Raw genomic sequence first — 110,655 nt, forward strand, 5'->3', positions numbered from 1 at the left:
AGCCCGACCAGCACCGGCTTGCGCGGCAAATGCGCAGTGGCCATGGCGACGATCGGGGCGCCGAAGACGACGCCCAGCGCATATCCTGTGACCAGCAGGCCCGCAGATGGGATCGACACGCCGAGGTCGGCGGCGACCTCGGGCAGCAAGCCCATGATGACGAATTCGGTGGTGCCGATGCAGAAGGACGCAATGGCAAGCGCAAGGATCGGCAAGGGCATGGGGCGTCCAGACTGAATCGGTTCAAATTGAGACTGCGCGAGGAGCTATCCCGCGCGCAACACACATTGCTGCAACGCAGCAATGCAGAAACCGTAGATCAATGGAAAACGGGGCACTCAAGCGCCCGTTCTGCTGATCATCCGTCGAGGAAGAACAAATCTTCCAGGATCATGGCGCCCTCGGCAAGGCATAAGCGACGATGTAGTCGCCGCGATCGGGTGACTGGCGCGCCCCTCCGGCCGAAACGACGACGAACTGACGGCCGCTTTCGGGCGAGGTGTAGGTGATCGGTGTCGCCTGCGCGCCGACCGGCAGGCGGCCCTTCCACAGCTCCTCGCCGGTGGCGACGTCGATGGCGCGCAGATAATAGTCCTGCGTGCCGGCATAGAAGACGAGACCGCCCGCCGTCGTTACCGGACCGCCGAGCGACGGCATGCCGACCGGGATCTGCAGGCCGGTCTTCATGCCAAATGGGCCTGTATCCTGCAGCGTGCCAGCCGGAACCTGCCAGACGAGCTGGCGCGACTTCAGGTCGATGGCGCTGATCGTGCCATAGGGCGGCTGATGGCAGGGCACGCCCAAAGGTGACATGAAGCCGTTCTTGAGCGCGCCATAGGGCGTGCCGAGCTGGGTGCCGAGACCATCATGCGCGGCCGAGGGGCCGTAATTGTCGGCCTCGGCGCGCGGCAGCAGGACTACGAATTGCGGCATGCGGATATCGTTGACGACCAGGTAGCCATTGGCCTCGTCGATCGAGGCGCTGCCCCAGTTCATGCCGCCATAATAGCCGGGAAATTGCAGCGAGCGCGTCAGGCCGGGAGGCGTGAATTCGCCCTCGTAGCGCAGCTTCTTGAAGCCGATACGGCAATAGAGCTGGTCGAGCGGGGTGGCGCCCCACATGCTTGCCTCGGTGAACGGCTTGTCGCCGATCGAAGGCATGCCGACCGAATAGGGCTGCGTCGGCGACAGGAAGTCCTCCTTGGCGCCGCCGTCCTGCGGCACCGGCTTTTCCTGCACCTCGGCGATCGGCTTGCCGTCGCGGCGGTCGAGCATGAAGATCTGGCCGCGCTTGGTCACCTGGATTAGCGCCGGCACCTTGCCGCCCTTGCCGTCCGGCACATCATAGAGCGCCGGCTGCGAGGGAAGGTCGTAGTCCCAGAGGTCGTGATGCACGGTCTGGAACTTCCAGCGCTCGCGGCCCGTGGCGATGTCGAGCGCCACGACCGAAGCGGTGTAGTCTTCCGCCGCCTTGCTGCGTTCGGCGCCGAAGAAGTCGGGCGTGGCGTTGCCGGTCGGCAGATAGACGAGACCGAGCGCGTCGTCATAGCTCGGCGTCGACCAGACGTTGGGCGTGCCGCGCGTATAGCTCTGGCCTTCGGGCGGCAGCTTGGTGATATCAGGATTGCCGAGATCCCATGCCCACATCAACTCGCCTGTCTTGGCGCTGAACGCACGAACGGCGCCGGAAGGCTCGCCAGTCTCGACATTGTCCCAGACCCAGCCGCCGATCATGATGAGATCGCGCATGACGGTCGGAGCCGAGGTCTGGAAATAGAAGCCGGGCTTGACCTCGCCCATGCCTTGCTTGAGGTCGACGGTGCCGCCCTGACCGAAATCCGGGCAGGGCTGGCCGGTCTTGGCGTCGCTCTCGATCAGCCGCGCGTCGATGGTGGTCATGACGATGCGTCCGGCGCAGGCAGCCGCGTTGACACCAGCCGCTGGCGCGGTGGCGTCGGCCGTGGGCTCGTAGTAGCTGACGCCACGGCAGCGCTGCCACAGCGGCGCCGAGGCTTTCGGGTCGAACTTCCAGCGCGGCTCGCCGGTCTCGGCGTTGAGCGCGTTGATGACATTTGTCGACGAGCAGGTGTAGACCGTGTCGCCGACCTGCAGCGGCGTGTTCTGGTCCTCGGCGCCCTTGACCGGGACATCACCGGTGCGGAAGGTCCAGGCGACCTTCAAATCCTTGACATTGTCCCTGGTGATCTGGTCGATCGGCGCATAGCGCGTGCCGGCCGGCGTGCGGCCATAGTGGCGCCAGTCGGTGCTGGAGGCTGCCGCGGCCGGCGTCGGCGCTTCGGTTGCGGCGACCGTGTTGCGGATCACGCCATGCGGCTGGAAGGCATAGGCGGCGGTGGCGATCAGGCCGATCACGAGAACACCGGCAAGGGCGAAGGGGCCCCGCTTGCCACTGCGCGATGACGGGAACAGCGGCGCCAGCAGAAGAGCGATCACGGCGAGCACTGCCGGGGCCACCAGTCTCGGCACCAGCGGCCAGAAATTGAGGCCGGCCTCCCAGAGCGCCCATGGAACCGTGGCGACGAAAATGAGAATGTACAGCCAGAAACCCGCGCGCCGACGCAAGGCAAAGAGGAAGCCGGAAACGATGATGCCGGCACCGGCGAGCGCGTAATACCAGGAGCCGCCGAGGCCGATAAGCTGAACACCGCCATAGAGCAGCGGCAGGCCGATGATCATCAGCACCATGCCGAAAAGCACGAGCAGCCAGACGCCGCCGGATGTGTTGGTATCTTGGTCTGACATGTCGATCCTCAGGCTTGCCCGGATGGCGGGTCTCGCGGTCGCGGCGGCCAAGAAAAGGCCGAGGGCGATCAATGGAGGCCGGCTTCCGTTTCGGCGACGGGGGCTTCGCCAGGGAAAATAATTTATCGCAACCTAATAGATAGCATGTTATCTTTTCCGCTATGCCCAAGCAAGACCCGGATCGAGCCAGGTTTGGCCAACTCGTTATATCAGTCGCCAGGCTGTGGCGGCGCGCGGCCGACAAGGCGCTCGACGATTGCGGCCTGTCGCATGCCACCGCCATGCCGTTGGTGATGCTGTCGCGGCTCGGCGACAATCTCCGCCAGGGCGTGCTTGCCGATCATCTCGGCTTCGAGGGGCCGTCGCTGGTCCGCATCGTCGATCTGCTGGTCGAGGAAGGGCTGGTGACGCGCGCCGAGGACACCATCGACAGGCGGGCGAAGATCCTGTCGCTGACCAATGACGGCAGAAAGCGGGTGACCGAGATCGAGCGCCTGCTGTCGGTGCTGCGGACCGGTCTGCTCAAGGACGTTGGCGAGAGCGAATTGAAAGGGGCCGTGCTTTTGCTGAGCCGGCTGGAGACGAAATTGACCGGGCTCGGTTGATCGGGCCGGAAGGCGGGTCTCAAGCCAGCGGCTTCAGTTCCTGAGCAATGGTGGGCAACAGTTCCGAGACATTCGGGTGGATATGCACGGCACGCGCGAGCGTGTCGACGGGCGCCTTGGCGTACATCAGGTCGAGCAGGCAATGGATAACCTCGTCGCCGCCGGGTCCGAGCACCGAGCAGCCGAGGATCTCCCTCGTGTCTGCGTCGACCAGGATCTTCATGAAACCCTGCGTCTCGCCCTTTTCGATAGCGCGGCCGACGCGGGTCATCGGCCGCTGGCCGACCAGCGCGCGACGGCCGGATTTCTTCACCGCGGCCTCGGTCATGCCGCAGCGGCCGAGCGGTGGGTCGATGTAGAGCGCATAGGCTTCGATGCGATCACTGACCTTGCGCGGATCATTGTCCAGCAGGTTGGCGGCGACGATCTCGTAGTCGTTGTAGGAGGTGTGGGTGAAGGCGCCCCTGCCGTTGCAGTCGCCCATCGCCCAGATGCCGGGCACGCTGCTGCGCAACTGGTCGTCTACAGAGACGAAGCCGCGCTTGTCGACCTCCACGCCAGCCCTCTCCAGGCCGAGGTCATCGGTGTTGGGCGTCCGCCCCAGAGCCAGCAGCACGTGAGAGCCGACCACCGGCGGTTTGCCGGCGGAGAAGGTCACGGCAATGTCCTGGCCTTGTCTGGCGAAAGCGATGTCGTCGGCGCCGAGATGGACCGCGATGCCTTCGTTTTCGAGGATCGACAGGATGGCGGCAGAGACGTCCTCGTCCTCGCGGCCGGTCAGGCGTGGGCTCTTTTCGATGACTGTGACCTCCGAGCCGAAGCGGCGGAACATCTGTGCGAATTCGAGCGAGATGTAACTGCCACCGACGACGATGAGATGGCGCGGCAGCACGTCGAGATTCATCATCGAGGAATTGGTCAGATAGTCGATGTCGTGGATGCCGGGCAGGTCTGGGACCGAGGCGCGGCCGCCGGTGTTGAGGAAGATATTTTCGGCGGTCAGCAGATCGTCGCCGACGCGCACCGTGTTGGCGGATTCGAAACGCGCATGGCCGCGATAGAGGGTGCATTTGTCCATGCCGGCAATCCAGGTCTCGAGATTGGTGCGAGCTTCGATCGTCACCTTGTCCTTGCGCGCCTTGATCCTGGCATAGTCGACGCCGACGGGGCCACTGAGCGTCACGCCGTAGTCGGCGGCGCGGCGCGCCAGATGCGCGGCATAGGCGCTGGCGACCATGGTCTTGGTCGGCATGCAGCCGGTGTTGACGCAAGTGCCGCCGACCAGCTTGCGCTCGATCAGCGCCACGCTCCTGCCGGCGGCCGTCAGCCGGCCGGCCAGCGGAGGGCCAGCCTGTCCGGCACCGATGATGATGGCGTCGAAGGTTTTCGTCGTCATGCCACCGCAGCCACGATCAGCAGACCGCCGATGATCGCCACCGCGTCCTCGATGAAGGCGGCGGGCGGATCCTTGCCGAAGGCGGCTGCGAGCCGGCCGCGAGCTTCAGCGCCGCCCAGCGTGCCGATGACAGCGCCGATGGCGCCGGCAATCAAGCCGCCGATGGTGGCGCCGCCTGTCGCGCCGATCACCGCGCCGGTGAAGGCGCCCATGACGATGCGGGCGCCGAATTGCTGCGGCACTTTACGGCTCGGCGTCGACGGCAACTGGTCGGTGACCAGTTCGACGATGGCCAGGATGGTGAAGATGCCGATAGCCGCCCAGTGATTCATGAAGCTCGCCCAGGTGCCGGCAACCGGCAGCCAGCCGAGATAAGCGCCCCAGGCAACGGCAGCCGGCGCCGTCATGGCGCGAAGACCGGCAATGACGCCGATCAGAAGTGCGAGAATGTAGAGCATGGTCGATCCCCCTCGATCACCGGGCCAAGACGGCCTTGAGACACAGGCTACCATAGGTCCAATATTTGACCAGTACTTGCATCGGCGCTTTTCTGTTGGCTGCACTTGTGCTTTGCAAGGACGTGAATTGGAGACCGCGTCATGGCTAAGAGCGAGCGCGTGAAGATGGCGGCCGGCGAATGGTACACCTGCCTCGATAACGAGCTGGAGTCCTTGCGTGTGGTAGCGCGTGACGCGGTGTTCGAGCATAACTCGCTGCCGCCGCGGCAGCGCGGCAATCTCGGGCCGGGCTTGAGAGCTTTGCTCGGCAACGCCGGCGAGGGCGCCCGCATCGAGGCACCGTTTCACTGCGCCTATGGTTTCAACATCTTTCTCGGCGACGGCGTCTTCCTTAATGCCGGCTGCACCATCCTCGACACAGCGAGTGTGCGCATCGGCAAGGGAACGCTGCTCGGCCCCAATGTTCAGATCTACTGCGCCGAGCACCATAGGGAGCCCGCTGGGCGGCAAGCTGGACTGGAGATCGCCAAGCCGGTCGAGATCGGCGCCAATGCGTGGATCGGCGGCTCAGCCGTCATCCTTGGCGGCGTCAGCATCGGTGAAGGTGCCATCGTCGGCGCCGGCGCGGTGGTGACACGCGACGTGGCTGCGAACACCACGGTGGTCGGCAATCCGGCACATCAGGTCAAGCGAGACTGAACAGATCAGGACGACAGGACGTACGCCATGCGCTCGTCCTGACCGGCTCGCCTGGAGAATTCGCGCCGATATTGCGCCGGCGATGTCCTGAGCCTTGCGGCGAAATGCTGGCGCAGCGAGGTGGCGCTGCCGAAGCCGGCTTCGAAGGCCACTATGTCCATGGATTTCTCCGTCGCTTCCAGCAAACGCTGCGCCAGTTCGATCCGCTGGCTGGTCAGCCAATCGCCAAAGCTGGCGCCGATCGATTTCTGAAAGCGACGGGTAAAGGTGCGGCGGGTCAGGCCAGCGGCCTCGGCGACGCTGTCGAGGCTATGCGTCTCGCCAAGCGTCGCACGAACTGAGTCCAGGGCCTGGGTGAAGCGGTCGGCGTCGGCGCTTCTTGCCACCGGATGCTCGATGAATTGCGCCTGCCCGCCCTGCCGATGCGGAGAAAGAACGATCTGGCGGGCGAGCCGCAATGCCGCTTCCGCGCCGTAGCGGGCGCGCACGATGTGGAGACAGCAGTCGAGACCGGCGGCGACGCCGGCCGAGGTCACGATGTCGCCATTGTCGACATAGAGCACCGAAGCGTCGACGGCGACGTCGGGATGGAGTTTCTGCAACTGTTCGGAATAGGCCCAGTGCGTCGCGGCACGACGGCCCGAAAGCAGCCCGGCCGCGGCAATGGCGAAGGTTCCAAGGCACAGGCCGACGATCAAGGCGCCGCGTTGGTGCGCCCGGCGCAGCGCCTCCATCAGCGGCGGCGATGCCGGCTCGCCGAGATGATGCCAGCTTGGAATGATGACGATATCGGCGCCGTCGAGCCCTTCGAGTCCATGCGGCGCGGCAATTGTCAGTCCGGCCTCGGTGTGGATCGGGCCGGGCTTGACCGCGCAGATGCGGAAGTCGAAGCGCGGCAGGCCAAGCGCCGTCCTGTCCTCTGCGAAGACCAGGCACGGTACGGAAAGGTGGAACGGGCTGATGCCGTCGAAGGCGAGTACGGCAATGATCGGGTCGGTCATGGGTGCTTCCGGCAGTTGAATGCGGATTGTCCCAATTCTTTCTAATGATGTCAATCGGGCCACTTTCGACTGTCGGGGAGTCCGCCTATTTTCGGTCCATCGCATTCAAGCCGGAAAGGAAAACACCATGTCTGACCCAGCCCACGCCACGCCACGCCGGGCGCTGATCGTCGTCGATGTGCAGAACGACTATGATGGCGGCAGTCTTGCCATCCAGCATCCGCCGTTCCGCGACAGCGTCGTCCATGTGGCGCGGGCGATGGATGCAGCGACTGCTGCCGGCATCAAGGTGGTGGTCGTCAAGCAGATGGCGCCCGAGACATCGCCGATCTTCGCAAAGGGTAGCCATGGCGGCGAACTGCATCCCGAGATCGCCAGGCGTGAGCGCGACCATTATGTCGAAAAGAACCTGCCCTCAGCCTTCACCGGCACCGACCTCGAGGACTGGCTGCGCGCTAACGCCATCGATACGATCACGGTGGTCGGCTACATGACGCACAATTGCGACCTGTCGACCATCATCCACGCCGTGCATATGGGCTTTGCCGTCGAGTTCCTGTCGGATGCGACCGGCTCGGTGCCTTACGCCAACAGCGCCGGCTACGCCACGGCCGAGGAGATCCACCGCGTGGTCACGATCATCCTGCAGTCGCGCTTTGCCGCCGTGCTCAAGACCGCCGAATGGGTCGAGTGCCTGAAGACCAGCGCGCTGCCGGAACGCGACACCATCTTCGGCTCCAACCAGAGGGCGCTGTCACGCAGCGCCGCGTAGGGACTATCTGAAAACAGAAAGGGCGCCGCATCGCTGCGGCGCCCTTCTGTTCGAATAGAAGGATTTTAGAACAGGCCTTCGATCTGGCCCATCTCGTTGAGGAAGATCTTTTCCGAGGACGGCGCCCTCGGTAGGCCGGGCATGGTCATGACCTCGCCGCAGATGATGACGACGAAGCCCGCACCGGCCGAAAGCCTGACCTCGCGCACCGGCACCGTGTGGCCGGTCGGCGCGCCGCGCAGGTTCGGGTCGGTCGAGAACGAGTACTGCGTCTTGGCCATGCACACCGGCAGGTGGCCGTATCCGGCGTCTTCCCAGGCCTTGAGCTGGTCGCGCACCGACTTGTCGGCGATCGCTTCCGAGCCGCGATAGATGCGCTGGACGATGGTGTTGATCTTCTCGAATAGCGGCATGGCATCGGGATAGAGCGGCGCGAACTGCGAAGCACCGGATTCGGCCAGTGCCACCACCTTGTTGGCGAGATCCTCGATGCCGGCCGAGCCGTGCGCCCAGTGCTTGCACAGGATCGCCTCTTCGCCCATCGAGGCGACATAGTCCTTCATCGCCTGGATCTCGGCGTCGGTGTCGGAGTAGAAGTGGTTGATGGCAACCACCGCCGGCACGCCGAACTGGCGGATGTTCTCGATGTGGCGGCCGAGATTGGCGCAGCCCTTCTTCACCGCTTCGACGTTTTCCTTGCCGAGGTCTTCCTTCTTGACGCCGCCATTCATTTTCATGGCGCGCACGGTGGCGACAATGACGGCCGCCGCCGGCTTGAGGCCCGCCTTGCGGCACTTGATGTCGAAGAACTTTTCAGCACCGAGGTCAGCGCCGAAGCCGGCTTCGGTGACGACGTAGTCGGCGAGCTTGAGCGCCGTTGTGGTGGCGACGACCGAGTTGCAGCCATGCGCGATGTTGGCGAACGGGCCGCCATGCACGAAGGCCGGGTTGTTCTCCAGCGTCTGCACCAGGTTCGGCTGCATGGCGTCCTTCAACAGCACGGCCATGGCGCCGTCGGCCTTGAGGTCGCGGGCATAGACCGCCGACTTGTCGCGGCGATAGGCGACGATGATGTCGCCGAGGCGCTTTTCGAGGTCCTTCAGGTCGGTCGACAGGCACAGGATGGCCATGACTTCCGAGGCGACGGTGATATCGAAACCGCCCTCGCGCGGGAATCCGTTGGCGACGCCGCCGAGCGAGCAGATGATTTCGCGCAGCGCGCGGTCGTTCATGTCCATGACGCGGCGCCAGACGACGCGGCGGGTGTCGATGCCGAGCTCATTGCCCCAGTAGATGTGGTTGTCGATCAGCGCCGAAAGCAGGTTGTGCGCCGTGGTGATGGCATGGAAGTCGCCGGTGAAGTGGAGGTTCATGTCCTCCATCGGCACGACTTGCGCATAGCCGCCGCCGGCGGCACCGCCCTTGACGCCGAAGTTCGGGCCCAGCGAGGCCTCGCGGATGCAGATGATCGCCTTCTTGCCGATGCGGTTCAGGCCGTCGCCGAGACCGACCGTGGTCGTGGTCTTGCCTTCGCCGGCCGGCGTCGGGTTGATGGCGGTGACGAGGATCAGCTTACCGTCCTTGTTGCCCTTCACCGATTTGATGAATTCAGCTGAGATCTTGGCCTTGTCGTGGCCATAGGGCAGCAAATGTTCGGTCGGGATACCGACCTTCTGGCCGATCTCCTGGATCTGCTTTTTCCTGGCGCCGCGCGCGATCTCGATGTCGGACTTCACTTCGGCCATGACGGCTTTCCTCTGGATTGGACGATGGAGGGGACGGGTTGATCTTACTCGCAGGCAGGTTGGACCCGGGCGCGGGCATGTTCTAACCCTGTCGCTGCCGCGGCGTCAACTTTCATGCAACTATGTTTCCTATAGAGAAAATTCCTCTGCGGACCGGCCGACCTGTCATCGGTTCTTCCTGGCTCCGTTGCCGCGCCGTATAGAAGCCAGAGGACACGCCGCGCCGCCGTCTCAAAACAGCCGCACAATGCACGGAATGCGACAGAGGCGACGGCGCAAATTCGCCATCGCCTGGTCCCTAATGGAACAGCGCTACTGCGTCAGAACGTTGCTGATTTCGACCATGTTGGAGCGCACCCTGAGCACATAGAAGCCCATCGTCGTCAGATGCGTCGGCAACAGCCAGCCATCCTCGCGGCCATTGGCGATGATGAAAGGCTGGATCTTCAGCGCCGAAACGAACTGCGAGTCCATTGTGTCCCACAGGTTCTGCAGATGCTTTTCCTTGATGACGTCCTCGAAGTCGGCCTGGGCGCCCTTCATCAGGCCGTAATAGCCATAGAGCTGGCCATAGGCGAACCAGTAGCGGTCGTCGGCGCGGAAGTCGAACCAGCCATTGTTGTGGTTCTCGGCGCGTTCCTTGAGGATCGCCGAGGTCGAGCCGATGTCGGACGAGATGCGGTCGATATACTGTTTCAGATTGTCGGCGCGGGCGTCGAATGTCGCCTGGCAGGTAGCAAGGCGAGCGTTGAAGGAACGCAGCATGCGCACAGCGTCGCGATAGTAGCTCGGTGTCGGCGTCTTGGGGCCGAACGGGTTCAGGCCGAAATACCAGGTCTCCTCGTCGAACTGCAGGTTGCCGCGGGCATTCTGCAGATCGCTGTCGATCTGCGAGGTGGTGCGGACGCGGCCGAGATTGTCAGCGAGTTCGGTCGCGGTGCGCCGCACCGCCTGGTTGATGCCGCGCTGGAAGGAGGCCTTGTTGTCCATCCACGGCGTGTTGTCCCAGTCGATGCCGAACAGGCCAAGCTTGTAGAGGATCATCGACGAGATCCAGGCATTCTGGTTGACGTTGAAGTCGGTCAGGTCGGCGGCGATCTGGGCAATGCCGGAGTTGCCGCAGGTCTTGGCGGTGTCGGTGCCGGCGCCGGCGGAGACCTGTTCGCCGGCGGAGACATTGCGCTTCTCGAACGTGTAGGTGTCGGGATAGTTCGGGTTGAAATTGTTCCACCATTGGGTGGCGTAGAAGAAATTGGCGTAGAGGCCGATCAGCACCAGCAGGGCAAGGCCGACCGCCGCCTTGAGGATCCAGCCGCGCTGCGTGTACCAGCGTCCGGCCCACAGGAAGGGCCACAGGATGACGCCGATCAAAAGGCCGATGCCGCGGCCAATCCACTGGAAAATGCGGGTGAAGAAATTCACGATCGGATCGAGCATGGCTGTGTCACCCCCTCAAAGCATGACGCCAAAAAGTTGCAGGCTTTTTGGATAACATCATGCGCCAAAACAAGAAGTTAGAACGACATAACGATTCATTTCGTTCTAGTCAGTCAGGCCGTAGAGGCGTGTGCGAAACGCCACCTTGTCTTTCAAATATGTGGTTTTGAGAACGTCCACAACATGCGATCGCCACGCGTCGCTGAAGCCGCCATAGTCCTCATAAAAGCCGTCCTTGTTGAAGATGTAGCGCGAGACGAAGTCCGACGGTACGAAATCCGAGATCAGCCGGTTGGTCAGCCAGGCGTCGGGGTGGTCAGGCTTGGCGCGGATGACAAGGAAACGTTGCTGCGGGAAGACATCCTCGATCTTGAGGTGGCCGAGCTGGGCGATCTCGCGCTTGGCGGCGTTGAGGAACGGAAAATTGCCGTCTCTGGTGATCAGGTCGGCATGGCTCTGGATCCAGGTCTGCAGCCAGACCTTGTCGACATCGGTCAAATTGCGGTTCGGCTCGGCATCGCGGATCAGCGCGCGCACCACCATCTCGGCGCGGTGCTCGAGATAGCCCGAGGTCTCCACCCAGGAGGCACGCGGCAGCTCGATGCGGCCGGTGGTGGCGAGGAACTTGAACACCTTGTCGGCGTCGTTGATGGAGAGATAGCTGACCTGCCACGGCCGCGAGCGGCGGAAACCGGGGGCGGCCGGATCGCTGATCACCGTCGTTATATCCGGATCGACGAACACGTAGAGGCCGCCGAAGTGGCTGGTCCAGTAGGCATTGTGGCGGAAGATCACCTGGTCGGGCACCAGCGCGTTCTCGCGGACGTCGCCGCAGATCTTGGCGAGCTCCACCATGCGGTTCAGCATGTCGCTGTCGCGCCAGGCATCGGGCTCCTGCTTCAGCCGGTCCACGAGCTTGCCGAGTTCGGCGGCCTTGCCCAGCACATCCTCGGCCGACAGCACCTTGAATTCGACCTGGCTGATCGACAGCAAATCCTCGATGTCGTTGACCTTGGGAATGGAATCCTCGATCTCGCCGTAGATGACGTCCTTGATCGTCAGCGCATCGATGGCGCGCCGGTTCCTGGACATGAACTCGAACATGAGTTGCGAGGTGTTGGAGAAGGCGGTGTGCACCACCGGCAGGTCGATCTGCGACGGCGTCAGGATGATGAAACGGCGGTTGACCTCGTTGGGATCGAGATAGTCATAATCGTCACATTCCTCGGCCACTTCCGGCGAGAAGCCGGTGCGGTCGATCTGGAAGCTCTTCAGTTTCGTCGGCTTCAAGCCGAACGCGGCGAGCGCTTTGTTGTAGCGCTGGATCAGATGCGGCTCGTCGACCGTCAGCAACCGGCCGTAGATCAGCTCATTGTCGCGCAGAAGATCGGGCTTCTTGGTGGGTTTGGCGGTCAAGGTGCATCGCTCCCTAGGAGCGTGCCAGCACCCCCCTCTGGCCTGCCGGCCATCTCCCCCTCAAGGGGGGAGATTGGCAGCGTCGTCCATGCTGCTTTTCCAGATAGGTCGAAGATTGGCGAAAGCGATGATGGAAGTCGATCTCCCCCTTTGAGGGGGAGATGGCCGGCAGGCCAGAGGGGGGTAGGCGCGCACTCACGCATTCCACAGCCCCTTCTTCTTCATCTCCTCCATCTCGCGCGCGGCCCGTTCGCGCAGGCGGGCGTCGCGCAGCAGCTTTTGTACGGCGGAGTCGTCGGACTTGTCGGAATAGCGGAACTCCGAGTCGGCGTAGCGGTTGATCTCCTGCATGACCATGTCCATCGAAAACGGTCCGCGCAGTTCCTCGATCATCGCTTTCTTCTCGCCATAACCCTTGTGCATGAAGACTTCCGGCTTCTCGAACCAGTCGTCGGGAAGCTCGATGTCCATGGCGCGCATCTTGATGGCGTCGGTGACGTTCTTGATGGCGCGGCCGGTGAAGCGGGGCTCGGCATCCTTGATCAGGTGCAGATAGGTGCCGATGTCGGCCATCGTTTTCGGCGCGCCGTTCTCCTTCATGTAGCGCTCGTAGACCTTCATCAGCCCGTCTTCTTGCGGCCTCTCGTGCTCCTCATAGGCTTCGGTCACGGCGCGCTGGATTTCCTGCGCGGCGTAGAGATCGTGGTCGCCGAGCGGGATCTTGTGGTTTTTTCCCGCCAGCAGGACAAAAATGTCGATGTAGTCGTCGCGGCTCTGCGGCCCGTCGACCAGCCAGCGGGCGCCGGCGCGCTGACGCAGCGCGTCGTCGACATTTTCGGGGTAGTTGGAGAACATGCCGAACGAGCAGTTGCCGCGCACCACGGTGGCGGCACCGGCGAAGGCATCCATCAACACGCCGGTGATTTCCTGCTGGCCGGCCGAGGCGCGGTCGTCTGAGCGGCGCGCCGCCACCTGGTCGATGTCGTCGATGGTGCCGAATCCGATGACGCGCGGGTTCAAGACATTGTTGATGAACTGGCGGCAGTTCTGGCCTGATTTGCCCTGATAGGACGAGATCTGGTCGACGCCGAAATTCTCGTAGGCGAAGGGATAGCCGGCGACCTGGCAATAGCCGTTGACGAGGCCGGCGATCATCTGGATCAGGGTCGTCTTGCCGGTGCCGGGGGCGCCGTCGCCGATGAAGGTGAACAGGAAGCCGCCGAGTTCGACGAACGGATTGAGTTCGCGCTCGAAGTCGTAGGCCATCAGCATCTTGGCGAGCTTGACCGACTGGTATTTGGCGATGTGATTGCCGACGACCTCTTCCGGCTTCTTGAATGTCATCACCAGCGGTTTTGAACGCTTGCCCGGCGCGACGTCGAAACCATCGAGGGTGAAATCGTCGGCATCGATACGGATATGCGCGTTCTCGAACGGGCCGATGCCGTCGAAGCGGCCCTTGCGGGCCAGAAGCCCGTCGATGGCGACGCGGGCGAAGGCACGCGCCCTTGTCATCAGGTCGGCGTCGTCGGACGATCCCGAGATCGCCTTGTCGAGGCCGGCCAGGATCGACTTCACCGCATCCTGCGGCGTGTCGAACAGGAAGTCCGGTTCGGGACTATCGTTGGGCGCCTCGCCGTCGCTGTCGATCAGCTGGAACAGGTAGGAGGCGAGGCTGAAGGCCGAAATGTAAGCCGAGGCCGACAGAAGCTTCTTGAAGGTAGACGCCTCGTCGCCTTCGAGCGGCGCGCGGGTGTTCTTGGCCTGCAGGCTTTCAAGGTCCGAGCCCTCGGCAAAGACGTCCGATATTGCCAGCGCGATCGCCGTGCCGCGCCGGGCGCGAAACAGGAGCGTGTGCTGCGGGATGGTCAGCAGCTGATCATCGGGATGAACGGCGCCGACGGTCTTCGACAGCTCGACCTCGCGCGTGCGGCGCACCGAACCGACCGAGACGGTCGAGACGAAGCGGCGGTTGGTGCCGGCAAGCGCTGTGCCGGAGGAGCTAGACGGGTCCTCCAGCACGACGACGCGGGTGATGAAGCTCTGCGCGGTAGCGCGGTGCTTCTCGATGGCGGCTTCCGGGATGGTGGTCAGGCCGGTATCCATGAAGGGTGCTCCGTGGTGTGACGGTCAGACGTCCGAGATGACCTGTCCGTTGGACAGGATGTGAACCTTGTAGCCGGCAAAGACCTTTTGCGCCTCGCCGGCGGCGTAGAGCGCCTGATAGGCCTCGTGCGGGATCAGCGCGTGGTTTTCATAGCTCGACACGCCCTGGCGCGCGGCTTCCAGATCGTCGGTGTTGATGAAGAATTCCTGCGTCGTCTTTTCGCTGGAAAACAGGCCCTTGCGGCCGGGCTTTTCGGCCTTGGAATAGACCTCCTGGATGGTCCAGGTCAAAAGCCAGGCATTTTCGGGCTTGCGCACCTTGGCCAAAACCTCGGTCACCGTCGAATTGTTGTCGGTGATGCCAGCCGAATAGAACGGGCCGAGCACAACGCGGCGCAGCTGCTTGGGGTGCAGCGGCTCGAAATCCTTGTCGAGATTGACCGCGATGGTCGCCGGCGACAGCGTGTAGGCGGAGTTCTTCTCGGTGAAATCGTCGAAACGGTGGGCAAGCTCGGGATTGAGCAGGCCATCGACCGGCAGCGGAATGTCAATCGTCTCGTTCAGCTTGCCGTTTCTATCGACAAGCTGGCGAATCATCGTTTCGGACGAATCCTCCACCGTCACCATGTAGACTAGCGGCAGGTTGGCGCTGCCGTCGAACGTCGCCCAGTGGACGAGATAATAAGGCCGCCCCGTCTTCGGATTGACCGAGACCTTGGCCGTTTGCGCCAAGGTGAACGGGCCGAACGTGTTCTCGCTTTTCACGTCCTCGAGATAAAGCCGCTCGGCTATCGACTTCTGCAGCGCCGCGGGGAATTCCTTGTGGCGCAGGATGAAGTCGGCCATTTCCTCGCGCAACTCGCCGGCGAGCGGAATGTTGGCAAGCCGCGCGTCGGCCTGGCGTCGGTCGTTTTCCAGTTCGAGCAGGTTCTGGAACACCGGAAATCCGCTTTCGGCGCGCGAAATGCGGAATGTGTCCATGAAGCCGAGCCGGTTGCGCCAGCAGGAAAACGACTTGTCGAGCCTGGCGATGTGTTCGGCGACGATCTTGGCGACGATGCCATGCCGGTAGAGCGGCGAGCGATCGTCGCGCATGAACACTTCAAGGCCGCTGAGTGCGGCCGTGATGGCGGAAAAATACCGTGCCGCCGCTTCGTTTTCGGGGGTCATGCCTGTGCGCTCGCGGGCAGTCCTGTCACTCCTAAGACTGCACGTAGTTCGCCGAATTGTGCTTCTTCAGCACCTCGTCGAAGCGGCGGGCAAAGGCATCGTCGGCCAGCTTCTTGCGGCGCTGGATGTCAGCGGTAGCGACCATGTTCTTCTCGTGCATCTCAAGCAGGTCACCGATGTGCTTTTGCGAAGCAGCCCCGATGCCGGCCATGGTTTCCTCGGCGGTGTTGTCGACCTGGCTGCCCAGCGTGTTGATCTTGTGGGCGACGTCCTGCTGAGCTGCGGTCTTCAGCGAATCTTCCAGCGCCTTGTAGAGCACGATGCGCTGCTCGGTATCGATGGTCAGCTTGTTGATCAGCGTCGATTGCGCCGCGATCTGGTTGTTGAGCGAATCGACGAAGGTCTGGAACATCGAGGTGTAGCGCTCGAGCGTCTGGCTCTCGGCCAGCAGCTCCTGCTCCTTGGCCTGCTTTTCGTTGTATTCCGTCGCCAGCTTGGAGCGTTCGCCTTCGAGCTGCGTGCGATCCTTCTGGCTGGTCGAAGCGGCGATCTTGTTTTCGATGTCGAGCAGCATCGGGTTGAGCTCCTCGATGCGCTTCTGCACGGCTTCGAGGTTGGTCATGGTGGTCTTGCGGCGCTCGATCACCTGCGACAGGCTGGTTTCCGAGGTCTTGTAGCGTTGGTCGAGGACCTCTTTCTGCGCCTTCAATATGCCGACGATGGTGTCGGATTTGACCAGCAGTTCCTGCAGATTGCCGGCCAGCGACATGTTGCGGACGCGGTCGGTGCGCATGCGCTGCTTGCTCTGGCTGGAGAAGATGCCGATGAATTTTTCCCAGCCGGTGTAGTTCTTCATGCTCTCGAATTCGGCGCCGAAGACGTTGGTGGCGTCCTCCAGCCCGATGATCAGGTCGGCAATGTTGCCTTCCATCACCTTCTGCTGCTTCAGCACATCCTCGATGCGGGCGTTCTCGAGGTCGAAATTTGCGTCGCCGATCTTCTTGTCTGATGTGGCAAGCGTATCAAGCATGGTGCCGGATTGCTCGATCTTGGAGCGCATGTCCTGCACGACCTGCTTGGTCTTGGCAATTTCGGCGTCGAAATTCTGCAATGTCGCCATTGGGGCCTCCCGCTTCGGCATGACGTCGCTGGTCGCGAACAGCGGCGAATATATGTGGGGCATCAGGGGATTGAAAGACGTGAAGATAAGGGCGGCGTGAAAACAAAAAAATTCGTCAGGGTCTTGAAAGCCAGTGAAGGCGTGGGCTTGGCGTGATTAGCTTGCCGACCAGCCATAGTTCAGCTGTCATTGAACTTTCATGCTGCAAGGCGAAGGCGCACGGATGCCTTTGTATTGGGCAAACCACCGAAGCAATCGCGGCCGCGATATGCGAGGAGAAAGCCGGCTTTACAGAGCTGGCGAACAGCGGATCAGGGCTTGGGATCGGCCTTCAGGTAGGCAATGACATTGGCGATGTCGTCGTCCTTGGCCAGGCCGGCAAACGCCATCTTGTTGCCGGGCACTTTCAGCTTGGGTGCCTTGAGATACTCGGCGAGATTGCCTTCATCCCAGACCAGGCCGGCGGCGCCGGCACTCTTCATCGCCTCGGAATAGCGGCCAAGAAAACTCTCCGCACTTCCGGCGGTGCGACCAACGACGCCCAGCAGATGCGGACCGACCTTGTCGCGGTCGGTGGCTGCTTCATGGCAGGCCATGCACCGGTTGAAGGCCTTCTTGCCCAGGGCCGGGTCGCCGCCGGCATGGGCCACAAGCGAGCTGGCAAGGAGAAGGATGCTGGCGGACGAAGCGGCTCGAAACATGCTGCCCCCGGAGAGTTCTGGCTGGCGGCCTTATAGTACCGAGGCTTTAACAAACGCTGCATCGCGGAAACAAACGCTGCATCGCGGCGGGATTGCGGAAGACAGGCCCGCGAGTCAGGCCTGTTGTGCCAGATCGCGGCGCAGGAAATCATTCAGCCGCTCGACCGCCTGGGTCGTCGACAGCGGGTTGCGAAGGATGCCGATTTCGAGGTCCGGCAGCACCGGAAGCCCTTCATTGCCGCCGACGATGCGCAGCGACGGTGGTACGCTGCGCAGGGCGAGGCCAGCCACCGCGAGCCCGGCCTGGACGACGGCGATCAGGCCAAGCAGAGAGGCGCTTGAATAGGTACAGCGATAGGAGCGGTCGGCATCGCCAAGCGCCTGCAGGACATTCATCCTGGCGGCGCAGCCCGGTTCGAACAAGGCGACCGGAAGCGGATCGGTCTCCCAGGCGACATGGTTTGATGAGGCGACCCAGACGAAGCGTTCCAGCCGGATCACCTCAAGCGGCTGCTCCGGCAAGCGGGTGATGATCGCCAGATCCAGCCGCCCCTCCGCCAGCGTCTTCACCAGCGCGGTCGACTGTTCGCAGATCAACTCCACCGTCACCAGGGGATGCTCCGCCGCGAAGCGTGAGAGCACGGGCGGCAGGAGGAAGGCGGCATAATCGTCGGGCACCCCCAAGCGGACGCTGCCTGTTTCCTTGGGCCGGGTGACACTTGCCCAGGCTTCATCCGACAGTTTCAGCAACCGGCGCGCATAGATCAGGAAATCCTCGCCGATCGCATTGGGAGTGACGGTTCTGGGACCACGCACCAGAAGCTGGTTGCCGACCATCTCCTCCAGCCGCTGCATCTGCATGCTGACCGCCGACTGGCTGCGGCCGACCCTGGGTGCTGCATTGGAAAGGCTGCCGCTCTCGACGACGGCGACAAAGGTTTTCAGCAGATTGAGATCGAGTGGCGCGGCCATGGTGCTATCAGTATATCGAATAGGTCATCACAAATCTATTCGCTTGTTTGAAGGTGGCGCCAGTGACCAGATGGTTGCTGGGACGCTGGGAAACCACCACATGACGGACGCCTCGACAGCCCGCTTTCCGGCCGCGAGCCTTGCTCTGGCAATGGTGATCGCCGGTACGGTCGGCGCCTTCGCCACGGAATCGGGGCTGCATCCCGTCGCCGTCGTCTTCTGGCGATGTGTGTTCGGCGCGATATTCCTTTTCTTATGGTGCCTGTTGCGCGGCTATCTGCCGGATCGGACGCTGTCGCCCTCTCGGCTTGCCCTTGCAGCACTTGCCGGCGTGTGCATGGTGCTGAGCTGGACGGCCTTCTTCGCCGGCTTCGCCATGACATCGATCGCCACGACGACGATTATCTACCATATCCAGCCGTTCTTCGTGGTCCTGATCGGTGTCGTCTTCCTCAAGGAGCGCATCTCGCTCGACCAACTGCTGTGGATGCTCGGTGCGTTTCTCGGCGTCGTGCTGGCCAGCGGCCTCGTCTTCGCGCACGGCCACGACGATGCCAACTGGGCGCCGGGCATTGCGCTGACGCTGGGCGGCGCAATGCTCTACGCCGTTACAACGATCCTCGCCAAGGGCCTTGGTCAGCAGCGCGCCGAAATCACGGTACTCTGCCAAACACTGGTTGGGGTCGTCATGCTCGCCCCGTTCGCCGGCATCGGCCAACATATTGCGCCTGCGTCATGGGGCTGGCTGCTCGGCATCGGCGTGCTGCACACTGGCATCGCCTACGTGTTGATGAATTCGGCCTTTCCGCGCCTGACGACACCGGTGATCGGCGTCATCACCTTCATCTATCCCGTCGTCGCCATCATCGTCGACTGGGCGATCTATGGGCATCCGCTCGGACCGGCGCAGGCTGCCGGCATGGCGCTGATTGCAGTGGCGACGCTGGGTGTGCGGCTGGGTTGGCGGTTTCCGAAGTGGCGTGTCTCGACCGTATGAGCCCGGTGCAATTCCAAGAAAAGCACATAGCGCTCCCCCTGGGAATTGCTCCAAAAACCAAGAGACAGAGTCAGCCCTTGATAAAGCCGATGAAGTCGTCGGGCGCGGCGCGGCCCATTTCTTCTTCCCAATGACGGCGGCAGAGCGAGACATAGACGTCCTTGCCGATCGCCACCTGCTCGCCCAGGCGCGCCACTTTGCCATCAGGGCCGAGGCGCACGACCATCGTCGCCTTGCGGCCGCAGCGGCAGATTGTACGCACTTCGCGCAAATCGTCGGCGATGGCCAGCAGCGCGCGCGAGCCGGAAAACAGCTTGCCCTGGAAATCGGTGCGCAGGCCGTAGCACATGACCGGGATATTCAGCCGGTCGGCGATGCGGGCGAGCTGCCAGACCTGCTCCTCCTCGAGGAACTGCGCCTCGTCGACGAAGACGCAATGCACTGACGTATGCGCGTGATGATCGGCGACGCGGGTGAACAGATCGTCGCCATCGCGGAACATCTCGGCTTCCGTCTCCAGGCCGATGCGCGACGAGATCAGGCCGGTGTCGCCCTTGCGGTAGTGGCCGGCGACGAACAGCATCGTGCCCATGCCGCGCTCGCGATAATTGTAAGAGGCCTGCAAGAGCATCGTCGTCTTGCCGGCGTTCATAGTCGCGTAGTGGAAGTAAAGCTTGGCCATGCCGCTCTTTTAAGCCGACTTGCCCTGATACGGGGAGGGGCGGTCGCCCGCATTCCCCTGAAAAAGCCCGCCCGTCTTCGAAAAAACCGTCCGGCATGGCAAAAGCGCCTGATGTGTCGCTGATTGGCCAGCCCGCGCCGTTGATCGTGATTGTCTTAATGCTTGAAACCACACCAGAATGGTGTTTGGCTGACGAAACAAGGCGGGCATAGAAACCGTAGCTACGCTTCGCCAAAGAATCACAATGGGAGACTGTCTATGTCGCGTATGAACTCTTTCGTCGCCGGCCTCGGCCTGGCGGCTTTTTTGTCCACCAGCGCTGCCTTTGCCGGCGATCCGGCGAGCTGCAAGGCGGTGCGTCTTTCCGATGTCGGCTGGACCGACATCCAGGCGACGACCGGCGTCGCATCGGTACTGCTCACCGCGCTCGGCTACGAACCGCAGACGATCCAGCTGTCGGTGCCGGTGACCATGGCGTCGCTGAAGAACAAGGATCTTGATGTCTTCCTCGGCAACTGGATGCCGTCGATGACCAACGACATCAAGGACTACACCGCCGACGGTTCGGTCGAGACCATCAGCGAAAACCTCAGTGGCGCCGGCTACGGTATCGTCGTGCCGACCTATGTCGCGGACGCCGGCGTCAAGACGCTGACCGACCTCGGCAAGTTCAAGGACAAGTTCGACGGCAAGATCTACGGCATCGAGGCCGGCAATGATGGTAACCGCATCATCCTCGACATGATCAAGAACCCGAAGGACAATCTCGAAGGCTTCGAGCTGGTCGAATCCTCGGAGGCTGGCATGCTCACGCAGGCCGAGCAGTCGATCAAGAGCAATGAGTGGATCGCGTTCCTCGGTTGGACGCCGCATCCGGTGATGGGTGCCATGAAGATCACCTATCTCGATGGCATGGGCGACAGCGGCTTTGGCGCAGCCACCGTGCATACCAATGTGCGCAAGGGTTACACCACCGAGTGCCCGAATGCCGGCAAATTCATCGCCAACCTGAAGTTCAATCTCGACATGGAAGGCGAGATAATGGACGCGATCCTCAAGGGCGCCGATGCCAATACGGCTGCGACCGACTGGCTCAAGAAGCATCCGGACGCGGTTGCTCCATGGATTGCCGGCGTGACCACTTTCGATGGCGGCGACGCGGCTGCAGCCGTGAAGACTGCGCTCGGAAGCTGAGCAGGTCTTGCGTTCGGCGTGACCGATCAAGAAGGGCAGTCACTTTAGAAGGGGCTGCCCTTTTTCATATCCTGTGACAAGATGACCGTCCGGCAAGGACGGCGACTGTCAAAGAGGGGCAAGATGGATCCGATTTCAAAATTCTTTGTCAGTTACAAGATCCCCATAGGCGAATGGGGCAAAGCGTTCTTCACCTTCCTTACCGACAATTTCAACACCTTCTTCCGCGGTCTCTCCGGCGGTTTGAATTTCCTGCTCGACGGAGTGGTCGACACGCTGCTGCTGGTACCGCCGGTCCTTCTCATCGCGCTGATTGCACTGCTTGCCTATTATCTGCAGCGATCGAGAGGCTTGGCCATGGCTGTCTTTCTCGGATTGCTGTTCATCCTCAACCAGAACCTCTGGAAGCAGACGGTAGAGACGCTGGTGCTGGTGGTTGCCGCCGCCGCCGTCTCGATGGCCATCGGTGTGCCACTCGGTATCTGGGCGGCGCACAAGCCGAAGGTCTATCGCGTCATGCTGCCGGTGCTCGATTTGATGCAGACGCTGCCGACCTTCGTATACCTCATCCCGGTGCTGACGCTGTTCGGCCTCGGCAATGCGCCCGGCCTCATCGTCACCATCATCTTCGTCATCCCGACCGCGGTTCGTCTCACGCATCTCGGCGTCGTCTCGGTGCCGAAGTCGATCGTCGAGGCCGGCGAGGCGTTCGGCGCCACCAAGAGCCAGTTGCTGTGGAAGGTGGAGCTGCCCTCGGCGCTGCCCACCATCATGGCCGGTCTGACGCAGTGCATCATGCTGTCGCTGTCGATGGTGGTGTTTGCCGCACTGATCGGCGCGGGCGGCCTCGGCACCGAAATCAACCGGGCGCTGGGTTCGCGCAAGATCGACCTCGGGCTCGAGGCGGGCCTCGCCATCGTCGTTTTGGCCATCGTGCTCGACCGGATGACCCGCATCGCCGTTGGAGGCAAGAAATGACCGTCGCCGTCGATTTCCGGAACGTCGATATCGTCTTCGGCGCCGACCAGGCCGGATCGCTGAAAATGATCGACGCCGGAGCCAGCCGCGCCGAGATCCTCGAAAAGACCGGCAATGTACTGGGTTGCGCCGGCGCCAGCCTGACCGTGAACGAGGGCGAAATCTCCGTGCTGATGGGTCTCTCCGGTTCGGGCAAGTCGACATTGCTGCGGGCGGTCAACCGGCTCAACGTGGTGTCGCGCGGCCAGGTGCTGGTCAAGGATGGCGATAAAACCGTCGACGTCGTCACCTGCGACGAGGCGACCCTGCGGCGCCTGCGCCAGAAACAGGTGGCGATGGTGTTCCAGCAGTTCGGCCTTTTGCCCTGGCGCACGGTGGAGGAGAATGTCGGTCTCGGCCTCGAACTCGCCGGCGTACCGGAAGCCGAGCGCAAGGAGCGCGTGCAACGCCAGCTCAAGCTGGTCAATCTCGACCAGTGGTCGAAGAAATACGCGCATGAGCTGTCGGGCGGCATGCAGCAGCGCGTCGGCCTGGCGCGGGCCTTCGCCACCGAGGCGCCGATCCTGCTGATGGACGAGCCGTTCTCGGCGCTCGACCCGCTGATCCGCACCAAGCTGCAGGACGAATTGTTGCAGCTGCAGGCCGAATTGAAGAAGACCATCATCTTCGTCAGCCACGACCTCGAGGAGGCGCTGAAGATCGGTTCCCACATCACCATCATGGAGGGTGGGCGCATTGTGCAAACCGGCGCGCCGGAGGACATCGTGCTGCGGCCCGCCAACGACTATGTCCGCGACTTCATCGCCAATGTGAACCCGCTGTCGGTGCTGACCGCCTGGAACGTGATGCGCGACCGTCGCGATCTGGAGCACGGCAAGGATGGCTGGGTGTGGCTCGACCGCCGCAAGACGACGCGCTTCAAGATCGATGATCACGGGCTGGTGGCGGCGGCCGAACGCGATGGCAAACCGGCGGTCTGGGTGTCGTGCGCCGAAGTCGAAGGCCAATCCGAAGAAGCCGCGCAAGTGTTCTGGGCCAATCCGGGCACCTCGCTGAAAACCGTGATGCTGGCCATGCACCGTTCGCAGACCGCTCCCGTGGCGCTGTTCGACGACCAGTCGCGCTTCGTCGGCGCCATCGGCATCCGCGACGTGCTGAGCGCGGTGCTGCGGCGGTAACCTTCGCCGTCAATTCAGCCCATAGGGCGGTTTATTGTTTTCGAGGGAACAGCCGGGTCGCATAATTGAGGTTGAGGAATGCGAAACGCGACGGTGGCTGCACTCATATACGAGTTTCTATTCGACGTTTACCGGCTAATCGACGCCGAGCGAGAGCACAACGAGTGGCTGCCAGACGAACATAGTGTGGTGCGCGAAGCCTTCTTTCACAGTTACATCAGCTGCTGGGAGTGGAGTACCTCGGTGCTGGAGGAGGTCGGCGCCACCAAGACCCTCCAGCTGCCGCACATTAGGCAAGACCCGAACAGGCGCAGTCCGTACAGCTACCCTTTAATGACCTTGGACGACTGTCGCGTTGCAGACTTTTCAGAGTTCGAGACATTCGACAATTATTGCTATGCAATGTTCACCTTTTACCAATTGATCGGTCAAACTTCGCGTGAGAACGAGGTCAATCTGGCCGTTCGGTCTCCCCGGTTCTTGGAGGCAGTCGCATCCAAGGACGATGTCTTCATGATCGAGGACATTCATTGCGTTAAATTTAGACGAGATCGCTTCGAGGAAAAGGTGATGACGCGTTGGCGCGAGATGCAACTTCGCATATTTCGACGCAAGGACGGCGTACTGAAATACGCAACCAGCCCATCCACCGCTCGTTGACCTATGCTGGTTGAAGTTGAGAGCAGACCGACGAAGAACCGGCTAACGAAACTGCCCTGTCATATTGTGGCAGCCTTATGCCGCCAGCGGCAGGCGCAGTTGGGTCAGCAGGCCGCCGCCCGGGTTGTTGGACAGGCGGATCTCGCCACCGGCGGCGCGCGCGATGTTGCGGGCAATGGTCAGGCCGAGGCCCAGACCGCCGGTCTGGCGGTTGCGCGATTGTTCGAGGCGCACGAACGAGCCGAACACGGCATCGATCTGTGCCTGCGGTATGCCCGGCCCTTCATCGCGGATGGTGAGCAGGATCATGTTCTCCGACCGGCGCAGCGAAAGATGCGCCTTCTTGCCGTAGGTGACCGCGTTCTGCACCAGATTGGTGACGCAGCGCTTGAGCGCCACCGGCCGCGCCATGCAGATCAGCCCGCGCGAACGGGTCTCGTCGTCGAACGACACGTCGTCATAGCCGTCGGCGATCGATTCCACGAGCGACCAGAAATCGATGCGTTCGTTCTTTTCCTCGGTCACTTCGAAGGTGGCGAAGTCGATCACCGAGCTGGCGATGCCCTCGACATCGGCGAGGTCGTGCGCCAATGCCTCGCGGACCGCCGATTTGCGCAACAGCTCCAGGCGCAGGCGCATCCTGGTCATCGGCGTGCGCAGATCATGCGCCAGTGCCGCCGCCAGATGTTCGCGGTCTTCGACATATTCGCGCAACCTTGCCTGCATGGCGTTGATCGCCTTGGCGGCGGCTCGCACTTCGCGGCTGCCGCTCTCAGCGATCGGTGGGCTCTTCAGATCCTTGCCGATCCGGTTCACGGCGGTTTCCATCATCCGGTAGGGCGCCGTCAGTCGGCGCAGCGACCAGATCGACATGATCACCACCAGCCCTGCGATCAGCGAATAGAGCGGCAGGCTGTCGAAGCTCAGGATCGGGCCGACCGGCGTGATCGGCTCGGTGAAGTTCAGCCATTGGCCGTCGGCGAAGCGCAGCGAGGCCGTCAGCTTGTCGCTCTGGGCGAAGTCGGCGGCCAATACCAGAAGGTCGCGCTCGACCTGGCCGATGTCGGGTCCCGGGGCCGTGCCGTCCGCGTCATCGGCCTCGCGCGTCGCCGGATCGCGGCGTACGCGTGCATCGGTGATGCCGAATTTCGACAGCCTGCCGACGAGGATGTCTTCGAGTTCGGCCAGTTCGTCGTCACCGGCGATCGACGAAGTGACCGCCGGCGTGTCCGAAACGGTGAGCGCATAGGTTGAATTGAACAGGCCGCTCGCCGTCGCCTTGCGCTCGTCCGGACTGGCGTCATGCATGAGCTGCACCAGCGAGAAGGCACGGTCGTTGAGCCGGTAGAGGTCGACGACGTCGTTGGCGGCGGCGCGGTCGCGCGATACGATGTAAAGGGTCGCGACCTGGCTGATCAGCAGGCCGGCAATGACGATCAGCAGCACCCAGACAGGCAAGGTCTGCGGCAGGAAACGTCTCATTCGGAGGTCGTCTCGGGCAGGAACTGGTAGCCGCCGCTGCGCACGGTCAGGATCAGCTTGGGCGTTTTGGGGTCGTCTTCCATCTTGCGCCGCAACCGGCTGACCAGGATGTCGATGCTGCGGTCGAAGGAATAGTCGCTGTCGCCGCCGGACAGTTCGATGAGCTGGTCGCGGGTCAGCACGCGCTGCGCGCTCTTGACGAAGGTCTGCAGCAGGTTGAATTCCGCCATGGTCAGCTCGACCCTGACATCGTCGGGTGCGATCAGCCGTCGCCGAGCACAATCCATCGTCCAGCCGGCGAAGCGGTAGATCTGCTTGGTGGTGGCGCGCTTAGGCTCGGCGGCGCCATTGCGCCTGAGCACGGCGCGGATACGCGCCAAAAGTTCGCGCGGGTCGAAAGGTTTGGGCACATAGTCGTCGGCGCCCATTTCCAGGCCGACGACGCGGTCGGTCGTCTCGGTGACGGCGGTCAGCATGATGATCGGCGTCGAGTACTGGGCGCGCAGGTCGCGGCACAGCTCCAGCCCGCTCTTGCCGGGCAGCATCACGTCAAGGACGATGAGGTCCACCTGGACGCGCCGCAGGATGGTCTCCATCTCAATGCCGTCGGCGGCAACCGAGGTGTGCAGGCCCCGCTTCTGGAAGAATTCCTGCAGCAGGTCGCGGATGCCCTTGTCGTCGTCGACGATCAGTATGTGTGCGTCGGATTTCACAGCAGCCCTGTCATTGTTGCCAAGCCCTTCTGTCTTTGATTGCCAAGCCCTTCTGTCACAACCCACACGATAGAATTCAGGCCATATGTTGGCCAGTGGCTATGATGGGTTCACACCGGCTTTCTCAGACACAATCCAGAAACAAAATTCTACAGTTCAGAAAAACTCCTGAAAAATTTCAAGGGCATAACTGGTCTCGTGGCGGTCAGGTCATCGGCTGCGACGCTAGTCTCCGGGTTTACGGATAAACCGATGCCAAGGTTGTCGATCAGTTTGTTGGGTGCGTTGCTGGGCTTCTGCCTGGTCACTGCCGCTGTCGGACAATCGGACGCAAAGGTGACGCTCACAACCCGGAGCGAACGGTGCGCCAATCTCAGCCACCAATTTGATGAAGCCCTCGAAACCCACGCCACGGCAACGCAGGTCACCGCGGCAAAGGCACTTCAGAGAAAGGGCAACCGGTACTGCGCCGCCAAGAAACAGGCGCAGGGCATCCGGATGCTCGCCAATGCTTTGAAGCTGCTTGGAGTGACGCCGAACGACCCGGTTCAGTAACACTCAGAAACTTGACCCGCATAAAAAGGAAACGAAGCCATGAAAAAGTCCATCCTCTCCGCCACCGGTCTCGCCGTCGCTCTGGCTTTCGCGATGCCGGCTCTCGGCAACGCCGCCGCCACCACGACCGCTGCTCCGGCTGCTTCGACGACCACAGCTCCGGCGACTGCCGCTCCGGCCAAGGCTGCTCCGAAGAAGGTCGTCAAGAAGACCGTCAAGAAGCACAAGAAGGCTGCCGAGAAGGCCGTCAAGAAGGACGCCCCGAAGACGTAATCAGGTCCGGCATAAAATGCCGGCTGTTGGCCAAGGACGCTCCAGCTGGTTTCGGCTGGAGCGGCCTTCTTCCTGTCCGAGCCACCGAAGCCCTGACGAAGTCTGGCACCGGCAGCTTCCGCCTCGACTGACACTTTACCCGTTTGCAACGCCGGCCGTGTAGGACAATCCGCATGAAGAAGCGGCTTTCGTCCATTTTGCGCTCGATGGTGATCGGCGGCCTGGTTGCCACCGGCGTCGCCAGGGTGCTGATCCTGTTCACCGCCAGCCCGGTGCCCGATCCGGCCACCGGACGCACCGAGCCTTCGCTGTTCGCGCCGGCGATTTCCACCAACTGGGACTACATCACGCCGGCACAGACCTGGCTGCTGATCGTGCTGACAGGCGCGACGCTGATCTGCGTCGCCGCATGGCCGATCACGGTCTGGCTGGAACGCCGGGCGGATGCGGGTGGAAACCGCTTTCACCCCGATATGCGGCCCGCCACGACCGCGCGGCAGATTCCCAGCCGCCGCATGTTCGGCCGTCAGGACCGTTGAACGGCAACCGACACTTTCCCACATGATTGTGAATGGCCGCGTCGGCGGACACTGGTTTTCGCGCGTCGACCAAAATGGACGACCGCTTTCGCTGGTGCCAGAATGGCGGCAGGGTTGCTACGCCAGAGCAATTCACCGTTTCGTGGAAACGGCGAACCGTTCTGATCCTTTGTCTTGACGCAATTCCGGGCGGAAAACCGTTTTACACTTTTCCTGGAATTGCTCTAACGGTCGGTTCCGATGCCTGAAATCACCACAAAACCGCGCGTCCAGGTCAAGCCGCAGGTCGAACGGCCAAAGCTCTACAAGGTCATCCTCATCAATGACGATTTCACGCCGCGCGAATTCGTCGTGACGGTGCTGAAGGGTGAGTTCAAACTCAGCGAAGACCAGGCGCATCGGGTGATGATCACCGCGCATCGTCGCGGCGTCTGCGTCGTCGCCGTGTTCACCAAGGAGGTCGCCGAGACCAAGGCGACGCGCGCCACCGATGCCGGCAAGGCCAAGGGCTATCCGCTGATGTTCACGACGGAGCCGGAGGAGTAGCCCTACCGTCCCTCGCGGTACCACATCGAACCCATTGCCAGAAGCAGCAGGCCGAGGCCGAGGAAGCCGCCGAACAGCGGCACGCGCGAGACGGCCTTGAGCACGCTGTCGTCCGTGGTGCGCAGTCCGATCCAGTCGTTGCCGGACGCAGCACCAGCCGAGCGCACAGGCACGATGGAAGGCAGCGTCACGTCGCTGCCAAGGGCTGTGGACGACGCCAGCCGGCGCACGCTGCCGCCGGTGGCTTCAGCCGGCGCTTTCAGCCGGTTTTCGGTGGAAATGACGTCGGCGAATTCCGGGGCGTTGACCGGCCCGACATGGGCGAGCGCGGTGAGGTCGCCATTGGCGACCTGATAGAGGCCGATCTCGCTGGTCTCGACGCTGCCTAGGAAAACGCCGGGCTCGGATTTCTCGAGCTTGACGGTCAAGGTCTTGCCGGACGGGGTGATGATCTGCGCGGGGCCGGGATCGTCGGCCATCGTCTGGCGGCGGATTTCCAGCACCATGCCGCGGCCGTCGGCGGTCAGCCGCTCTTCCTCGAGCTCAGGCTCCTTCATCAGCCAGTGGGCGATGCGCCGGTAGAGCTGGACATGCGGGCCGCCGCCCTCGAAGCCGCGCGCCCACAGCCAGCCCTGATCGGACAGCAGCATGCCGACGCGGCCTTCGCCCTTGCGGTCGAGCAACAGCAGCGGCCGGTTGTCGGCGCCCTTCATCACCACTGCGCCTTCGGGATTCTGCACGCCGATGGTGCGGAACCAGCGGCTCCAGTGCGGCGGCTCGGTGGCAGAGCCATCCAGCCCACGCGTCACCGGGTGGCGCTGGCCGAGTTCGGTGAGGCGCGGATAGAAGGCCTTGTCGACCACCTCGCCGGTCGGCATCGCCGGCAGGGCGGACATCAGCGGCGTGCGCGCGATCGAGCTTTCGCCGGCATATTCGGGGCCGGCCGCGATCAGCAGCGCGCCGCCCTTTTCGACATATTCGGAGATGTAGTCGTAATAGAGGATCGGCAGCACGTCGCGGTGCTGGTAGCGGTCGAAAATGATGAGGTCGAAATCCTTGATCTTCTCGACGAACAGTTCGCGGGTCGGGAAGGCGATCAGCGATAATTCGTTGATCGGCGTGCCGTCCTGCTTTTCCGGCGGCCGCAGGATGGTGAAATGGACGAGATCGACCGAGGCGTCGGATTTCAGCAGGTTGCGCCAGGTGCGTTCGCCGGCATGCGGCTCGCCGGAGACGAGCAGCACGCGCAAGTTCTCGCGAATGCCGTCGATGAGCGCGATGGCGCGGTTGTTGGTGTCGGTCAGTTCGCCCGGTTCGCGATCGATGGCGAGTTCGACGATGTTGCGGCCGGCGCCCGGAATGGTGACCTGCAACGGCATCGCCTGGCCGACAGTGGCGTGCTCGACCGCGACCTGTTCGCCATTGACCGAAACGCGCACATCGACCGGGCCGGTCTCGTTTTCGGTCGAGATGACGCGGTAGGTCATGTCGAGCGGCTTGCCGACAAGGCCGAAGCGCGGCGCGTTCTCGAAACGTATGCGGCGATCCTTCTCGTGGTCGTTGCCGGTTATCAGCGCATGCAGCGGGGCGTTGAAATCGGGCGCACCGGGGGGCGCGTCATGGACCTCGCCATCGGTGATCATGATGGCGCCGCCGATGCGTGACGGCGGCACGTCGCGGAAGGCGCCTTCAAGCGCGCCGAACAGCCGTGTCTCGGTGCGCTCCTCGGCGGCCTCGGATTTGCCGGCCTCGACGACGCGCACGTCGAACTGCTTGAAGCGGCCAAGCCGCTGCTGCAGCCCGGCCAACGCCTCGTCGGTCTGCTTGGTGCGGTCGCCGATATCCTGGCTCTGGCTGCGGTCGACGACGAGGGCGACAACGCTTTTCAGTGGCTCACGCTCCTCGTTGAGGAACACCGGGTTGAACAAAGCGGCGGCGAGCGCCAGAAGGGCGATGAAGCGGAAGACCGAACCGCGCTGGCGAAACCACAGGCCGACCAGCGCAAGCAGCGCCAGCGGCACCAGCGCCAAGGCCAGCAGTGGCCAGGAGATCAGCGGTTCGAAGGAGATCGACCAGTTCATTCCTTACCCTCCCCTTTTTGGGGAGGGTTTATCCGCGACCGGAGGGCACCAAACAAACTCATTCTACTGCCCCAGCCGTTCGAGCAGTATGGGCACGTGCACCTGGTCGGATTTGTAGTTGCCGGTTAGCATGTACATCATGATGTTGACGCCGGCGCGCAGCGCGTAGATGCGCTGCATCGGGTCTGCCGGCACGGTTGGCAGCAGCGCATCGCCGTTCTGGTCGACCGCCCAGGCGCCAGCGAAATCATTGGCGGTGATCATGATCGGCGAGACGCCATCGCCGGTACGCACCGGCCGGTTCTCGGCGTTGCTGGCGTCGAGCGAGGCCTCGACCCAGAGCGGGCTGCCGGCGAAGCGGCCGGGGAATTCGGGCAGGATGAAGAAGGATTTGGTCAGCACGTGGTCGGACGGTACCGGTTCTAGCGGCGGCACGTTGAGGTTGCCGAGGATGTCGCGCAGCCGCTCCGTCGCCGGGCTGGTCGAATCGGCGCCGATGCCGTTGGCGAATTGGTCGCGGGTGTCGAACAGCACCGTGCCGCCTTGCTGCATATAGGCGTCGACGCGGGCGATCGCTGCCTGGCTGGGCATCGGTGCGGCCGGATCGATCGGCCAGTAGATCAGCGGGTAGAACGACAACTCGTCCCTCGAAATGTCGACGCCGGCCGGCTCGCCCGGTTCCAGCGCCGTCTTCTCGACCAGGAATCGCGTCAGCCCCTCGAGCCCGGCGCGGCTGATCGAATCGTCGCCCGGCACGCCGGTCAGCACATAGGCGATGCGGGTCTTCGAAATCGCCTCGATGGCAATTTCGTCACCCGGCTTGGCGTCGTCGGCGCGGGCAAGGTCGGCATGACCGAACAAGGCACCGAGCGCAATCAGGACGGCGGCGGTGGTTGTCACGGCACCGGCGCGGCGCGGCCGGCGTGAAAACAGGCCGCCCATCCAGAACACCGCCAGCGTATCAAGCAGCATCAGCACCAGGGCGGCCGCGACCAGCGTGCCTTTCAAATTGCGCGATTCGTCAAAGGCATACTGGATCGAGGTGACCGGAACAGTGATTTGCGGGCGCGCCAGGGGCGCCAACTTGCTGTCGGCTTCCAGCAGATTATGGGCAAATACACCCGTCTCGGAACCATAGAGACCGGGCGGGTTTTCAAAAGTCACCGGCAGCGCGCCAGCGCCCGGTACAAGCGGCCGTGCATCCGGCGTCGGCGGCACCAGCGAGCCGTCGGCTGCAATCATGCGATAGGGCGCCAGCGACGCCGCGGCCGCTTCGGCATTGGCGATGGCCGCGCCCTGGTTGCGCGACAGCTGCACGATGCGGCGCAGCATCTCGACGAAGCTGCCAGAGATCGGCAGGTTCGACCAGGTTGCCTCGGGGGTGACGTGGAACAGCACCAGCGTGCCCTTGCCTTTCTTCAGTCCGGTGACCAGCGGCGTGCCGTCGGCAAGGGCCGCCCAGGTGCGCTCGACGATATCGGATGTCGGCTCGGCCAGCACCTGCCTGCTGACGGTGACCTCGGTCGGCGGCGCCAGATCGGCGAACGGGCCGGCCTTGGGGAATTCGGTGACCGGCTGCGGCGACGTCCATGACAGCGCGCCGCCGAGCGACCGCTCGCCGGTGCGAAGGCGGACGGGCAGCAAATCGTCGTCATCGCCCGCGGTGGCCAGCCGCGAACCGGCGAAACGCACCAGCGTGCCGCCATTGTCGACCCAATCGACAAGTCTCTGCCGGACCTGTCCGGGAATGGTGCCGATATCGGCCATAACGATCATCGCGGGCTTCTGGTCGAGGATTTGCGGGATGGCGTCGGCAAGATCGGCGCTGGAGGGTTCGACCAGATCGGCGAAGGGCTGCAGCGCCCGCCTGATGTAGTAGAGCGGCGACAAAAGCGGCTGTGCCTGGTCGGCTTCGGCCTGCGACAGCAGTCCGACGCGGCGGCGCTTGGAGCTTTCGTCGAGGACGCGGACCGCGCCGGCCTGCCGCTCGCCGTCGAGCGCGATCGAAGCGAAGTCGTTGCGCAGCTCGAACGGCACCGCCATGGTGCCGGTGGCGGTGGTTTCGCCAGGCGAAAAGGTCAGCGTCGCATCGGCGATGCGGCGGCCCTTGTCGTCGAAGGCGCCGGCGGTGACCTGCGCCGGGGCAGGGTCGCCCGGCGCGCGAATGGCGGTCAGTGCAAAGCCGTCGACCTGGTTGTCAGCGGCGGTCAGGCCGGTCAGCGACAGCCTGTCCGCGGTTGCCCAGACGACACGTGCGGCATTTTTCGACAAAAGCGTGTTGAAGGCGGCTTCATCGCCTTTTGCCGCCAGGCCGTCGGCAAGCACGGCGACGCTGGCCCCGGGCAAGGTCTCCAGCACGCCGGCGACGCGGGCATAGATGGCGGGCCGGTCGGTCGGGATCGGCCGCGGCTTGGCGGCGCGCAGCCGGTCAAGCGCGGTGGCGGCATCGAACGGGCCGACCTCGGCATTGGCCTTTTCGGCGGTGAAGGCGATGACGACCGGCACGCCGTTGGCGCCGGCATCGTTGATCAGCCGCTCGGCGGTGGCGACGCGTTTGCCCCAGTCGGCGGCACTTGCCCAGTCATTGTCGATGACCAGGGCAAGGGCGGCTCCCTCGGCCGGCAGCTTTTCGCGCGGGTTAAAGACCGGGTCGGCCAATGCCGCGACGATGAGGGCCGCCATCAAGAGCCTGAGCAGCGTCAGCCACCACGGGCTCTGCTGCGGCGTCTCCTCGCGCTTCAGCACGCGCGCCAGGATCTTCAGCGGCGGGAAGATTTCGGTCTGCGGCTTGGGCGGCGTCAGCCTGAGCAGCCACCAGATCACCGGCAGTGCCAGCAGGCCCCACAGCACCATGGGGGCGCCAAAGGAAAGCGGCAGCCAACTCATGCGACAGCCTTTCCTGGCCGATCGCCACCGGCGATCGTGCCGGCACGACCGCCGGCGGTCGGCCTGGCCGAGGGGCCATCAGCGGTCATCGCCATGTGCAGCCGCACCAGCGCGTCGGAGGCGAGCCGATCGGTGTGGTTGACGGTAAAGCTCCAGCCAAGCCGTTTGCACCAGCCCGTCAGTTCATGGCGGCGGGCGGCGTAGAGCAGGCGATATTCATCACCCAGCATTTCGGCGCGGCCGGCGGTCAGCTTGTCGCCGGTCTCGGGATCGGTGAACTCGGTGCGGCCGGCATAAGGGAAGGTCTCCTCGGCCGGGTCCGCGACCTCGATCAGGTGGGCACGTACGCCGTGGCGGGCCAGCACGTCGAGCCAGGCCATCGTCTCCTCGACGGGATCGAGGAAATCGCTGACGATGACGATGTCGCAGAAGCGCCTGATGTCGGACAGGTCGGGTTTTGCCGGCAAATCGCCGGCATGCATCAACTGGGCGGCGATGCGTTCGGCGCCGTTGCGGGCGGTGAACGGGTCGGTGAGGCCCGGCCAGGCGATGCGCTCACCGCTGCGCGACAACAGCTCGGCCATGGCCAGCGCCAGCACCAGCGCGCGCGATTGCTTGGAAACGCTGGCGCCGGTCGATTTGTAGAGCATCGACGGCGAGGGGTCGGCCCACAGCCAGACCGTATGGGCGGCTTCCCATTCGCGGTCGCGCACATAGGTGTGGTCGTCGCGGGCCGAGCGGCGCCAGTCGATGCGCGAGGAATCTCCCTCGACATAGGGCCGGAACTGCCAGAAATTCTCGCCGATGCCGCGCTTGCGGCGGCCATGCCAGCCGGCGATCACGGTGTTGACGATGCGGCGCGCCTCGACCAGCAGGTCTGGCACAAGCGAGGCTCGCAACCGGCCACGGGCGAGCGCGTCGCGCGTCGCTGCCGGAGCCTGGACCTCGCCGATGCGCGGCATCAAATTCCTTTCACGAGTTTCGCCACCACGTCACGCACGCCGGTGCCTTCGGCGCGGGCGGCGAAGGTCAGCGCCATGCGATGCTGCAGCACCGGCTCGGCCAGCGCACGCACGTCGTCGACCGAGGGCGCCAGCCGTCCGTCGTAAAGCGCGCGCGCCCTTGTGCACAGCATCAGCGCCTGGCTGGCGCGCGGGCCGGGACCCCAGGCGACGTTCTTGTCGGTCTCGGCATTGCCTTGGCCGGGACGCGCCGAGCGCACCAGCGTCAGGATCGCCTCAACGACGCTTTCAGGCACCGGCATGCGGCGGATCAGCGTCTGGATCTCCTTCAGCCGCACCGGCTGCAGCACGTTCTGCGCTTTCGCGTCCTCGATGCCGGTGGTTTCCAGAAGGATGCGGCGCTCTGCCTCGATCTCGGGATAGAGGATATCGACCTGCATCAGGAAGCGGTCAAGCTGGGCCTCGGGCAGCGGATAGGTGCCTTCCTGCTCCAGCGGGTTTTGGGTTGCCAGCACGTGGAAGGGCGCCGGCAGGTCATGGCGGGCGCCGGCAATGGTGACGTGGTATTCCTGCATGGCCTGCAGCAGCGCCGACTGGGTACGCGGCGACGCGCGGTTGATCTCGTCGGCCATCAGCAACTGGGCGAAGATCGGCCCGGAGATGAAGCGGAAGGAGCGTTTGCCGGTTTCGTCCTGCTCCATCACTTCGGAGCCGAGGATATCGGACGGCATCAGGTCCGGCGTGAACTGGATGCGACGCGAATCGAGGCCGAGCACGATGCCAAGTGTTTCGACCAGCTTGGTCTTGGCGAGGCCCGGCACGCCGACCAAAAGCGCATGGCCACCGGCCAGCAGAGCCACCAGAGTACGCTCGACGACGCTTTCCTGTCCGAAGATGACCCGGCCGACCCCGTCACGAATCCGGGAGATGTCGGCAAGCGCCTTTTCGGCCTCGGCGATCATGTCCTTTTCGCTGATCGGGCTTTCCTTGACCATCACGCTCATGCCGCATCGATCCTTGTGGTTGGAATACCATGGCTGGAACAACGGCTGCACCATACCATAAGTTGCCGCGATTCGGCCTCGCGTGGCGCCTATGTCGAAACTTAAATCACAGACTTAGGCTGACAAGCGCAACAACAGTGACTATTTCGTGACCATGACGGGACGCTTGGGACATCGTGAAGAAAGCCTGACGGATGCCACCGAGGCGCGTGGCCTCGAGGCGCTCATCTCGCGCGCCGCCCGTGCCGGCAAGGGCGCGGCACCCGTCGAACGCTGGAACCCCGACTTCTGCGGCGATCTGGACATGGAGATCAAGTCCGACGGCACCTGGTTCTATCTGGGCACGCCGATCGGGCGCATGCCGCTGGTGCAGCTTTTCTCCTCGGTGCTGCGCAAGGACGCCGATGGCAGGACCTATCTGGTGACACCGGTGGAAAAGGTCGGCATCCGCGTTGCCGATGCGCCGTTCATCGCCGTCGAAATGGACGTTTCGGGTAGCGGCGAAGCGCAGACCATCACCTTCCGCACCAATGTCGGCGATGTCGTCGAGGCCGGGCCGGAACGGCCGCTGCGCTTTGTCGACGAGAACGAGACCGGCGGATTGAAGCCCTATGTGCTGGTGCGGGGCCGTCTGGAGGCGCTGGTGGCGCGGCCGGTTATGTATGAGCTGGTCGGGCATGGCGAGGAGGTCGAGATCGGCGGCGAGACGATGTTCGCGGTGCGCTCCAAGGGCGCCGTGTTCCCAATCATGCCGGCGGACCAGTTGAAGCGGCTGAGTGCGTGATGGACCAGGTGACGCCGGCGCCGTTTTCATCCGCGGATTTTCGCGCGCGTTTTGCCGTGCAGCCCGATGCGCATGCCGGCGACGATTATGGCGATCATCGCTTCAACCCCGGCCATCCGCGCCTCAACCAGGGCAAGGCGCTGCGCAATGCCGCGGTGCTGATCCCGGTGGTCGATCATGAGGGCGATGCGACGGTTCTCCTGACCAAACGGGCCGAAAAGCTGCGCAGCCATTCGGGGCAGGTGGCATTTCCCGGCGGCACCATCGATCCGACCGATCCGAGCCCTGAGGCGGCGGCGCTGCGCGAGACTTTCGAGGAGATCGGGCTTGGCCGAGACCGCATCGAGATCATTGGCCGCATGCCCGACTATGTGGCCGGCAGCGGCTACCGCATCGCGCCGGTGCTGGGCATCGTGCGGCCCGGTTTCCAACTGACACTCAACGCCGATGAGGTCGACGCCGCTTTCGAAGTGCCGCTGCGCTTCTTGATGGACCCGGCCAACCACAAGCGCGACAGCCGCATGTGGAACGATCTCGAATGGTTCTTCTACGACATGCCTTACGGCGAACGGCGCATCTGGGGCGTCACCGCCGGCATCATCCGTACCCTCTATGAAAGGCTTTATGCGTGAGTGTCTCGATCGCGGACAGGGCCGATTGGCTCGGCGACAAGCATCTGCAGCGCTTGCTGTTCGCACTGGCCGAAGGCGGTGAAGAGGCGCGAGTCGCCGGCGGCGCGGTGCGCAACACGCTGATGGGCCAGCCCGTCGCCGACATCGACATCGCCACCACCTGCCTGCCGGAGGAAACCCTCCGCCGCGCCGAAGCGGAAGGCTTCAAGGCGGTGCCAACCGGCATCGAGCATGGGACAATCACCGTGGTTGCCGGCGGAAAACCCTATGAAATCACCACCTTGCGCGCTGATATCGAAACCGACGGGCGACGCGCGAAAGTGTCGTTCGGGCGCGACTGGAAGCTCGATGCCGAGCGGCGCGACTTCACCATCAACGCGCTCTATGCCGAGGCCGATGGCAGGGTTGTCGACCTGGTCGGCGGCATCGCCGACATCGAGGCACGCCGGCTGCGCTTCATCGGCGACCCGGAAGCGCGTATCCGCGAGGATTATCTGCGCATCCTGCGCTTCTTCCGCTTCTTCGCCTGGTATGGCGACGGACGGCCGGACGCCGAAGGGCTGAAAGCCTGCGCCCGGCTGAAGGAAGGGCTGGCCCAGCTTTCAGCCGAGCGAATCTGGTCGGAACTGAAGAAACTCTTGTCGGCGCCCGATCCGTCACGGGCGCTGCTCTGGATGCGGCAGGCAGGCGTCTTGACCGCAGCGCTGCCGGAAAGCGAGAAATGGGGCATCGATGCCATCCATGGGTTGGCCAAGGCCGGGAAGGATCTGGGCTGGGCACCCGACCCGCTGCTCAGACTGGAAGCGATCGTGCCGCCCGATGCCGCTCGCATGAAGACGCTCGCCGAGCGGCTCAAATTCTCGACAGCCGAAGCGGATCGCCTGCGCCACTGGGCGCTTGCCACCGCCGTCGAACCGAAGACGACCGAGGGCGAACTGGCGAAAAGGCTCTATCGCGGCGACCGGAACGGGTTTGTCGACCGGCTGCGGCTGTCGCTTGCGGCAGCCAGGGTGCGCGCCGTCGAGGACAATGAGGCGCTGCTCGAAGCCGGTGGCTTTTCGCGCCTGCTTGCCTTCGCCGTTAAATGGGAAAAGCCGTTGTTTCCGCTGAAAGGTGCCGATCTCACGGCGCTCGGCGCAACTCCAGGACCGAAACTCGGCGAAATCCTCAGGAATCTCGAGGCGGAATGGGTCGAAGCCGGGTTTGCCCCTGATCGCGACGCGCTCCTCAAGCGCGCCGCCGAAGCCTTGAAGGCCGGGTAGATCAGGCCGCGTCGCGGCTCTTTTCGATGCGCGAGCGGATCGCCTCGATCATCGTCTCGCGGATAACCGTTTCGCCATGCGTCTCGCGCATGTGCTCGACGGCACGGCGCATCACCTCGGCCTCCTCGTCGGCACGCGTGTGCCAGTCACAGCCGGGCACGAGCGACCCGCAGTGAAACTCCTTCATGGGATTTTCTCCTTTTCCTCCGTGAAGCCTGGTCGAGGCTCCGGTACTTTTTTGGCTCATGGTCCGGTTCCAGGGTTGAATCCACGGACCGCGAGCGGGTGAGAAGCATAACACAGATGGGGCGGCATTGGTTGCGGTCAACGGCAAAAAGGCGGAGCAGCGCTGCTCCGCCCTCTTAACACTACCCCGAAACAGGACCGGACATCGTCTCATCCTGCTCTGGCGGGCAAGCCATCATTTTGCGGCCTTGACGGCCTCGGCGACCTTGTTCTTGCCCTTCATATCCCATGAGACACGGACTTTTTCACCGACCTGCAGGCCAGGATCCTTGAAGGTCTTGGAGAGCGTAAAAGACGATCCATCGTCGAGGACCAGACTCATGGCCCTTGCGTCAAAGGTCTTGATCGTTCCGGTGGTGTGCTTGACGGCGGCGAATGCCACCGAACCGGAAGCGAGAAGGGCAGCGGCGGCCGCCGAAACAATGATCTTGCGCATTGCGAAGTACTCCTGGAAGTAGGGCATCCCTCTCTATGAGGTGCCCCGCGTCGTCTGGGCCGTCCGGTCGCGTCGGGTCGCGGCTCGCTTTGTCTTGACGCAATTCCGGTCGGAAAGCCGTTTCGCACTTTCCTGGAATTGCGCGCAGGCGAGCCGCCGGCGCTTCCCGACCCGGCGCCACAAATATACCAGTCTTTTCAACAGCCTATTAGACGAAAAAGAAATTTTTCGCCGCACCGTGTGCCACATTCCATGTCCATTTCGAGCGAATGGGACATCAATGCGGCTCACGCCGGGCTCACCATTTTGTTACGGCCAGCGGACCTCGGGCGGCAGGCTGGAGAGAATGGACGCGACATTGCCGCCGGTCTTCAGTCCGAAGATGGTGCCGCGATCGTGAAGCAGATTGAATTCGACATAGCGGCCGCGGCGGATGAGCTGTTCGTCACGGTCGCCATCGGTCCAGTTCTCGTTGAAGTTGGCGCGCACCAGGTGACCGTAGACGACGAGAAAGGAGCGGCCGACATCCTGGACGAAGTTGAAATCAGCATTCCAGCCGCCTTTGTCCTCGCCCGAATGCAGCCAGTCGAAGAAGATGCCGCCGGTGCCGCGCGGCTCGTTGCGGTGCGGCAGATAGAAGTACTCGTCGCACCAGGCCTTGTATTTCGGGTAATCGGCGACCGCGGCATTCTTCTCGCAAGCGAATTGCATGGCGCGGTGGAAGGCGACCGTGTCGGGGTCGTCCTGCGTGCGGCGGCTGTCGAGCACCGGCGTTAGATCGGCGCCGCCGCCGAACCATTGGCGAGATGTGACCACCATGCGCGTGTTCATGTGCACGGCCGGAACGTTTGGGTTCCAGGGATGCGCGATCAGCGAAATGCCAGATGCCCAAAAGCGCGGGTCTTCCTCGGCGCCCGGCATCTGCTTCCTGAATTCGGGTGAGAACTCGCCATGGACGGTCGAGGTGTGGACGCCGACCTTTTCGAAGACGCGGCCGTGCATCATCGACATGGTGCCGCCGCCGCCGCGCCCCTCGTCACGTTCCCATGGCGTCTTTTCGAAGCGGCCGGGCGACCACGAGGCCAGCGGCCCGCCAAGATCCTGCTCGATCTGCTCGAAAGTGGCGCAGATGCGTTCGCGCAGCGCCTCGAACCACAGCCTTGCCTTCATCTTCTTCTGTTCGATGTCGGCGGGCAGGCCTGCCGGTATTTCTGGTCGTTCCAAGTGCCGTCTCCGGTTGGGGCGGCGAGTCCCACAAATGACTCGTCTTTTGCCGGCGCGATCCCTAATCTCTTAAGGGCAAGGGTCAAGTCACTTTGGTTTTGCGCATGATCCTTTCCGAAACTCGATTCCGATTTCGGGGTCATGCGCCAGGTGCAAGGAGTTGTTTCGTGCGCACCCCGGCAAGACCGCCGCTGGATGGCCTGAAGAAAAGGCTCGACCAAAGCCGTGCCGAGCGTGTTCGTATGCCGCGCGACGGTTTCCTGCGCGAGACCTTCGTGCTGCCGCGCTCCGATGCGCGGCTCAAGGCCAAGGAATGGTTCGAGCGCTTTCCCAAGCAGGCCTACTGGACCGAGATCGAAAGCTGGTTCGAGCGGCCGGGCGACTTGATCGAGTTCACCATCAGGCGGTTGCCGGTAGCTGATTGAAGCGCGGCTTGCTCAGCCGGCCACCAGCCGCCTGGCGCCTGTGCCTTCCCTCGCCAGCCGGTCGCCCTTGTTGCGCAGCGGGCATTTGTCGATCGACATGCAGCCGCAGCCGATGCAGTCGGTCAGCCCGTCGCGCAGTTTCTTCAACTGGGCGATCTTGTGATCGAGCCCGTCGCGCCAGGCGGTCGACAAAAGGTTCCAGTCATCGCGCGTCGGCGTGCGGCCTTCTGGCAGCGATGCCAGGGCTTCACCGATCTCGGCCAGCGAAATGCCGACCTCCTGCGCCACCTTGATGATCGCCACGCGCCGCAGCACGTCACGGCCGTAGCGGCGCTGATTTCCCGCCGTGCGGTGGCTGCGGATCAGGCCGCGGGCCTCATAGAAATGCAATGCCGACACCGCCACACCGCTGCGCATGGCGACCTGGCCGACCGTCAATTCCGTTACCGGTGCCATCTCTGTTTTTCGTCCCGATTTTTCCGCTTGACCTCAAGTTAAGTTGAGCTTGTAGCGAAGAAACCTAGGATCTGCAAACGAAGGAGAAGGCGATGTGCGCCTGGGTCAAGATGACGGGAGACGGGCTTGCCGGCGAACCCCTATCCCAGTTGCCGGATGGCTTCGCCCGCCACCATGGCGACGGAAAGCGCGACATTGATGCTGCGCGCCGTGCCCTGCATGGGGATGGTCAGCCGCGCATCCGCCGCCTGATGGACAGGATCCGGCACGCCTGCGGATTCGCGACCGAACAGCAGAATGTCGCCTTCGGCGAAGGTGAAGTCGGTGTAGGCCGTCGTGGCTTTGGTCGACAGCAGCACCAGCCGGTGCGAACCAGCCTTGCGCCGTTCCTCGAAGGCGTGCCAGTCGACATGCCGGGTCAGGGCAGCCATTTCGAGGTAGTCCATGCCGGCTCGTTTGAGCGCTTTGTCGGAGAGCGGAAATCCGGCCGGTTCGATGATGTCGACGCCAAGTCCGAGGCAAGCGGCGAAGCGCAGGATTGTCCCGGTGTTGCCGGCGATATCCGGCTGGTAGAGCGCGATGCGGAGACGACAGTTCATTTCCGCGTCTTTCTAATAAGTGGCAAACCGGCCACAGCGGGCTCGCGGTTTTGGAAATTGCTGGACCTGCGGGTGGCCATTTTCTGCGAAGTCGGGTATGTCAGCTCCATTGTCAACCCGAACCGATGGAGGGGTAATTCATGATGACCATGCACATCCAGCGCCCCTCTCGTGGGCTTACCTGCCTGCCGGCGGTTTCGGTACGACGATTCTCCTGACTCTCTAAGACTTGATCGCACCGATTCCCGCCGAAACGATTTTTCGGCTCTCGAAGGAATCCTGCGATGTTTTTCAAAAAGTCAAAAGGGCTAAACGCCCCAACTGAAGCTGTCCGGACCGATGCTTATCGTGCCCCGACCGATGCTTATCGTGTCCGGACCGATGCTTATCGTGTCCAGACCGACGCAATGCGTGCCTCCGGCCGAATGCCGGCGGACGATATTGCTTCGCCTTTTTATCTCGATTTTCACACGGAGGACGGACCGATGTTCGATCCCTATAGAATACCTGGCTCGAGGAGCCTGCATATCCACCGACTGCCGACCTGGGCGCTGCTGATCGGCGACACCTATTCGTCTGTGGTTCACGCCGAGGTTCGCCGCCGGCCGCATCGCGGCATGCTGCCGGATGTCGATTTTTCGCGCGCGGTTCCCGATCCGAGCCGCCCGTCGCTGGTGCGCCGGATCATCCGGCTGGTCAGGCCGGGCGCGAAAAACCGGGCTGGCGGCACCGTGTCGTCAGGATCGGCTGGCGCAGCTGTCGGCGAAAAGCCCGCGAGCCCCTATATTGCACGAGGCATGGCCGACGGTCCGGGTGATTCCAGACCGTCGGCCCTTGATGCCATGGGTACCGGGGATTTCGTACGCTCACGTGCCGCGTAAGCGGCAAACACATTTCACAGGCATAACCTATGTTGTTGTTTAGCTGGTTTGAAAAAAGGCTCGATCCGTTCCCCGCAGCGGAACCGGTCGAGCCGCCCAAGACGCTGGTTGCCTTCTGCCTGCATTATACGCGCGGCGCATGGCCTTATATCCTTTTCGACGCGGTGCTGGTGACGGCCATCGCGATCGCCGAAGTATGGATGTTCGGCTTCCTCGGCCGCATCGTCGACTGGCTGTCGGGGCAGAATCGCGAAACCTTCCTGCAGACGGAAGCCTGGAAGCTCGCCGGCATGGCCTTCATCGTGCTGTTCGCGCTGCCGGGCACGGTATGGCTGCATTCGTTTCTCAACCAGCAGACGCTGATGGGCAATTATCCCATGCGCATCCGCTGGCAGGTGCACCGCTATCTGCTCAAGCAGTCGATGAGTTTCTACCAGGACGAGTTCGCCGGCCGCATCGCGACAAAGCTGATGCAGACGGCTCTCGCCGTGCGCGAATGCGTCATCAAGGTGATCGACGTCCTGAACTACGTTATCGTCTATTTCCTCGGCATGCTGCTCATCGTCGGCTCGGCCGACTGGCGGCTGGCCGCGCCGCTCGGCGTCTGGCTGGTCGGCTATATCCTTTTGCTGCGGTTTTTCATTCCCCGGCTGGGCAAGGTTGGCGAGGAACAGGCCAATGCGCGCTCGATCATGACGGGCCGTGTCGTCGACAGCTACTCCAACATCCAGACGGTCAAGCTGTTCAGCCATGCACGCCGCGAAGCGTCATTCGCCAAAGACGGCATGTCCGGCTTTCTCGAAACGGTCTACCGGTCGATGCGGCTGGTGACAGTGCTTTTTGGCTCGCTTTACATCCTAAATGCATTGCTCTTGTTCTCTGTCACCGCGATGGCGTTGTGGCTGTGGCTGGGGCAAGCAGTGACGATCGGCGCGGTCGCCGTGGTCATCGGCCTTGTGCTCAGGATGTGGGGGATGTCGCAATGGATCATGTGGGAAATGTCGGGCCTGTTCGAGAACATCGGCACGGTGCAGGACGGCATCGCCTCAATCTCGCTGCCGCGCCTTGTCGAGGACAGGCCGGACGCGAAGGAGATCAGCGTTTCCAGGGGTGAGATCCGCTTTGAGGACATTCGCTTCCACTACGGCAAGCAGAAGGGTGTGATTGAAGGCCTGTCGCTGGCGGTGAAACCGGGCGAGAAGGTCGGCATCGTCGGCCGTTCCGGCGCCGGCAAGTCGACGCTGGTCAACCTGTTGCTGCGCTTCTACGACCTCGAAGCCGGGCAGATATTGATCGACGGCCAGGAGATCGCCGGTGTGAAGCAGGATTCGCTGCGTGCGCAGATCGGCATGGTCACGCAGGACACCTCGCTGCTGCATCGTTCGGTGCGCGAGAACATCCTTTATGGCCGGCCCGATGCCACCGACGAGATGCTTGTCGAGGCGGCGCGCCGCGCCGAGGCGCTGGATTTCATCGGCGGGCTTTCGGATGCCAGCGGCCGCAAGGGCTTCGATGCCCATGTCGGTGACCGCGGCGTCAAATTGTCCGGCGGCCAGCGGCAACGCGTCGCCATTGCTCGCGTTATGTTGAAGGACGCACCTATACTTATCCTTGACGAAGCGACTTCGGCGCTTGATTCCGAAGCCGAGGCGGCGATCCAAGAGAATCTCTACAAGCTCATGCAAGGCAAAACCGTCATCGCCATAGCGCACCGGCTGTCGACCATCGCGGCGATGGACAGGCTGGTGGTGATGGACAAGGGTCGTGTCATCGAGGAAGGTTCGCACGAGGAACTCGTCGCCAAGGGCGGGCTCTACGCGCAGCTCTGGCAGCGCCAGTCGGGCGGGTTCCTGCTTGAGGACGGTCCCGCCGACGCCGCCAACGACGCACTTGCGAAGGGGCAAGCCGCAGAATGATGGCCGCCGCATGATGACAGCCGTCTATCGCTGGTTCGAGAACTGGGTCTATCCGTTCAGGGAGCCAGCGAATCTTCGGCCACCGACCAGCGTCGGCGGCTTTCTCTGGCACTATGTCGGCCAGGCGAAGTTCGCCTTCTTCGCCATGCTGGTCATCGGCGGCATCGCGCCGCTGGTCGAGGCCGGCCTGTTCTACTTCGTCGGGCGGCTGGTCGATATTCTCGACCAGCTTCCCGCCGAGCGCAGTTGGCACGCACTGTGGGCCGCCGCAGGCCCTGAACTGGTTTTCATGGCCGTGGTGGTGCTGGTCATCCGCACCGTCGTCGTCGGCCTTTCGGCGCTGGTCGACGAACAGACGATCACGCCCGGCTTCTACAATCTGGTGCGCTGGCAGGCGCACCGGCATGTCTCGCGCCAGTCCTACGCCTTCTTCCAGAACGATTTCGCCGGCCGCATCGCAACAAAGGTCTGGCAGGCGGGCCAGGCCACCGGCGACCTGATGGAAAGCTTCATCGAGGTCGTCTGGTTCATGATCGTCTATACGGTGACGACGCTGGCGCTGGTCGCAGGCCTCGATCTCAGGCTGGCGGTGCTGGTGGTGATCTGGATTTCCGCTTTCGCTTGGCTGGCCAAGCTCTATCTGCCGGCAATCCGCAAGCATGCCGAGGAAACAGCCGAGGCCGGCTCGATGATCACCGGCCGCATTGTCGATTCCTATTCCAACGTGCAGACGCTGAAACTGTTCTCGGCCGATGGCGACGACCGCTACATCAGGAACGGTTTCGACATCTACCTCGACGCATTGCGCCCGTTCACCCGCCGGCTGACCGGCGTGCGCATGGCGCTGACGACGCTGTCGGGCATCATGATCACGGCGATCGGCTGTTTTGCCGTCTATCTCTGGGTCGAGGGCTCGATCACCGTCGGCGCTGTCGCCTTCACCCTGTCGCTGGTGCTGCGGCTCAACATGCTGCTTGGCCGGCTGATGATGCAGCTCAACAGCATCTTGCGAAACCTCGGCGTGCTGGAGAACTCCAAGGCGCTGATTTCGCAGCCGCTCGGCCTCACGGATGCGCCCGACGCCAAGGAACTCGTGGTGGCAGGCGGGCGTATCGAGGTGAAGAACGTCGAGTTCCATTACGGCAAAGGTTTCGGCGTACTGAACGGCATCGACCTTGTCGTCAAGCCGGGCGAGAAGGTCGGGCTGGTCGGACCGTCTGGCGCGGGCAAGACGACCCTCGCCAATCTGATCCTGCGGCTCTACGATCTGGAGAGCGGGTCGATCACCATCGATGGCCAGGATGTCGCCAAAGTCACGCAAAATTCGCTGCGCGCCAATATCGGCGTCGTCAGCCAGGACACGGCGCTGTTCCACCGTTCGCTGCGCGACAACATCAAGCTCGGCATGCCTGACGCGACCGATGCGGAGGTGATCGCGGCGGCGAAAAAGGCCGAGGCGCACGAGTTCATCCTGACCTTGCGCGACAACAGGGACCGCGCCGGCTACGAGGCCTTTGTCGGCGAGCGCGGCGTCAAACTGTCGGGCGGCCAGCGCCAGCGCGTGGCGATCGCCCGTGTCTTCCTGAAGGACGCGCCGATCCTGATCCTCGACGAAGCGACCTCGGCGCTTGATTCCGATATCGAGGCGGCAATCCAGGAGAATCTGACGCGGCTGATGGAAAACAAGACTGTCATCGCCATCGCCCACCGGCTGTCGACAATCGCAGCACTCGATCGTCTTGTGGTGCTCGACGGTGGCCGCATCGTCGAGCAAGGCACGCATGACCAGCTGGTGGCGCTCGACGGGCTCTATGCGCGGCTGTGGAAGCGGCAGTCCGGCGGTTTTCTCTACCACGAGGACAGCGTGCTCGAAGAGACACGCCCGGCGGAGTAGGCCATGGGTAGGTCTCCAGAGGTCAGCTATGTGCTCAAGCGGCTCCGGCCGACCATGCCGGCCTTCGACACACTGAAAGAAGAAAGCAGGCTGGAAGGCTACTGGATGCTGGTGCGCCTGGCGGATGGCTGGGCATGCGGCCGCAACAAGTTCCTCAAGCGCGGCGAGGCGCTATACGGAGCCTGGCATGGAAGGGAACTCGCCGGCGTGTGCGGGCTGAACATCGATCCTTATTTCGAGGGCAGGGACCGCGGCCGGGTCCGGCACCTGTTCGTCAGTGCGCGCCACAGTCGCACCGGCCTTGGCCGGATGCTGGTCGAGACCGTTATCGACAGGGCACGTCATCATTTCGCCGTGCTGAACACCCGCGCGCCGCAAGAAGCCTTCGGTTTCTATGAACGGCTTGGCTTTCAGCGCGTGGCAGGCGAAGAATTCGTCACACACCGCCTGATTTTACGAAAAGGGGGCTGAAATGCCCTTGCGTCCGCCATCTCATCTAGCCGGCGCCTCGGCTGCCGAAGCCGCCTTCGACGCACTCGGCCATGAAATATTGGCGGAAAAGGCGGCCGCACTCGGCCGTGCCGGCCAACGGGTCGAGGAAACGCTGGCCAGGCTGCGCGACAATGCCGACGAACAACTGCGCCCCCGGCTGCTCAAGGATGCCGCCGAGGCGGTGCACGGCTATTTCATCCAGCGCGAACTCTGTGGCTTGCGCAAGCATGACGCCGTCATCCGCGAATACAACATCCCGAAGGCCGTGCTTGCGAGGCTCGGCGCCAAATAACTCGGTCTTTGACCATGATCTTTTCCGAAAACCGGTTCCCACTTTTCGGGATCATGGTCTACTCAAGCCATTCGGTGATGAAGCTGCCGTTCTCGTGGATGTCGGTCGTTTCCAGCGGGCCTGGGCCGAGATTGGTGAATTTGTGCGGCGTGTTGGGCGGCACGATCAGGATCTGGCCGGCCGAAGCCTCGATTTCCTGGTCGCCGACGGTGAACAGGCCGGTGCCCTGGCGGATGATGAAGATCTCCGCGTAGGGATGCGTGTGCAGCCGCGGGCCGCCACCGACATCAGGCAGGTAGTTGAAGATCAGGCAGGAGTTGGAGCCGTAGGCGCCGCATTGCAGCTCGCCCTTCCAGCGGTCGGCGCGAACGGCCCAGGTGTCGCGGTCTATGACATGTGCCATGCCCTCTAACCCTTCGCCGATATCCAGGGATTGAACAGTTTCACGCCGGTACCTTCGAAATCCCTCGTGTTGCGGGTCACAACCGTCAAATTATTGACGAGCGCGGTGGCGGCGATATAGGCGTCACGGTCCGGCTTTGGATCCGGAACGTGGAGGGGTGCGCAGCGCAGCGCGACAGCGAGATCCACGGGCAATATGCGCTCTGCGATTTCGGCAACTAATCCGTCGATCCAGGCGCGCAGAATCGCCCCTTTCTTCTTGTCCTTTCGCTCTGCTCTCAGGGCGCCGATCTGGGCTTCAAGAATACTGACGGCCGAAACATGAAATTCGGCTGGATTTCGACCCTCTGCCCAGGTCCGAACGTTCGGTTCGCATCGGTCTCTTCGCCTGAGTTCGGAAATGACATTCGTGTCTAGCAGATACATCAGTCGAACTCGGGCGGACGCAGGGAAAAGCCCTTGAGTTGCGGGATTTCGAAATCAAAATCCGCTTCCGGCCGATCATCCGCCAGAACGTCCGCAAGACTTCTATGCTTCTCCGGCCTGCCCAAGGCCTTCAGTTTCTCATATTCCTCCACAGATATCAGCACATGGGAAGGCTTGCCGCGGTCGGTGATGATGACCGGTCCGTTCTTGGCAGCCCGCTTGGCAAGCGCCGTGTCCTGGTTGAATTCACGGCTCGACATGATGGTTGTCGTCTTCGTCGAGATATTCATTTCAGCACCTCCATCGAGTAGATGTAGACATATTGCTACATTCAGCCAAGCCCGTCAAATTCATCGCTGTGCGGAACCCCCGCGACAATCTGCCCTTGTGCCTTGACCCGTCTGGACAAAAACGGGCTTCACGCATAAACCGAAGTCCAAATGCCGGAGGAATTCGCAAGCCTGTTCGCCATGCGCTGTCGGGTTGGCGTAATTGAGCGGGGAACAAGGCTCAGCCACCGGCACGGAAGAGGCGAAAGGATCAGGCACCCGTGAGCGCAACCGACACCCAGGATCCCAACCGTCGTGATTTTCTCTACGTCGCCACCGGCATGGCCGCAGTGGTCGGCGCGGGTGCTTTCGCGTGGCCGTTCATCGACCAGATGCGCCCCGATGCCTCGACGCTGGCGCTCGCTTCCGTCGAAGTCGACGTCGCCTCGCTGACGCCGGGCATGTCGCTGATCGTCAAGTGGCGCGGCAAGCCGGTCGTGGTCCGCAACCGCACCGAACAGGAAATGAAGGACGGCGAGGCTGTCAATCTCGCCGATCTCAAGGATCCGATCGCCCGCAACGCCAATCTGCCGTCCGATGCGCCGGCGACCGACGCCAATCGCACCACGCCCGGCAAGGAGGCCTGGATGGTGATGGTTCAGGTCTGCACGCATCTCGGCTGCATTCCGCTTGGCCAGGAAGGCGATTTCGGCGGCTGGTTCTGCCCGTGCCACGGTTCGCAATACGATACGGCCGGCCGCATCCGCAAAGGCCCGGCGCCTGAGAACATGGCGGTTCCGGTATTCAAGTTCATTTCCGATACCAAGATCCTTATCGGTTGAGGCAGGGGATATTTCGATGAGCGAGGGACACTCGACCTATACGCCCAAAACCGGTCTCGGACGCTGGTTCGACGCCCGCATGCCGCTGCCGCGGCTGGTCTATGACAGCTTCGTTGCCTATCCGGTGCCGCGCAATCTCAACTATGCGTGGACCTTTGGCGGCATCCTTTCGATCATGCTGGTGGCGCAGATCCTGACCGGCATCGTGCTGGCCATGCATTACACGGCTGACACCAATCTGGCCTTCGGCTCGGTCGAGAAGATCATGCGCGACGTGAATTCCGGCTGGCTGCTGCGCTACATGCATTCGAACGGCGCCTCGTTCTTCTTCGTCGCCGTCTACATCCACATCTTCCGTGGCCTCTATTACGGCTCCTACAAGGCGCCGCGCGAACTGCTCTGGATCCTCGGCTGCATCATCTATCTCCTGATGATGGCGACCGGTTTCATGGGCTACGTGCTGCCATGGGGCCAGATGAGCTTCTGGGGCGCCACCGTCATCACCGGCTTCTTCAGCGCCATTCCGCTGGTCGGCGACTGGATTCAGCAGCTGCTGCTCGGCGGCTTTGCCGTCGACAACCCGACGCTGAACCGTTTCTTTGCGCTGCACTATCTGTTGCCGTTCATGATTGCCGGCGTCGTCGTTTTGCACATCTGGGCGCTGCATGTCGTGGGCCAGTCGAACCCGACGGGTATCGAGGTCAAGTCGAAGACCGACACTGTCGCCTTCACCCCCTACGCGACCATCAAGGACGCGTTCGGCATGATCGTGTTCCTGTTCTTCTTCGCTTATTTCGTCTTCTACCTGCCGAACTATCTCGGCCATCCCGACAACTACATCGTCGCCAACCCGCTGAAGACGCCGGCCCACATCGTGCCCGAATGGTACTTCCTGCCGTTCTACGCGATCCTGCGCGCCATCACCTTCAATGTCGGGCCGATCAACTCCAAGCTCGGCGGCGTGCTGTGCATGTTCGGCGCCATCGTCATGTTGTTCCTGGTGCCGTGGCTCGACACTTCGAAGGTACGCTCGGCCGTTTACCGGCCCTGGTACAAGCTGTTCTTCTGGCTGTTCGTGGCCGATGCCATCCTGCTTGGCTGGCTGGGCTCGCAGCCGGCCGAAGGCAGCTATGTGTTCATGGCGCAGATGGCGACATTGTTCTACTTCGCCTTCTTCCTGATCGCGCTGCCGGTGCTCGGACTGATCGAGACGCCGCGACGGCTGCCGAACTCGATCACCGAGGCGGTCCTCGAGAAGAACAAGGGCGGCAGCGGACATCCGGCGGGCGCTACGGCGGCGCCGGAAACCAAAGGCTGAGCGGGTAGAGAATCTAAGGGGATTTGGCATGAAAAAGATTCTCACCTCGCTGGCGCTGATCGGCCTCGTGGCCGTCGCCGCTGGGGCCGCGGGCACTCGGGCGATCGCCGCCGAAGAGGCACACAATGTGGCCAATCCGACGCATTTCCCGATGGACGAGCCAAAGGAAATGGACTGGAGTTTCACCGGCCCGTTCGGCACTTACGACAAGGCGCAGCTGCAGCGCGGCCTCAAGGTCTACAAGGAAGTCTGCTCGGCCTGCCATTCGATGAACCTGGTGGCGTTCCGAACGTTGTCGGACCTCGGCTATTCCGATGCGCAGATCAAGACGCTGTCGGCCGAGTACACGATCCATGACGGTCCCAACGATGCCGGCGACATGTTCGACCGTCCAGGCAAGCCGTCCGACCACTTCCCGCCGCCGTTCGCCAACGACGAAGCGGCCGCCGCTTCCAATGGCGGCGCTGCCCCGCCCGACATGTCGCTGCTGGCCAAGGCTCGCGGCGTCGAGCGCGGCTTTCCGCAATTCGTCTTCGACATCTTCACACAATACGATGCCGGCGGTCCCGACTATATCCACTCGCTGCTGACCGGCTACGACCAGACGCCGCCGGCCGGCATGGTGATCCCGGAAGGCACCCACTACAATCCGTACTTCATGTCCGGCGTGTCGCTGAAAATGCCCAAGCCGCTCTCCGACGGCCAGGTGACCTATGATGACGGTGCGCCGCAGACCGTCGACCAGTATTCCCGCGACGTCTCCGCCTTCCTGGCGTGGGCGGCCGAGCCGCATATGGAAGACCGCAAGAAGACCGGTTTTCGCGTTCTGGTGTTCCTGCTTTTGTTCGGCGCGCTGGTCTATCTCACCAAGCGCAAGGTGTGGGAAGGCGTGGCCCACTAGACCACACAATCAAGTGATCGCGAAGGGCGCCGAGGGGCGCCCTTTTGCATTTCCGGAGGCTGGTCATGTCACATGGCCGTCATCGCATCCGGCGATCCTGTGCTGCTCTCATCAAAGGATCGCATTCATGAAAAGATACGCATCGCTCGCGGCAGGCCTGTTGCTGCTCATCCTCGGCTCGGCCGCGCAAGCGGAAGACGCTCAGCCCTTCGTCACCAACAAGGACGTCGACCTGACGATGATCCTGCCGCCGCCGCCGGCAAACGATTCGGCGCAGACCAAGGCCGAACTCGGCGAGGTGCTGACGCTGCAGGTGACGCGCACCCCGGAGATGGTCGCCAGCGCGGTGGCCGATGCCGAGGAGAATGTCTGGCGCTTTGCCGACGTCATGGGGCCGAAATTCAACAAGGAAACGCTGCCGAAATTCAGCGCTTTCTTCGATCGCGTGGTGGCTACCGAAGGGGCTGTCGTCGACCCGGCCAAGGATGTCTGGAAGCGCCCGCGCCCGCATCAGCTCAGCGATCTCGTCAAGCCGGCGGTCAAGCTGTCGAGCTCCGGTTCCTGGCCGTCTGGCCATGCCACCGTAGGCACGATGATGGGCATCATCCTGTCCGACATGGTCCCGGAAAAGCGCGCCGAGATCATGGCGCGTGCGGCCGAATACGCCCACAACCGCGAGGTCGGCGGCATCCACTATGCGTCCGACGTCGAGATGGGCAAGATTTCCGGCAGCGTTATTGCCGCGGTCCTGCTCAACCGGGACGACTTCAAGGCTGAATATGAAGTGGCCAGGGCCGAGCTTCGTTCCGATCTCGGCATGTAATCCTCGTCAGCCGGATTTAGACGGGAAGGGGCGCTTAAGGCGCTCCTTTTTTGTTAACGCTCGTGCTCAAGCGAAAGTTCGGCAATTAGTCCGTTGGCATGGCGGCATCAGGTTGATATTCGACGCATCGAACGGTGGCGAGAAGCTCGTCCCGCCATGGCCTTTGGAATTCGATGATGCGGCTCAGCGACTGTCACAACTTTTCCGATTTCCGGCGGATGGCACAGCAGCGGCTGCCCGGGCCGATCTTCAACTACATCGACGGCGCGGCCGACGATGAGGTCACTTATCGCCGCAACACCGAAAGCTTCGAGACCTGCGACCTTGTTCCCAACGTGCTGCGCGGAGTGAGCGAGGTCGACATGTCGGTGACGGTCATGGGCCAGAAGCTGGCGATGCCGTTCTATTGCTCGCCGACCGCCTTGCAGCGCCTGTTCCACCATCAGGGTGAGCGCGCGGTCGCCAGGGCCGCCGCCAAATACGGCACCATGTTCGGCGTCTCCTCGCTTGGCACCGTCAGCCTCGAGGAGGCGCGCGGCATCAGCAGCAGCCCACAGGTCTACCAGTTCTATTTCCACCGGGATCGCGGCCTCAACCGGGCGATGATGCAGCGCGCAAAGGCGGTTGGCGTCGAGGTGATGATGCTGACCGTCGACAGCATCACCGGGGGAAACCGCGAGCGCGACAAACGCACCGGCTTTGCCATTCCCTTCAAGCTCAATCTCGCCGGAATGGCACAGTTCGCGCTCAAGCCGGCCTGGGCGATCAACTATTTCACCCATGAGGGGTTCAAGCTGCCGCAGCTCGACGAGCATGTCGACATGGGCGGCGGCACGATGTCGATCAGCCGCTACTTCACCGAGATGCTAGACCCGTCGATGACGTGGGACGACGTGGCCGAGATGGTCAAGCTTTGGTCGGGTCCGTTCTGCCTCAAGGGCGTCATGTCGGTGGAGGATGCAAGACGCGCCGTCGACATCGGCTGCAGCGGCATCGTGCTGTCGAACCATGGCGGGCGGCAGCTGGATGGCTCGCGGGCGGCGTTCGATCAGCTTGCCGAGATCGTCGACGCCGTTGGCGACAGGATCGACGTCATCATGGATGGCGGCGTGCAGCGCGGCACGCATGTGCTGAAGGCGCTGTCGCTCGGTGCCAAGGCCGTCGGCGTCGGACGCTACTATCTGTTCCCGCTCGCGGCGGCAGGCCAGCCCGGCGTCGAACGGGCGCTTGAGCAGATGCGGGTCGAGATCGAACGCGGCATGAAGCTGATGGGCTGCAGTTCGATCGAACAATTGTCGCGCAAGAACCTCCGTTTCAGGTAATCTCGACCCATGAAATCCTCCCTCGAAGACACATTGCTCGCCGCGATCCGCACCATTCCGGATTATCCCAAGCCCGGCATCCTGTTTCGCGACATCACCACGCTGCTCGGCAATGCGCGCGCCTTCCGCCGCGCCATCGACGAACTGGTGCATCCCTATGCCGGCCAGAAGATCGACAAGATCGCCGGCATCGAGGCACGCGGGTTCATCCTTGGCGGCGCCGTCGCCCATCAGCTCTCGGCCGGCTTCGTGCCGATCCGCAAGAAGGGCAAGCTGCCCTACGAAACGGTGCGCGTCGCCTACAGCCTGGAATATGGACTGGACGAAATGGAGATGCACAAGGACGGCGTTGCTCCGGGCGAGAAGGTGATCCTGGTCGACGATCTGATCGCCACCGGCGGAACGGCTGAAGCCGCGGTCAAACTTCTGCGCCAGATCGGCGCCGACATCCTCGCTGCCTGTTTTGTCATCGACCTGCCGGACCTCGGCGGCCGCGCCAAGCTCGAAGCCCTCGGTGTGCCGGTCAGAACGCTGATAGGGTTCGAAGGACATTGAGGAGTGCTCTCCCTTCTCCTACAAGAAGGGAGAGGGAAAGTGGCGTTACTCGGCCTTCACCAGAACGGCGCTTTCGAACTCGAGCACCTTGTCGCCGGTGGAATCGAAAGCTTCCGAACGCAGCGCCAGCAGCCGCCAGCCGGGGCGTGAGGCGATTGGGCGGTGCGACAGCGCGGTGCGCGTGAAGGTGATGGTTTGCCCGGCATAGACCGGCTTCAGCCATTTCAGGTTCTTGAAGCCGGGCGAGGGGCCGAATTCCGGCACTGGACCGGGACCGCTCCACGCAGCGACCTCGGCGTCCATGCGGTTTTCCAGATTGAGTTTCATCCAGGTCGCGGCCGTGTGCCAGCCGGATGCGCAGAGGCCGCCGAGCACACTTTTCTTCGCGGCCTCCTCGTCGATATGGAAGATTTGCGGGTCGTACTTACGGGCGAAGGCCTTGATCGCCTCGGGCTCGAATGTGTGCGAGCCGAGCGTGACGGTGGCGCCGATACGGAAGAACTCGTCCAGTGTCATGCTTGGCTCCCCGCGGCATCGCGCGTGAGGAACATGACGGAGTTCTCGAGCTCGAAGACGCTTTCGCCACGCTGGTTGAACAGCTCGCTGCGCATGGTCACGAAGCCGAGTTGCGGCTTCGATTTCGACAGGCGCTTGGCAATAACCATCAGGGTGCCGGTCAGTTGGTCGCCGGCCAGGACCGGCTTTTTCCATTTGACCTGATCGACTCCGGGCGCGCCCTGGCAGGTCGAGTCCAGCAGGAACGCATCGCACAGCATGCGCATGAACATTGCGCAGGTGTGCCAGCCCGACGCTGCCAGCCCGCCGAGGATGCTGGCCTTGCCGGCTTCCTCGTCGAGATGCATCGGCTGCGGGTCGAATTCTCCGGCGAATTCGACGATCTCGGCGGCACTCACGAGCTTCGAGCCGAGGTCGATCGACGCGCCCTCGATGAAGTCCTCATAGGCCCATGTTTTTATCTCTGCAGTCATGGTCTGGAATCCGGCTTGTCGACCCACGATCCCCAGGATCGGGGTTTCCGGATGCAGGCCGGCGTTCATTTGGTCAAGCGATTTCTACTGCGCCAGCCTGTGGCAGCCGATCGACAGGGCCACTCAGAGCCAGCCGCGGCGGCGGAAGTACCAGAAGGGCAGGATCGCCGACAGCACCATCATGGCGATGGCGAAGGGATAGCCAAGCTCCCATTTCAACTCGGGGATGACGTCGAAATTCATGCCGTAGATCGAGGCGACCAAAGTCGGCGGCAGGAAGATGACGGCGGCGACCGAGAAGATCTTGATGATGGCGTTCTGCTCGATCGAGATCATGCCGAGCGTGGCGTCGAGCAGGAAGGAGATCTTCTGCGACAGGAAGGTGGCGTGGTCGGCCAGCGACAGCACATCGCGCGACAGCGTCTTGATGCGCGCCTTGGTGTCCTTGCTCATCTTGGTGCGGGTCGAGGCATGGGCGAAAAAGCCTGCCAGGCGCTGCAGCGAGATCAGGCTGTCGCGGATCGAGGAGGCAATGTCCTCCTTGCGGCCGATGGCTTTCAGCAACTCCTGGAAATCACGGTTGCGCTTGGAAACCTTGGTCGACCGCGCCTCGAAGATATCGCGCGAGATCGCCTCGATGTCGCGGCCGGCGCGTTCCAGAATGTCGGCGAGACGGTCGACGATCGCCTCCAGCAAGCCGATCAGGATGGTGTCGCCGCTGGTGCAGCCGGTCGCCACCTTCTCGGCGCGCTGCGGAAAGGTCTTGAAGGCCTTCGGCTCGTGGTAGCGCACCGTGATCAGCCTTGTGCCGGCGAGCACGAAGGTGACCGGCGACATCAAGGGATCGTCGACCTCGGTCTGGGCGGGCAGGGTGGCGGTCATGAAGTAGGCGCCGTCCTCGACATAGAGGCGGCTCGAAATCTCGATCTCCTCCATCTCCTCGCGCGTCGGAATGGCAACGCCGAGCCAGCTCTCGATCGTCGCTTCCTCTTCCTTTGTCGGGTTGAACAGGTCCGCCCAGACGATGGTCTCGCTGTTTGCCAGGAGATCGTCGACGACGCGCAGGCGGTCATTGTCCACGACGAAGGCCTTGATCATCGCCTGATATCCCTTGCTGGGGCCAAAGGGTGCGTTCGGATTGACGCGTCGTGTTGGATTGCACGAGACGGACACTTTCGCCGAAAGCGCCGACCGCGTGCCCCAGCCGATTAGACCCGTGATGTGACAAGGTCAAGGCAGGCCATGCCGCCCGCAAAACAGGTCAACGGCAAGTGCTGTCAACGATGCAGAGAGATAGCGGACGGCACATTGCCGCCCGCCATCTTAGGATACGTCTACCGGGAGTTTGGCAGGATCTGGTGCAGCACGATGGCCCAGACGGCGCCGAAGGCGATCGATGAGCCGAGGATGTACTGCACGAGGTCGGGGAGCGTCTTGACGAAATCCGGCGGCGCCAGCGTGGCAAACAGCGCCATCAGGATCGGCAGACCGATGACCAGCATGTTGCGCTCGGTCAGGGGTGTACCGCGCACGACGCGGAAACCGTTCATGGCGATGACGACGCAGAGGACGCCGAAAACGCCGCCGATGACAGGCCCCGGTATCGCGGCGATGACCGCCGAAAGCTTGCCGATCAGCCCGAACAGCACCAGGAAGATGCCGGCGGCGGCAAAGGCGGCGCGGCTGGCAATGCCGGTGATGGCAATGATGCCGGCATTGGACGAATAGCCGGTCACCGGGGTGCTGCACAGCAGCGCGCTGACCAGGCAGCCGAGGCCTTCACCTGTCGCGCCCTTGTCGAGCTGCTCGTCCGACAGCGGCTTGTCGATGACGGCGCCGACGGCGAACCAGGTGCCGGTGGTTTCGGCGAGAACGACGATATAGACGATCAGCATCGTCAGTGTCGCCGACAGCGAGAACGTCACGTCGAGATTGAGGAAGGCGATTCGCGGCATGGAAAACCATGTCGCGTCCGCAACGCCCGCCATGTTCAACTGGCCCATGAAGGCGGCGGCCACGCTGCCTGCCACCAGGGCGATGATCACGGACAGCAGGCGCAGCCAGGCGCCCTTCGCGCCAAGTGCCATGCCGGTCAGCATGCAGCCGACGAGGAAGGCAGCGGCGATAAAAGCGAGGACGATGTTGCCGCCGACCGTGGCGGTGCCGTGGACCGCGAACACGCTCTCCTTGAGCGCCACCGGCATCAAGGCGACGCCGACGACGATGATGATCGCACCGCCGACGATGGGCGGTACGAAGCGGTTGACGAGGCGATGGAAGATTCTTGTCGGCGAACCGAGCAGGATGACCAGTATGGCGCCCGGAATGAGCGCTCCGACCACGGCGGAGAGACCGCCAACGCCGCCGCCTGCTCCGAAGGCGATGGCCAGCACCGCGCCGATCGGGACGAAGGACGGCCCCTGGACGACCGGCAGCCGCATCAAAAGCTGCGACTGGATCAGTGTGGCAATGCCTGCGGCCACGAATGCGGACTGGATAAAGGCGCCGGCATCGCCGACGCTGAAGGCGAGCACCGATGCGATGATAAACGGCACGATGTAGACGTCCATCGCCAGTACATGCTGGAGGCCGAGCAGCGCTGCCTTGCCCCATGGCAGCGGATCGTCCGGTTGGGCAATCAATGTGATCTCTGACGCAACGCGTTCCATGTACCGTTCCCCTTCTGACCCCTCTGGAAATTCCCGCTCGATCATGGGATCAGTCGGTGCCGAAGGACAGCGGCCACAACATTTGCCAACTGTTTTTTTGTAGGCCAAGCAGACCGTTAGCCAAACCGGAGCCGCAATGACGAGAGAACCCTTCACGCTGCTCGGCACCGCCTTCCACACGCCCCAACGCGGCAGGCTGGAGGTGCTGAAGGACCATCTGTTCAGCGTCGATGCACAGGGGCGCATCGCGGAAATGCTGGCGCCGGATCATCGCGAGTACGAGGTCAGGCAGAACGCTGCCCGCCTGGCGGGCACGCTTGTTGAGCTTGCCAATGGCCAATTCCTGCTGCCCGGTCTCATCGACCTGCATATCCATGCGCCGCAATGGCCGCAGATGGGCAAGGCGCTGGATGTGCCGCTCGAAGTCTGGCTGCAGAAATACACCTTTCCGCTCGAAGCCCGCTATGCGGATGTCGATTATGCCCGCGAGGTCTATGCCGATCTGGTCGATAACCTGCTGGCCAACGGAACCACCACGGCGCTCTATTTCGCCACGGTCCATGTTGACGCGAGCCTGGCGCTTGCCGAGACCTGTCTTGAGAAGGGTCAACGCGCGCTCGTCGGCAAGGTGGTGATGGACGATCCAGAGCAGTGTCCACCTTTCTACCGCGATGCCGATGCGGCAAGCGCGGTATCGGACACCAGACGGTTCATCGAGGCGGTCAAGTCGCTGGATCCGCGCGACAGGCCGCTCGTCCAGCCGGCGATCACACCGCGCTTCATCCCAAGCTGCACGGATGCGGCGCTGCAAGGACTCGGCGAGCTGGCAACCGAATTCGGCTGCCACGTGCAGACGCATTGCTCGGAGAGCGACTGGGCAAAGCAGTTCGTCGAGACGCGCTTCGGCCGCACCGATGCGGCAAGCCTTGATGGTTTCGGCCTGCTCACCCGGCATACGATCCTGGCGCATTCGAATTTCATCGATGAGCAGGATATGGACCTCATAGAGGAGAGGGGCGCGGCTGTTGCCCATTGCCCGCTGTCCAATTTCTATTTCGCCAATGCCGCATTTCCGTTGCGCGCAGCACTTGACCGGCACATGCACGTCGGGCTCGGAACCGACATTTCCGGAGGCTACAGCCCGTCACTGTTCGATGGCTGCCGACATGCATTGTCAGCGTCGAGGACGCTGCAAAGCGGTGTGCATGCCGGCCTGCCGCCGGAGCAACGCGGTGCGCCCGGCGAACCCATCACGCACCAGGAGGCGTTCTGGCTGGCGACCGCCGGCGGTGCGGAAGCACTTGATCTGCCGACGGGCAATTTTCGCGTCGGCTATGAGTTTGACGCGCTGCTGATCGACACCAGCGCCAGGGCATCGAACATCCACATCGGCATGGCCGACGATACGCTTGAGGAGATGTTCCAGAAGATCGTGCTCAACGTAGCGCGGGCCAACATCGCCACGGTCTGGGTGAGTGGCCGGAGGGTAGTTGGGCAATAGCTGGTTTCCCGGGCTAGCCGGAGAGGGCGCTGATCACGCCGCCACGGCGGCGTGACATCCGTCACATCAGGTGTTGAACTTAAACAACAGCACGTCGCCGTCCTGGACGACATATTCCTTGCCTTCGTCGCGCGCCTTGCCGGCTTCCTTGGCCGCCACTTCGCCGCCCAGTGTGACGAAGTCGTTGTAGGAGATGGTCTGGGCGCGGATGAAGCCGCGCTCGAAATCGGTGTGGATGACACCGGCGGCCTGTGGCGCTTTGTCGCCCTTGTGGATGGTCCAGGCGCGCGTCTCCTTCGGCCCGGCGGTGAAATAGGTGATGAGATGCAACAGGTCGTAGCCGGCGCGAATGACCTTGTTCAGGCCGGGTTCGTCGAGGCCCAGCGAGGACAGGAATTCCATTTCTTCCTCGTCGGAGAGCTGGGCGACTTCCGCCTCGATCGCCGCCGAGATCACCACGGTGCCGGCGCCTTGGGCGGTGGCCATGTTTTCCACGGCGCTGGTGTGCTCGTTGCCGGTGACGGCGTCGGCCTCGGCGACATTGCAGACATAGAGCACGGGATGCGAGGTCAGAAGGTTCAAGCCCTGCAGGATGCGCAAATCTTCGGGCGAAATACCCTTGAGCAGAATGCGGGTCGGCTTGCCGGCCTGCAGCAGTTCGAGCGCTGCCTCCATCAGCGGCAGCACGGTCGTCGCTTCCTTGTCCTTGCTGCCGGCGCGCTTGCGGAATTGCACGATGCGGCGTTCGAGGCTGTCGAGGTCGGCGAGCATCAGCTCGGTCTCGACCGTCTCGGCATCGGCGACGGGGTCGATGCGGCCCTCGACATGGGTGATGTCGTCATCCTCGAAGCAGCGCAGCACATGCACGATGGCGTCGACCTCACGGATATTGGCGAGAAACTGGTTGCCCAGCCCTTCGCCCTTCGAGGCACCGCGCACCAGACCGGCAATGTCGACGAAGGATATGCGGGTCGGGATGATCTCCTTCGACTTGGCGATCGCGGCGATCTTCTGCAGGCGCGGATCTGGCACCGCCACCTCGCCGGTGTTCGGTTCGATGGTGCAGAATGGATAGTTGGCGGCTTGCGCCGCAGCCGTTCTGGTCAACGCGTTGAAAAGCGTCGACTTGCCGACGTTGGGCAAGCCAACGATGCCGCATTTGAAACCCATTTTTGTTCGGTCCTATCGGGAAAATAGAAATTTGATCAGGGCTATGGGCGATAGGGGTGATCAACGTCAAGCCCTTCGGTCCCCTTGATGCTCAGTCCTTGCCGCCGAACAGCTTCTTCAGCATGGCGGCCATTGGACCGCTTTCCGGCAGCTTGGCTGGCACCTGCTGCGGCCGTGCCTGGCGGACGTGACTTTGCTGCTTCTGCGCCGGCTGCTTCGGTGCCGGCTTTTCCGGTTGCGAGCCGGCCTTGCCCTGGACGGCGAGGCTGGTCTTGTTCATGAAGCCGGACTCGTCGCCCTTGGCGATCATGGCGGCGTTGTCGGCGATCGCGTCGAGCAGCGGTTCGAGCCATTCGCGGTCGGCCTTGTCGAAATCGCCGAGCACATGGTGCTGGACCATTTCCTTGACGCCGGGATGGCCGACGCCGATGCGTACGCGGCGATAGGCTTTGCCGACATGGCCGTCGATCGAGCGAATGCCGTTATGGCCGCCGGCGCCGCCGCCAGTCTTTATGCGCAGCTTGCCTTCAGCAAGGTCGATCTCGTCATAGAAGACCGTGAGTGCGGAAAGCTCGAGCTTGTAGAAGCGCAGTGCTTCGCCGACCGACTGGCCGGACAGGTTCATGAAGGTCTGCGGCTTGATCAGGACGATTTTTTCGCCGCCGAGCGTGCCCTCGGAAATCAGGCCCTGGAATTTCTTCGACCAAGGCGAAAAGGAATGGCGGCGGGCGATTGCGTCCGCCGCCATGAAACCGACATTGTGGCGGTTGTCAGCGTATTTCGCGCCCGGATTGCCGAGACCTGCAAACAGCAGCATCGCCTGCTCCGGGCGTGAAAGAGTTACTTCTCTTCGGCGGCAGGAGCCGCTTCAGGTGCAGCCGCTTCAGCCGTCTCTTCCGTCTCCGGCTTCATCGCCGACGAACCGGCAATGGTCGCGATGGTGAAGTCGCGGTCGGAGATCACAGGCTTGACGCCAGCCGGCAGCTTGACCGCCGAGATGTGGATCGAGTCGCCGATGTTGGCGCCGGTGAGATCGACGGTGATGAACTCCGGGATCGCATTGGCCGGGCAGTGGAACTCGACTTCGTGACGCACGATGTTGAGCACGCCGCCGCGCTTGATGCCGGGCGACTTGTCTTCATTGATGAAGTGGACAGGCACGTCGACATTGACCTGGGTGTCCTTGCCGATGCGCAGGAAGTCGACATGGACAGGGAAATCCTTGACCGGGTCGAGCTGGAAGTCCTTCGGCAGGACCTGGATCTTCTTGCCGTCGACATCGATCGTGGCGATCGTGGTCAGAAACCCGCCGCCATGGATCTTGTAGTAGATGTCCTTGTAGGTGAGCGCGATAGCCAGGGGAGGCTGCTTGTCACCATAGATTACTGCAGGCACTTTACCGTTGCGGCGAACTGCACGGGCGGACCCCTTACCGACCTGTTCGCGTGCTTCGGCCTTGAGCTCGTAAGTGTCGTGGCTCATGGCATTTCCTTTCGGTTTGTTCTGGAGCGCTCACGGTGGGCAGAGTGCCTGGACCGTAAACGTCGAAAGCCGACATGCCCATGCATGATCTGGTCCGAAAACCGGAATCCACTTTTCGGGATCATGCGGGAAGGCGGCCTTCCGCCGCGTTGCCTCCAAGGGTGTCTACGCGGGTGGCGGCTCTATAGCGGAAGGCGGCCGGAGGTGCAAGCCAAAGGCACGCCCGGCCTGGTGCAGTCCAGGCGGTCGCTATCCGCGCTTTTCGATGACGGCATAAAGCACGTTGCGGTTCTCGCCGAAGAACACCTGCGCCTCGACGGCGTTGCGGTCGACGCTGGCATTGACGATGTTCCACATATCGACCTCCGACCGCAGCAGCAACACCCAGTCCATGAATGTCTCCCGGTAGCCGGCGTCAGGCGTGCCCTCGGCGTAGTTGGCAAACAGGAACGTCCCGTTCGGCTTCAACATCTGCAGGCAGGTCTTCGTGAGTTTCACCGCGACGTTGTGGGCGAGGTAGTCATAAAGGCCGGAGGCATAGACGAAATCGAACTTGCCAAGCTTGTGACCCCGCGTGAGCACGGTCCGCACCGAGCCGTCGATGGCTTCGACCGCGGTGCCCTGGAAATCGCGCGCGATCAGCCCAACGCTCTGGGGGTCCTGATCGAGCGCTACCCAACGCTTGAGCCGGCCCTCCGCCAAGGCGACCGAACGATTGGCTTCCCGCAAATGGCCGGCCGCGATCGCCAGGACCTCGGTTTCCGGTCCATTCTTGGCCGCGATCTGATCGACATATCGGGTCAAGAGATCGCGCCGCTCCCGTGCGGCGACGCATGACGGTACGTTCTGGGTATGGCTGTACAGGGCCTTGCCGATCTCCGAGGCGTTGGCCACGCTCTCTGCCACATGCGGATCGCAATAGATGTAATCAAGCAACTGCGCGTCGCCGGAATAGCCCCTGGGCTTGGTGAAGGACCAGTGCGTCAGCGGATCCTCGAGAAAATACTTCAGGATCGGATGGTTCTGCGCGACCGGTATCAACGCATGCCAGACGTCGGGATGAACCTTGGAATGCAGGCCATTCAGAAAGGACAGCAAGCGACCGACGATCTCGGCCGGGTTCTTGTCCTGTTCGACCTGCTGCTGTGTCGCGTGGAGAATGAGGGCCAGCTCAGCACGCGCGGTTTCGAACGCTTCGCCATGATGCTCGAGCTTTCCCCGAGGCAGCGTGCCGGCGAGCATCTCGGCAGTAATCAAGCTTTTGCCATCAAGAACGGTCTGCACGCCATCACTCCATAGTTAACAGTCGGTTAACTTATTGCGTAGAATGCTCCCTTTGCCAATGTCGGGCCGACGGCATTTTATCGTTATGATTAATTTCCCGCCAACCATGTTCCTCTTTAGACGGCTTTCGGCCCGAATTCCGGGTTCGAGTTAACGGAAACTTGTCTTGCGCGATTGCATTTGTTTGCCCGGCGTCGCAATCGCTGTCGCGTCCAAGGAGCCGGCCCGCGTGGGGGCAGAAGCTGGAAATGAGTTCGGAAAACAAAATCCCTTTCAAACGGGGTCTATTGTGATGAACGAACACCTGTCCTCCGTATTGGTCGATGCGGTTGATGCGGAGCCGTACGAGCCGCGCTACGAACTGGGGGCCGACGAGCTTCGCACCCTTTACCGCACGGAAGCGCAGGCGACGCGAAGAGGGGAAGCCAGGCCAGGGCTTTGGATCGCGGTTGCGATCTATCTCTTGTTTTCGGCAACCGATCTGCTGCTGATCCCGGATGTGGCCGCCTATACGATCACGGCGCGCTTCACGGTCGGATTGAGCGCGCTTTTGATCCTGGAAGCGCAGCTTCGCCATGGCGTCGGGACGGAATGGCTCGACGTGACCTGCGCCGGGGCCATTATCTTTGGCTATGTTGGTTGGCTGTGTCCGGCGATTATGGGCGCGGACAAGGAAAGTGTCTCTTACTATATGGTCTTTGGGACCATATTCATGATGAGCGCCAATCTTTTCTTTACGTTCAATTTCAAGCTTTCTATCGTAACTTCCGCAATAATTTTATGTATACTTTACATTGTAAACTACTTTGTTCCTTCAACCCTCACATACAAAATGGTTTTTGGGGCTTTCTATGTTTCTTGTTTCACGTTCACCTCGTATGTGAACTGGAAACTAAATGAGGAACGCTACAACGTCTTTCTGAATGCCCTGGAAGCCAAGATCCAGCACAATGAGGCGACCGAACGCGGCAAGGCCCTGCTGAGATTGTCGCGGACCGATCCGCTTACAGGTCTGGAGAACCGGCGCGCGATCGACGAGAAGCTGCGGGACTACTGGAGCGATTGGCAAAAGGTCGGCACCAGCTTCGGGGCGATCCTCATCGACGTGGACTTCTTCAAGAAATTCAACGACTGCTACGGCCATCAGGAAGGCGACCGCTGCCTGATCCATGTCGCCAATGCCCTTAGCGAGATGATCAAACAGTATAATGGTTCCATAGGCCGCTACGGCGGCGAAGAGTTCATCGTCCTGGCGCGCATGGAGACAAAAGAGCAGATCCTGAACATCGCGGAAGCCATTTGCAGCACGGTGGAGAACCTGGCGCTTACCCACGAGCTCCGGCGCGACGGCGTCTCGATCGTAACGGTGAGCGTTGGCGCCGCATTCACCAGGACGCAGACCGGGGCCAAGCTGGAGAAGATCATCCACGAGGCCGATCGCGCTCTCTATCTGGCAAAAGCCGGCGGCCGAAATTGTGCCCGGCTGTTCGATCCAACCGATCCGCAAAGCAGCGACGAGAGTGAGAACATTGCGGCCTTGCTGAAGATCGCGATCGGCCAGAATCTCGTTTCACTCGTTTATCAGCCCATCCAGGATGTCAAATCGGACCGGGTCGAAGCGGTGGAGGCTCTGATGCGCCTCAAGATGCTGGACGGCACATCGGTTCCGCCCAGCCTGTTCATTCCCGTCGCCGAACGAACCGGCGCGATCCTGGAACTCGGGCGCTGGGCGATAAGGACAGTGTGCGCCGAGCTCCTGGCAGACGATCACGTCCATGTCGTCAGTGTCAACGTCTCCCCGATCCAGCTTAAGACACCGGGCTTCGCAACGTCTGTTGCGACCATTCTGGGCGAGACCCGCGTCGCCGGCAGCAGACTGGCCTTCGAGATCACCGAAGGGCTGGAGATGGAGATGCATTCGGACATCCTGCGCTGCATCAGCGACCTGAAGCTGCTCGGGATCAAGATATGGCTCGATGATTTCGGGACGGGCTTCGCGGGCCTTTCGTGGCTTCGCCTGATCGATTTCGATACGGTGAAGATCGACCGCTCGTTTCTTCACGACTGCAGCTCCCCGAGCGGCAAGGCAATGCTACAGGACATTATCACCCTGGTCCGAAATCGCGGCCACAAGATCCTGGTCGAAGGGGTGGAAACCGACGAGCAGATGGTCTTGATGCGCGAATTCGGCATAGACAAGATCCAGGGCTTCCATGTCGGCCGCCCCGCTCCCGCCGTCAGTTTCCAGGCAAAGCGGGCCATGCGCAAACGGTCATTTGCCGTGCTTAAGTCCGCATGATGACGTGTGGGCGGTGGCATTTGGCTTACAGCTTAGGCCGCTATTTGGCCGCGACGGGCCAAAAGCCGAAGTCTAGCTGACAGCGGGCTGAGCCGCGGCGGATGTCGAGACGCGGCCCGGCACCAAAGACGACCACGTGGAGAAGGCCGGCGCCAGATCAGCCCGACCATCGCCGTCAGGATCATCGCACCATCCGCTTGGCGGACCGGGTCAAGATCGCCACCGGCGGCAAGGTGATTGCGTCTACTTTTTCCTGATGGGGATCTCGCGCAAAACACCTTGCTTCCGCGAAACGGCTCGATCGAGGAACGCTATTCCCTAGATTAGTCTATTAAAACCATATATTAACTTTGATATTTGGCTCCCGGCCCTACCCTGCCAGCTCAACCACGATTGCTTGCAGGATTCCGGAACCGACAATGAGCAAGACCATCCGCTTCAATGCCTTCGAAATGAACTGCGTCGGTCACCAGTCGCCCGGCCTCTGGCGCCACCCGCGTGACCGGTCCTGGGACTACAAGGATCTGGAGTATTGGACAGATCTCGCCAGGCTTTTGGAGGCCGGATTCTTCGACTCCGTCTTCATCGCCGATGTGATCGGCTATTATGATGTCTACAAGGGCAACCTCGACAATGCGTTGCTGCAAGGCGTGCAATCCCGGTGAACGATCCGTTGCAGCTCGCCAACCCGATCGCCTTGGCCACCAAACATCTCGGCATCGGCATCACGGCTTCGACGAGCTTTGAGCATCCCTACACCTTCGCACGCCGCCTCTCGACGGCGGACCACCATACCAAGGGCCGTATCGGCTGGAACATCGTCACGTCCTATCTGGAGAGCGGGGCCAAGAACATCGGCCAGGGCGGGCTGCGCAGCCACGACAATCGTTATGACGTTGCAACCGAATATATCGAAGTCCTCTACAAGCTGTTCGAGGGCAGTTGGGAAGAGGGAGCCGTGCTGCGCGACAAGGAGCGCGGGATATTTGCCGATCCGACAAAAATCCACGAGATCGGCCACAAGGGAAAATATTTCGATGTGCCGGGCTTTCACCTATGCGAACCTTCGCCACAGCGCACGCCCGTTCTCTTCCAGGCCGGCGCCTCGGGTGCCGGCAAGCAGTTCGCCGCCGGCCACGCCGAATGCGTGTTCATCTCGACGCCTCTGAAGGATGCCACCCGCGCCTATGTCGCGGAAATCCGCAAGCGCGCCGCCGAGCAGGGTCGCGATCCGAAAAAGGTGCTGATCTATGCGATGGCAACCATCATCGTCGATGAAACCGACGAAAAGGCACGGGCTAAATATCAGGATTACGCGAACCACGCCTCCTATGACGGCGCCTTGGTCCTGATGTCTGGCTGGACCGGCATCGATTTCGGACACTACAAACCGACGGATACGGTCAAGAAAGTCAAGACAAACGCGATCATCTCCGCCGTCGAGCATCTGGCCGGAGGCGACAAGGTCTGGTCCATCGAAGAGCTTGCAAAATGGGGCGGCATTGGCGGTCTCGGGCCGCTTTTCGTGGGATCGCCATCGACGATCGCCGATCTTCTGCAGGAGTGGGTCGAGGAAACCGACATCGACGGCTTCAACCTGGCTTATGCGCTGGCGCATGACAGCTTTGCCGACGTCATCGGATACGTCGTGCCGGAACTGCAGAAGCGCGGGGTCTACGCGACGCAGTATCGCGAGGGCACACTGCGCGAAAAGCTGTTCGGCGAAGGCCCCTATCTGCCGGGAAACCATCCGGCCCATCGCTTCCGCGACATCGAACGCGTCAAGCGCGACGAGGCCGCGGCGCAATCAACCTTGACCGAAGGGCACGCCCGCCAATCCGAACCGGCCTGACATCATCCCTGCACGGCGCCGAAGGGAAAGCGGCCCGCGCCGCCGGACCGTCGGACTTTGCCTCTGTTAGCCACCATGGAGCGCTGAATTCATGACAACGCCATCCGCACCCGCATTGGAAGTCAAGAACATCTCCCTCGCATTCAAAGGCGTGAAGGCGATCTCCGATCTCAGTTTCGAGGTGGCGCCTCAGGAAATCTGCGCCCTGATCGGCCCGAATGGGGCGGGAAAAAGCTCGCTGCTGAACATACTGAACGGCGTCTATGTTCCCGATTCAGGCGAGATCATCTTCGAGGGCGAACATTTCCATCGGATGCAGCCGCTGGAGGCCGCGCGCCGCGGCATCGGCCGCGGGTTCCAGAACAACGCGCTGTTTTCGGGAATGAGTGTCGCCGACAATGTCATTGCCGGCCTGTCCAGGCATGCTCGCGCAACGCTCCTGGAAGAAGCACTGCTTTTGCCGCGCGCACGCGCCGAGGCGCGCCGTTTCCGCGAGCGCGCCCATGAAGTCCTGCGCCTCTTCGATCTGGAGCGGCATGCCGAGACCACCGTGGCCTTGCTGCCCTACGGCGTGCAGAAGAAGGTCGAACTAGCGCGCGCCATTGTCGCGGCTCCCCGCCTGCTGCTTCTCGATGAACCGCTGGCAGGCATGAACAGCGCCGAGAAACAGGAAATCGCGCAGATCATTGCCAGGCTGAACCGCGACCTGAAGCTGACGATCGTGCTGATCGAGCACGATATCGGCATCGTGCTGAAGTTCGCTCACCATGTCGTCGTGCTCGATTACGGGCGCAAGCTGGCCGATGGCGCGCCGGATACCATTCGCGACAATCCCGAGGTCATCGCCGCGTATCTGGGCCACGACAAGGTTGAGATCGCCGCATGAACATGTTTCTCGAAACCCTCATCGGCGGCCTGCTGGCGGGCACGATGTACTCGCTCGTCGCCATCGGCTTCGTGCTTATCTACAAGGCCTCCGGCGTCTTCAACTACGCGCAGGGGTCCATCCTGCTGTTTGCAGCCCTGACCTTCGTGTCGCTGACCGATCAGGGTGTGCCGGTGCTGGTGGCGCTGGCGATCACGGTGGTCGTGCTTGCGCTGATGGCAGTCGGGATCGAGAGGCTGATCCTGCGCCCGCTCGTCAACCGCAGCCCGATGACGCTGTTCATGGCGACGCTCGGGCTGGCCTACATCGTCGAAGGGACAGCCCAAGGGCTCATGGGGTCGCAGGTCAGGGCGCTCGATCTCGGCATCGAGGATCTGCCGATCTTCCTCGGTGACATCATGATCAGCCAGTTTGATCTCACCGCCGCCGCAGTCGCGCTCGTCCTGGTGGTGGCCCTGTCGCTGCTGTTCAACAAGACCCGCCTCGGAGTTGAGCTCAGGGGCGTGGCCGACGATACTCGCGCCGCTCTCTCCATCGGCATCGATGTCAACCGCATCTGGCAGATCGTCTGGACCATTGCGGGGCTCGTCGGGCTTGTGGCCGGTCTGCTCTGGGGCGCCCGCCAGGGCGTGCAGTTCTCATTGTCGCTGGTGGTGCTGAAGGCCCTGCCGGTGCTCATCATCGGCGGCTTCACCTCTATTGCCGGCGCCATCGTCGGCGGGCTCGTTGTCGGTGCAACGGAAAGCCTAGCCGAAACCTATATCGGCCCCTTCCTCGGCGGCGGCATCACGCCCTGGTTTGCCTATGCGCTGGCGCTCGCCTTCCTCTTCATCCGCCCCGCCGGTCTGTTTGGCGAACAGAAAATCGAAAGAGTCTGAATCATGTCCGATATTGAACTCCGGCTTACCGGCGGCATAGGCGAGGGCGCAAGCACCCGGACACTGGCCGGCATAGCCGCAGCTGCCCTCATTGTTGCCCTACCTTTCCTCGCCACGGAATACTGGATCAATGCTATCGCCGTGCCGTTCCTTATTCTGTCGCTGGCAGGTCTCGGCCTTAACCTTTTGACGGGTTATGCCGGCCAGATATCGCTCGGCGCCGGTGCGTTCATGATGGTGGGCGCCTATGCGGCATTTGCCTTCCAGCTGCGGCTGCCCGAACTGCCGCTGCCATTCGCGCTGATAGCTTCCGGCATCGTCGCCGGCGCGGTCGGGTTCGCCTTCGGCTTTCCCTCGACCCGCATCAAGGGTTTCTATCTGATCGTCAGCACGCTTGCCGCGCAGTTCTTCTTCGAATGGCTGTTTCTCAAATTTCCGTGGTTCTACAACGGTGATCCGTCCGCCACGATCTCGCTTCCAGCGGGTCTGTCCGTCTTCGGCATCGATCTCAACAGCCCGCACGGACGCTATTACCTGACGCTCGCCAGCGTCGCCGTGCTGACCTGGCTTTCCTACAATCTCGTGCGCAGCCAGACCGGTCGCAACTGGATGGCCATCCGCGACATGGATACGGCAGCGGCCGTGATCGGCGTGCCGATCCTGCGCGCGAAACTCCAGGCCTTCGCCGTATCGAGCTTCATCTTGGGCATTGCGGGCGCACTCTGGGCATTTGCGTATCTCGGATCGGCCAGCGTGCAGAGCTTCGGCCTGACGCGATCCTACCAGATACTCTTCATCATCATCATTGGCGGCATGGGCACCATTCGCGGCGCTTATTTCGGAGCCGCCTTCGTCAGCCTGTTGCCGCTGGCGCTCGACTGGCTGTTCCAGCGGCTGCTCGGCGGCCATGTCGACGCCGGACTGCTTCAGAACATCCAGAAGGTGATCTTCGGGGTCCTCATCCTCTGGTTTCTCATCAAGGAACCGGAGGGACTAGCCCGCTTGCTGCAAAGACAGCGTGGAGATTTAGGCAATCGCCGCCTTGCGCGGCTCAAAATCAGGAGACAGACGTGAAGAAACTGATCATTGCCGCGCTTTTGGCGGGTGGCGCCTTCGTGGCGAGCCCCGCCACGCTCAACGCCGCGGATGTGTCGCAATATATCCCGCTGCCGACCTATCGTGTCGGTGCCTACGCCTCTTCGGGCGAACTCTGGTGGGCAGGCGAAAGGGACTATTTCCGCTATATCAATGAGGTCGAGGGCGGCATCGACGGGATAAAACTCAACTACGAAGAGTTCGAGACCGAGTGGAGCCCGGACCGGACTGTCGAGGTCTACGAGCGGGTCAAGGGCGGCAAGGATGGTTCGCCGATCGCTTTCTTCTTCACGCACGGTACGCCCGCGACCTATGCGCTGCTCGAGAAGGCTGCCGCCGACAAGATCCCGCTGATCGATCCGGCCGGTGGGCGCACCGAATCCATCGACGGCAGGGTGTTCCCGTATGCCTTCCCGCTGCTGTTCAGCTATTACAGCCAGGCCTCGACCGGCATCAACTATATCGCGTCCAAGGTCGGTGGGTTCGATAAGCTCAAGGGCTTGAAGATAGCAACCGTCTATCACGACAGCGCCTATGGGCGTGCCACCCAGCCCGCTGTCGACCTGCTCGCCAAGAAATACGGCTTCGAGAACATCCAGATCCCCGTCGCCGATCCAGGCAATGAACAGTCGCCGCAATGGCGCCAGGTCCATGAGCTGAAGCCGGACTGGGTGTTCTTGCGCACCTGGGGTGTCTCCACCGTGGTGGGCATCAAGACGGCAGCCCGCTTCGGCTTTCCGGCCGATCATATCATCGGCGACGTCTGGGCCGGCTCCGAATCCGACGTCATCCCGGCCGGGAAGGCGGCGATCGGCTATTCCGCCCTTGCGCCTTATCCGGCGGGGGCCGATTTCGAGATCCATCAGCGGCTCAAGAAATTCATTCTCGACGCCGGCAAGTCCGACCTGCGCGATCAGAAGTATTTCGGCGCCGTCAATTACAATGTCGGTCTGGTCAATGCCGCGCTCGCCGTGGAGGCGCTCCGCACCGGCTACAAGAAGTTTGGCGCTCGTCCCCTGAATGGCGAGGAAGGCCGGTGGGCCTTCGAGCATCTGACCATCGACGAAAACCGTCTCAAGGAGATCGGCTTTGTCGGCCTGCTGCAGCCGATCCAGATCACGCCGCTTGACCATGAAGGCGGCGGCGCTGCCCGCATCCAGAGCTGGGATGGCAAGAAGTGGGTTCTCCAGACCGACTGGATCAAGGCCGACCACGAAGCGCTACGGCCGCTGATCGAGCAGCAAGCCGCCGCCTATGCCAAGGAACACGGCATCGCACCGCGTACGCCAGATACCGAAACCAATTGATATTCCACTTGATAGTCCCACCGGGGGAGGGGCGTCGTGCCCCTCCTTGCCTGAAACAGGAGTTCACCATGCACCAAAAGCTCGCCATGCACCAAAAGCTCTTGCGCGCTGCCCTGGCGGCTGCCACTTCGTTGCTGCTGCTTGCCAGTGCAGCCAAGGCCGTTGAAACCCAGCCGGGTCCCGACAGCGACAAACAGTTTTTCCCGATCGCCAGCTATCGCGTCGGCCCCTATGCGGCGTCGGGCGCTTCCATCTGGGCCGGGCAGATCGATTATTACCGCTATATCAACGAAGTCGAAGGCGGCATAAACGGCGTCAAGATTGCCTGGCAGGAATGCGAGACGGAATGGACGGCCGAAAAGGGCATCGAATGCTATGAGCGCTTCAAGCACGGGCTGAACGGCGCTCCGGTCGCCGCCTATTTCCCGAACGGCGCGCCTGCCGCCTATGCACTTTCCGACCGCGCGGCCGCGGACAAGATACCGCTGGTAACACTTGCCTACGGTCGCACCGAGGCCACCGACGGGCGTGTGTTCCCCTATATCTTTCCGGTCATGGTGACCTTCTACAGCGAGGCGTCGGCGGTCGTGAACTATGTTGCCGAGCGCGAAGGCGGCTTCGACAAGCTCAAGGGAAAGAAGATCGCCACCGTCTACCATGACAGCGCCTATGGCCGCGAGACGCTTGATCCGCTCGCCCTTCTGGCAAAGAAATACGGTTTCGAGAATATCCAGATTCCCGTTGCCGATCCGGGCAGCGAACAATCCTCGCAGTGGCGGCAGGTCCGCGAAGCAAAGCCGGACTGGGTGTTCCTGAGAACCTGGGGTGTTTCGACGCCGGTAGCCATCAAGACCGCGGTGCGTTTCGGCTTTCCCGCCGACCACATCATCGGCGATGTCTGGGCTTCGTCCGAGGAAGACGTGATCCCGGCCGGCGAAGCGGCGAAGGGATATCTGGCGCTGACGCCTTATCCGGCCGGCGCCGACTTCAAGATCCACGAGCGTTTGAAGAAGGACATCATCGACGCCGGCAAGTCCGACCTGCGCGATACCAAGGCCTTCGGCAGCGTCTATTACAATTCAGGTCTCGTCGGCGCCCTGCTCTCTGTGGAGATCGTTCGGCAGGCCCAGGCCAAGTTCGGCAACCGCCCGATCACCGGAGAAGAAGGCCAGTGGGCGCTGGAGCACCTGAAGCTTGATGACGCAGCCCTTGAAAGGGCAGGTTTCCGAGGCCTGGTGCAGAACCTCCAACTGACGCCCTCGGACCATGAGGGCGGCGGCGCGGTGCGCGTGCAGCAATGGAACGGGTCCAAATGGTCTCTCGTCAGCGACTGGGTGCAGGCCGATCGCACAACGCTGCGTCCGTTGATCAACGCGAAATCCGAGGCCTATGCCAAGGAGCATGGAATTACGCCCCGCGATATCGGCAGCAACTGACAGGACGCGGCGGCCGCTTTGACGGTTTCCCACGATAAGGAGAAACGCCATGACCACGACATCGAAGCCCGTCGCCCCGGCGGCTGATCAGGACACCCTTCTCGAAGTGTCGGGCATCGAAGTCGTCTATGGGGGCGCCATTCTGGCCGTCGCCGATGTGTCGCTGACGATCGGCAACGGCGAAATCGTTGCTTTGCTTGGAGCCAACGGTGCCGGCAAGAGTACTGTGCTCAAGGCGATTTCGGGCCTGGCCAGCGCCGATCGGGCCAAGGTGCGCCGGGGGCATATTCGCCTCGACGGTGAGGATATTCTCGGGCTTGCGGCCAACAGACTGGCAACGCGGGGCATCGTCCACGTCATGGAAGGGCGCCATGTCTTCTCGCATCTGACGGTCGAGGAGAACCTCTTGACCGGCGCATTTCTGCACCGGCCAAGCCGCAAGGAGCTGCAGCGTCAGCTCGACGACGTCTACGGCTGGTTTCCACGCCTGCGCGACAAGCGGCGCACGCATGCCGGGCTTGCGTCCGGCGGCGAACAGCAGATGCTGGCCATCGGCCGGGCGTTGTTGACGCAACCAAGGCTCGTCCTGCTCGACGAGCCCTCCATGGGGCTCGCACCGCGCATCGTTCAGGAAATCTTCGCGATCATCGCGCGCCTTAACCGGGAGAAAGGGACGGCCTTTCTGCTGGCGGAGCAGAATGCGGCTCTCTCGCTTGCCTACGCACAGCGCGGCTATGTTCTTGACACCGGCCGCGTGGCGCTCGAAGGGCCGGCGGCCGACCTTGCAGCGCGTGACGATCTCCACCGCATCTATCTGGGCGACGCGCCCTGACGCAGTCGTCGCGTTCGATCCGCGAATGTCTTCGAGGATGCATCTCGCGGGCAGAGGCCGGCGGGTGAGGTCCGACCGTCGAGAAGGCCGGGCCGGCTACCGGTCGCCGATCAACGCGGCGCGTAGCGCCTGGATCTGCCGGTTCAAGGCATCGAGCTGCGCCAGCGTCATGCCCGAGCGCTCGATCAAGGCTTCATTCAGGCAGTTGCATTGCACCAGCAGCCCGCGCCCGGCTGATGTCAGGTCGACCTGCACCTGGCGTTCGTCGGTCTGGCTGCGCTGGCGGGTCACCAGCCCGGCCTGCTCCATTCGCTTTACCAGCGGCGTGACGGTGCTCGATTCCAGAGCGAGCCTGTGGGCGATCGTGCCGACCGACATGCCGTCAGCCTCTCCAAGCGCGTTCAGTACCAGGTACTGCGGATAGGTGATGCCCATCTCGTCCAGCATAGGCTTGTAGCTGCGGTTGATGGCCATGCTGGTGGCATAGAGCGTGAAACAGAGCTGATTGTCCAACGGGAGAGGCACGGCGCATTCCTTTTGCCAATATGGGCGTCAATTCGATACCACGAAAAATAATATCGCGATACATATTTTTGTGGACAAGGGTTTTGAGTCGCGCTAGCTAAATCGTTATCGCGATATCGTTTATCGCGAAAATAACAGAAGGAGATTGAGATGACCTCGCAAACCAAGCCCAGTTCCGGCAGCGGTACGATCACCACCAAGGACGGAACGCAGATTTACTACAAGGACTGGGGGACCGGGCAGCCTGTCGTCTTTCATCACGGCTGGCCGTTGAGCAGCGACGATTGGGACGCTCAGATGCTGTTCTTCCTGTCACAGGGCTACCGTGTCATTGCACATGATCGTCGTGGCCACGGCCGCTCGACCCAGACCGATATCGGCAACGAGATGGATACCTATGCCGCCGACGTCGCGGAACTCACCGCTCATCTGGACCTCAAGAACGCCATCCATGTCGGCCATTCGACCGGCGGCGGCGAAGTGGCGCGCTATGTCGCCAAATACGGCGCCGAAGGCCGTGTCGCCAAGGCGGTGCTGATCGGCGCGGTGCCGCCGATCATGCTCAAGACCGCTGCCAATCCCGGCGGCCTGCCGATCGAGGTCTTCGACGGCTTCCGCTCCGCCCAGGCAGCCAATCGCGCCCAGTTCTTCCGCGATGTTCCCGCCGGTCCATTCTATGGGTTCAACCGCCCGGGCGCGGACATCTCGCAGGGCGTCATCGACAATTGGTGGCGCCAGGGCATGATGGGCGGCACCAAGGCGCATTATGATTGTATCAAGGCTTTCTCGGAAACCGACTTCACGGAGGATCTGAAGGCAATCGACGTGCCGGTCCTGGTCATGCACGGAGACGACGACCAGATCGTTCCGATCGCCGACTCGGCGCTGCTGACGATCAAGCTGCTCAAGAAGGGCGAGCTTAAGGTCTACGAGGGTTTTCCGCACGGCATGGCCACAACCCATGCCGATGTCATCAACGCCGACCTGCTGGCCTTCTTCAAGGCATAGGGCTTTCCGAATAGCCTACAAAAATGCACCCGCCATCAGGCGGGTGCATTTTTTGTGAGGTTCAGATTAGCGTGATCTAGGCAACTAACTGCGCTTTGCGTGCTTCCTTCATGTTCGGCAGGAACACGGTGAGCAATCCAAGAAACGGCAAATACGAGCAGATCTGGAAGACGAAATCGATGCCCTTCATGTCGGCGACGATGCCGAGCACGGCCGCCGCGATGCCGCCCATGCCGAAGGCGAAGCCGAAGAAGATGCCGGCGATCATGCCGACGCGGCCCGGCACGAGCTCCTGCGCAAAGACGACGATGTTCGAGAAGGCCGAGGACAGGATCAGGCCGATCAGCACCGTCAGCACCATCGTCCATTCCAGATTGGCGTAGGGCAGGGCGAGCGTGAAAGGCAGCACGCCGACGATGGAGAACCAGATCATCGCCTTCTGTCCGTAGCGGTCGCCGAACGGGCCGCCGAGCAGGATGCCCAGCGCCGAGGCACCGAGGAACAGGAACAGCATGACCTGCGACATCTGCACCGAAACGCCGAACTTATGCATGGAATAGAAGGTGTAGTAGCTGGCGAGGCTGGCGATGTAGGCATTCTTGCTCAGCACCAGCAATGTCAGCACGATCAATGCATTCGTCACCTTGCGGCGCGGGAAAGGCGAAACGAAGCTCGCCGCCTTGCGGGTGCCCTGCGCGGCACGCAGCCGGCTGTACCAGCCGCCGACCTGCCACAAAACGATGATGCCGATCAGCGAGCCGACGGCGAACCAGGAAATGCTGGTCTGGCCGAACGGCACGACGATGAAGGCCGCCAGCAGCGGCCCCATGGACTGGCCGAAATTGCCGCCAACCTGGAACAGTGACTGCGCCAGGCCGAAGCGGCCGCCGGAGGCGAAGCGGGCGATGCGCGAGGATTCCGGATGGAAGATCGCCGAGCCGATGCCGATCAGCGAGGCGCCGATCAGCAGCAGCGAATAATGCCCGGCATAGGCGAGCACAATCAGGCCGATCAGCGATGACGCCATGCCGTAGGGCAGCGAATAGGGCATCGGCCGCTTGTCGGTGATCATGCCGATCACAGGCTGCAGCAGCGACGCGGTCACCTGGAAGGTGAAGGTCAACAAGCCGATCTGCCAGAAATCGAGGCCATAATTCTCTTTCAGGAGCGGGTAAATGGCCGACAGCAGCGACTGCATGATATCGTTGATGCAATGGCAGAAGCTCACCGCCAGGATGACGGTGAAGGCCGTCGCCTGGGCTGAAGCGTGACTGGTGGTCGCCGGTGGGGCGACGCTGGCGGCTGTCGTATCGGTCAAGGTAGGCTCCGTGGTCTTTTTGGCGGGCACACCCGCAGGCAGTTGACGGCCGCTCCTGCGGCCGCCTTGTCGGACGCTCCTGTGGGGCGCCTGGGGACGGTGCCTTATAAGCCGCTTGCGACACGACTTCTTTCGTGGTTTGGTCCAATAGTTTCGCAAGTGGGCCATATCGGATGCCGCACGGCAAAGAAGTCTTTCACGTCGGCAATGCCAATCTTGGCCAGTTGCACGAGAGCCGTTGGCAATGGCTTGAGCAAGTGGCCGGGCCGGCGGTGGCACTGCCGACCGAATATCCGGACGGCTACCGCGTGCCGCAGCACCGCCACAGCCGCAGCCAGCTCTTGCATGCGCTTGTCGGCGTGGTGCTGGTGACGACGCGGTACGGGCGCTGGATGGTGCCGCCGGACCACGCGATGTGGATTCCAGCCGGCACCGAGCATTCCGTCGAGATGCTGGGCGATGTCTCGATGCGTTCGGTCTATGTCATGCCACAGGCGATCCCCGGGCTGCCCGAAGGCTTGCGCGTCGTCGGCGTCACCGACCTGATGCACAGCCTGATCGTGGAATCGGAAAAGCTGCCGCAAGGCGGCGTTCTGGAAGGACGCGGTGGGCTGATCATGAACCTTTTGCTGCACGAAATCCCGACCTTGCCGGAACGGCCTCTCGGGCTGCCATTCCCGTCCGATCCGAGGCTGTCGGCGCTGTGCCGGCGCTTCGTCGCCGCACCGTCGCCGCACGCGACGATCGATGAATGGGCGGATGCCGCCGGCATGAGCCGCCGCTCCTTCACCCGCGCCTTCCAGCGCCAGACCGGCCTGTCGCTGTCGACATGGCGCCAGCAGGCCTGCCTGTTCGCGGCGCTGCCCAGGCTGGCGGACGGCGAGCCGATCACCAGGGTGGCGCTCGATCTCGGTTATGACAGCGTGCCGGCCTTCATCACCATGTTCAAGCGCATGCTGGGGACCTCGCCGCGCGGCTATATGCGCGGCGCACGAGAGAGCGTCGAGGTCGCTCGTCGCCTGATCGGGCCGGTTCGGTTGGAAAGCTCTGCGCCGTAACGGCAGGTGCTGTTCTAGAAGCATCTCACCGTTTCACGGAAACGGCGATCTGCTCTAACTCTTTGTTTTGACGCGGTTCTAGACGGAAAACCGCTTCACACTTTTCCTGGAATTGCTCTAGTCGAACAGGCTCGACACCGATTCTTCGGTCGCGGTGCGCGAAATGGCTTCGCCCATCAGGTCGGCGATCGAGATGACGCGGATGTTGGGAGCATCGAGCACGCCCTGCGTCGGCTGGATGGAATCGGTGATCACCAGTTCCTGGAGCTTCGAACCGCTGATGCGGGCAACCGCGCCGCCCGACAGCACGCCGTGCGTGATATAGGCGGTGACGCTGGTGGCGCCGTTGGCCAGCAGCGCATCGGCGGCGTTGCACAGCGTGCCGCCGGAATCGACGATGTCGTCGATAAGCAGGCAATCCTTGCCGGCGACCGCGCCGATGATGTTCATGACTTCCGATTCGCCGGGACGCTCGCGGCGCTTGTCGACGATGGCCAGTTGCGCATCGAAGCGCTTGGCCAGCGCACGGGCGCGGACCACGCCGCCAATGTCGGGCGAGACCACCACGACGTTGCCGAGCTGCTTGTATTTGGCCTTCACGTCGCGGGCCATCACCGGCACGGAAAACAGATTGTCGGTCGGAATGTCGAAGAAGCCCTGGATCTGGCCGGCATGCAGGTCAAGCGTCAGAACGCGGTCGACACCGGCGCGGGTGATCATGTTGGCGACCAGCTTGGCCGAGATCGGCGTGCGGCCGGAGGCGCGGCGGTCCTGCCTGGCGTAGCCGAAATAGGGGATGACCGCCGTGATGCGCTTGGCCGAGGAACGCATGAAGGCATCGATCATGATGAGCAATTCCATCAAATGATCGTTGGTTGGGAACGAGGTCGATTGCAGGATGAAGACATCCTCGCCGCGCACGTTTTCCTGGATTTCGACGAAGATTTCCTGGTCGGCGAAGCGCCTGACCGTGGCTTTGCCCAGCGGGACGTTGAGGTACCGGGCGACCGCTTCGGCCAGCACCCTGTTGGAATTGCCCGCGAAGAGTTTCATGCACGGTTCCTGGTGGAGGATGATGAGACCTGACGGACTCGCTTGCGCCCTTTAACCGGGCTTTTAGCGGCCCGCGCCGGTATTGCAAGCGCCGAGATCGGGAATCCGCCGGCTAAACTCAAGAAAGCTCCGCGCCATCGCCGGGCTGCCACAGGGAGCAGCGGACTTGCGCTGCTCCTTCTTCTCGTTGGGCATGGGATTTTCCCAAAACTGTCTCCACTTTTGGGTCCGATGCCTCTAGCCGGCCTTGCCGCCGAGCCAGGCCGCGAATTGGTCGATGGTCTGGTCGGCGATCGTCTGCATGGTGGCCGGCGAGACCCCCTTCCAGCTGTCGCCGCCCACGCTGGCGCCGGAATTGACCGACGGGGCCTTCTGCTGACCATTGATGCGGTGCAGCCGGTTGCCGGCGGGGTCATAGACATCCCAGACATAGATGACGGTGGTGTCGGCGCCTTCCGACATCGTCGAGAAATAGCCCTTCAGCACATGTGTCACGGTCTGGTCGGCGCTGCCGGCGAGCGTGATACCGCGCTGCCTGGCGCGGGTCTGCAACTCCGCCGTCAGAGGTGTCGCGGCTTCTACCGAAGCGCCGACGATCGGCGCGATCTGCAGGCGGGGCTTCGACAGGATGGCAGCGCTTTGGGCTGATGTGACCGGTGCGGCGGTGGTTGCGAAAGCGCCCGCCGTGCTGGTGGCGGGCCCGGCCGGAACCGTGCTGCCTGACGTTGCGGGCAGCGTCTGGGTCGACGTCGCCGGCGGCGTGATCGCCGACGGTTCGAGCACGTCCTTTGCGTTGGTGCAGGCGGCAAGAGCCAATGCCACAAGCAATGACACGGTCGTCACATGCGATCGTCTCATTTGCCTTCTAACTCCTTGGCGAAGAACGCCTCCCATTGTGGATTCACTGTACGATCAAGTCGAGATCATGGCGGGACAGCGGCTTGGGCTGGGATTCGGTGGTCAGGTAGGTGCGGCCAAGCGTCATCGCCGTCTCGGTATCGGAGTCCATGATGATCATATGGGCGAACAGCGTCATGTTGGGCGCGATCGGTTCGGGATTGCCCTGGTAGAACATCGGCATGTCCATCCAGGACGGGGTGAAGCGGGCGCCGACTGAATAGCCGCAGGCGTTCAGCCGGTGCTTGGTCAGGCCGTGGGCCTCCATGGTGCGGGCATGAGCATCGAAGACGTCGCCGAAGCTGTTGCCCGGCATCATCGCCTTCTCGACAGCCAGGAGTGCTGCGCGGGCGGCGTCGAACAGTTCCTGATGGCGCTTCGACACCTTGCCGGTCAGCACCGTGCGCATCATCGGCGCATGGTAGTGGTTGAAGACGCCGGCCCATTCGAGCGTCAGCTGGTCATTTTTGGTGAGCTTGCGGCGGCCGGCCTTGTAGCGGCACAGCAGCGCATCGACGCCGGAGCCGATGATGAATTCGTTGGCCGGATAGTCGCCGCCGCCGGCAAAGATCGCACCCTGCATGGCGGCCAGGATCAGGGCTTCGTCGCCGCCCTGCTTGATCAGCGGCAGCGCCGCGTCGAGCGCATCATCGGAAAGATTGGCGGCCTTCTCGGCCTTGGCGACCTCGGCCGGGCTCTTGAACAGGCGCAGACGGCCGACAATGCCGGACGCATCGGCGATCTGGCCGAAGGTCTGCAACTGTTCGTCGAGCCGTCGGCCATTGAACGCGGTCAGGCCATGGGTGTCGTATTCGACACCGATGCGGGCGCCGAGCAGGTCGAGTTCGTTGAGCAGATTGCGCAGGTCGACCGCCGGATTGGCGCCGTTGCGGTCCGTCCACAAGACGATATTGTCGATAATCGAGGTCTGACGCGCCTGGCGCAGGTCGGCCGAGCGGGTCAGAAGCACCATCGAACCGTCGGCCTTCACTACCAGGCACTGGAAGAAGCAGAAGCCGAACGTGTCGTAGCCGGTCAGCCAGTACATGCTTTCCTGCGCGAACAGCAGGATGGCGTCGAGCTTCTTTTCGGCCATCTCGATGATCAGCCGGTCGCGCCGCGCGTCAAATTCAGATCGTTCAAAATGCAGCGCCATTATTCCCTCTCCAAGACAATTGCCGAAACCTGCCGGCCGTAATCGGGCTCCTTGCGATGCGTGGTGCGCCGGTAGGAGTAGAACAGGCCTTCCTCGGCGTAAGTGCAGCGGTCAAGGCCCTCAGCCGTCACGCCGGCCTTGGCCAACCGGTCAACCGTGTAGCGGTTGAGATCGAACATCGCATGGCCGGCATTGGCGGACGGCGCGAAATAGAGGATGTTTTCGGCGGCGACTTCGACAAAGCGGGCGACGAATTCCGGGCCGACCTCGTAGTTTTTCGGGCCGATGGAGGGGCCTAGCACGGCGACGATGTTTTGGCGCCGGGCGCCGAGGCTTTCCATCGCCAGGATGGTGTTTTCGAGCACGCCGGTGAACGCGCCTTTCCAGCCGGCGTGCGCGGCGCCGATGATGCGCGCCTGCGCATCGGCGAACAGCACGGGACCGCAATCGGCGGTAGAAGCGCCGATGGCGATGCCCGGCCGGTCGGTGACGATGGCGTCTGCCTTGGGCCGCTCGCCGGCAAAGGGCTCCCTGGCGATGATGACGTCGGGCGAATGGACCTGCCAGGCGGTCAACAGATGGCTCGCCGGCACGCCCATCCATGCCGCGACGCGGCCGCGGTTCTGCGCCACAAGCATCGGGTCGTCATTCGATCCGGTGCCGATGTTGAGGCCCTGGTAGATGCCGCCGGAGACACCGCCGACGCGGGTGAAATAGCCGTGGCGGATGCCTTGTGCCCGCGCCTTGTCCAGCAGCGGCGACCGAACGGGATCCGGTTTGGTCTGATTCAGCATGCGGGCGTTGTTGTCCGTGTGGGCGGTTTCGTCAAGAAGAAGGTGCTTGGTCGAGAACAGGCGCTGCAAAGCGCGGACGGGAGATTGGGAGGGGTGGCGGTAAAAAGTCAATCCGCCCCGGCGAAAGGCCGAACCTCCACGCCGCGGGGTAGCACCGCAAGCACCTTGAACAGCTCGCCCATGGCTTGCGGCCCTGCGAGGCGCTCGACGTCCCCGGCGATCCTTTCGCGCGCCGCCTGGCCGGCATCGGCGCCAAGCCGGCCGGCGCGCTCGAGGATACCCATGCCGAGGAGGAAGTCGCCCTGTGTCGTCAGATGGGCTTCGAGGCCATGTGCACGCACGATCGCGGCAAGGGCGGCGAAATCGACATGGGAGGTGAGGTCGGCCTCACCGGGATTGGCCAGCACATCTTCGTGATCGTGGCTGCGCAAGGCCTGAAGCGTGTCCCCGACACCCGGCTGGAAATGGCCGTAGTCGAGAAACAGGCCAACGCCGCCATGCCTGGATATGCGCTCGGCGATCGTTGCCATGAGCGCGGTGCGGGCAGGCGCCACTTCGGCAATCGCACCTTGCGGCGCTTGAGTGGCATCGGCGGGCAGCAGCGTCGGGTCGACCGAACCGGCGCCGGCGAAGAAGCAAAGGTCGTTGGTCTCGTCGAGGCCGACCATGCGCTCGCGCCAGCCGGTGCCGGCTCGGACGAACTGGCGGATGGGCACGGCGTCGAACAGTTCGTTGCCGACGATGAACAGCGGTTGCTGCGGCAAGGTCTCGATGGTTTCATGCCAGCCAACCGCGAAGGGTGTGGCGCCAAGCGTCTGCTTCTGCACCTCGGTCAGGCGCGGGCTGGTCTCGATCATGGCGAAGGTGGCGCCGCTGGCCAGATCAGGATCGAGCCGCGACAGCGTACGCAACATGTCCTTCATCAGCGTGCCGCGGCCGGGGCCGATCTCGGCGATGGTGGCCGGCAGCGGCCGGCCGCTCGCCTGCCACGCCTGGTACATCCACACGGCGACCAGTTCGCCGAACATCTGGCTGATTTCCGGCGCGGTGATGAAGTCGCCGCCCGCACCAAAAGGCTCGCGCGTCGTGTAGTAGCCGTCCGCCGGGTCGAACAGGCACAGCGCCATGTATTCGTTGATCGGAAGTGGCCCCAATGCCTCGATCAGGTCGACGATGCGGGTTTTCAGCCGTGTCATGCCGGCTGCGGCTGCGCCACCGGCCTGGCGGTCAGCATCGCCCAGATACCGGCCAGCACCATCGGCGTCGACAGGATCATGCCCATGGTCAGCCAGTTGGTGCCGAGGAGGTAGCCGAGCTGCTGGTCGGGCTCGCGGAAGAACTCGACGAAAATGCGCGACAGGCCGTAGCCGCAGATGAAGGCGCCGCCGACGAAGCGCGGCGTCTTCAGCTTGAGGCGCGAATGGGTGAGGATGCGCAGCACGAGGAACAGCACCACGCCTTCGAGAAGCGCCTCGTAGAGCTGGCTCGGGTGACGGGCAAACGGCCCGCCATTGGGGAATTCGAAAGCCCAGGGCACGTCGGTCGGGCGCCCCCATAGCTCGGAGTTGATGAAGTTGGCGACGCGCACCAGGCCAAGGCCGACCGGCACGCCGGCCGCCACGACGTCAAACAGCGACCAGATGCGGATGCCGCGCTTGATGGAAAACAGCGTCATGGCGAGGATGACGCCAAGCAGGCCGCCATGGAACGACATACCGCCTTGCCAGACCGCCAAGATGTCGAGCGGGTGGGCGATGTAGCGTGGCAGATCATAGAACAGCACATAGCCGGTGCGGCCGCCCAGCACGACGCCGATGGCCGCCCAGACGATGAAGTCGTCGAGATCCTCCGGCTTCATCGGCAGGACGCCGTTCGGCCATAGCTTGGCATTAGAGGCGAGCCGCTTGGCATACCACCAGGCGAACAGGATGCCGACGATATAGCCGACGCCATACCAATGCACCGCCAGCGGCCCGATCTGGATGAGGATCGGGTTGATGTTGGGGAAGGGTAGGGAGGCCAGCGGCAGCAGGAAATATTCGTTCAACGGGGAACTCTCATTGCGAAACGCGTTTGCGCGCGGACCATGCGGCAGGGTTTTGGCAGGGTCAAGGCAAGGTGGGCGCCCTCGACTTGATGCCGCAGCGCGGCGCAACATGCTTGCATTCGACGCGCGGCGCCATTACCTCATTTCGAGCAAGCGAGGATTTGCCATGTCGACCGGACCGAACCGCATTCTCGATGAATTCGCCAAGCTGATGACCGATGCCGCCGGCGCTGCCCAGGGCGTGCGCCGGGAGGTGGAGACCGCCTTCAAAGGCCAGGCCGAACGCATCCTCAACACCATGGACGTGGTGCAGCGCGAAGAGTTCGAGGCCGCGCGCGAGATGGCCGCCAAGGCCCGAGAAGAAAACACCCGCCTTGCCGCCCGTATCGAGGTGCTCGAGGCGAAGCTTGCGGAACTGGCCGGTGACGCCGCACCGGCGGCGGCGGCCAAGCCCCGCGCAAAAAAAAATAATCGTTAAACTTTTCCACATAGCCCGATCCTGAAAAGCGCTTTGCCGTGAATCGCTTAACGGCATTGCATGAATCTTTGTGACAGCGGCTTTCCACATGCGAATGACGCAGTGCGAAAAATTGGGCTGTTCACGCGACTCCCGATCAATAGACTGAATTTGTTGCATGATTCGGAGCAGGGTCATGCGACCGGGCGGTGGGGTCCGGTCTGGGGTCTTTGCGTCGAGAAGTAGTCTTTTGCGCAGGAAAGTCCTGGCCGTCCGAGTTCTAGACAAGATTGTTCGTTGTGTGTGCCCTCCCGCGGAGCGTGTGGCGGCGCTCGTACAGAACGACAGGAAGCATTCCATGGAACTTCTCGAACTCGAATTCTCCCGCGAAATCCATCCGGTGGATGTTATCGAGCAGGTGGCCCACAACAACGACTGGTCCTTTGAGCGGGCAGGCGACGACGAGATTTCGATCTCGGTTGCCGGAAGCTGGACCGACTATCACGTCTCCTTTTCGTGGATGGAGGATTTCGAAGCGCTGCACCTGGCCTGTGCCTTCGACATCAAGGTGCCGGAGACCCGCGCGCTGGAAGTGATGCGGCTCTTGTCGTTGATCAATGAGCAGATGCTGTTTGGCCATTTCGACCTTTGGGAGCAGGAGGGCGCGATTATGTTCCGCCAGTCGCTGCTGCTGGCCGGCGGGGTCGAGCCGTCGAGCCAGCAGGTCGAAGTGCTGCTGTCGTCGGCGCTGGAAGCCTGCGAATGCTATTTCCAGGCGTTCCAGTTCGTCGTCTGGTCGGGAACCTCGGCCAAGGACGCCCTGGCCGGCGTGCTGTTCGAGACCTACGGCAACGCCTGAGTCCCCGTAAGGCAGACAAGACCAAGATGAGTTCGAACAGCGAGCGCAAGCCCGAGATCAGTTTTGCCGATTTCGATCGTGTCGACATCCGCGCCGGCACGATCGTCGAGGCCGAACCGTTTCCCGAGGCGCGCAAGCCCGCATTCAAGCTGAAGATCGATTTCGGCCCCGGCATCGGCATCAAGAAATCGTCGGCGCAGATCACCAAATATTATACACCGGAGACGCTGATCGGCCGGCAGGTGTTCGCGGTGGTCAATTTCCCGCCGCGCCAGATCGGTCCATTCATGTCGGAAGTGCTGACGCTCGGCTTTCCCGACGAAGAGGGCGCTGTGGTGCTCGGCGCGATTGAGCGCAAGGTGCAGGATGGCGGGCGGTTGTTTTAGGCTAGAGGAACGACCGTCGCGTTCCTTCGCGCTTCCTCCGTGTTGCTGATGTCGAACAGTACGGTGCCGCCAGCCTTTGGTCAGGCCGCCAGCTTGCGCGTTGTGCCCAGTGCTTCCTCGACCGTATCGAGAAACATCTCCGCACAGGCTTTCCAGCTATAGCGCATGGCACGTTCGCGGGCTTCGGCACGGTCTACATTGAGCGCCGCAAGCGAGGCCTCGCGCAGATCGTTGGAGACCGCGCCGCCAAAGCCGTCGCCGACGATGTCGATCGGCCCTGTCACCGGATAGGCGGCAACCGGCGTGCCGCTGGCCAATGCCTCGATGATGACGTTGCCGAACGTGTCGGTGCGGCTCGGGAAGACGAAGACATCGGCCGAGGCATAGATCTCGGCCAGTTCGTCGTTGGGGCGATGGCCGAGGAAATGCGCTTGCGGATATTTTGCCTTGAGCCTGGCAAGCTCGGGGCCTTCACCGACGATCACCTTGCTGCCCGGCAGGTCGAGGTCGAGAAAGGCGGAGAGGTTCTTTTCGATGGCGACGCGGCCGACGCAGAGGAAGACAGGGCCGGGGAAGCCGAGATCCTTCTTCTTGTCGGGCCGGAAATGGTCGGTGTCGACGCCGCGCGTCCACGGCCGCAGCTTGGTGAAGCCGCGCGCTGAGAGGTCGTCTGCGAGCGACTGGGTGGCGACCAGCGTGCCTTGGCCGGAATTGTGGAAATCGCGCAGCCAGCGATAGGCCCAGCTCTCCGGCACCGGCAGCCGTGCGCTGAGATATTCGGGGAAGCGCGTGTGATAGCTGGTGGTGAACGGCCGGCCGGCATTGCGGCAATAGCGCCGCGCCATGATGCCGAGCGGTCCTTCGGTGACGATGTGGATGTGGTCGGCTCTGCCGGCGTCAATCAGCCGCGCGACATGGCCGGGCGTGGTCAGCGCCAGCCTGATGTCGGGATAGGTCGGCAAGGGCAGGGTGCGAAAGATGTTCGGCGTCAGGAAATCCACGGCGACATCGAAGGATTTCAGCGTCTCGGTGAGCCGCTCCAGCGTGTGGACAACGCCGTTAACCTGCGGCCGCCAGGCATCGGTGACCATCAATATGCGCATGGCGGCCCTTTGCAGGAAAGGTCGACGGTTGCCTTGAGACGATGCCGGAACGGCGACCAGCCCGCTGCTCTCGCTTCGCTCCAGCGCACCCGGACGGGCACGGGGTCGAAGATAGACGGTAGGCCCGAATCAATTGAGGTCGCGCGCTTCATGCACGCTCTTGATCATGGTTTCATGACGGGCCGATGAAGCCGGTTTCCACTTTTCGGAATCGTGCCCGGTTATGCGGGAACCTTGATGACAGCGCGCAGTCCGCCGAGCGGGCTGTCTTCAAGAGTGATGTCGCCGCCATGAGAGCGGGCGATGTCGCGGGCGATCGACAGGCCGAGCCCGGTGCCGCTGGCATCGAGGTTGCGGGCCTCGTCGAGCCGCACGAAGGGTTTGAACACGTCCTCGCGCCGGTCAGCGGGGATGCCCGGACCATCGTCGTCGATGGTGACCAGCAGCGAGCCGCGGCCATGGGTGGCGTTGACTTCCACCGTCTTGGCATAGCGGAAGGCGTTGCCGATCACGTTGGACATCAGCCGGGCAAAGGCGTTCGGCCGCACATGCACATCGGGGTCTCCGGCAAGCGTCGTCGACAGCTTGCGCTTGCGCAGCCTGGCCTCCTCGTCGAGCTTCTCGAAATAGGCCTCGAGATCGAACCGTCCGGCGTCTTCCGAAGCCTCGCCACGGGCAAAGGCGAGATAGCCTTCGAGCATCGACTGCATGTCGTCGATGTCCTGGTCGAGCGCGGCCTTGGTCTCGGCCTTGCCGCCGGAAAGCGCCAACTGCAGCTTGAAGCGGGTGAGGATGGTTCGCAGGTCATGGCTGACGCCGGTCAGCATGGCGGTGCGCTGCTCGATCTGGCGCTCGATGCGCTCGCGCATCTGCATGAAGGCAAAGCCGGCGCGGCGAACCTCCTCGGCGCCGCGCGGCCGGAAGTCGCGCGGCATCGGCCGGCCCTTGCCGAAACTTTCGGCGGCTTCGGCGAGCATCAGGATCGGCCGGATCTGGTTGCGCAGGAAGGGAATGGCGATCATCAGGAGCACCAGCGAGGTGCCGACCATCCAGATCAGGAAGATGTGGGTGTTGGAGGCATAGGCCTGGCTGCGGCGCACGAAGACGCGCAGCACCTTGCCCTCGAGCTGCACGCGCACCTCGACGATGTTGGAGTTGCCGACCGTGTCGATCCAGAACGGGCGGTTGATCTGGCGGGTGATCTCGGACGAGAGAACATCATCCAAAATCGAGAAAAACGGTTTTGGGCCGGGCGCGGGCAGCGGGTCGGGCGGCAAGAGGTCGACCTTCAGCTGCATGCGGTCCTGGGCGATGCGGATGATGGCGGTGTAGTCGGCATCGCGCGGATAGGTCTCGATCAGGTCGATGATGGCGGCAATGTCGCGCACGGTGGCCTGCGACAGGCGCTGCGTCACGGTTGCCCAATGACGTTCCATGAAGACGAAGGCGACGACCGATTGCAGCAGGATCATCGGCGCGATGACGATGATCAGCGAGCGGGCATAGAGCCGCTTGGGCATATAGAGCGAGACGAGGCGCCAGAAGCGGTTCCAGGCGCGCGGCACCGCCTTCAGCGTCCGCGCGGCGCGTGCGCTCAAGCCGCCATTGCCCGGCTGTTCCAGTTCCGTGGTTGCCATTCGCTCATTTCGCTTGCCCGCAGCCGCTCAGCAGGCCGCAGGCGGCATTCTATTCCACGCTGAGCCGATACCCAATACCGCGCACGGTCTGCAGCCAGACCGGGTTGGACGGATCGCGCTCGATCTTGCGGCGCAGCCGGTTGATCTGGACGTCGATGGTGCGCTCGCCGACCTCCGAATCGTCACCGACAAGCTCGTGGCGGGGTATCGTCTCGCCGGCCCTTGCCGCGAAGATCGCCAGGATCTCCTGTTCGCGGTCGGTCAGCTTCAGCGCCTCGCCGCCACGCTTCAATTCGCGCCGGGCGATCTGGAAGGTGTAGGGGCCGAAGACCAACTGCTCGACCTTGGGCGTGGTCGCCGGGCCACCACGGCGAAGGATGTTGTTGATGCGCAGGATCAGCTCGCGCGGATCGAACGGCTTCGGCAGGTAGTCGTCGGCGCCGGCCTCAAGCCCTGAGATGCGGCTGTCGGTCTCCGACAGGGCCGTCAGCATCAGGATCGGTACGTTCTTTTCGGCCCGCAGCGACTTGGTCAGGTCGACGCCCGTCTCACCCGGCATCATGACGTCCAGCACCAGAAGGTCGAAGTCGAGGCCGGCAAGCTTGCGCCTGGCTTCGCCGGCATTGCCGGCGACGGTGACGCGAAAGCCGTTTTCGGTCAGATACTGCTTGAGAAGATTGCGGATTCGGGTGTCGTCGTCGACCACAAGCAGGTGTGGCGCGTCGTCGTCCGGTGCGGCCGCGTGATCGACCCGTTCAGTGCTCTCCATGGCTTTTCCCTGACATTTTTGCGGACCCAACGTCGATCTGCGCCCTCAGTTCCGGATTGACCATCGCTTCGAGGAACCGTTCCACCAAGGTCCGTTCGGTTACTCCGGAATCCCCCAATGCAGCATGGATGCGGCGCGACTGTGGCCGCGCCAGCGCCAGCGCCAGCGCACGGCCCTTGGCCGTCGGATAAAGTTCGCGCTGGCGGCGGTCGCGCGGACCTTGCAACTGCACGACATGGTCGGTGTCAATCAACTGCTTGAGCACACGGGCCAGGCTCTGTTTGGTGATCTTCAGCACGTCGAGCAGTTCGGCGACCGTCAGGCCCGGCCTGCGGTTGACGAAATGCAGCACCCGGTGGTGGGCCCGGCCGAAGCCGTAGTCGGCCAGGATCTGGTCCGGATCGGAGGTGAAGTCACGATAGGCGAAGAAGAGCAGCTCGATGATGGCGAAGTCGATGCCGTCCTCGACCGACATCGCGGTCCTGATCGGTTTTCCGGCGGCTGGGCTTCGATCCGTCATTATTTCTCCGTGGGAAAGAGAGATTATGTCAGTACTATTGACGTAATTTCCCTGCAATGGTAATTTTTGACAAGCTTTTGGGCGGATTGCGAACGAAAAGGCAAGGGAAGCCGGTTTTTCCGGAATTTCCTAAGTTTGCCAGAGCGCAATTATCCGCCTACGCTCCACCATAAAAGCCGCTTTGGGCGGCCGACACGAAACACACAACGATACAACTATCCGGGCTGCCGCCCGTGGGAGGTTACCATGGCATCCGTTCCCTTCGATCAACTCGATGGCTTCATCTGGATGAACGGCGAATTCGTCCAATGGGGTGACGCCAAGATCCATGTGCTGACGCACGGGCTGCATTACGCCAGCGCCGTTTTCGAGGGAGAGCGTGCCTATGGCGGCGAGATCTTCAAGCTCAACGAACACACCGAGCGCCTGCATGAATCGGCACGCCTGCTCGGTTTCAATATCCCCTATTCGGTGGCCGAGCTCAACGACGCCTCTTCCACGCTTCTCAAGAAGCAGGGTTTCCAGGACGCCTATGTCCGGCCGATTGCCTGGCGCGGCAGTGAGCAGATGGGCGTCTCGGCGCAGAACAACCGCATCAACTGCGCCATCGCCATCTGGCAATGGCCGAGCTATTTCGATCCTGCGCAGAAGCTGAAAGGCATCCGTCTCGATGTGGCGGAATGGCGCCGGCCCGACCCGCGCACCGCGCCTTCCAAGTCGAAGGCCGCCGGCCTCTACATGATCTGCACCATGTCCAAGCACGCCGCCGAGGCCAAGGGCTATGCCGACGCCATGATGCTCGACTGGCGTGGCCAGGTCGCCGAAGCGACCGGAGCCAACATCTTCTTCGTCAAGGAGGGCAAGATTCACACACCCAAGCCCGACTGCTTCCTCGACGGCATCACCCGCCGCACGGTCATTGGGCTGGCCAAGGATCGCGGCCTGGAGGTGATTGAACGCGCCATCCTGCCGGAAGAGCTGGAAAGCTTCGAGCAGTGCTTCCTGACCGGGACGGCAGCGGAAGTGACGCCGGTTTCCGAGATCGGGCCTTACCGATTCGAGGTCGGCGAAATAGCCAAGAATCTTATGAATGACTATTCTGCGGCCGTTCAGCCCAAGCACGCGATCGCCGCAGAATAACGAAAGTCACAGCTTTTTTAGGAAGTAGGGGCGGTTTTCGGGCCGCCCCTTTTATTTCAGCGTTTCTGCATTTGACTTTCGTCCAATTCGGCGTCTCATGATGGTGTCGGCCCGGGAGGCTGACAGCTATGGAGGGACTAATCATATGGACATGAACACGCTTCTTCCGATCATCATACAGGTGATTACTGGCGTCATCGGTGGTCAGGCGGTCGGTGCGGCGCTCAAGACGGCGGCGATGGGTCAGCTTCCCAAAATCCTGGGCGGAGCCATTGGCGGCGTCGGCGGTGCGGCGATCCTCGGCAGCCTGCTGGGTGGCGGTGCGGTCGATCCGGCGGCTGCGGCAGCAGCAACGAGCGGTCTCGGCAGCGCGCTGAACCTGCAGAACATCGTCGGCGGCGCCGGCGGCGGCGCGATCTTGACCGCCATTCTCGGCGCGGTCATGGGCGCCATGAAGAAGTAGGCAGGCCGTTTCGGTCTTTTCAAATGGGCGGCTTCGGCCGCCCATTTCCGTTTTCGGAGCTACCGATGTTCGTCTTTCGAGGGTGGACGCCCTTTGTCCGCGCCTCTACATCACCCGTGAACATCGAAAGGACGATCATGGGTCAGCTCAATGCCGGCATCGTGCCGGTCACACCGTTCCAGCAGAATTGCACCATCCTGTTCGACATGGATGACAAGCATGGCGTCGTCGTCGATCCTGGCGGCGATATCGACAAGGTGCTGGCGGTGCTGAAGGACAATGCGATCTCAGCCGGGGCTATCTGGATAACGCATGGCCACATCGACCATGCCGGCGGCGCAATGGAGTTGAAGGAGGCGCTCGGCGTCGAGATCATCGGTCCGCATGAGGCCGACAAGTCGCTGCTCGACAATCTGGAAAACCAGGGCAAGCGCTACGGCATCGCCGGAGCGCGTAACTGCGTGCCCGACCGGTTCCTGGCCGAAGGCGAGACCGTGTCGTTCGGCGGCCATGTGTTCGAGGTGCTGCACTGCCCCGGCCATGCACCAGGTCACGTTGTTTATTACAACCGCGCGGCCAAGTTCGCCCATGTCGGCGACGTGCTGTTCCGCGGCTCGGTCGGCCGCACCGACCTGCCGGGCGGCGACCACGCGGCGCTGATCGCTTCGATCAAGGACAAGCTCCTGCCGCTCGGCGATGACATCGGCTTCATCTGTGGCCACGGTCCCGGCGGACGTTTTGGCGAGGAGAGGCGGACCAACCCTTTTTTGACTTGAACCAGGCTCGGAACCGTAGCTGTTTTCATCAGCCTCAAGCGACCGTTGACATTGTAGGGACCACAACAAAAAAGCGCTGGCCTTGCGGTCAGCGCTTTTCTGTTTTGGGGCAGGGAAGCCCTTGGTTTAATTGGCAGTGCAGAAATGCTGTTCGCCGTCATTGCCGGTGAACGTGCCGGTACGGGAATTGAAGCTGCGGTAGCGGTCCGAGCAGTATTCGTACCAGTCACGCGTCCATGGCTCGGCATAACGATCGGCGTAGACCACTCGCGGCTCCGCATAGTAGCGGCGCACCGGGGCCGGGCGTATCACCACGTCACGATCGTAACCGTCATCGTAGTAGCGGTCAGCGCCGGGCGGCGGCCGGTCATTGGCCAATGCACCACCGATCAGCGCGCCGGCCGCGAGGCCGAGCACGCCGGCGGCAATGGCATCGCCGTTGCCATGATGGCCATGATGACGGCGCCAGTCGCGCGCATTGGCGGCGGGCAAGGCCGTGAGCGTGGTAGCGACCACGGCAGCGGCCAGGACGGCGGTTTTGAAAATTCGGTTCATGTCGATCTCCTTCGTGCCGGCCCGTGTAGTTTCGGGGATGCGGTCCGGCTTTACCGAAGACTAATATGCGACCGTGGCTGAACGGGGGCTGAACGGATTTTTACGTGTCTATTCAAAACAGACGTCAAAAATCATAGGCTCTCAAGGGAGCGATCTGCCTGGGATCGCCGGTTTGAAGCCGGCTCAGCCGACCGACAGGTTGACGGCCTTGGGACCCTTGCCGCGCTTGTCCGGCTCGGTGTCGAACGACACTTTCTGGCCATCCTCGAGACCGGGAAGACCGGACGCCTGCACGGCTGAAATATGGACGAAAACATCCTTCGCTCCATCATCGGGCGTGATGAAGCCGAAGCCCTTGGCATGGTTGAAGAATTTGACGGTGCCGGTCTGCGGCATGGGAAGCTCCTTTGTCCCATAGACTCCAGTCTCGGGCCGGCAAATGCCCGAGTGGAAATTTGTCCTTTATTTTAGCGTCATCGGCAAGGGAAAGTTTTGCGGGCGTCTAAAGCACGTTGCGGCATGCTTTGGGTCTTTGTTTTTATGCAAGTCGTTGCCCAGAACCTGGCGGCTTGGGCGACATCACCGGCCCGCGCCTTCGATAAGGAAAAGGCGCGACGAAGATCGCCGCGCCTTTCAAAATTCAGATCCCTCTCCAAGCCAGGTGCAGGCATGGAGCCTCCGTCGCACGTCCGAGTGACATGCGGCGCGCCGATGGCTCAGGCTGCGCGGAGGTTGACGGCCTTGGGGCCCTTGCCCATGCGGTCCGGCTCGACGTCGAAGGTGACCTTCTGGCCGTCGACGAGCGTGCGCAAGCCGGAGGCTTCGATCGCGGAGATATGGACGAACACATCCTTGGCGCCACCATCGGGCGTGATGAAACCGAAGCCTTTGGTCGCGTTGAAGAATTTAACGGTGCCGGTCTGGGCCATTGGGGAAACTCCTTCACCCGTTCAGTCTTTGGTGGTCCCGCCCGCCGCCTGGCGCAAAGGGCAGTTCCCGGTGGTTGCTTCGGCAGTCATGCATTGGCGCATGGTCAAACCCCCCGCCGAAAACGGGGCCGTCAGAGATTCACAGTATCGGGGAAAGGTCGTCCAAAACGTTCCGCTCTCCGGGTCGCAAATGCCCGAACACGGAATTTATCGCACGGAAACGTGATGGTTGCAAGATACCGCCGCGGGCCGCCACACTGGGCGCATCCCGACGCAAGGATCGACTGACTTGGGCATCGATGGGCTCGGCATAGGCTTGCTTGCCGGTCGGGTCATCGGCCAGAGCCAGCCCACGAATGGGCCAGACATCGGCGGCGCGCTATCCCCCCTTGCGGGCCAGGCGCCGTTGTCGTTTGCGAGGCTCAAACGGGGTTGCATTTGGCAAAGGAATGGCGAGGATCGGTAACCGGGGACCGATCGTGGGAGATCATCATGAAATTTCTGGCGGCAATCTTTTCGCGGCAGGGTTTTGTCATCCTGTTGCTGTCGGCAATTCTTGCCGCCTGCACCGTCGTCGTCGATGAGGGACCAGGGCCGCGCCCGCGTCCGCCACGGCCCGAACCGCAATATTGCAGCAAGCAGTACGAGCCGGTCTGTGCCCGCCGCGGCGGCGACCGCCAGACCTTCGCCAATGCCTGTCTTGCCGACCGGGCCGGCTACCGCATCGTGCGCGACGGCCCGTGCCGCGACGGCGGCGGTGGCGGTGGCGGTGGCGGTGAAGAGCAGACGTTCTGCACCCGCGAATATGCTCCGGTCTGCGGCCGCCGTCATGGCGAGATGCGCACCTTCCCCAATTCCTGCGAAGCCCGCGCCGCGGACTATCGCGTCGTTGGTGACGGGCCGTGCTGAGAACGATGCGCCTTGTTGAGGACGACAGGCGTCAAGCCGTCGGCTTCACCTGGCGACAGTAGGCGATGAACTCGGACGCGGGCATGGGTCTGGCGAAAAGCCAGCCCTGGGCGTAGTCGACGTCGCGCGCCGCGAGGTAGTCGGCTTGCGCCTGCGTTTCCACGCCCTCGGCAACGATCTTCAGCTTTAGTGTCTTGGCCATGTCGATGATATGCGGGGTGACGGAACTGGTGGCGGAATTCGTGCTGATCGTATCGATGAACGATTTGTCGATCTTGAGCGCATCGAGCGGCAGCCCCTCGAGATAGGACAGGCTGGAATAGCCGGTGCCGAAGTCGTCGATTGCCACTGCGTGGCCAAGTTCGCGGGCACGAACGAGCGTCGAGCGGGCCGAGTTGATATCGACGAAACCTCGCTCCGTCGCCTCGAGCCAGATTTGCTGGGGCCGGATCCCGGTGTGCTGCAACGCCTTTTCGATGATAGGCAGGACCCGCGCGGTGCCGACATCGGTTGCGCTGAGATTGATGGCGATGTGAAGCGAGCGGTCGGCGACCAGAAGCCTGTTCAGGTCGAACACAACCATCGCAATGACCTGATCGGTGATCGCCGTGATCAGGCCGCTCTCTTCCGCCAGCGGAATGAAGAGATCGGGCCGGACGAGGGAACCGTTCGGCCGCTTCCAGCGCACCAGCGCTTCCGCCCCGATGCAATTGCCGGTCCTGAGTTCGACGATCGGCTGATAGTGGACGATGAATTCGCGCTTGCGCACGGCGATCTGCAATTCTCCCAAGGGCGAAAGCCGCCTTCGCGACAGCCACACAACCATGCCGATGATGAAGGCGGCCATGAAGGCGCCGAGCGGGAGCAGCAGGAATTGCTGCTGGCGAACGCTGCCCAGGATCTGGCTTGTCGGTTCGGTGGCGACAGCGATCCAGCCCGTCTCGCGCGCGGTGGCAAACAGGAGATCGTCATCGATGCCTTCGCCGGGGCCGGCGACGATCTTCTCGATGCGGGCGGGATCCGGTCCGTTCAGCGCGCCAAGCAGGATGCCCGTTTGCGTCGTCAAAGCGAGCTGGACACCGGGATCGACGATGACGTCGACAAAGCGTACCGGATCGACAAGGACATTGTGGTCCCTGTATTGCAGCGCCATCAGAAAATGGTCCTCGCTCATCACCGGCTGCATGCGGGCGGTGACGGCAATGCCGTCCCTGGTGGTGAAGTCCGGGATGGATTGCGCAACGCGCCCTTCAGTCAGTCCCCAGGAAGAGCATTTGAGCAGGCCATTTTCGAAATAGCCCATCTCTTCGATCGGGCGCGTGTTGATGGTGAGTTGCCGCATGCGGGCTATATGGTCCGCCGAACAGCGGACGCCGGTGAACTGGTCGATCTGCCGCAAGGCGATGGTCGCATCCTTGAGCGAGATGTCGGCCCTGGCGATGGCGCGGCTGGCGAACAACTGCAGCCGCTCATGTTCCTTTTGGACGGCCTGAAGCCAAGCGAGATGAAACATAGCCGCTATCGGTACGATGGCGCCCAGCATGGCCAACACCACCGCCGTCACGATGATGCGCGACCTGTCCATGCGCCTCCTGCCTTCGGGTATGAGCGGCGATCGTGGGTGGTCGCCCGCAAACGTCTCGGCCACCAATCGTGGCAGCGGCCCGGTTCAGGCGGATCTTAGGGCCTCGATCTTACGTGAACTTTAATGGAGTCGTGGGGCAGCACCGCCGCTCTAAACCGGATAGGCGCCGTCGGCCGGGCCGGCGTAAAGCTCGCAGCCATTGTCGTCGCAGATGCGCAGGCGATCGGGGATTTGCGGCATGGCCAGCGTGTGGAACAGCGCGGTGGCGCCCTGCAGCGCGGCGCGCAGGTTCGGCGCCTCCAGTGATACCTTGTCGAGAGTGGCTTTGTCGGCGTCGCGCGACCGGTAGAACTCGATGACGAAATTCAAGCGCGCCTCCGTGGCAGAGCATTGCGCAGGCCTGTCCAGTCAATTCGTCCCCTCACAGAGGGACGACGGAAAGGGCGCACGAGGCGCGCCCTCCAGTTTGTCAGCCCTTCGACTTCGGCTTCAGGCTGCTCTCCGCCTGCTTGACCGAGGAGCCGAACGGGGAGGCGGGCTTGGCCACGACCTTGTCCTTCTTCGGCTTGCGCGTTTCGCGGTTGCTTCGCTGTTGACCTTTGGACATGTCGTGCTCCTACTTCAGTGTTGGCTTGGCGGTGAGGTCTCAGATGAGCGGGTTGCTGGCAACAACGGGGTTGCCGGCAACAACCGGATCTGCCGGTTCGAGATTGTCTTCGGTGGTGACCCGCTCATAGGTCTCCTGCTCGCTGCGGATGCGGTATTGCGGCGAACCATCCTTGACCGGCAGCCTGCTCTTGATCTGGAACAGTTCGGCGGTCTTCTGGACGAGGCCGGTGCGGCTCTTCATGCGCACGGTCTGACCGATCGAAAACTGGTGCGCGGGCGTGTCGGTGCGCGGGCGCGCATTCTGCTGGAAACGGATCATGCTGCATTCTCCCTGTCGCGCTTCAGCGCTGTTTCGAGTTCGAGGTAATCGATGGCGACAAGCTGGCTGGTGGGCGGGTTTTTCGCTGCCCTTGCCGGCAGATGGATGAAAGTGGCGACGCGGCGCCAGGCAAGCCGCGACATGCCCTCGATCAGCTCTTCGTCGTGGTCGATGTCGTAGTCGCCGGCCGGCAGCTGCCCTTCCAGTCCGCCGAGCACGAAAGGTGCGGTGAAGTGCGCGATGGAGTGGGTGGTGCGGTCCGGCATTGTCTTACCTATGCAAAGCAGCGGTCCTGAAAACAAAAAAGCGGGGACGAGCCCCGCGTTCCTATTTCCGGCAGTCGCTGGAAATAAGCCGCTTTCGAGAGCTGCCAGTACATCCGTGGTCAGCGTTCATCGAATTCGGCCGGATCAGATCAATTGCAAATTGGCGGCCGACTCGCGGCCCTTGGTGTCACGCTCCAACTCGAACTGCAGCTTCTGGCCTTCGGCGAGGCCGGGGAAGCCGGCGCGCTCCAGTGCGCTGACATGGACAAAGACGTCCTTGCCGCCATCGGTCGGCTGAATGAAGCCGAAGCCCTTCTGGCCATTGTAGAACTTCACGGTTCCGGTGTTCATGTCGGTCTTTCGAAGAATGAGAATGGTCGCGCGGAGCGAATATGCCGCGCGCCCCGTATCGATGATTTGGAATGAGATTGGCGGGTCGAGAACCTCTGACGCCGCGAGATGCCAATTCTGGCCCAAAGCGATCCTGTACAAATAGGCCTTTGTTGTAATTTAATCAAGGCGTTTTAAAATAAAATTGGGTTTCATTCAAAAAATTGCGCGCTGTAACTATCAGAAAAATGATGATACAAATTCATACAATTCAAAAACTGTTTGAAGCTTAGCGGGAATAATTCTCCCGGTATTTTCATTTTTCTTGTGAATTGAAGAAGGAGACCTCGTGATGTCCGTAAAGACGCCAATAGGCACCCCCGTAACGATCACGCCGGTCGCAAAGCCGGTAATGGCAAAGCCGATGGTTGTCCTGTCGCCGCGGCTGACTGTCAGAAGTGACGAGGCGGCAAAGCGAAGGATCGCCGACACCGATGGAACGGTCCGGCGTGCCAGGCAGGTTGCCGAGACCAATCGCCTGATTTGATCTTTCCGCACCGACGAAAGGACGAGACAGCAGGCGAAGCCTTGAACCTGCGGCGCCGATGGCTTAGATCGCCACAGGCGGACAAAACACGGCAGGTTTCCCATCAACAGAGATCAAAGACGAGCGGCGGGTGCGGGAGCCAGGTCTGGCGCAGGCGGACAGCCGCCGCTGGGCCTCGACCAGTATGTGCAGCAGGCGTTGCAACTGCATCAGGCCGGGCGCCGGCAAGAGGCTGAGACGATCTACCGGCAGGTGCTGGCGCGTCAGCCCAAGCACGCCGCCGCCGCGCATTTCCTGGGACTGCTGCTGCACCAGACCGGGCGCAGCGAAGAAGGGCTGGATCTCATCGAACGGTCGGTGAGCCTGCAGCCGACGAATCCCGATTTCCTCAACAATTTCGGGACGGTGATGCGCGACCTCGGCCGCCCTGCTGCGGCCATCGATTTCTTCCGCGGGGCGGTGGATCTGCGGCCGGACCAGCTCGCGGCGCGCGACAATCTAGGCTCATCGCTGAAGCAGGTCGGCCAGTTCGAAGAGGCCGAAGAGATTTATCGCGGCACGGTTGCACGCAACCCATTTCATGTGCGCGCCCGCATCGGGCTTGCCGAAACCCTGCAGGAAGCCGGGCGGCTGGATGAGGCGCTCGCCGTCTTCCGCGAAGCGCTGACGATCCGGCCCAAGGATGCCGACCTGCTGCACGGGCTCGGCGTCGGGTTGATGGAAAAGGGCAAGCTTGACGAGGCGGCCGACCTGTTCCGGCAGGCGTTGGCGATCAATCCCGCCATGGCCACAGCCTGGCTGATGCTGACGCAGGTCAAGCGCCAGAAGGAGCGCGACAGCGAGCTTGGGGGCATGGAGGCCCAGCATGCCAAGGCGCCGCAGGACAGCCTGGCACGCATGCAGCTGTCTTTCGGACTCGGCAAGGCGAATGACGATCTCAGGGATTATGGCCGGGCCTTCGACTATTTCGCCGAAGGCAATGCGATCCGCCGCAAAGGCATCGACTACGATCAGGCCAGGACGCGGGCCGAGTTCGAGGCGATGAAGGCCACCTTCGATGCCGGCTTCTTCGAGAAGCACAGGCCCAGCTCAATCAGCGACGACACGCCGATCTTCGTCGTCGGCATGCCGCGTTCGGGCACGACGCTGGTCGAGCAGATCATTGCCAGCCATCCGCAGGTCTATGGCGCAGGCGAGCTCAGCATCTTGAAGAAGGCGGTCGGCAGGCAGTTCCCGGCGACCATGCCGGGTGGCTTCCCATGGGGCGTATCGGATACCGGCGATGCGGATTTTGCCGAGGCAGGCCAAGCCTATCTCGACATGCTGCATGCCCGCTATACGAACATGCGTCACGTCACCGACAAAATGCCAGGCAACTTCCTGCTTGTCGGCTTCATCCACATGATGATGCCGAAGGCCAGGATCATCCACTGCGCGCGCGATGCAGCGGCCACCTGCCTGTCGATCTACAAGGTGCATTTCCGCGGCGACAGCCATCGCTATGGCTACGATCTCGGCGAGCTCGCCGACTTCCACAATCTCTACACCGACATCATGAAGCATTGGCACACGGTGCTGCCGGGCGTCGTGCATGATGTACGCTACGAGGATTTTGTCGCCGACCAGGACGGACAGACGCGGGCATTGATCGCTCATCTCGGCCTGCCTTGGGACGATGCGGCACTATCGTTCCACGAAACCGACCGACCGGTTCGCACGGCTTCAGCCGCACAGGTGCGCCAGCCGATGTATCAGGGGTCGGTCGATCTGTGGAAGCGCTATGGAGACCGGCTCAAGCCGTTGCTGGACAAGCTGGATTAGTGCAACGCTATCTAGCTGATCGCGTGGCCTTAGAGATTGGCCTAAGCACCCGCGTCGTCATCCTAGGGGCTTCGCGACGGAGCTTCGCTCCTGCTTCGCCCTAGGATGACGAAGCTGAGGCTTCTTCTAATCGCTACCGGCTGCTCAAAGCTCAATGAATGGCTTGAAGCCACCGAAGATCATGCGCTTGCCGTCGAACGGCATGTCCGCCCAATCGGCCTTCAAGCGCGGGTCGGCCATCACCTTGGCCATGACGGCATCGCGGCTCTCCCGCGACTCATAGACGGCCCAGGCGAAGACGACGATCTCGTCGTCCTTGGCCTGCACGGCACGCGGGAAGGACGTGACCTCGCCATAGGGCACGTCGTCGCCGATGCATTCGACATAGGCGAGCGCGCCATGTTCCCTCCAGATAGGCCCTGCGAGGTTGGCCAGCTTCTTGTAGTCATCGAGTTTTGCCTTGGATACGGCAAGTACGAAACCATCGACATAGGACATTTTGGATCTCCTCCTGGAAGTTCACGGGGCCTCACCGGCGCTGGCCGGTGAGGGGCTCGGGCCATCGGCGGCAGATCAGGCTTTCTTCACCGGCGCGTTCATCGCCCATTCGACGCCGAACGGGTCGCGCATATTGCCCCATTGATCACCCCAGAACATGACCTGGAGCGGCACGGCGACTTCGCAGCCGGCATCGACGGCGCGCTTCCACCAGGCTTCGATATCGTCGCTGCCGAGGTGAAGCTGCATTGTGTAACCCTGCGGCTTGACGGCGGGCATTCCGTTTTCCGGATAGAAATCGGAGAGCATGAGCGTCGAGCCGTTGATGTAGAGGTGAATGTGCATGGTGCGGCCTTTTTCGTCCGCCGGATAGGCAAAGACCTGCTCCGCGCCGAAGGCCTTCTTGTAGAATTCGGCAGCCTTGAAGGCGCCATCCAACTGCAGATAGGGGGTCAATCCGCCGAGCACTTTGGCCGCGGGCTGAACGGGGGTCTGGTCAGTCATTTGTTGTTCCTCTTTGCGTTTGGCGTTGCGAGCCAAAGGACGGATGAGGCGGCGGCGATCCTACATGGCCGGGAGATTTTTTTTGGCCGACCGGCCCTGGACTGGCCAGGCAGCCGGCAGCTGAACGAGAGACGTGAAACGAACTTGCGTCGGCGGCCCCCAATCAGAGCGCAATTCTCGCTGCTCGCGGGCTAGAACAGATGGATCACGCGAACGCCGCTTCAGCCCCGAGATGACAATGATCCTCTACTATCAGACCCATTCACCCTTTGCGCGCAAAGCGCTCGTTTTCGCTCATGAGGCCGGCATTGCCGATCGGCTCGAGGTCATTCATCACGAGACCAGTCCGACCTTGCACAATGCTCGCGTCTACGCCGAAAATCCCCTCGGCAAAGTACCGGTGCTGCTGCGGCCCGACGCGTCGCCGATCTTCGACTCCGATGTCATCTGCGCCTATCTCGACACGCTGCATGACGGCCGCAAGCTGCTGCCGCAAGATGGCGAAGCGCGCTGGCAGGCGTTGCGGCTGCAGTCGGTCGCCCAGGGCCTCGCGCAGACAGGCATCGCTTTGCGCTGGGAGACGGAAAGAAGACCCGAACAGCTGCGTTATAGCGCTCTCGCCGACGGATACCGGGAAAAGATCGAGGCGAGCTACGACTGGATCGAAAGTACGCTGGACGACGAGGCACCGCTCCATGTCGGCCACATCGCCTTGGCCACCACGCTGTCCTGGATGGCGTTCCGACACCTGCCGCCTTTTCGCTCGCGGGCGCGGCTGACGCACTGGTTCGAGGCTTTCGAAAAACGCGTATCGATGCAGGCGACACCGCTTTCAGGCGATACGCATGACTGACTGGCGCCTCGCGAGGTCAGGGGCGGCGGCCGTTCTGCGCGTCGAAGACGTCCGGAAAACCGATATCCTTGCGCAGCGAGGCAGGCAGTGAAAGCAGGATGCGCTCGCTGCGGTGACGAGCGCGCGCTGCCGCATACCGGGTTGCGATGCGACCGATGGATGAAAGAACCGACATGATAATTCTCCCTGGGTTGGCGCCGGCATCATCGTGTCGGCATCCCAAGGACGGGGCTGGCTGAGGCTATCCGACAGACCGTCGAAATTTTTTTATCGTGGCGTCTGATGGTCTATTCGAATGCTGCCGTACGGACCTACGCAACCCTGAGCGTAGGGATCGCTGAAACATCAACCTCACGCTCTGCGTGCCAGGCATCGAAAGCCGCCTGCATTCGAAGCCAGATCGCGGCTCCGTCGCCGAACAGCTTGCCAAGGCGAGCGGCCACAGCCGGTGAAACCGGCTTCTTTTCGCGGATGATGTCATAGAGATGCTGCCGGGAAATCCCGAGCAGATTTGCAATTTCCACCTTGGTCTTGCCAGTTGCCGGGATAATGTCCTCAAGCAGCGCTCCTGGGTGGGAGGGACAACGCTCAATAGGACGCGTCGGCTCGTGCACGGTCATAAGTCGAACTTCTCCAGTCTGGCCGCCTCAGTGATATTGCTCGAAATCGACGCGGGCGGCATCCTTGCCGTCGAACTCGAATGTGATGCACCACGGGCCGTTGACGTGGACCGTGTAGCGGATTGGATCGAAGCCTTTCAGCGGGTGGAAATCGAAGCCGGGAAGGTTCATTTCCTCCGGCTTCTCCGAAGCTTCCAGGCGGTCAAGCCGGACAAGAATGCGCTTGTGCATCTTGGCGTCGATCTTGCCGGTCTTTCCAGTTTGAAAGAGGTCCGACAGCGCCTTGTTCTTGAAGGACTTGATCATCGGTATATGTAAACAGATTGCTTACAAAAAACAAGGTCTGTAAGCAAATAATTTACATGCCAGCCGACTCCGTTGGCCTCATCCTGCCGTTTCAACCACCGAGCGGAAGAAATCCTCCGGGTCTTCGACTTCGGTGAGCTTCCGCTTCTCGATCAGCCAGAAGCGGTTGCCGATGGCGCGGATGAAGGAGCGGTCGTGCGAGGCGAGCACGCAGCTTGCCTGATGTGCCAGCAGTTCCGCTTCCAGCGCTTCCTGGCCGTCGATGTCGAGATGGTTGGTCGGCTCGTCGAGCAGATAGAAGTTGGGATCGGCGAGCCTGAGGGCCAGCATCATCAGCCGCGCCTTCTGGCCGCCGGACAGCACGCCGATCTTTTTCTCCTGCATCTCGATGACCACGCCGGCGCCGGCCAGCAAGGACCGTGCGCGCTGCTCGCCGACATCGTAGCGGCGCGAGACCATCGCCAGCGGCGTGTCGTCGCCGCTGATGCCGGACAGCGCCTGGTCGCTGTAGCCGAGCACGGTCGACGGCGTCACCTTCACATTCCGCAACGTGTCCGGTTCGATGATGGCATTGCGGATCAAGGTGACGAAGCGCGACTTGCCGACGCCATTGCGGCCGAGCAGCACGATGCGGTCGCCCTGGCAGATATGGCGCCTGCCGGTCTGAAACAGCAGTGTGCCGTCGGGTGTTTCGACAGCCGCGTCGTCGAGCGTGATCAGCACTTTGGCGTGAGTGCCGCGATTGGCCAGTTTTATGGCACCCGCCGACTTCTCGCGATGCGCCGGGTTCGCCGCTTCCTCTAGTTTTTCGGCCCGCTGGTTGAGTTGCTTGGTCTTGACCGTCAGCAGATCGCTGCCCGAATTGATGCCGATGTTGTTGAGCTTGGCCGCCTGTCGGCGCAATTGCTGCGCCACCTTCATGTCGCGCTGGAACTTGCGCTCCGTCGAAGCATCGACGTCGTCGAGCGCCTGTCTGGCGCGGGAGTAGGGCAGAGCAAACACCGGCGACTGTTCAGGGCGCAGGAACAGCGTCCGGTTGGTGGTGGCGTCGAGGAAGGCCCGGTCGTGGCTGGCGATGACGACCGGCACTTCGCGCGGCAGCGTGTTCAGCCAAGTTTCGAGCTGGCTGATGCGGGCCAGATCGAGATGGTTGGTCGGTTCGTCGAGCAGCAGCACGTCCGGATCTGTCACCCAGACGCGGGCGATCAGCGCCAGTCTCTGCCAGCCGCCGCTCAGCGCCTGCATTGGCCGCTCGCGCATGGGCTCCGGCACATCGAGTGAATCGAGAACCACGTCGACGCGCCACAGCTCGCTTTCAGCCTGCTCGGGCGGCAAGACGTCGGCCACTACCTGATGGAAGCTGCGGGTGAGAAGGGCCGGGGCAACGGATTGCTCGACATGACCGACGCGCAGGCCGCGCGTGCGGGTGATGTCACCGGAGGTCGGCTCCATCTCGCCGGTCAGGCATTTCAGCAAGGTCGACTTGCCGCGGCCATTGGCGGCGACAATGCCGAGCCGGTCGCCGGAGCCGATGGTGAGGTCGAGATTGGCAAACAGCGGCGCACTCATGGTGACGCCGAGGGATTTGAGGCTGATCAGGGCCATTTTGATTTCTCTGGTCTTGCCGGAGGAAAAGTCCGGTTCAATGCACTTTGACGGTGCGCAGGCTGGCCATCAGGCTCGGCGTTGCAACACCACGAAGGGCAGACCAAAAAATCGAAGCGGGAAAAACCCGGACCGTCCCTGGTCAGCCCTGCAAGCAAGCTCGCAGGGCAGAAATCGGGCCACGCTGACGATGGTGACGATGAAACGTAAACACGTGAGCCCTCCTTTCAAGACGTTCGAGTGTGCGGAGCGATTACACCAAAGGCGAGGCTGGTGGCAAGTGGGCGGTCCAGGAGGGAGCGAAGCGCTGAAGCTGCCAATCTCCCCACTCGTGGGGGAGATCGGCTGCGGCTTGGCCGGCATCTTTCCTTCTACCGGCTTTTCGGTCCGCCGCACGGTCATCTCATCAAGCGAGTTCTTCTTGAACAGCGGCTTGACCGGCTCGCCGGGAATGCCGAAGTCGGAGCCATGTGCCTCTTCGGCCGACTGTTTCTTGAACAGCGAGCGCGACACGGCGCCGGCCGGTGTCGTCATGTCGGTGCCAGGGCCCATATCGTCGATCGAAGGCTTGGCAAACAGCGGCTTCTTTATCGGTACGGCGCCATCGGCGCCCATTTCGTCGAGCGCTGGTTTGCGGAAGAGGTTGGGCCGGGCGGCCCTGGCGGCTTCCTCTGCGGCCTGTGCCGCGTCGAGCTTGCGGAAACGCTCCTGTTCCTCTGCTGTCCGATGTTTGGCCACGCCCTTGTTGTGCTTGCCCTTTTCGCGACCTGAGGCCGGGCTTTCCATATCGGCGTATTTGGCCAGTGGGTCTTCGGAGATGGACAGTTCCATCTCTCGCAGACGCTTGATCTCGTCGCGGATACGAGCCGCCTTCTCGAAGTCGAGATTGGCCGCGGCATCGCGCATCTGCTTTTCCATCGCGTCGAGATGGGCCTTGAGGTTGTTGCCCATCATGGCGCCGGCATTGTCGGTGAACTGCGAAATGTCGGCGCGGACGTGGTCCTTCTCGTAGACCGAATCCAGAATGTCGGAGATGCGCGACTTGACCGATTCCGGCGTGATGCCGTTGGCCTCGTTCCATTCCACCTGCTTTTCGCGGCGGCGGTTGGTTTCGGCCATCGCCCGTTCCATCGAGCCGGTCACCTGGTCGGCATAGAGGATGACCTTGCCGTCGACGTTTCTGGCGGCGCGGCCGATGGTCTGGATCAGCGAGGTTTCCGAGCGCAGAAACCCTTCCTTGTCGGCGTCGAGAATGGCGACGAAGCCGCATTCAGGAATGTCGAGGCCTTCGCGCAGCAGGTTGATGCCGACCAGCACGTCGAAGGCGCCGAGGCGCAGATCGCGCAGGATCTCGATGCGCTCCAGCGTGTCGATGTCGGAGTGCATGTAGCGGACGCGGATGCCTTGCTCATGTAGATATTCGGTCAAATCCTCGGCCATGCGCTTGGTCAGCACCGTGACCAGCGTGCGATAGCCGGCCTTGGTGGTGTCGCGGATTTCGCCGACGACATCGTCGACCTGGGTCTTGGCCGGGCGAACCTCGACCGGCGGATCGATCAGGCCGGTCGGGCGGATGACCTGTTCGGCGAAGACGCCGCCGGCCTGCTCCATTTCCCAGCCGCCAGGGGTCGCCGAGACGGCGACCGAAAGCGGACGCATGGCATCCCATTCCTCGAAGCGCAGCGGCCGGTTGTCCATGCAGGACGGCAGACGGAAGCCGTATTCGGCCAGTGTCGCCTTGCGGCGAAAGTCGCCGCGATACATGCCGCCGATCTGCGGCACGGTGACATGGCTTTCATCGATGAAGACCAGCGCGTTGTCGGGAATGTACTCGAACAGCGTCGGTGGCGGATCACCCGGCTGGCGGCCGGTGAGATAGCGCGAATAGTTCTCGATGCCGGCGCAGGAGCCGGTGGCTTCCAGCATTTCGAGGTCGAAGCGGCAGCGCTGTTCCAGCCGCTGCGCCTCAAGCAGGCGGCCTGCGCGCTCGAGTTCGACCAGCCGGTGCTTGAGCTCTTCCTTGATCGACTTGATCGCCTGGTTCAGCGTCGGGCGCGGCGTCACATAGTGCGAATTGGCGTAAATCTTGACGCTTTTCAGCTCGCCGGTCTTCTGGCCGGTCAGCGGATCGAACTCGGTGATCTGCTCGATCTCGTCGCCGAACATCGAGATGCGCCAGGCGCGGTCTTCCAGGTGGGCGGGGAAGATCTCGATCGTGTCGCCACGCACGCGGAACGAGCCGCGAACGAAATTGATGTCCTGCCGTTTGTACTGCTGGGCGACGAGATCGGCGAGCAGCGCGCGCTGGTCGAGCCGGTCGCCGATCTGCATCTGGAAGGTCATCGCCGTGTAGGTCTCGACCGAGCCGATACCATAGATGCAGGACACCGAGGCGACGATGATGACGTCGTCGCGCTCGAGCAGCGAACGCGTCGCCGAATGGCGCATGCGGTCGATCTGCTCGTTGATCGAGGATTCCTTCTCGATGAAGGTGTCGGTGCGCGGGACGTAGGCTTCCGGCTGGTAATAGTCGTAGTAGGAGACGAAATACTCGACGGCGTTTTCCGGGAAGAATTTCTTGAACTCGGAATAGAGCTGCGCCGCCAGCGTCTTGTTCGGCGCCAGGATCAAGGCAGGGCGCTGCGTCTCCTCGATCACCTTGGCCATAGTGAAGGTTTTTCCGGAGCCGGTGACGCCGAGCAGCACTTGGGTCCGGTCGTTGTTGTCGACGCCTTCGACCAGATCCTTGATCGCGGTCGGCTGATCGCCGGCCGGCTCGAAATCCGAAACCATCTTGATGGCAATGCCGCCTTCGGATTTTTCCGGGCGGGCAGGGCGATGCGGCGTCCACAGCACGCCGTCCTTGTGCAGCGGATTGCCGGATTCGATCAACGCCGACAGTGCCGCCACCGTCGCGGTGACGCTGCCCGAAGCCATGGTCTCGGCGTCCTCCAGCGAGATGTCGAGGCCAGCGACCGGATTGAGGCCGGCTGCCGTGCGCTCCCTGGCTGACGCCGCGCCACCCATCGAGGTGCCGCGCGAACTGCGTCCCGGCGAGCTCGAGCGCTCGGGTATCTTCTTCGACGGCTTCGGCGATTTGCCGCCGTCGCCCTTGCCGACAAGACGTCCTTCGTTTTCGGCTTCCTGCTCGATCTGCTCGGCCCAATCCGCGATCGAACCGGTCAGCCGCGTGCCAGAGAGCTCCGGCTGCGGCATCTCGGCGAAGCCGCCTCTGTGCAGCGGCTCGGAGGCGTCGAGGAAATCGGTCAGCGGGCTGCGCCGCTTCGGCGCGGCGCGGTCGTCGTTCGCCGTCGGCGGCGTTTTCTTATCGGGGGATTTGGCCATGTCCCGAATATGGGATTTCCTGGCCAAAATGGAAAGAGCGCGGTGGGGAGAGGCGTGCCGAACAGCGCTGCTCCTGACAGCAGGCTGTCAGGAGCAGGCGGGAAGGTGCGGCCGAAAGCCTCTTGTCGCTACACGCCCCTGGCGGCTGATGCGACCTGCGTCGCCGACCCGTTCAGGCGCGGCACCACGACAAGGCGTTTGATCTTGCCCTTCTTGTAGGCGGCGAGGAAGCGCGCATAGTCCTTGAAGGCGACGCAACCGCTCGACTGGCCGTAGCGGCCCCGAAGCAGGTACGTATGGGCCAGAAACCCGTCGCGATTGTATTTGTTGCGGCCATCGGCCGGTGTCAGGCGCAAGGCCTCCACACCATGAAAGCGCGACTCGCGCAGCGACAGATTGTAGGTGTTGGGCGGTGTCGGTCCGCGGTTCTTCTGGTCGGCATAACGCGGCTGGTCCGTCATGGCGCCGATGCCAGAATGAGCCTCGAGCCTTGAGCCGTCAGGCATGTAGACGGTGCCGGCGCTGATATCGTAGACGGCGACGCCATTTCCGGCTCCGCTTCTGGATCCCGGCGAGTTGAACAGATTTCTGAACGCCTTGCCAAGGCCGCCCGAAGGCGTGTCGGGCTTAGCATAGGCCAGCACATCGCCGCCATCGGCCGGCCGGCCTTGCCGCGTCGGTTTTGCCGGCTGGGCCTGCTGGACCGTCTCGCGTGCCGGCTTCGATTGCTGGGCGGGCTTGGGCTGCTGAACAGTTTTGGGCTGCTGAACGGGCTTAGGCTGCTGCTGGACGATTTTGGGCTGCGGCGGGTCGAATTGCGGGCGGCGGGTCGGCAACGGCACGTCGTCGGTCAGCGCGTCCGGCAGCGAGGCGGCATCGCCGGGTTGATCCTGCTGGGTTTCGACGGGGGAAACCGCGACATCGGCTGACGATTCCTCGATCGGCAGCGGTGAGGCGAATGCCTCGTCGTCGGCCGGCAACGACTGCACGAGGGCAAGCGCCAACTGCGAATTGTCTGGCGTATCGGATTGGGCAAAATCCATCGGCTGCGGTGCGGTCTGCACGACCACCGAGCCGGTATCCGGCCGGGCGAAACGTTCGGCTGCCGGAACTGGCATGTTATCGGACAGGCTGGCCGTGACCTGGACGGACGGCACCAGCGACGCCTCGGCAATTCGCGGTGCGACGGTGGAGATCACCGGGCGGGTGTTGGCAGTGGCGGCAGGCTTTCCGGCGTTGGCAAAGGCAGCGGCCAGCTTCATCGGCGAAAGCGACGCTTCCATGCGTTCGAAGCGCTCCTGCGCCTTCGACTTCACGGCGGCGGGCGTCGGCTTTGCTTGCGCCACAAGGCGTTCGGACTTTTCCGCCTGCGAGCTTACCCTGGCCAGCTTGAAACAGCTGGCACCGCACTGCACCGAATGATCATGCAGGGCCTGAGTGCCGCCATTGGCATTGGCCAGCACGAAGGGTGCTTTCAAGAAGTGCTGTTTCAGCGGATCGGTAAGTGCGAGCGATCCCGGCATGGACAGCGTCTGGGGCAGGCCAACCGAAGTCGCCGACAGCGAGGCGCCGACGGAACTGAGGCCGGCCATGGTGCCGATCAACCAAAGGCCGATGGCGGTGCTGACGCAAGGCAGCGCGACCCAGCGGGCCACCCGGCCAGCGTTAAAGGAAGAGGAACGCGGAGCATCGACGAACTCGCCGCCTTCGCCCTGTCCCCGGTTTTTTTTATGTGTACTCAACAACGCCATGCAACCAATCTCGCTTCAATCGGTTTCCCCGTACGTGGCCTTGAGAGCCGCGACGACCATTCTGTGAGTGATCCCAGGTGGTCCCCGACGCGTTTGCCGCGTCTGTAGTTGGTTGCCAATTGCTTCAAAATATGGACAAAGTTGGTTAATCAATTCCTCTCAAAACCAACGACGAGATGCGGATTTGGCCCAAATTTGGCTTCGTCCACGGCCAGGAAAGTGGTGTTGTCGCCCTTCCGACCTGGTTTTGCTGCCTGTTTTTGGCGGCCGAGTCAAGCAAAACAGCCACTGCTAATTTCTACGCAGCGCCTTTCCGCGGTATATGCAGCGAACCGGCTACCGGCAGAAACTGCCTACAAAAGGCGCGTGTTCCGGTAAAATTGTTGCCTGCCATGCTGCGATTCCCGCGGGAGGGCGGTCTCAAACAGCCCACCCTCAGTTGAACCACAGCGCAAATGTCAAAAACCCGCCGCCGCCGAACTGGCGCTGGATCTGGTCGAAATCGCTGCTGGTGACGAGCTCGCCGCTTTCGAGGTAGGGCGCGATGGCCGGGCCGGTAATCGACAGCACCAGATCGAAGTTTTTTGGGTCATCGAAGAAGCGCTTCATGTTGATGCCCAGGCCCGTGCCGGCGGTGACGCGGAAATGCGGCAGCAACTTGCGGCCCTCCAGGAGATCTTCGGCCATGGTCAGGGCGGCGAGCCAGGCCTGAACCTGCTCCTCGCCGACTTCGAGGCCGGTGAGCGGGTTCTCGCCCTTCTGCTGCGGTCCAGGCAGCCATTCGCGGTCATTGTCGGTCTCGGCGCGGATCGCCTTCCAGTCCTCGCGCGACAGCCGGATCATTTCCAGCAGGTGGCGGCGCGCCGCTTCCCGGCGCTCCGCTTCGACCACCGGCCAGTTGATGAGATGCACCATCGAGATGAAATCGGCGATGCGCCATTCCGAGGAGAAGATGCTCGAGCCCATGTCGCCTGCCGGCGGCACGAGAATATCCTGCAACGGCAGCTTGGCGCGCGGGAACAGCATGTGGAACGAGCCGTCGAAGGTGCTCCTGAAATCATGCGCAAGCCAGAAATCGGCCTGCGCCATCAGGAACTCGGCATAGCCCTGCAGCCAGTATCCGTCGGCGCGGTCGAAACGGAAAGTGAGCGTGGGAACGGCGTCGTCCGATGTAATGCCGCCGCGTGACAACGCGGCGATGATCGCCGCCATGCTCTCGTCCGGCGCGATGGTGCCGTCCTCGTTGAGGTCTATGCCGGCATGGGTGAGATCGATCACCATGCCGATATCGGCATCGGGCGGCACCGACGCAAACGTCGCCGCGGATTTTTCCAGCCGGTCGCGGAAGCCGACCAGGATGGCGCGGAACTGCTCGTAAGTCAGCGGCTCGGGATTGGGATTGTCGGGCACCGGCAACCGCATCAGTGGCAGCATGAAGGACTGCGGGCTTTCGAAACCATGGCGGTGCAGGCCGGTGGCCAGGATCTCCAATGCGGTGAAGAACTCGCCCGCCCCGGCCGCATAGGCGGATGCCGGGTCGTTTGGCGCGGCGGCCTCCAGCATCGACAGGGCAGCGTCGCGCGCGGCCACGCTCTTCGCCTCGAACAGTCGGGTAGCCGCTTCGGGCATTGCCGCCGACGCGGAAGACAGCGGCAGGAGCAAAATGAAAGCGGTCAGCAGGCCTGCCAGTCGTGTCATCTTTTCCCCCAATATTTGTCGCGCAGCGCAGATATACACCATTTGCAGCGCTGCGCTTCAACCCGCCCGCCGGACGGTCTACACAGGGCAAACAATTGGGCATCGCGTGTCGAATTATCCGTTTTCCTACAAGCTGTCCTGGCTGCCGCGTTTCCTGAAGCCGTCTCTGGCCGGCGACGTGCAAGACTTTGCGCCGATGGCTGGGACGCTTATGGATCCGCCGCCGAGGCAGACAATGCGGCTTGCCTTTGTCGGGGACATCTCGGCGGTGGCCAACCGCAGCGCGCCGGATTGCGATCCGGCGATCAAGGCGCTGCTCGGCGCTGCCGATCTGGTGATCGGCAATTGCGAAAGCCCTGTTGTGGACAGAGCAAGCGCGGCTCTGGGCACGACGCTCGGCACGCATCACGCGATGAGCGAGCGGTTCCTGGCCGAGGCGCTGGCGGCGGCTGGTATTTCACGCGAAAAGCT

At 62.5% G+C, this 110,655-nt stretch carries 115 protein-coding genes and 1 pseudogene (2 of these 116 only partly in view); 48 read left to right on the forward strand and 68 right to left on the reverse strand.

Annotation, left to right across the window (positions count from 1 at the left end; all coding sequences use genetic code 11):
• Positions 1–221, reverse strand: the start of a protein-coding gene (locus tag EOA19_RS12055; RefSeq protein ID WP_128303717.1) for an MFS transporter. It extends 952 nt beyond the left edge of the window; the window shows 221 of its 1,173 coding nt (coding positions 1–221); the start codon lies at positions 219–221; its stop codon lies off the left edge, out of view.
• Between the two features lie 169 nt (positions 222–390).
• Positions 391–2,763, reverse strand: a complete 2,373-nt coding sequence (locus EOA19_RS12060) for a membrane-bound PQQ-dependent dehydrogenase, glucose/quinate/shikimate family (protein WP_128303718.1) — start codon at positions 2,761–2,763, stop codon at positions 391–393.
• Between the two features lie 161 nt (positions 2,764–2,924).
• On the opposite strand from EOA19_RS12060, the gene EOA19_RS12065 reads away from it, so the two are divergent.
• Positions 2,925–3,368, forward strand: coding sequence for a MarR family transcriptional regulator (locus EOA19_RS12065; RefSeq protein ID WP_128303719.1), 444 nt, complete (start codon positions 2,925–2,927; stop codon positions 3,366–3,368).
• Positions 3,369–3,387: 19 nt separating this feature from the next.
• Here EOA19_RS12065 and EOA19_RS12070 read toward each other — a convergent pair whose 3' ends face one another.
• A complete protein-coding gene (locus EOA19_RS12070; protein WP_128303720.1) occupies positions 3,388–4,764 on the reverse strand; it encodes an FAD-containing oxidoreductase in 1,377 nt (458 codons plus the stop codon).
• The gene (locus tag EOA19_RS12075) at positions 4,761–5,222 is read right to left on the reverse strand and encodes a DUF4126 domain-containing protein (protein ID WP_128303721.1); all 462 of its coding nucleotides are present in this window, start codon (positions 5,220–5,222) and stop codon (positions 4,761–4,763) included. The genes EOA19_RS12070 and EOA19_RS12075 overlap by 4 nt, the downstream gene beginning before the upstream one ends.
• 141 nt (positions 5,223–5,363) lie before the next feature.
• Between EOA19_RS12075 and EOA19_RS12080 the strand changes: the two genes are divergently transcribed.
• Positions 5,364–5,921 carry a sugar O-acetyltransferase gene (locus EOA19_RS12080; RefSeq protein WP_128303722.1) on the forward strand — a complete coding sequence of 186 codons (558 nt, stop codon included), beginning with the start codon at positions 5,364–5,366 and terminating at the stop codon, positions 5,919–5,921.
• Between the two features lie 5 nt (positions 5,922–5,926).
• On the opposite strand, the gene EOA19_RS12085 is transcribed toward EOA19_RS12080, so the two are convergent.
• Entirely contained in the window at positions 5,927–6,922 is a 996-nt protein-coding gene (locus EOA19_RS12085) for a helix-turn-helix domain-containing protein (RefSeq protein WP_128303723.1), read from the reverse strand.
• Positions 6,923–7,049: 127 nt separating this feature from the next.
• Here EOA19_RS12085 and EOA19_RS12090 point away from each other — a divergent pair, with 127 nt between their 5' ends.
• Positions 7,050–7,694, forward strand: coding sequence for a cysteine hydrolase family protein (locus tag EOA19_RS12090; RefSeq protein ID WP_128303724.1), 645 nt, complete (start codon positions 7,050–7,052; stop codon positions 7,692–7,694).
• Between the two features lie 65 nt (positions 7,695–7,759).
• Here EOA19_RS12090 and EOA19_RS12095 read toward each other — a convergent pair whose 3' ends face one another.
• From EOA19_RS12095 to EOA19_RS12135, 8 genes are all read right to left on the reverse strand, one after another.
• Positions 7,760–9,439, reverse strand: a complete 1,680-nt coding sequence (locus EOA19_RS12095) for a formate--tetrahydrofolate ligase (RefSeq protein ID WP_128303725.1) — start codon at positions 9,437–9,439, stop codon at positions 7,760–7,762.
• A gap of 312 nt (positions 9,440–9,751) precedes the next feature.
• Positions 9,752–10,876, reverse strand: coding sequence for a DUF2333 family protein (locus EOA19_RS12100; RefSeq protein WP_013529949.1), 1,125 nt, complete (start codon positions 10,874–10,876; stop codon positions 9,752–9,754).
• A gap of 105 nt (positions 10,877–10,981) precedes the next feature.
• Complete coding sequence (locus EOA19_RS12105) at positions 10,982–12,292, reverse strand: DUF6638 family protein (RefSeq protein WP_128303726.1); 1,311 nt, start codon at positions 12,290–12,292, stop codon at positions 10,982–10,984.
• A gap of 195 nt (positions 12,293–12,487) precedes the next feature.
• Positions 12,488–14,398 (reverse strand): ATP-binding protein, encoded by a 1,911-nt coding sequence (locus tag EOA19_RS12115; protein WP_128303728.1) that lies wholly within the window; start codon positions 14,396–14,398, stop codon positions 12,488–12,490.
• 24 nt (positions 14,399–14,422) lie between these two features.
• Positions 14,423–15,568 carry a hypothetical protein gene (locus EOA19_RS12120; protein ID WP_023809869.1) on the reverse strand — a complete coding sequence of 382 codons (1,146 nt, stop codon included), beginning with the start codon at positions 15,566–15,568 and terminating at the stop codon, positions 14,423–14,425.
• A 31-nt stretch (positions 15,569–15,599) separates the two neighbouring features.
• Positions 15,600–16,688 (reverse strand): hypothetical protein, encoded by a 1,089-nt coding sequence (locus tag EOA19_RS12125; protein WP_127266549.1) that lies wholly within the window; start codon positions 16,686–16,688, stop codon positions 15,600–15,602.
• 311 nt (positions 16,689–16,999) lie between these two features.
• Positions 17,000–17,389, reverse strand: coding sequence for a cytochrome c family protein (locus EOA19_RS12130; protein WP_128303729.1), 390 nt, complete (start codon positions 17,387–17,389; stop codon positions 17,000–17,002).
• Between the two features lie 114 nt (positions 17,390–17,503).
• A complete protein-coding gene (locus EOA19_RS12135; RefSeq protein WP_128303730.1) occupies positions 17,504–18,361 on the reverse strand; it encodes a LysR substrate-binding domain-containing protein in 858 nt (285 codons plus the stop codon).
• Positions 18,362–18,461: 100 nt separating this feature from the next.
• Between EOA19_RS12135 and EOA19_RS12140 the strand changes: the two genes are divergently transcribed.
• Positions 18,462–19,358 carry a DMT family transporter gene (locus EOA19_RS12140; RefSeq protein WP_128303731.1) on the forward strand — a complete coding sequence of 299 codons (897 nt, stop codon included), beginning with the start codon at positions 18,462–18,464 and terminating at the stop codon, positions 19,356–19,358.
• 70 nt (positions 19,359–19,428) lie between these two features.
• Here EOA19_RS12140 and EOA19_RS12145 read toward each other — a convergent pair whose 3' ends face one another.
• On the reverse strand, positions 19,429–20,040 hold the full coding sequence (locus tag EOA19_RS12145; RefSeq protein ID WP_023809864.1) for a thymidine kinase: 612 nt from the start codon (positions 20,038–20,040) through the stop codon (positions 19,429–19,431).
• Between the two features lie 258 nt (positions 20,041–20,298).
• On the opposite strand from EOA19_RS12145, the gene EOA19_RS12150 reads away from it, so the two are divergent.
• The 4 genes from EOA19_RS12150 to EOA19_RS12165 all read left to right on the forward strand — a co-directional run bounded on the left by EOA19_RS12150 (position 20,299) and on the right by EOA19_RS12165 (position 24,050).
• Positions 20,299–21,234: a choline ABC transporter substrate-binding protein gene (locus EOA19_RS12150; protein WP_023809863.1), complete on the forward strand. Its 936-nt coding sequence runs from the start codon at positions 20,299–20,301 to the stop codon at positions 21,232–21,234.
• 123 nt (positions 21,235–21,357) lie between these two features.
• Complete coding sequence (choW, locus tag EOA19_RS12155; protein WP_128303732.1) at positions 21,358–22,212, forward strand: choline ABC transporter permease subunit; 855 nt, start codon at positions 21,358–21,360, stop codon at positions 22,210–22,212.
• Complete coding sequence (gene choV / locus EOA19_RS12160) at positions 22,209–23,390, forward strand: choline ABC transporter ATP-binding protein (protein ID WP_128303733.1); 1,182 nt, start codon at positions 22,209–22,211, stop codon at positions 23,388–23,390. The genes choW and choV overlap by 4 nt, the downstream gene beginning before the upstream one ends.
• Positions 23,391–23,468: 78 nt before the next feature.
• On the forward strand, positions 23,469–24,050 hold the full coding sequence (locus tag EOA19_RS12165) for a hypothetical protein (RefSeq protein WP_128303734.1): 582 nt from the start codon (positions 23,469–23,471) through the stop codon (positions 24,048–24,050).
• A gap of 75 nt (positions 24,051–24,125) precedes the next feature.
• Here EOA19_RS12165 and EOA19_RS12170 read toward each other — a convergent pair whose 3' ends face one another.
• A complete protein-coding gene (locus tag EOA19_RS12170; RefSeq protein WP_128303735.1) occupies positions 24,126–25,532 on the reverse strand; it encodes an ATP-binding protein in 1,407 nt (468 codons plus the stop codon).
• Positions 25,529–26,245, reverse strand: a complete 717-nt coding sequence (locus tag EOA19_RS12175; RefSeq protein ID WP_013529960.1) for a response regulator transcription factor — start codon at positions 26,243–26,245, stop codon at positions 25,529–25,531. Before EOA19_RS12175 ends, EOA19_RS12170 begins: the two co-directional genes overlap by 4 nt.
• A gap of 252 nt (positions 26,246–26,497) precedes the next feature.
• Between EOA19_RS12175 and EOA19_RS12180 the strand changes: the two genes are divergently transcribed.
• The 4 genes from EOA19_RS12180 to clpS all read left to right on the forward strand — a co-directional run bounded on the left by EOA19_RS12180 (position 26,498) and on the right by clpS (position 28,158).
• Positions 26,498–26,800, forward strand: a complete 303-nt coding sequence (locus tag EOA19_RS12180; protein ID WP_127266560.1) for a hypothetical protein — start codon at positions 26,498–26,500, stop codon at positions 26,798–26,800.
• A 39-nt stretch (positions 26,801–26,839) separates the two neighbouring features.
• Positions 26,840–27,073, forward strand: coding sequence for a hypothetical protein (locus tag EOA19_RS12185; protein ID WP_013529962.1), 234 nt, complete (start codon positions 26,840–26,842; stop codon positions 27,071–27,073).
• A gap of 173 nt (positions 27,074–27,246) precedes the next feature.
• Entirely contained in the window at positions 27,247–27,612 is a 366-nt protein-coding gene (locus tag EOA19_RS12190; RefSeq protein ID WP_128303736.1) for a hypothetical protein, read from the forward strand.
• Positions 27,613–27,852: 240 nt separating this feature from the next.
• A complete protein-coding gene (gene clpS, locus EOA19_RS12195; protein WP_128303737.1) occupies positions 27,853–28,158 on the forward strand; it encodes an ATP-dependent Clp protease adapter ClpS in 306 nt (101 codons plus the stop codon).
• A 2-nt stretch (positions 28,159–28,160) separates the two neighbouring features.
• On the opposite strand, the gene EOA19_RS12200 is transcribed toward clpS, so the two are convergent.
• From EOA19_RS12200 to EOA19_RS12215, 4 genes are all read right to left on the reverse strand, one after another.
• Positions 28,161–30,239 (reverse strand): hypothetical protein, encoded by a 2,079-nt coding sequence (locus EOA19_RS12200; protein ID WP_128303738.1) that lies wholly within the window; start codon positions 30,237–30,239, stop codon positions 28,161–28,163.
• Positions 30,240–30,302: 63 nt separating this feature from the next.
• A complete protein-coding gene (locus EOA19_RS12205) occupies positions 30,303–33,125 on the reverse strand; it encodes a DUF4159 domain-containing protein (RefSeq protein ID WP_128303739.1) in 2,823 nt (940 codons plus the stop codon).
• Positions 33,122–34,087, reverse strand: coding sequence for a DUF58 domain-containing protein (locus tag EOA19_RS12210; RefSeq protein WP_128303740.1), 966 nt, complete (start codon positions 34,085–34,087; stop codon positions 33,122–33,124). Before EOA19_RS12210 ends, EOA19_RS12205 begins: the two co-directional genes overlap by 4 nt.
• Positions 34,087–35,091, reverse strand: a complete 1,005-nt coding sequence (locus EOA19_RS12215; protein WP_127271985.1) for a MoxR family ATPase — start codon at positions 35,089–35,091, stop codon at positions 34,087–34,089. Before EOA19_RS12215 ends, EOA19_RS12210 begins: the two co-directional genes overlap by 1 nt.
• Positions 35,092–35,245: 154 nt before the next feature.
• Here EOA19_RS12215 and EOA19_RS12220 point away from each other — a divergent pair, with 154 nt between their 5' ends.
• The 3 genes from EOA19_RS12220 to EOA19_RS12230 are packed head-to-tail and all read left to right on the forward strand — an operon-like array spanning position 35,246 to position 37,769.
• The gene (locus tag EOA19_RS12220) at positions 35,246–35,875 is read left to right on the forward strand and encodes a DUF1285 domain-containing protein (protein WP_128303741.1); all 630 of its coding nucleotides are present in this window, start codon (positions 35,246–35,248) and stop codon (positions 35,873–35,875) included.
• Positions 35,875–36,507, forward strand: a complete 633-nt coding sequence (locus EOA19_RS12225) for a CoA pyrophosphatase (protein WP_127269430.1) — start codon at positions 35,875–35,877, stop codon at positions 36,505–36,507. The genes EOA19_RS12220 and EOA19_RS12225 overlap by 1 nt, the downstream gene beginning before the upstream one ends.
• Positions 36,504–37,769, forward strand: coding sequence for a CCA tRNA nucleotidyltransferase (locus tag EOA19_RS12230; RefSeq protein ID WP_128303742.1), 1,266 nt, complete (start codon positions 36,504–36,506; stop codon positions 37,767–37,769). The genes EOA19_RS12225 and EOA19_RS12230 overlap by 4 nt, the downstream gene beginning before the upstream one ends.
• Position 37,770: 1 nt before the next feature.
• On the opposite strand, the gene EOA19_RS12235 is transcribed toward EOA19_RS12230, so the two are convergent.
• The 3 genes from EOA19_RS12235 to hemF form a co-directional block, all read right to left on the reverse strand.
• Positions 37,771–37,956 (reverse strand): DUF1059 domain-containing protein, encoded by a 186-nt coding sequence (locus EOA19_RS12235; protein WP_127269428.1) that lies wholly within the window; start codon positions 37,954–37,956, stop codon positions 37,771–37,773.
• 234 nt (positions 37,957–38,190) lie between these two features.
• Positions 38,191–38,451, reverse strand: a complete 261-nt coding sequence (locus EOA19_RS12240; protein WP_128303743.1) for a DUF1344 domain-containing protein — start codon at positions 38,449–38,451, stop codon at positions 38,191–38,193.
• Positions 38,452–38,760: 309 nt separating this feature from the next.
• Positions 38,761–39,675 carry an oxygen-dependent coproporphyrinogen oxidase gene (gene hemF / locus EOA19_RS12245; RefSeq protein ID WP_128303744.1) on the reverse strand — a complete coding sequence of 305 codons (915 nt, stop codon included), beginning with the start codon at positions 39,673–39,675 and terminating at the stop codon, positions 38,761–38,763.
• Between the two features lie 167 nt (positions 39,676–39,842).
• Here hemF and EOA19_RS12250 point away from each other — a divergent pair, with 167 nt between their 5' ends.
• Complete coding sequence (locus EOA19_RS12250) at positions 39,843–40,100, forward strand: hypothetical protein (protein ID WP_127257484.1); 258 nt, start codon at positions 39,843–39,845, stop codon at positions 40,098–40,100.
• Between the two features lie 12 nt (positions 40,101–40,112).
• Here EOA19_RS12250 and soxR read toward each other — a convergent pair whose 3' ends face one another.
• Together soxR and EOA19_RS12260 are read right to left on the reverse strand one after the other, a co-directional pair.
• Complete coding sequence (gene soxR / locus EOA19_RS12255) at positions 40,113–40,556, reverse strand: redox-sensitive transcriptional activator SoxR (RefSeq protein WP_128303745.1); 444 nt, start codon at positions 40,554–40,556, stop codon at positions 40,113–40,115.
• A 140-nt stretch (positions 40,557–40,696) separates the two neighbouring features.
• Positions 40,697–41,155 (reverse strand): tRNA (cytidine(34)-2'-O)-methyltransferase, encoded by a 459-nt coding sequence (locus EOA19_RS12260; RefSeq protein WP_128303746.1) that lies wholly within the window; start codon positions 41,153–41,155, stop codon positions 40,697–40,699.
• 485 nt (positions 41,156–41,640) lie between these two features.
• Between EOA19_RS12260 and EOA19_RS12265 the strand changes: the two genes are divergently transcribed.
• The 5 genes from EOA19_RS12265 to EOA19_RS12285 are packed head-to-tail and all read left to right on the forward strand — an operon-like array spanning position 41,641 to position 46,630.
• On the forward strand, positions 41,641–42,036 hold the full coding sequence (locus EOA19_RS12265; RefSeq protein WP_128303747.1) for a hypothetical protein: 396 nt from the start codon (positions 41,641–41,643) through the stop codon (positions 42,034–42,036).
• Between the two features lie 29 nt (positions 42,037–42,065).
• Positions 42,066–43,952: an ABC transporter ATP-binding protein gene (locus tag EOA19_RS12270; RefSeq protein WP_023809844.1), complete on the forward strand. Its 1,887-nt coding sequence runs from the start codon at positions 42,066–42,068 to the stop codon at positions 43,950–43,952.
• 10 nt (positions 43,953–43,962) lie between these two features.
• On the forward strand, positions 43,963–45,846 hold the full coding sequence (locus tag EOA19_RS12275) for an ABC transporter ATP-binding protein (RefSeq protein WP_023809843.1): 1,884 nt from the start codon (positions 43,963–43,965) through the stop codon (positions 45,844–45,846).
• A 30-nt stretch (positions 45,847–45,876) separates the two neighbouring features.
• A complete protein-coding gene (locus tag EOA19_RS12280; protein ID WP_245486141.1) occupies positions 45,877–46,317 on the forward strand; it encodes a GNAT family N-acetyltransferase in 441 nt (146 codons plus the stop codon).
• Position 46,318: 1 nt separating this feature from the next.
• Complete coding sequence (locus EOA19_RS12285; protein WP_128303749.1) at positions 46,319–46,630, forward strand: DUF6665 family protein; 312 nt, start codon at positions 46,319–46,321, stop codon at positions 46,628–46,630.
• A gap of 58 nt (positions 46,631–46,688) precedes the next feature.
• On the opposite strand, the gene EOA19_RS12290 is transcribed toward EOA19_RS12285, so the two are convergent.
• Genes EOA19_RS12290 through EOA19_RS12300 form a run of 3 tightly spaced genes read right to left on the reverse strand, consistent with a single transcriptional unit; the run spans position 46,689 to position 47,748 of the window.
• Entirely contained in the window at positions 46,689–47,033 is a 345-nt protein-coding gene (locus tag EOA19_RS12290; RefSeq protein WP_128303750.1) for a cupin domain-containing protein, read from the reverse strand.
• Between the two features lie 5 nt (positions 47,034–47,038).
• Positions 47,039–47,458, reverse strand: coding sequence for a type II toxin-antitoxin system VapC family toxin (locus EOA19_RS12295; RefSeq protein WP_128303751.1), 420 nt, complete (start codon positions 47,456–47,458; stop codon positions 47,039–47,041).
• Positions 47,458–47,748 carry a type II toxin-antitoxin system Phd/YefM family antitoxin gene (locus EOA19_RS12300; RefSeq protein WP_128303752.1) on the reverse strand — a complete coding sequence of 97 codons (291 nt, stop codon included), beginning with the start codon at positions 47,746–47,748 and terminating at the stop codon, positions 47,458–47,460. Before EOA19_RS12300 ends, EOA19_RS12295 begins: the two co-directional genes overlap by 1 nt.
• A 260-nt stretch (positions 47,749–48,008) precedes the next feature.
• Here EOA19_RS12300 and petA point away from each other — a divergent pair, with 260 nt between their 5' ends.
• The 6 genes from petA to EOA19_RS12330 all read left to right on the forward strand — a co-directional run bounded on the left by petA (position 48,009) and on the right by EOA19_RS12330 (position 53,488).
• Positions 48,009–48,569: a ubiquinol-cytochrome c reductase iron-sulfur subunit gene (petA, locus tag EOA19_RS12305; RefSeq protein WP_023809838.1), complete on the forward strand. Its 561-nt coding sequence runs from the start codon at positions 48,009–48,011 to the stop codon at positions 48,567–48,569.
• A gap of 16 nt (positions 48,570–48,585) precedes the next feature.
• On the forward strand, positions 48,586–49,887 hold the full coding sequence (locus EOA19_RS12310; RefSeq protein WP_013529985.1) for a cytochrome b N-terminal domain-containing protein: 1,302 nt from the start codon (positions 48,586–48,588) through the stop codon (positions 49,885–49,887).
• Positions 49,888–49,915: 28 nt separating this feature from the next.
• Positions 49,916–50,788, forward strand: a complete 873-nt coding sequence (locus tag EOA19_RS12315) for a cytochrome c1 (RefSeq protein WP_128303753.1) — start codon at positions 49,916–49,918, stop codon at positions 50,786–50,788.
• Between the two features lie 127 nt (positions 50,789–50,915).
• Positions 50,916–51,611 (forward strand): phosphatase PAP2 family protein, encoded by a 696-nt coding sequence (locus EOA19_RS12320; RefSeq protein WP_023809836.1) that lies wholly within the window; start codon positions 50,916–50,918, stop codon positions 51,609–51,611.
• A gap of 176 nt (positions 51,612–51,787) precedes the next feature.
• On the forward strand, positions 51,788–52,933 hold the full coding sequence (locus EOA19_RS12325; protein WP_128303835.1) for an alpha-hydroxy acid oxidase: 1,146 nt from the start codon (positions 51,788–51,790) through the stop codon (positions 52,931–52,933).
• A 9-nt stretch (positions 52,934–52,942) separates the two neighbouring features.
• The gene (locus tag EOA19_RS12330) at positions 52,943–53,488 is read left to right on the forward strand and encodes an adenine phosphoribosyltransferase (RefSeq protein ID WP_013529989.1); all 546 of its coding nucleotides are present in this window, start codon (positions 52,943–52,945) and stop codon (positions 53,486–53,488) included.
• A 45-nt stretch (positions 53,489–53,533) separates the two neighbouring features.
• Here the strand turns inward: EOA19_RS12330 and EOA19_RS12335 are convergent, their stop codons facing one another.
• The 4 genes from EOA19_RS12335 to EOA19_RS12350 form a co-directional block, all read right to left on the reverse strand.
• Complete coding sequence (locus EOA19_RS12335) at positions 53,534–54,004, reverse strand: MaoC family dehydratase (RefSeq protein ID WP_128303754.1); 471 nt, start codon at positions 54,002–54,004, stop codon at positions 53,534–53,536.
• Entirely contained in the window at positions 54,001–54,477 is a 477-nt protein-coding gene (locus tag EOA19_RS12340) for a MaoC family dehydratase (protein ID WP_023809833.1), read from the reverse strand. Before EOA19_RS12340 ends, EOA19_RS12335 begins: the two co-directional genes overlap by 4 nt.
• Positions 54,478–54,600: 123 nt before the next feature.
• Positions 54,601–55,575 carry a magnesium/cobalt transporter CorA gene (gene corA / locus EOA19_RS12345; protein ID WP_023809832.1) on the reverse strand — a complete coding sequence of 325 codons (975 nt, stop codon included), beginning with the start codon at positions 55,573–55,575 and terminating at the stop codon, positions 54,601–54,603.
• A 236-nt stretch (positions 55,576–55,811) separates the two neighbouring features.
• On the reverse strand, positions 55,812–57,146 hold the full coding sequence (locus tag EOA19_RS12350) for a solute carrier family 23 protein (RefSeq protein ID WP_128303755.1): 1,335 nt from the start codon (positions 57,144–57,146) through the stop codon (positions 55,812–55,814).
• Between the two features lie 136 nt (positions 57,147–57,282).
• Between EOA19_RS12350 and guaD the strand changes: the two genes are divergently transcribed.
• Positions 57,283–58,647 carry a guanine deaminase gene (gene guaD, locus EOA19_RS12355; protein ID WP_128303756.1) on the forward strand — a complete coding sequence of 455 codons (1,365 nt, stop codon included), beginning with the start codon at positions 57,283–57,285 and terminating at the stop codon, positions 58,645–58,647.
• Positions 58,648–58,713: 66 nt separating this feature from the next.
• Here guaD and ychF read toward each other — a convergent pair whose 3' ends face one another.
• The 4 genes from ychF to EOA19_RS12375 form a co-directional block, all read right to left on the reverse strand.
• Positions 58,714–59,817 carry a redox-regulated ATPase YchF gene (gene ychF, locus EOA19_RS12360; protein WP_128303757.1) on the reverse strand — a complete coding sequence of 368 codons (1,104 nt, stop codon included), beginning with the start codon at positions 59,815–59,817 and terminating at the stop codon, positions 58,714–58,716.
• 91 nt (positions 59,818–59,908) lie between these two features.
• Entirely contained in the window at positions 59,909–60,634 is a 726-nt protein-coding gene (gene pth, locus EOA19_RS12365) for an aminoacyl-tRNA hydrolase (RefSeq protein WP_128303758.1), read from the reverse strand.
• 23 nt (positions 60,635–60,657) lie between these two features.
• Positions 60,658–61,299: a 50S ribosomal protein L25/general stress protein Ctc gene (locus tag EOA19_RS12370; RefSeq protein WP_023809827.1), complete on the reverse strand. Its 642-nt coding sequence runs from the start codon at positions 61,297–61,299 to the stop codon at positions 60,658–60,660.
• A 249-nt stretch (positions 61,300–61,548) separates the two neighbouring features.
• Positions 61,549–62,583: a class I SAM-dependent methyltransferase gene (locus EOA19_RS12375; protein WP_128303759.1), complete on the reverse strand. Its 1,035-nt coding sequence runs from the start codon at positions 62,581–62,583 to the stop codon at positions 61,549–61,551.
• Positions 62,584–62,875: 292 nt separating this feature from the next.
• Between EOA19_RS12375 and EOA19_RS12380 the strand changes: the two genes are divergently transcribed.
• From EOA19_RS12380 to EOA19_RS12415, 8 genes and pseudogenes are all read left to right on the forward strand, one after another.
• Positions 62,876–64,882, forward strand: coding sequence for an EAL domain-containing protein (locus tag EOA19_RS12380; RefSeq protein WP_128303836.1), 2,007 nt, complete (start codon positions 62,876–62,878; stop codon positions 64,880–64,882).
• Positions 64,883–65,301: 419 nt separating this feature from the next.
• Positions 65,302–66,734, forward strand: a pseudogene (locus EOA19_RS12385) (LLM class flavin-dependent oxidoreductase).
• Positions 66,735–66,825: 91 nt separating this feature from the next.
• Entirely contained in the window at positions 66,826–67,620 is a 795-nt protein-coding gene (locus EOA19_RS12390) for an ABC transporter ATP-binding protein (protein ID WP_128303760.1), read from the forward strand.
• Complete coding sequence (locus EOA19_RS12395; protein WP_023809823.1) at positions 67,617–68,498, forward strand: branched-chain amino acid ABC transporter permease; 882 nt, start codon at positions 67,617–67,619, stop codon at positions 68,496–68,498. The genes EOA19_RS12390 and EOA19_RS12395 overlap by 4 nt, the downstream gene beginning before the upstream one ends.
• Positions 68,499–68,501: 3 nt before the next feature.
• Positions 68,502–69,572 (forward strand): branched-chain amino acid ABC transporter permease, encoded by a 1,071-nt coding sequence (locus EOA19_RS12400; protein WP_128303761.1) that lies wholly within the window; start codon positions 68,502–68,504, stop codon positions 69,570–69,572.
• Between the two features lie 23 nt (positions 69,573–69,595).
• The gene (locus EOA19_RS12405) at positions 69,596–70,900 is read left to right on the forward strand and encodes an ABC transporter substrate-binding protein (RefSeq protein WP_245486151.1); all 1,305 of its coding nucleotides are present in this window, start codon (positions 69,596–69,598) and stop codon (positions 70,898–70,900) included.
• Positions 70,901–70,986: 86 nt separating this feature from the next.
• Positions 70,987–72,336, forward strand: a complete 1,350-nt coding sequence (locus tag EOA19_RS12410; RefSeq protein WP_128303837.1) for an ABC transporter substrate-binding protein — start codon at positions 70,987–70,989, stop codon at positions 72,334–72,336.
• A 49-nt stretch (positions 72,337–72,385) separates the two neighbouring features.
• Positions 72,386–73,168 (forward strand): ABC transporter ATP-binding protein, encoded by a 783-nt coding sequence (locus EOA19_RS12415; RefSeq protein ID WP_128303763.1) that lies wholly within the window; start codon positions 72,386–72,388, stop codon positions 73,166–73,168.
• Between the two features lie 96 nt (positions 73,169–73,264).
• Here the strand turns inward: EOA19_RS12415 and EOA19_RS12420 are convergent, their stop codons facing one another.
• Entirely contained in the window at positions 73,265–73,693 is a 429-nt protein-coding gene (locus EOA19_RS12420) for a MarR family transcriptional regulator (protein WP_023809819.1), read from the reverse strand.
• Positions 73,694–73,843: 150 nt separating this feature from the next.
• Between EOA19_RS12420 and EOA19_RS12425 the strand changes: the two genes are divergently transcribed.
• Entirely contained in the window at positions 73,844–74,701 is an 858-nt protein-coding gene (locus EOA19_RS12425; RefSeq protein WP_023809818.1) for an alpha/beta hydrolase, read from the forward strand.
• 76 nt (positions 74,702–74,777) lie between these two features.
• On the opposite strand, the gene EOA19_RS12430 is transcribed toward EOA19_RS12425, so the two are convergent.
• Complete coding sequence (locus tag EOA19_RS12430) at positions 74,778–76,019, reverse strand: MFS transporter (protein WP_164892912.1); 1,242 nt, start codon at positions 76,017–76,019, stop codon at positions 74,778–74,780.
• A gap of 173 nt (positions 76,020–76,192) precedes the next feature.
• On the opposite strand from EOA19_RS12430, the gene EOA19_RS12435 reads away from it, so the two are divergent.
• Positions 76,193–77,077 carry a helix-turn-helix transcriptional regulator gene (locus EOA19_RS12435; protein WP_128303764.1) on the forward strand — a complete coding sequence of 295 codons (885 nt, stop codon included), beginning with the start codon at positions 76,193–76,195 and terminating at the stop codon, positions 77,075–77,077.
• Positions 77,078–77,194: 117 nt separating this feature from the next.
• Here EOA19_RS12435 and EOA19_RS12440 read toward each other — a convergent pair whose 3' ends face one another.
• The 7 genes from EOA19_RS12440 to lgt form a co-directional block, all read right to left on the reverse strand.
• A complete protein-coding gene (locus EOA19_RS12440; RefSeq protein WP_013530002.1) occupies positions 77,195–78,130 on the reverse strand; it encodes a ribose-phosphate pyrophosphokinase in 936 nt (311 codons plus the stop codon).
• A 63-nt stretch (positions 78,131–78,193) separates the two neighbouring features.
• The gene (locus EOA19_RS36390; protein ID WP_281040476.1) at positions 78,194–78,325 is read right to left on the reverse strand and encodes a hypothetical protein; all 132 of its coding nucleotides are present in this window, start codon (positions 78,323–78,325) and stop codon (positions 78,194–78,196) included.
• Between the two features lie 42 nt (positions 78,326–78,367).
• Positions 78,368–78,988, reverse strand: a complete 621-nt coding sequence (locus EOA19_RS12445; RefSeq protein WP_128303765.1) for a hypothetical protein — start codon at positions 78,986–78,988, stop codon at positions 78,368–78,370.
• Between the two features lie 43 nt (positions 78,989–79,031).
• The gene (locus tag EOA19_RS12450; RefSeq protein ID WP_128303766.1) at positions 79,032–80,183 is read right to left on the reverse strand and encodes a Xaa-Pro peptidase family protein; all 1,152 of its coding nucleotides are present in this window, start codon (positions 80,181–80,183) and stop codon (positions 79,032–79,034) included.
• Positions 80,183–80,977 carry a peptidoglycan editing factor PgeF gene (pgeF, locus tag EOA19_RS12455; protein ID WP_128303767.1) on the reverse strand — a complete coding sequence of 265 codons (795 nt, stop codon included), beginning with the start codon at positions 80,975–80,977 and terminating at the stop codon, positions 80,183–80,185. The genes EOA19_RS12450 and pgeF overlap by 1 nt, the downstream gene beginning before the upstream one ends.
• 107 nt (positions 80,978–81,084) lie before the next feature.
• On the reverse strand, positions 81,085–82,173 hold the full coding sequence (locus EOA19_RS12460; protein WP_128303768.1) for a class I SAM-dependent methyltransferase: 1,089 nt from the start codon (positions 82,171–82,173) through the stop codon (positions 81,085–81,087).
• Positions 82,170–83,024 (reverse strand): prolipoprotein diacylglyceryl transferase, encoded by an 855-nt coding sequence (lgt, locus tag EOA19_RS12465; protein ID WP_128303769.1) that lies wholly within the window; start codon positions 83,022–83,024, stop codon positions 82,170–82,172. The genes EOA19_RS12460 and lgt overlap by 4 nt, the downstream gene beginning before the upstream one ends.
• A 166-nt stretch (positions 83,025–83,190) precedes the next feature.
• On the opposite strand from lgt, the gene EOA19_RS12470 reads away from it, so the two are divergent.
• The 3 genes from EOA19_RS12470 (at position 83,191) to EOA19_RS12480 (ending at position 84,726) form a co-directional block, all read left to right on the forward strand.
• Entirely contained in the window at positions 83,191–83,502 is a 312-nt protein-coding gene (locus tag EOA19_RS12470) for an accessory factor UbiK family protein (RefSeq protein WP_128303770.1), read from the forward strand.
• Positions 83,503–83,839: 337 nt separating this feature from the next.
• Positions 83,840–84,340: a YbjN domain-containing protein gene (locus EOA19_RS12475; RefSeq protein WP_013893499.1), complete on the forward strand. Its 501-nt coding sequence runs from the start codon at positions 83,840–83,842 to the stop codon at positions 84,338–84,340.
• 26 nt (positions 84,341–84,366) lie between these two features.
• On the forward strand, positions 84,367–84,726 hold the full coding sequence (locus tag EOA19_RS12480; protein WP_128303771.1) for a tRNA-binding protein: 360 nt from the start codon (positions 84,367–84,369) through the stop codon (positions 84,724–84,726).
• An 80-nt stretch (positions 84,727–84,806) separates the two neighbouring features.
• On the opposite strand, the gene EOA19_RS12485 is transcribed toward EOA19_RS12480, so the two are convergent.
• From EOA19_RS12485 to EOA19_RS12500, 4 genes are all read right to left on the reverse strand, one after another.
• Positions 84,807–85,829, reverse strand: coding sequence for a glycosyltransferase family 1 protein (locus EOA19_RS12485; protein WP_128303772.1), 1,023 nt, complete (start codon positions 85,827–85,829; stop codon positions 84,807–84,809).
• Positions 85,830–86,050: 221 nt separating this feature from the next.
• Complete coding sequence (locus EOA19_RS12490; RefSeq protein ID WP_128303773.1) at positions 86,051–87,466, reverse strand: ATP-binding protein; 1,416 nt, start codon at positions 87,464–87,466, stop codon at positions 86,051–86,053.
• A 49-nt stretch (positions 87,467–87,515) separates the two neighbouring features.
• Positions 87,516–88,235, reverse strand: coding sequence for a response regulator transcription factor (locus EOA19_RS12495; protein ID WP_013530014.1), 720 nt, complete (start codon positions 88,233–88,235; stop codon positions 87,516–87,518).
• Entirely contained in the window at positions 88,222–88,755 is a 534-nt protein-coding gene (locus tag EOA19_RS12500) for a MarR family transcriptional regulator (protein ID WP_027039379.1), read from the reverse strand. The genes EOA19_RS12495 and EOA19_RS12500 overlap by 14 nt, the downstream gene beginning before the upstream one ends.
• Positions 88,756–89,001: 246 nt before the next feature.
• Between EOA19_RS12500 and EOA19_RS12505 the strand changes: the two genes are divergently transcribed.
• The 3 genes from EOA19_RS12505 (at position 89,002) to EOA19_RS12515 (ending at position 91,134) form a co-directional block, all read left to right on the forward strand.
• A complete protein-coding gene (locus EOA19_RS12505; protein ID WP_127297709.1) occupies positions 89,002–89,895 on the forward strand; it encodes a branched-chain amino acid aminotransferase in 894 nt (297 codons plus the stop codon).
• Between the two features lie 145 nt (positions 89,896–90,040).
• Positions 90,041–90,358, forward strand: coding sequence for a hypothetical protein (locus EOA19_RS12510; RefSeq protein WP_023809804.1), 318 nt, complete (start codon positions 90,041–90,043; stop codon positions 90,356–90,358).
• A 137-nt stretch (positions 90,359–90,495) separates the two neighbouring features.
• Positions 90,496–91,134: an MBL fold metallo-hydrolase gene (locus EOA19_RS12515; protein WP_024505622.1), complete on the forward strand. Its 639-nt coding sequence runs from the start codon at positions 90,496–90,498 to the stop codon at positions 91,132–91,134.
• A gap of 126 nt (positions 91,135–91,260) precedes the next feature.
• On the opposite strand, the gene EOA19_RS12520 is transcribed toward EOA19_RS12515, so the two are convergent.
• The 3 genes from EOA19_RS12520 to EOA19_RS12530 form a co-directional block, all read right to left on the reverse strand.
• Positions 91,261–91,689, reverse strand: a complete 429-nt coding sequence (locus tag EOA19_RS12520) for a BA14K family protein (protein ID WP_023809802.1) — start codon at positions 91,687–91,689, stop codon at positions 91,261–91,263.
• A gap of 183 nt (positions 91,690–91,872) precedes the next feature.
• Positions 91,873–92,085: a cold-shock protein gene (locus EOA19_RS12525; RefSeq protein ID WP_013530020.1), complete on the reverse strand. Its 213-nt coding sequence runs from the start codon at positions 92,083–92,085 to the stop codon at positions 91,873–91,875.
• A gap of 320 nt (positions 92,086–92,405) precedes the next feature.
• Entirely contained in the window at positions 92,406–92,618 is a 213-nt protein-coding gene (locus tag EOA19_RS12530) for a cold-shock protein (protein WP_006202520.1), read from the reverse strand.
• A gap of 492 nt (positions 92,619–93,110) precedes the next feature.
• Between EOA19_RS12530 and EOA19_RS12535 the strand changes: the two genes are divergently transcribed.
• Entirely contained in the window at positions 93,111–93,527 is a 417-nt protein-coding gene (locus EOA19_RS12535; RefSeq protein ID WP_128303774.1) for a Kazal-type serine protease inhibitor domain-containing protein, read from the forward strand.
• 31 nt (positions 93,528–93,558) lie between these two features.
• Here the strand turns inward: EOA19_RS12535 and EOA19_RS12540 are convergent, their stop codons facing one another.
• The 7 genes from EOA19_RS12540 to EOA19_RS35255 form a co-directional block, all read right to left on the reverse strand.
• The gene (locus EOA19_RS12540) at positions 93,559–95,112 is read right to left on the reverse strand and encodes an EAL domain-containing protein (protein ID WP_128303775.1); all 1,554 of its coding nucleotides are present in this window, start codon (positions 95,110–95,112) and stop codon (positions 93,559–93,561) included.
• A gap of 150 nt (positions 95,113–95,262) precedes the next feature.
• Positions 95,263–95,481 (reverse strand): hypothetical protein, encoded by a 219-nt coding sequence (locus tag EOA19_RS12545; protein ID WP_128303776.1) that lies wholly within the window; start codon positions 95,479–95,481, stop codon positions 95,263–95,265.
• A gap of 100 nt (positions 95,482–95,581) precedes the next feature.
• On the reverse strand, positions 95,582–95,719 hold the full coding sequence (locus tag EOA19_RS35250) for a hypothetical protein (RefSeq protein WP_164482279.1): 138 nt from the start codon (positions 95,717–95,719) through the stop codon (positions 95,582–95,584).
• Positions 95,720–95,758: 39 nt separating this feature from the next.
• Positions 95,759–96,040, reverse strand: a complete 282-nt coding sequence (locus EOA19_RS12550; RefSeq protein WP_023809799.1) for a hypothetical protein — start codon at positions 96,038–96,040, stop codon at positions 95,759–95,761.
• A complete protein-coding gene (locus tag EOA19_RS12555) occupies positions 96,037–96,306 on the reverse strand; it encodes a hypothetical protein (RefSeq protein ID WP_023809798.1) in 270 nt (89 codons plus the stop codon). Before EOA19_RS12555 ends, EOA19_RS12550 begins: the two co-directional genes overlap by 4 nt.
• Positions 96,307–96,450: 144 nt before the next feature.
• Positions 96,451–96,657 (reverse strand): cold-shock protein, encoded by a 207-nt coding sequence (locus EOA19_RS12560; RefSeq protein ID WP_023809797.1) that lies wholly within the window; start codon positions 96,655–96,657, stop codon positions 96,451–96,453.
• Positions 96,658–96,876: 219 nt separating this feature from the next.
• On the reverse strand, positions 96,877–97,287 hold the full coding sequence (locus EOA19_RS35255; RefSeq protein ID WP_155930562.1) for a hypothetical protein: 411 nt from the start codon (positions 97,285–97,287) through the stop codon (positions 96,877–96,879).
• 94 nt (positions 97,288–97,381) lie between these two features.
• Here EOA19_RS35255 and EOA19_RS12570 point away from each other — a divergent pair, with 94 nt between their 5' ends.
• The gene (locus EOA19_RS12570; RefSeq protein ID WP_245273128.1) at positions 97,382–99,004 is read left to right on the forward strand and encodes a tetratricopeptide repeat-containing sulfotransferase family protein; all 1,623 of its coding nucleotides are present in this window, start codon (positions 97,382–97,384) and stop codon (positions 99,002–99,004) included.
• Between the two features lie 144 nt (positions 99,005–99,148).
• On the opposite strand, the gene EOA19_RS12575 is transcribed toward EOA19_RS12570, so the two are convergent.
• Together EOA19_RS12575 and EOA19_RS12580 are read right to left on the reverse strand one after the other, a co-directional pair.
• Positions 99,149–99,502, reverse strand: coding sequence for a DUF1428 family protein (locus tag EOA19_RS12575; protein ID WP_023809794.1), 354 nt, complete (start codon positions 99,500–99,502; stop codon positions 99,149–99,151).
• Positions 99,503–99,577: 75 nt separating this feature from the next.
• Complete coding sequence (locus EOA19_RS12580) at positions 99,578–100,006, reverse strand: glyoxalase/bleomycin resistance/extradiol dioxygenase family protein (protein WP_023809793.1); 429 nt, start codon at positions 100,004–100,006, stop codon at positions 99,578–99,580.
• 238 nt (positions 100,007–100,244) lie between these two features.
• On the opposite strand from EOA19_RS12580, the gene EOA19_RS12585 reads away from it, so the two are divergent.
• Positions 100,245–100,859: a glutathione S-transferase family protein gene (locus EOA19_RS12585; protein WP_023809791.1), complete on the forward strand. Its 615-nt coding sequence runs from the start codon at positions 100,245–100,247 to the stop codon at positions 100,857–100,859.
• Between the two features lie 16 nt (positions 100,860–100,875).
• On the opposite strand, the gene EOA19_RS12590 is transcribed toward EOA19_RS12585, so the two are convergent.
• From EOA19_RS12590 to EOA19_RS12620, 7 genes are all read right to left on the reverse strand, one after another.
• Positions 100,876–101,034 (reverse strand): hypothetical protein, encoded by a 159-nt coding sequence (locus tag EOA19_RS12590; protein ID WP_023809790.1) that lies wholly within the window; start codon positions 101,032–101,034, stop codon positions 100,876–100,878.
• Between the two features lie 136 nt (positions 101,035–101,170).
• Complete coding sequence (locus tag EOA19_RS12595; RefSeq protein WP_023809789.1) at positions 101,171–101,479, reverse strand: HigA family addiction module antitoxin; 309 nt, start codon at positions 101,477–101,479, stop codon at positions 101,171–101,173.
• A 27-nt stretch (positions 101,480–101,506) separates the two neighbouring features.
• Positions 101,507–101,785, reverse strand: a complete 279-nt coding sequence (locus EOA19_RS12600; RefSeq protein WP_023809788.1) for a type II toxin-antitoxin system RelE/ParE family toxin — start codon at positions 101,783–101,785, stop codon at positions 101,507–101,509.
• A 78-nt stretch (positions 101,786–101,863) separates the two neighbouring features.
• Entirely contained in the window at positions 101,864–103,390 is a 1,527-nt protein-coding gene (locus EOA19_RS12605; protein WP_023809787.1) for an ABC-F family ATP-binding cassette domain-containing protein, read from the reverse strand.
• A gap of 69 nt (positions 103,391–103,459) precedes the next feature.
• Positions 103,460–106,735: an excinuclease ABC subunit UvrB gene (gene uvrB / locus EOA19_RS12610; RefSeq protein WP_245486143.1), complete on the reverse strand. Its 3,276-nt coding sequence runs from the start codon at positions 106,733–106,735 to the stop codon at positions 103,460–103,462.
• A 128-nt stretch (positions 106,736–106,863) separates the two neighbouring features.
• The gene (locus EOA19_RS12615; RefSeq protein ID WP_348629831.1) at positions 106,864–108,390 is read right to left on the reverse strand and encodes a tlde1 domain-containing protein; all 1,527 of its coding nucleotides are present in this window, start codon (positions 108,388–108,390) and stop codon (positions 106,864–106,866) included.
• Positions 108,391–108,921: 531 nt separating this feature from the next.
• On the reverse strand, positions 108,922–110,184 hold the full coding sequence (locus tag EOA19_RS12620; RefSeq protein WP_128303779.1) for a hypothetical protein: 1,263 nt from the start codon (positions 110,182–110,184) through the stop codon (positions 108,922–108,924).
• A 106-nt stretch (positions 110,185–110,290) separates the two neighbouring features.
• Here EOA19_RS12620 and EOA19_RS12625 point away from each other — a divergent pair, with 106 nt between their 5' ends.
• A protein-coding gene (locus tag EOA19_RS12625) for a CapA family protein (protein ID WP_128303780.1) crosses the window boundary here: on the forward strand, positions 110,291–110,655 show its 5' end (the start). It continues 694 nt past the right edge of the window; only the first 365 of its 1,059 coding nucleotides appear in the window; its start codon is at positions 110,291–110,293; its stop codon lies beyond the right edge, outside the window.

It is taken from the genome of Mesorhizobium sp. M7A.F.Ca.US.010.02.1.1 (genome assembly GCF_004023085.1).
GTDB lineage: Bacteria > Pseudomonadota > Alphaproteobacteria > Rhizobiales > Rhizobiaceae > Mesorhizobium.

What these genes read in the sequence shown, in the direction of transcription:
- corA (WP_023809832.1), bottom strand. Translation starts at nt 55,575, where the DNA reads ATGATCAAGGCCTTCGTCGTGGACAATGACCGCCTGCGCGTCGTCGAC.
- EOA19_RS12220 (WP_128303741.1), top strand. Translation starts at nt 35,246, where the DNA reads ATGACGGGACGCTTGGGACATCGTGAAGAAAGCCTGACGGATGCCACC.
- EOA19_RS12395 (WP_023809823.1), top strand. Translation starts at nt 67,617, where the DNA reads ATGAACATGTTTCTCGAAACCCTCATCGGCGGCCTGCTGGCGGGCACG.
- EOA19_RS12560 (WP_023809797.1), bottom strand. Translation starts at nt 96,657, where the DNA reads ATGAACACCGGAACCGTGAAGTTCTACAATGGCCAGAAGGGCTTCGGC.
- EOA19_RS12090 (WP_128303724.1), top strand. Translation starts at nt 7,050, where the DNA reads ATGTCTGACCCAGCCCACGCCACGCCACGCCGGGCGCTGATCGTCGTC.
- EOA19_RS12495 (WP_013530014.1), bottom strand. Translation starts at nt 88,235, where the DNA reads ATGGAGAGCACTGAACGGGTCGATCACGCGGCCGCACCGGACGACGAC.
- EOA19_RS12410 (WP_128303837.1), top strand. Translation starts at nt 70,987, where the DNA reads ATGCACCAAAAGCTCTTGCGCGCTGCCCTGGCGGCTGCCACTTCGTTG.
- EOA19_RS12555 (WP_023809798.1), bottom strand. Translation starts at nt 96,306, where the DNA reads ATGCCGGACCGCACCACCCACTCCATCGCGCACTTCACCGCACCTTTC.
- EOA19_RS12320 (WP_023809836.1), top strand. Translation starts at nt 50,916, where the DNA reads ATGAAAAGATACGCATCGCTCGCGGCAGGCCTGTTGCTGCTCATCCTC.
- EOA19_RS12310 (WP_013529985.1), top strand. Translation starts at nt 48,586, where the DNA reads ATGAGCGAGGGACACTCGACCTATACGCCCAAAACCGGTCTCGGACGC.
- EOA19_RS12300 (WP_128303752.1), bottom strand. Translation starts at nt 47,748, where the DNA reads ATGAATATCTCGACGAAGACGACAACCATCATGTCGAGCCGTGAATTC.
- EOA19_RS12295 (WP_128303751.1), bottom strand. Translation starts at nt 47,458, where the DNA reads ATGTATCTGCTAGACACGAATGTCATTTCCGAACTCAGGCGAAGAGAC.
- EOA19_RS12415 (WP_128303763.1), top strand. Translation starts at nt 72,386, where the DNA reads ATGACCACGACATCGAAGCCCGTCGCCCCGGCGGCTGATCAGGACACC.
- EOA19_RS12595 (WP_023809789.1), bottom strand. Translation starts at nt 101,479, where the DNA reads ATGACCGTGCACGAGCCGACGCGTCCTATTGAGCGTTGTCCCTCCCAC.
- EOA19_RS12520 (WP_023809802.1), bottom strand. Translation starts at nt 91,689, where the DNA reads ATGAACCGAATTTTCAAAACCGCCGTCCTGGCCGCTGCCGTGGTCGCT.
- EOA19_RS12210 (WP_128303740.1), bottom strand. Translation starts at nt 34,087, where the DNA reads ATGCCGCGCATCGGCGAGGTCCAGGCTCCGGCAGCGACGCGCGACGCG.
- EOA19_RS12550 (WP_023809799.1), bottom strand. Translation starts at nt 96,040, where the DNA reads ATGATCCGTTTCCAGCAGAATGCGCGCCCGCGCACCGACACGCCCGCG.
- EOA19_RS12600 (WP_023809788.1), bottom strand. Translation starts at nt 101,785, where the DNA reads ATGATCAAGTCCTTCAAGAACAAGGCGCTGTCGGACCTCTTTCAAACT.
- EOA19_RS12460 (WP_128303768.1), bottom strand. Translation starts at nt 82,173, where the DNA reads ATGACACGGCTGAAAACCCGCATCGTCGACCTGATCGAGGCATTGGGG.
- EOA19_RS12165 (WP_128303734.1), top strand. Translation starts at nt 23,469, where the DNA reads ATGCGAAACGCGACGGTGGCTGCACTCATATACGAGTTTCTATTCGAC.
- EOA19_RS12435 (WP_128303764.1), top strand. Translation starts at nt 76,193, where the DNA reads ATGCCGCACGGCAAAGAAGTCTTTCACGTCGGCAATGCCAATCTTGGC.
- EOA19_RS12070 (WP_128303720.1), bottom strand. Translation starts at nt 4,764, where the DNA reads ATGACGACGAAAACCTTCGACGCCATCATCATCGGTGCCGGACAGGCT.
- EOA19_RS12535 (WP_128303774.1), top strand. Translation starts at nt 93,111, where the DNA reads ATGAAATTTCTGGCGGCAATCTTTTCGCGGCAGGGTTTTGTCATCCTG.
- EOA19_RS36390 (WP_281040476.1), bottom strand. Translation starts at nt 78,325, where the DNA reads ATGCCCAACGAGAAGAAGGAGCAGCGCAAGTCCGCTGCTCCCTGTGGC.
- EOA19_RS12370 (WP_023809827.1), bottom strand. Translation starts at nt 61,299, where the DNA reads ATGAGCCACGACACTTACGAGCTCAAGGCCGAAGCACGCGAACAGGTC.
- EOA19_RS12190 (WP_128303736.1), top strand. Translation starts at nt 27,247, where the DNA reads ATGAAGAAGCGGCTTTCGTCCATTTTGCGCTCGATGGTGATCGGCGGC.
- EOA19_RS12325 (WP_128303835.1), top strand. Translation starts at nt 51,788, where the DNA reads ATGCGGCTCAGCGACTGTCACAACTTTTCCGATTTCCGGCGGATGGCA.
- EOA19_RS12170 (WP_128303735.1), bottom strand. Translation starts at nt 25,532, where the DNA reads ATGAGACGTTTCCTGCCGCAGACCTTGCCTGTCTGGGTGCTGCTGATC.
- choW (WP_128303732.1), top strand. Translation starts at nt 21,358, where the DNA reads ATGGATCCGATTTCAAAATTCTTTGTCAGTTACAAGATCCCCATAGGC.
- EOA19_RS12605 (WP_023809787.1), bottom strand. Translation starts at nt 103,390, where the DNA reads ATGGCCCTGATCAGCCTCAAATCCCTCGGCGTCACCATGAGTGCGCCG.
- EOA19_RS12445 (WP_128303765.1), bottom strand. Translation starts at nt 78,988, where the DNA reads ATGAGACGATCGCATGTGACGACCGTGTCATTGCTTGTGGCATTGGCT.
- EOA19_RS12290 (WP_128303750.1), bottom strand. Translation starts at nt 47,033, where the DNA reads ATGGCACATGTCATAGACCGCGACACCTGGGCCGTTCGCGCCGACCGC.
- EOA19_RS12440 (WP_013530002.1), bottom strand. Translation starts at nt 78,130, where the DNA reads ATGAAACTCTTCGCGGGCAATTCCAACAGGGTGCTGGCCGAAGCGGTC.
- EOA19_RS12380 (WP_128303836.1), top strand. Translation starts at nt 62,876, where the DNA reads ATGAACGAACACCTGTCCTCCGTATTGGTCGATGCGGTTGATGCGGAG.
- clpS (WP_128303737.1), top strand. Translation starts at nt 27,853, where the DNA reads ATGCCTGAAATCACCACAAAACCGCGCGTCCAGGTCAAGCCGCAGGTC.
- uvrB (WP_245486143.1), bottom strand. Translation starts at nt 106,735, where the DNA reads ATGGCCAAATCCCCCGATAAGAAAACGCCGCCGACGGCGAACGACGAC.
- EOA19_RS12575 (WP_023809794.1), bottom strand. Translation starts at nt 99,502, where the DNA reads ATGTCCTATGTCGATGGTTTCGTACTTGCCGTATCCAAGGCAAAACTC.
- EOA19_RS12135 (WP_128303730.1), bottom strand. Translation starts at nt 18,361, where the DNA reads ATGGCCGCGCCACTCGATCTCAATCTGCTGAAAACCTTTGTCGCCGTC.
- EOA19_RS12505 (WP_127297709.1), top strand. Translation starts at nt 89,002, where the DNA reads ATGGCATCCGTTCCCTTCGATCAACTCGATGGCTTCATCTGGATGAAC.
- EOA19_RS12265 (WP_128303747.1), top strand. Translation starts at nt 41,641, where the DNA reads ATGTTCGATCCCTATAGAATACCTGGCTCGAGGAGCCTGCATATCCAC.
- EOA19_RS12530 (WP_006202520.1), bottom strand. Translation starts at nt 92,618, where the DNA reads ATGGCCCAGACCGGCACCGTTAAATTCTTCAACGCGACCAAAGGCTTC.
- EOA19_RS12080 (WP_128303722.1), top strand. Translation starts at nt 5,364, where the DNA reads ATGGCTAAGAGCGAGCGCGTGAAGATGGCGGCCGGCGAATGGTACACC.
- EOA19_RS12200 (WP_128303738.1), bottom strand. Translation starts at nt 30,239, where the DNA reads ATGAACTGGTCGATCTCCTTCGAACCGCTGATCTCCTGGCCACTGCTG.
- EOA19_RS12065 (WP_128303719.1), top strand. Translation starts at nt 2,925, where the DNA reads ATGCCCAAGCAAGACCCGGATCGAGCCAGGTTTGGCCAACTCGTTATA.
- EOA19_RS12590 (WP_023809790.1), bottom strand. Translation starts at nt 101,034, where the DNA reads ATGTCGGTTCTTTCATCCATCGGTCGCATCGCAACCCGGTATGCGGCA.
- ychF (WP_128303757.1), bottom strand. Translation starts at nt 59,817, where the DNA reads ATGGGTTTCAAATGCGGCATCGTTGGCTTGCCCAACGTCGGCAAGTCG.
- EOA19_RS12510 (WP_023809804.1), top strand. Translation starts at nt 90,041, where the DNA reads ATGGACATGAACACGCTTCTTCCGATCATCATACAGGTGATTACTGGC.
- EOA19_RS35255 (WP_155930562.1), bottom strand. Translation starts at nt 97,287, where the DNA reads ATGGGAAACCTGCCGTGTTTTGTCCGCCTGTGGCGATCTAAGCCATCG.
- EOA19_RS12270 (WP_023809844.1), top strand. Translation starts at nt 42,066, where the DNA reads ATGTTGTTGTTTAGCTGGTTTGAAAAAAGGCTCGATCCGTTCCCCGCA.
- EOA19_RS12180 (WP_127266560.1), top strand. Translation starts at nt 26,498, where the DNA reads ATGCCAAGGTTGTCGATCAGTTTGTTGGGTGCGTTGCTGGGCTTCTGC.
- EOA19_RS12125 (WP_127266549.1), bottom strand. Translation starts at nt 16,688, where the DNA reads ATGGCGACATTGCAGAATTTCGACGCCGAAATTGCCAAGACCAAGCAG.
- EOA19_RS12275 (WP_023809843.1), top strand. Translation starts at nt 43,963, where the DNA reads ATGATGACAGCCGTCTATCGCTGGTTCGAGAACTGGGTCTATCCGTTC.
- choV (WP_128303733.1), top strand. Translation starts at nt 22,209, where the DNA reads ATGACCGTCGCCGTCGATTTCCGGAACGTCGATATCGTCTTCGGCGCC.
- EOA19_RS12475 (WP_013893499.1), top strand. Translation starts at nt 83,840, where the DNA reads ATGGAACTTCTCGAACTCGAATTCTCCCGCGAAATCCATCCGGTGGAT.
- EOA19_RS12470 (WP_128303770.1), top strand. Translation starts at nt 83,191, where the DNA reads ATGTCGACCGGACCGAACCGCATTCTCGATGAATTCGCCAAGCTGATG.
- EOA19_RS12450 (WP_128303766.1), bottom strand. Translation starts at nt 80,183, where the DNA reads ATGGCGCTGCATTTTGAACGATCTGAATTTGACGCGCGGCGCGACCGG.
- EOA19_RS12225 (WP_127269430.1), top strand. Translation starts at nt 35,875, where the DNA reads ATGGACCAGGTGACGCCGGCGCCGTTTTCATCCGCGGATTTTCGCGCG.
- EOA19_RS12585 (WP_023809791.1), top strand. Translation starts at nt 100,245, where the DNA reads ATGATCCTCTACTATCAGACCCATTCACCCTTTGCGCGCAAAGCGCTC.
- EOA19_RS12515 (WP_024505622.1), top strand. Translation starts at nt 90,496, where the DNA reads ATGGGTCAGCTCAATGCCGGCATCGTGCCGGTCACACCGTTCCAGCAG.
- EOA19_RS12315 (WP_128303753.1), top strand. Translation starts at nt 49,916, where the DNA reads ATGAAAAAGATTCTCACCTCGCTGGCGCTGATCGGCCTCGTGGCCGTC.
- EOA19_RS12580 (WP_023809793.1), bottom strand. Translation starts at nt 100,006, where the DNA reads ATGACTGACCAGACCCCCGTTCAGCCCGCGGCCAAAGTGCTCGGCGGA.
- pgeF (WP_128303767.1), bottom strand. Translation starts at nt 80,977, where the DNA reads ATGCTGAATCAGACCAAACCGGATCCCGTTCGGTCGCCGCTGCTGGAC.
- EOA19_RS12075 (WP_128303721.1), bottom strand. Translation starts at nt 5,222, where the DNA reads ATGCTCTACATTCTCGCACTTCTGATCGGCGTCATTGCCGGTCTTCGC.
- EOA19_RS12540 (WP_128303775.1), bottom strand. Translation starts at nt 95,112, where the DNA reads ATGGACAGGTCGCGCATCATCGTGACGGCGGTGGTGTTGGCCATGCTG.
- EOA19_RS12095 (WP_128303725.1), bottom strand. Translation starts at nt 9,439, where the DNA reads ATGGCCGAAGTGAAGTCCGACATCGAGATCGCGCGCGGCGCCAGGAAA.
- EOA19_RS12115 (WP_128303728.1), bottom strand. Translation starts at nt 14,398, where the DNA reads ATGGATACCGGCCTGACCACCATCCCGGAAGCCGCCATCGAGAAGCAC.
- EOA19_RS12620 (WP_128303779.1), bottom strand. Translation starts at nt 110,184, where the DNA reads ATGACACGACTGGCAGGCCTGCTGACCGCTTTCATTTTGCTCCTGCCG.
- EOA19_RS12425 (WP_023809818.1), top strand. Translation starts at nt 73,844, where the DNA reads ATGACCTCGCAAACCAAGCCCAGTTCCGGCAGCGGTACGATCACCACC.
- pth (WP_128303758.1), bottom strand. Translation starts at nt 60,634, where the DNA reads ATGCTGCTGTTTGCAGGTCTCGGCAATCCGGGCGCGAAATACGCTGAC.
- EOA19_RS12340 (WP_023809833.1), bottom strand. Translation starts at nt 54,477, where the DNA reads ATGACTGCAGAGATAAAAACATGGGCCTATGAGGACTTCATCGAGGGC.
- EOA19_RS12205 (WP_128303739.1), bottom strand. Translation starts at nt 33,125, where the DNA reads ATGAGTTGGCTGCCGCTTTCCTTTGGCGCCCCCATGGTGCTGTGGGGC.
- EOA19_RS12150 (WP_023809863.1), top strand. Translation starts at nt 20,299, where the DNA reads ATGTCGCGTATGAACTCTTTCGTCGCCGGCCTCGGCCTGGCGGCTTTT.
- EOA19_RS12480 (WP_128303771.1), top strand. Translation starts at nt 84,367, where the DNA reads ATGAGTTCGAACAGCGAGCGCAAGCCCGAGATCAGTTTTGCCGATTTC.
- EOA19_RS12100 (WP_013529949.1), bottom strand. Translation starts at nt 10,876, where the DNA reads ATGCTCGATCCGATCGTGAATTTCTTCACCCGCATTTTCCAGTGGATT.
- EOA19_RS12240 (WP_128303743.1), bottom strand. Translation starts at nt 38,451, where the DNA reads ATGCGCAAGATCATTGTTTCGGCGGCCGCCGCTGCCCTTCTCGCTTCC.
- EOA19_RS12335 (WP_128303754.1), bottom strand. Translation starts at nt 54,004, where the DNA reads ATGACACTGGACGAGTTCTTCCGTATCGGCGCCACCGTCACGCTCGGC.
- EOA19_RS12120 (WP_023809869.1), bottom strand. Translation starts at nt 15,568, where the DNA reads ATGACCCCCGAAAACGAAGCGGCGGCACGGTATTTTTCCGCCATCACG.
- EOA19_RS12215 (WP_127271985.1), bottom strand. Translation starts at nt 35,091, where the DNA reads ATGAGCGTGATGGTCAAGGAAAGCCCGATCAGCGAAAAGGACATGATC.
- EOA19_RS12485 (WP_128303772.1), bottom strand. Translation starts at nt 85,829, where the DNA reads ATGCGCATATTGATGGTCACCGATGCCTGGCGGCCGCAGGTTAACGGC.
- guaD (WP_128303756.1), top strand. Translation starts at nt 57,283, where the DNA reads ATGACGAGAGAACCCTTCACGCTGCTCGGCACCGCCTTCCACACGCCC.
- EOA19_RS12085 (WP_128303723.1), bottom strand. Translation starts at nt 6,922, where the DNA reads ATGACCGACCCGATCATTGCCGTACTCGCCTTCGACGGCATCAGCCCG.
- EOA19_RS12500 (WP_027039379.1), bottom strand. Translation starts at nt 88,755, where the DNA reads ATGACGGATCGAAGCCCAGCCGCCGGAAAACCGATCAGGACCGCGATG.
- EOA19_RS12350 (WP_128303755.1), bottom strand. Translation starts at nt 57,146, where the DNA reads ATGGAACGCGTTGCGTCAGAGATCACATTGATTGCCCAACCGGACGAT.
- EOA19_RS12130 (WP_128303729.1), bottom strand. Translation starts at nt 17,389, where the DNA reads ATGTTTCGAGCCGCTTCGTCCGCCAGCATCCTTCTCCTTGCCAGCTCG.
- EOA19_RS12140 (WP_128303731.1), top strand. Translation starts at nt 18,462, where the DNA reads ATGACGGACGCCTCGACAGCCCGCTTTCCGGCCGCGAGCCTTGCTCTG.
- EOA19_RS12390 (WP_128303760.1), top strand. Translation starts at nt 66,826, where the DNA reads ATGACAACGCCATCCGCACCCGCATTGGAAGTCAAGAACATCTCCCTC.
- EOA19_RS12260 (WP_128303746.1), bottom strand. Translation starts at nt 41,155, where the DNA reads ATGAACTGTCGTCTCCGCATCGCGCTCTACCAGCCGGATATCGCCGGC.
- EOA19_RS12145 (WP_023809864.1), bottom strand. Translation starts at nt 20,040, where the DNA reads ATGGCCAAGCTTTACTTCCACTACGCGACTATGAACGCCGGCAAGACG.
- EOA19_RS12525 (WP_013530020.1), bottom strand. Translation starts at nt 92,085, where the DNA reads ATGCCGCAGACCGGCACCGTCAAATTCTTCAACCATGCCAAGGGCTTC.
- EOA19_RS35250 (WP_164482279.1), bottom strand. Translation starts at nt 95,719, where the DNA reads ATGTCCAAAGGTCAACAGCGAAGCAACCGCGAAACGCGCAAGCCGAAG.
- EOA19_RS12060 (WP_128303718.1), bottom strand. Translation starts at nt 2,763, where the DNA reads ATGTCAGACCAAGATACCAACACATCCGGCGGCGTCTGGCTGCTCGTG.
- EOA19_RS12235 (WP_127269428.1), bottom strand. Translation starts at nt 37,956, where the DNA reads ATGAAGGAGTTTCACTGCGGGTCGCTCGTGCCCGGCTGTGACTGGCAC.
- EOA19_RS12185 (WP_013529962.1), top strand. Translation starts at nt 26,840, where the DNA reads ATGAAAAAGTCCATCCTCTCCGCCACCGGTCTCGCCGTCGCTCTGGCT.
- EOA19_RS12330 (WP_013529989.1), top strand. Translation starts at nt 52,943, where the DNA reads ATGAAATCCTCCCTCGAAGACACATTGCTCGCCGCGATCCGCACCATT.
- EOA19_RS12490 (WP_128303773.1), bottom strand. Translation starts at nt 87,466, where the DNA reads ATGGCAACCACGGAACTGGAACAGCCGGGCAATGGCGGCTTGAGCGCA.
- soxR (WP_128303745.1), bottom strand. Translation starts at nt 40,556, where the DNA reads ATGGCACCGGTAACGGAATTGACGGTCGGCCAGGTCGCCATGCGCAGC.
- EOA19_RS12400 (WP_128303761.1), top strand. Translation starts at nt 68,502, where the DNA reads ATGTCCGATATTGAACTCCGGCTTACCGGCGGCATAGGCGAGGGCGCA.
- EOA19_RS12285 (WP_128303749.1), top strand. Translation starts at nt 46,319, where the DNA reads ATGCCCTTGCGTCCGCCATCTCATCTAGCCGGCGCCTCGGCTGCCGAA.